We start from the raw sequence: 80,955 nt of genomic DNA on the forward strand, positions 1-80,955 counted from the left end.
CGCTCTCGGGGTGTCACCAATAGCCATGTCAACCGAGAGCCGGGGAGCCAGGCTGTCGCGCCGTGCCCGCCAACATAGAGGGAGTGGACTCGAGTCGGGGTCAATCCCCTCGAATCGTGGAGACCTTCCTATGCAGCCGACCGGTGCTGTCAGGTTGGTGGATGGGAGGTCTGGCGGTACGTGCGAACGTAGTGGAGCCCGGCTTCAGGCCTGCGCTCAGGCCGTGATGGACAGACCGGCGACGCCGGCTGCCGTGTGTGTTGGCCGGGCGGCCCGCCGGTGCGATGCATGGCGCACCTGGTCTTTCTGCCTTGTGCTGGCGCACTGTTCACGATTCGTACGGGGAGCGGCCGAAGGCAAGACGGGACGGGGCGGCCGGCCGGTTCAGCCGTGGGGTCCCGTGCCGCGCAGGAACGTGTCGACGACGAGCGTGGCCAGTGCGTCGGCGTTCTGCCGGACCTGGTCCGGGTCGAGATCCGCGCCGCCGCCGTGTTGGGCCTCGTCGACGAGGGCGTAGTAGACCCGCCGGGCCCACATGAGGTTCGTGTCCGGGGCGAGGAGCCCTTCGCGCTGGGCCCGGGTGAAGAACTCGAGGGCGCCGGCGTTGACCTCGGACCAGATCGCCGCGGTGAGGGGAGTGTCGGCGAGAGGGTGGCCGAGGGTGAACCGCCTGACGCTCTTGATCCGCAGAACGTTCGCCGTGACGCGGTGCAGTGCCACGAGCGGTGGGGCGGTGTCCATGTGGGCGTCCGCCACGCACTCCATGAGCTGCCGCTTCGCCGAGGCGGCGAGTGCTTCGATGAGGGCCTGGCGGTTGGCGAACCGCCGATGCACGGTCGTTCTGGCCACGCCCGCCTGTTCGGCGATCTGCTCCATGGAGGCCCCGGGGTCTTCGGCAAGGACCTGCTCGGCCGCCTCCAGAATCGCGCGCACACTGCGCGCGGCATCCGCCCGCAGGGGTCGGCCCATGACTTATCCACTCCCGTTGTTGATTCGTGATGCACCGAAGACCATACGCCTGACCTGCGAATTTGTACCGATTTGCATCAATGCTGTTGCGTGGGAATGTAAAGTTGCGACAAAGGTGATGCGGTTATTGGGTTGAACTGCTACGTTCGTGTTTTAGATCATGGACCTACCCTCATGACTCGGCTCCCGGTCGGCGGTTTCTCAAGTCCGCGGAGCGGAGTCCCTCTGGTCCTGGCCTATGTGCCTGATGGCCCCCAGGAGAACGAGCCCACGGGCGAACCGGAGGAATGACACGGTGGAGATCGAGCTGCGGATCAACGGGTCCGCCCAGCGGCTGAACGTCGCGCCACAGGTGAGCCTGCTCGACGCATTGCGCGAGTACCTGGGCCTGACCGGCACCAAGAAGGGCTGCGACCAAGGTGCGTGCGGCGCCTGCACGGTCCTCGCCGACGGCCGGCGGATCAACGCGTGCCTCGCGCTGGCGGTGCAGTACCAGGGCCGTGAGATCACGACCATCGAAGGGGTTGACCATCCGCTCCAGGAGGCCTTCGTCCGCACGGACGGATTCCAGTGCGGCTACTGCACGCCGGGCCAGATCTGTTCGGCGATCGGGATGCTCGCCGAGCACAAGGAAGGCGCGCCCAGTGCGGCGACCGAGCATCTCGCCGACACCGGCGGGGAGCTGGACGATGCGGAGATCCGGGAGCGGATGAGCGGCAACCTGTGCCGCTGCGGCGCCTACAACGGCATCGTCTCGGCGATCAAGGAGGTCGCGAAGTGAAGTCGTTCTCCTACCTCAGCGCACCGGACGTGGGCACTGCGCTGCGCACGATCGCGGACAGCGATGACGTGAAGTTCCTCGCGGGCGGGACGAACCTCGTCGACCTCATGCGTGAGGGCATCGAACACCCGGCGGCGGTCGTGGACATCACTCGCCTGCCGCTGACCGGGATCGAGGAACTGCCCGACGGCACCATCCGAGTCGGCGCACTGGTGAGCAACAGCAGGCTCGCGGCGGACCCCCTCATCAGGACCCGCTATCCGGTGCTGGCGCAGGCGATCCTGCTGGGGGCGTCCGCCCAGCTGCGGAACATGGCGACCGTGGGCGGGAACCTGCTGCAGCGCACCCGTTGCATGTACTTCTACGGCGAGGCCTCCGCCTGCAACAAACGCGAACCCGGCAGTGGCTGTGACGCGATCGGCGGGTTCTCCCGCGGCAGCGCGGTCCTCGGGGCGAGCGAGCTCTGCATCGCGACGCATCCCTCGGACATGGCAGTGGCACTGGTGCTGCTCGACGCGGTCGTCGAGGTCGAGAGCGTGCGTGGCATCCGGCGTATCCCGGTCGCTGACTTCCACCGGCTGCCCGGCGACACACCCCACATGGAGACGGTGCTGGCCGCCGACGAGCTGATCACGGCCGTCGAGCTGCCGCCGGTACCGGTGGCAGCGCACTCGCGTTATCGCAAGGTCCGCGACCGAGCGTCGTACGCCTTCGCCCTGGTCTCGGTCGCCGCGGCGCTCGAGGTCGCCGCCGACGGCCGCATCGCCGAGGTCCGACTGGCACTCGGCGGCGTCGCGACCAAGCCGTGGCGGGCACACATCGCGGAAGAACTGCTGCTCGGCGCCGAAGCCACCGACGAGACCTTCGCCAGGGCCGCCGCCGCCGAACTCGCCCCCGCCGTGGCCCTGCCCGACAACGCCTTCAAGATCGACCTGGCCCAGCGGACGGTCGTGGCCGTGCTGCGGAAACTCAACGCCGAGCGGAGCGCATCGTGACCACACGCACCAGGACAGATGCCGAGTCCGGCGCGGATGCTTCCGTACCCGTCGGGGGCGCGGTGGGCCGGCCGGTGGACCGCCGGGACGGCCACGCGAAGGTGACCGGGGCGGTGCTGTTCTCCGCCGAGCACCACTACCCGGGCCTCACGTACGCGACGCTGGTCCATGCCACCGTCGCCCGTGGCACGATCACCGGCATCGACACGGCCGCCGCGGCCGCGGTGCCCGGCGTCGTGGCGGTCCTCACCCACCTCAACGCGCCGAGGATCAAACCACCTCGCAAACCCAACATCGTGCGTGACCTGGGACCCGACGTCTCGGGAACCGACGTCGACCACCTCAACACCGATCAGGTCTTCTGGGACGGCCAGCCGATCGCCGTCGTGGTCGCGGAGAGCTCGGCCGCGGCGAACGAGGCCGCCCCGCTCGTCAAGGTGACCTACGACCTGCTGCCCGCGCGGGTGGACTTCGCCACCGAGCAGCACAACGCCACCCCGGCGAAGGGCGACCTCACCTTCTCCGGCCAGTCGAAGAAGGGTGACGCCGAGGCGGCGCTGGCCGCTGCGGAGGTCTCGGTCGACCTGCGTTACACCACCCCCGGCCTGCAGCACAACGCGATCGAGCCGCACGCCACGGTCGCCGTCTGGGACGGTGACCACCTCACCGTGCACGACACCACCCAGGCCACCAACCAGACCCGCCGTTACCTTGCCTGGCGGTTCGGTGTGCCGGCGTCCCACGTCCGCGTCCGTGCCGAGTTCCTGGGAGGCGGCTTCGGCGGGAAGTTCGCCGTCTGGCCCGGCACGGTCATCGCGGCGATGGCGGCCAAGGCCGTCGGGCGGCCCGTACGCCTGGCGCTGAGCCGCACGGCCGTCAACCGCGCCACCGGCGGGCGTACCGCCTCGACCAACCGGATCGCGCTCGGTGCGACCCGTGACGGCCGGCTCACCTCGCTGATCCAGGACAGCGTCACCCGCATCGGCTCGGCCGGGGGCCTGCTCGAGGCGACCAGCTCTCCGGCCAGGCACCTCTACGGCGCCGAGAACATGCTGACCCGGCAGAACCTCGTCGCGATGGATCTGATGCCCAACACCTGGCTGCGCGCCCCCGGCGAGGCGATCGGCAGTTTCGTGCTGGAATCGGCGATGGACGAACTCGCCTACGAGCTGTCCATGGACCCGATCGCCCTGCGGCTGCGCAACGAGCCCGCAAAGGATCCGACGGGCGGCAAGAAGTTCTCCCAGCGGATGCAGCGTGAAGCCTTCGAGATCGGCGCCGAACGCTTCGGCTGGGCGGACCGTAACCCCGAACCCCGCTCCATGCGGGACGGCGAGTGGCTCGTCGGGATGGGCACGGCCACCGCCTACCACCCGGTCCTGCGCCTGGTCGCCGACGTCAAGGTACGGCTGAGCGACGACGGCAGCGCTCTCGTGCAGTGCGGCTTCCACGAGATGGGCATGGGCGCCGCGACCGTACAGGCACAGATCGCCGCCGACGCGCTCGGCATCGCGTACGAGAAGGTCCGGGTCGAGTACGGCGATTCGGCCCTGCCGTCCGGCCCGATGGCAGGCAACTCCAACCAGACGGCGACGGTCGCCACCAGCGTCCTCGCCGCGTGCGCCGAGCTGACCCGCAAGGTGAGTGCCCTGGCCCGGCGTACGGGCACGACCGGTCAGGAACCGGCGGCCGCCCTGCGCGCGGCACGTACCCCGTTCCTCGAGGCCTCGGTCGGGTCGGCCACACGGTTGGGTCTGCTGGGCAGTCAGGGCCGCTTCCTTTCCACCTTCCTGAAGGACCAGCGCTGGTCCAAGGCCGCCCGTGGAGCTCAGTTCTGCGAGGTGCGGGTGAACGCCGACACCGGCGAACTGCGGATCTCCCGCTGGCTCGGCATGTTCGACGTCGGCCGCATCATCAACCCCAAGACCGCGGCCAGCCAGCTCCGCGGGGCCGTGGTCATGGGTATCGGCATGGCGCTGTCGGAGCAGGCCCTGATCGATCCGCGCAACGGGCGCACCATGAGCGCCGGGCTCGACTCCTACTACGTGCCGGTGCACGCCGACATCCCCCCGATCGACGTCGACTGGCTGGACGAGCCGGACAAGACGATGCCCCTGGGAATCATCGGACTTGGCGAGGTCGGCATGACCGGCGTGGCGGCCGCGATCGCGAACGCCGTCTATCACGCGACCGGCAAGCGGATCCGGGACCTGCCGATCACGCTGGACAAACTGCTCTGAGACGACGGCCCGGTCTGCGCACTGCGACAAGAAAGAAACACCCATGCTGGACATCGCTGACGAGCTGAACCGGTGGCTCGAGGACGGGCGGGGCTTCGCCGTGGCCACCGTCGTGGCCGTCAGCGGCAGCGCGCCGCGCGGGCCGGGCGCCGCGCTTGCCGTCGACGCCGACGGCACGGCCGTCGGGTCGGTGTCCGGCGGCTGCGTGGAGGGCGCGGTCTACGACCTGTGCGCCCAGGCGCTCGCCGACGGCGAGGCGGTGCGCGAGCGGTTCGGCTACAGCGACGAGGACGCCTTCGCCGTGGGTCTGACCTGCGGCGGTGTCCTCGACATCCTGGTCACGCCGGTGCCTGCCGACGGACCGGACAGGAAGACATTCCAGACGGCGCTGTCGGCCGCCGTCCGGGGTGAGGCGGTGGCGCTCGCCCGCGTGGTCCGCGGCCCGGCAGAACTCCTCGGACGGGCACTGGCGGTTAGCCACGACGGATCGTACGAAGGTGAACTCGGCCGACATCCCGGCCTGGACCGAGCCGTCGCCGACGAAACCCGCTCCCTGCTGAACGCCGGTCACACGGGCACCTTCGACATCGCGCAGGACGGATCCCACTGCGAGCCCGACCTGACCCTGTTCGTCGAGTCGAGCGTGCCGCCGCCGCGCATGCTCGTCTTCGGCGCCATCGACTTCGCCGCGGCCTTGGTGCGCGTGGGCAAGTTCCTCGGCTACCACGTCACCGTGTGCGACGCCCGGCCCGTCTTCGCCACCCGGTCACGCTTTCCCGAGGCCGACGACATCGTGGTCGACTGGCCGCACCGCTACCTGCGCCGTATCCGGACCGACGACCGTACGGTGGTGTGCGTCCTCACCCACGACGCCAAGTTCGACGTGCCCCTCCTGGAGACGGCCCTGCGGCTGCCGGCCGCCTACATCGGTGCGATGGGCTCGCGCCGCACCCACGAGGACCGCGACCGCAGACTCCGTGAAATCGGTCTCACCGAAGCCGAGCTGGCCCGCCTGCACTCACCGATCGGCCTGGATCTCGGCGCCCGCACACCCGAGGAGACGGCGCTGTCCATCGCGGCCGAGATCGTCGCCGCCCGCCAGGGCGGAACGGGCCTGCCGCTGAGGGACTCGCCCATGCCGATCCACCACGACACCGAAGGGCGCAGGCCGGCGTCGATCAGCGCGAGTGACCGCATGACGACGCGATCGCGAGCCGGCCATCGGGCCGACCGGGACATCCAGAGCCCGGTCGGTGTCGGCGTGGCATGAGTGACTCGGGAGGGCCCTCGGTTTGGCGCGTGAAACCGATCGGTTTACAATGGTGGTGAAACCGGCTGGTTTCCCATAAGGGGCGGTGACGACCGTGATCCAGGGTTGCCGGGCGGTCACCGTGTTCCCCTGCTGCTGTACAGGCCGAGGGTTGAACCCCAAAGAGCTCCCGGCCTGCAATGGCGCCGTCCGGTCTCCTCCTGATGCGATCTGTGTTGTCCAGACCGGAGTAAGTCATGAATGGAATTCACCCCTTCCGCCTGCTGCGTGCCAGGCCCCTCTGGATAGCCAGCGGCGTCATCACGGGCGTACTTGCGCTGTTGTTCAGCATCTTCTACGTCGGCCCCAATATCGATCCAGCCGGCCATACGAAGAATCTGCCGGTCGGCCTGGTCAACTCCGACAAGGGGGCCGGTGTCGGCGGCAAGCAGGTCAATCTCGGGGCGCAGATCACCGGGTCGATCAAGACGTCCGCCGCGGGCGGGGACAAGATCGACTGGAAGGTGATGGATGAGAAGGAGGCGAAGGAGGAGCTCGGCAAGGGGAAGCTGTTCGGCGCGCTGGTCGTACCCGCTGACTTCACCTCCTCCGTCACCGCGCTGACCGGATCCTCGGCAACCGACCATCCGGTTCGCCCGCAGCTGACGGTGCTGACCAACCAGTCCGCCGGCAGCATAGGCTCCAGCATCGCCCGGCAGGCGACGACGACGGCGGCCGAGGGCGCCTCGCTCCAAGTGGGCAAGCAGCTGACCGCTCAGACCCAGGCCCAGCAGGCCAAGTTGCCGACCGCGGCCCGCGTCCTGCTGGCCGATCCGGCCGCGGTGACCGTCAAGGACGGGCATCCACTCGACTCGCACAGCGGCCTGGGCATGTCGGCGTTCTACTACGCGCTCGTCCTCGTGGTCTGCGGCATGCTCTCCGCCAACGTCATCAGCGGCCAGGTCGACCACGCGCTCGGCTACACCCACAACGACATGGGCCCGCTGCGCATCCACCGCCCGCTGACCCGGGCCACCCGCGTGCAGAGCCTCGCCATGAGCAGCACCCTCATGGTGGCCCTGTCTCTGCTGATGGGCACCCTCGTCATGGTGGGAGCGATCGGCATCATGGGGATGGACGCCTCCCACCTGCCGCTGCTGTGGCTGTACTCGGTGTCCGCCATCGCCGTCGCCGGGATCGGCGCCCTCACTCTGCTCGCCGTCTTCGGTACGCCCGGCATGCTCGTGGTCACGCTGGTCTTCATCGCGATGGCCGTGCCGACGGCCGGTGCCACCACCCCGATCGAGTCGCTGCCCGCTTTCTATCGCTTCCTCGCGGAGTTCGAGCCGCTGCGGCAGATCGTCGGCGGTGTCCGCTCGATCCTCTACTACGACGCCCAGGGCGACGCGGGCCTGACCCGGGGCTGGGTCATGATGGCCGTCGGCCTCGTGGCAGCCGCACTGTTCGGCTTCGGTACGACGAGCTGGTACGACCGCAAGGGGCTGCACCGCACCCCCGCCGCGGAGGCGAAGCACAAGGAGCCTGCCGACGCCGCGTAGCGGACCGTACTCACGCGTCACCTGAGACCGGGCCATTGTGCGGAGTGGCCCTCGGTGTGCGTCGCTCCGTGGGGACGGGAGGCGTGCACACCCCAAGGGCTCGGCGGCGGCACTCACGCAGCCGCCGCCGAGCCCTCAGCGGAAACCGATCGGCTTTCTTTTCGTCAGAATCGAGTTCTCTCACCATGGCAACCCAGGCGAAGGCGACTCCCCGCGAGCGACTGTTGGAGGCAGCCGCCACGCTCACCTACCAAGAAGGCGTCGGCATCGGTGTCGACGCGCTGTGCAAGGCCGCAGGGGTGTCGAAGCGTTCCATGTACCAGCTCTTCGAAAGCAAGGACGAACTCCTGACGGCGAGGCTGGAGGAACGCATCACTGCCTTCGCGGCGCGACTCCTGCCCGCGGCAGACGATGGTCGCCCGTCACGCGAACGGATCCTGCACGTGTTCGAGCAAGTGGAGTCCCGGGCGGGTGCGCCGGAATTCCGAGGCTGCCGCTACCTTGCCGTGCAGATCGAGCTCAAGGATAAGGGCCACCCCGCGAGCCAGGTGGTCCGCCGGGTCAAGGGGAATCTCACGGACTTCTTCCGTGCTGAGGCCGAACGGGGTGGGGCGAGCGATCCCGACCTGCTGGCCAGGCAGCTCAGCCTCACCTTCGACGGCGCCGTAGCCCGCGCGGGCAACAGGGCCGAGGACCTGGCTGGGCTCATCGGGCCCACCGTGGGCGTCCTGCTCGACAGTGCAGGCGTGCGTTGACGCACCTCGTACTTGATACCGGCCTCTTGACGGCGCTTCCGTCTTCCGTGCGCGCACCTGCACGGGATGGTTTCGTAGCTGGCGCAGCGGCCGGCCTGCAACATTGGCTGCGAGCCAGCTGTGCGCCGAGTGCGCCCGCTCCCGCAGGACCGTCGAACGCTCCGACTTGCCGACCGGACCAACTTCGGCTATCGCCGCTCCCACTCCCGCTTCCCACGGGGCCTGAAGCTGCACACCTGGTGTGCACGCCGACCCGGCTGCCCGTGACCTGGCCCCGGACGATCCCAAGGCCGACGAGCGGCCGTTCCGCCGAACTCGACGATTCCCTCGCCGCGCGCGGCATCGGCCCGTTTCGGCCAACGACACTCTGAGGGCCGGCTCGCCCTCGAACAGCGCGCGGACGTCCCCGTCGAAGGCGGCGGCGTCCGTGGAGCCTTCGACGGGGACACGTTGTCTGGCGCGGTTACTTCTTCGGCGGCACGGCCGGCATCCCCAGGAACGGCAACTTCAGGGCGCCGAAAGCGTCCGACGGGACTGCCGGGCGGCGGGGCTCCACGGGCGCCAGGCGCTGGTAGGCCGCTCCCTGCGCTGGACGAGGGTCCTGCTCGCCCTTGTTGGGCCAGACCGACATCGCGCGCTCGGCCTGGGCCGTGATCGTGAGGGACGGGTTGACGCCCAGGTTGGCGGAGATCGCCGCTCCGTCGACGACGGAGATGCCGGGGTGTCCGTACAGCCGGTGGTACGGGTCGATCACGCCGGTCTCACGGGTGTCGCCGATGGGGCAGCCGCCCAGGAAGTGCGCGGTGAGCGGCATGCCCATCAGCTCGCCCACGTTACTGCCCGCGAAGCCGTCGACCTCGGCAGCGATGACCGAGGCGGCCTCCGAAGCCGCCTTGATCTGCTTGGGGTTGGGCGCCCCATGGCCCTGACGAGCCAGCAACAAGCCCTTCCCCACGCCCTTCGGCTTCAGATAGGTCGTGAGGGAGTTGTCCAGCGACTGCATCACCAGACCGATGATCGTCCGCTCGGACCAACGGCGGTTGGAGAGCGAGCGAGCCATGAGCATCGGGTGCTTCGCCACGTTCACCAGCCAGCCCAGGAACCTCGACGGCCCCTCGGCGTACGGGACTTGCAGGACGAACCCGGCGCCCATCGCGTTGGATCCCTTGCCATAGCGGACGGGTTCTATGTGGGTGTTCTCGTCGGGGTGGATCGAGGATGTGATGGCCACACCGCGGGTGAAGTCGATGCGCTGCCTTCCGGCGACCTTGCGGTGTCGCCGGGCGTTCGCGTGCACACTCACCAGGGCTTCGGAGTTGGTGCGCGTCAGATCACCGAGTCGCTCGGATATGTGCGGGAGCTGGCCACCCGTTCTCATCCGGTGGAGCAACGTCTGCGTACCGTACGTACCGGCCGCGATGACGACGTTCCGCGCCCTGAAAGTGCGGCCCTCGCTCTTGCGTTTCCGGTCTGTCGGCTGGGTCTTGACCGTGTACCCGCCCGGCGAGTCGTCCGTGATCGAGACGACGGTCGTCATGGGGTGGACGACGGCGCCCGCCTGCTCGGCGAGATAGAGGTAGTTCTCGTTGAGGCTGTTCTTCCCGCCGCGGCGACAGCCCGTCATGCACTCACCGCACTCGACACAGGCCTTGCGAGCCGGGCCGACACCCCCGAAGTACGGGTCGCCCACCTCCTGTCCCGGCTTGGCCTTCGTCGTCCCGTCGGCGTCCTGGCCGTCGCCGAAGAAGACCCCCACAGGGGCCATGTGGAAGGTTTCGCCCACGCCCATCTGTTCGGCGACCGCCCGCAGGTGTACGTCGGCGGGGGTCGTCGTCGGGTTGAGCCGCACCCCGAGCATGCGCCGGGCCTGGTCGTAGTACGGTTTCAGCTCCCCTTCCCAGTCGGTGATGTCCTTCCACTGCGGGTCGTCGAAGAACGGCTTCGGCGGTTCGTACAGGGTGTTGGCGTAGTTGAGGGAACCACCCCCGACCCCGGCCCCCGCCAGCACCACCACGGTGCCCAGCGGATGGATGCGCTGGATGCCGTACAGTCCGAGCTTGGGTGCCCAGAGATAGTTCCTGACGTCCCAGGAGTTCTTGGGCAGCGCGTCAGCGGTGAACCTGCGGCCCGCTTCCAGCACGCCTACGCGGTAGCCCTTCTCGGTGAGCCGAAGGGCGGTGACGGATCCGCCGAAACCGGAACCGACGACGATCACGTCGTAGTCGTACGCGGAGTCGTCGCTGTGCTCGTTCGGCTTCGTGGAAGAGTTCTTCCGTGACACGTGCTCTCCTCGTTGAGAACGGGTGCGGTTCGGCGGATGACGGGCGTCTTCACCGGAGGGGCGCGGGGTGACACACCCGGGTCGGCGCGTCCCGGGCTCGAAGGGGCAGACGCTCAGTCAGCCAGTTCCCTGAGGCGTGTCACCTCGTCACGTCGTGACGGTCAGTCGAGGGTGGTCGTGGAGCCCGACGGCGACCAGTGGGGCGTGTCGATCGGCGAGTAGTACGTGTCCTTGCGATCCAGCCGCACCATACGGCGACTGGCGCGTTCCTGGATCACTTCGGCGTCGAGCGGCGTCTCGAACGCGTTGTCCACCAGGGTGTATTCGGCGGCGAGTCGTCCCACCGGAGCGATGGCACCGAAGTCGATCCGGCCGCCCACATAGAGGTCGTCGCGGACGTAGAAGCGCACCACGTTGCCCCAGACGGCGTTGTTGAGTCCGTCGGGCGACGAGAAGATGTGCTCGACGGTGCACTCGAACGCGATGGGCGCGCCCTTGATACGCGGCGGACGAACGGCTTCGGACGGCACCTTCTCCAGCCCGACCGCGTCGAACTCGTCGACATCGGGCTCGAACTCGAAGGCGCTGCGGTTCAGACCGTCGATCTGCGGCAGGGTGGCCATGTTGGTGACGAACTCGCCGGTGTCCCGGATGTTGACGAAGCTGTCCTTGAGCGTGGCCCCGTCCGAGCGCGGCTGGAACGACAGCGAGATCCGGGGCGGCTTGCGCCCGACGACCGTGAAGAAGGAGATGGGGGCCAGATTGCCCACGCCTTCGGTGGACAGGGTGCTCACCCAGGCGATGGGGCGAGGGATGACGCTGCCGATGAGCAGCTTGTAGGCGGACTTCGCGTCCAGGTCGGCGGAGTCGATGATCATGTGGTGTCCCTTGGTGAGTGTGGGGGGAGAGTTGCGGGTCAGCGGCCCTTGAAGGGCAAAGCGGGGCGGGGGCGTCCCTCCTTGAGGGCCTTGGCCGCGGAGTTCATGCCGTCCTTGACGTCCTCGGTCTCGAAGAGCGGGACGGCCAGGTCGAACAGCTGCTGGTCGGCGGCGGGGATGCCGCCCGTGGCCCAGGAGCGCAGCAGCGCCTTGTGCGCGACGTGTGCCCGGGTGGGGCCTTGGGCGATCTTGCGGGCGAAGGCCTCGGCTTCGGCGCGGAGTTCGTCGTCGGGGACGACGCGGTTGATGACGCCGGCCTCGGCCATGACCGTGGCGGGTACCTGTTCGGAGGTCAGTGCCCATTCGTAGGCGCGGGCCCGGCCGGCCCGTTCGGCGACACGGTGGATCCCGCCGAGGAGGGTGACGATGCCGAGCGACTGCTCGGGATGGCCGAAGCGGGCGCTCTCACCGGCGAGGATGATGTCGGCGCGCAGGGCGAGCTCGAAGCCGCCGCCGTAGCAGAGCCCCTGCACCGCGGCCACGACCGGGATCGGGAGCTGTTCGAACCGGTTGATCACGGCCAGGGCGTGGTCGAAGTCGGCCCGCAGGCTGGCGCGGTCGGCGCCGACCCAGGGGCGGAAGTCGCCGCCGTGACTGAAGTCGGGTCCCTCGGCCCGCAGGACGACGGCGCGGGCCGGGCTGCGGGTGATGGCGTCGACGATGTCGCTGAGTTCCTGGGTGAACTCGGGCGCGAAGCGGTTCTGCGGGGGGTTGTCGAGGACGATCGTGGCGACGTCGCCGTCGAGGGAGTGGGTGAGTACGGACATGGAACTTCCTTGGCTCGGGACGGTGCGGGCGGGCTCGCCGTCGGTCGGGTGAGGTGCTCGCGGAACCGGTCCGGGGCGGACTGTGCGGCGAGGGGGAACTGCGTGCTGTACGGGGCGAAGCGGCCACCGTCGATGAGCGTCAGCCGCTTGGATTTAGGGCTCGTACGTAGGCGGTCAGCGGAAGTGGGGGAGACCCGGGGTGCCCACCTGCCCGGGTCTCACCTGCGTCACCCGGGCGGCGGCGCGTGGTCGGCGATCGGCGCCGCCGAGGACGGGCGCGTGGCACCCCGGCGCAGCCGGTGCCCCACCCACGGCCCGATCCTGGCGGCGTCGGCGCGGGCCCGCCTCGGGCGGGAGCGCTGGTGGCCGGACGAGCTCATGAGCGACACCCTTCGTGTGGCTGCGTCACCAATCGATGAAAGAACCTTACGCCTTTAGCTTCTTTCACTTCAAGGGGGCGGAGGTGTCGTACCCTGAGCCAGTGGCCAAACGGTCACGGTCATGTCGGTAGACCCGAACGATCAGCGAAAGGGAGGCGGGGTCATGGTGTGGTCCGCGTCCACGCGGTACGAGGTCGAACCGGCGCCGGTCGGGCTGGCGCTCGTGCACGACCTGCTCAACACCATTTCTGCCGGTCGGCCCCGGGCGGCCGATCTCCTGGACGGCCTCTCCGACGCGCAGACCTGGGTCGATCAGGCGCTGGACTGCTGGGCGCAGGAGAGGGGGCAGGTCGCCGCACAGGTGCCTCTCATCGAGAGTGATCTCGAGGAACTGCGCGGCCTGCGTGCCGAGTTGCGGCGGCTTCTCGCCTCACGAAACGACGACGGCACGGACGCCGACGACCGGACCGTCGCGCCCGCCGTTCATGTCGCCGCGGCGGCCGTGCGGATGGACCGCAACGGACGGGCCGTCCTGGAGCCTCGCGGCCAGGGCTGGCGGTATGTGGCCGCCCTGGTGTTGCTCGAGGTGTTCCAGGCTCAGCAGGCGGACACCTGGCGCCGACTCAAGATCTGCCGCAATACGCGCTGCACAACGGCGTTCTTCGACCGCTCCCGCAACAACAGCGGTGTATGGCACTCCACCAAGACCTGCGGCAACCCCGAGAACCTGCGTGCCCATCGGGCCCGTCAACGTGTCCGTACCGCCGGGTTGTAGAAGTCGTCCGGGGCGGTCGCCTGGCGGGAGAACTCCAGCGGAATCAGCACAGCGAGTCCGCATCTTTTCAACAGTGAACATCGCTTTCACTTGAGTTGAAATAAGTGAAACCCGTACGGTTGCTGCACTCTGAGGGAGCCCAGACGCGCCCAAGGCCAACCCGCGTGACGTCGCCGTGGCCGCACTCGATGACCTCAGGGCTCACTACTCGGTCCGGTGCCTGCCGGCCCGCGACGCCGCGAAAGCGGCCTGGAGGTTGAACGCATGGCACCCCAGACACAGCACCCGCAGACGCATCCGTCCGGCAAGGACTCGACGACAGGTGGTTCCTCGGCTGGTGGCGGCATCCGTCGTCGGACGATTCAGGCAGGCGGACTGGAGGTTCCGATCCTGGAGGCCGGCAGCGGGCCGCTCGTCCTGTGCCTCCACGGTTTTCCCGACCATGCCGGCTCCTGGGCAGGGATGCTCGACCGCCTCGCAAGGGACGGCTACTGGGCGGTCGCTCCCGCACAGCGCGGATACTGGCCCGATGGCGCGGCGCCCGACGGCTCCTATCGCGCGTCAGCGACCGGGCAGGACGTCCTTAACCTGATCGAAGCGCTCGGGCGCGAGCGGGCGGATCTCGTCGGTCACGACCTCGGTGCTCGGGCGGCGTACGCGGCGGCGAGCCTCGACGCGGCACGTGTCCGCAAGCTGGTCGGCATGGCGGTTCCCTACGGGCCGCAAGTGCGAACCGCCTGGCTCACCAACGGCGACCAGCAGCGGCGCAGCTGGTACATGTTCTTCTTCCAGACGGCCCTGGCGGAGCCGGCCGTCGAGCTCGACGACTTCGCCTTCATCGACCGGCTTTGGCAGGAGTGGTCGCCCGGCTACGAGCTGCGGGATGCGGAGCGCGCCGCGCTCAAGGAAACCCTCCGCGCTCCAGGAGTCCTGACCGAGACCCTGGGCTACTACCGCCAGCTGTTCTCACCTCCCGCCGATGAGGCGACGCGAGCCCTGGAAGCCCGGGCGAGCGGTGCCATCACCGTCCCGTCGCTGTACCTCCACGGGGCCGACGACAACTGCTTTTCCGTGGAGATGAGCGACGGCATGGGCGCCGTGTTCAAGAACGGCTTCGAACGCGTCGTCGTCCCCCGTGCCGGACACTTTCTCCACCTTGAGCAGCCCAAGCCGGTCGCCGATCACATCCTGAGCTTTCTGAACAACTGACCCATCAGTCTTGTCCTCGCTCCGCGTGGGTGAGCGCTCCGCTGGACAGAGGCATAGGACGTGGTCGGCAACGACCCCGACTCGGATGGTCGCCGAAGGTCTTCGGGTACGCCCGGCTGATGGACCGCGCCCACCAGTACAGCCGACTTCGTACAGGCCGCTGACCTGGCGGGCGTGCGCGTCATTCGTTCGAGGCGTCCGCCGACCGGCCCTCTCGTGGCGCTCCTCCTTAAGGGGCTGCCGTCGGACCCGGGGGTTTTGAACGCGTTGTGGGAACGCTCGAAACCGGGCGGACAGCCACTTCTCGCTCGCCACCGTGCCCCTGGTGTCCGAAGGCGCGCAGAAGGAAGGGCAGCATGCGGTCGGCGGTCTCTTCCGCGGTGGCGGCATCGACCTGGCTCGGCGGCAGAGGAGTGAGGAAGAACTTGCTCATCATGGGACCGATCAGCAGGTCGCCGAGCAGATCGGCGTGCTCCACCGGCGGGATCTCACCCCGGTCCACCGCACGTTGTGTTATCTCCTCCATGCGCTCGCGCACGGGCACCATGAAGGCATTCGTGAGGGCCTCGGCCAGGGAGGGGCTGTACGCGGCCTCGCCGATCAGAGTGCGCAGCACCCCTCCCTCGTTGCCGGTCAGAGAAGCCGCTTTGTCCCGGAGCAGGGCGCGCAGGTCACCTTCGAGAGTGCCGGTGTCCGGCTGCGCCGTCAGTTCCTTGGCGTACGCAGCGGCGGCGTCGACGACCATGACCTCCTTGGACGGCCAGCGCCGGTAGAGGGTGGCGGTGGACACTCCGGCGCGGGCCGCGACGGCGGCGGTGGTGAGTGCGCCGTAACCGCTCTCGGTCAGAACGGCCAGGGTCGCGTCCAGCAGCGCACGGTCGCGGGAGGCATCGCGGGGGCGCCCCCGGCGTGCCTGTGTCCCGGTCATCGGGCGGCTCCCGAAGAGATCCGGCGGGGCTCGTGGGCGGCGGAGCGGACTGGATGGTCAGGCTGCCGTACGAAACGTTGAGTAAGGGTGCGGTAGGTCACACGGCAAGTATACAAGAAACGAAACGAAAGACTTTCGTTTCGTATATGCTTCTGGGTATGAACACCAACGCACCCACCGGCGGTCAGCCGGACATCGCCGCCACGGCGGCCCCTGCGGCGGAGACCGTCGCGCGACTGCGGGCCACGTTCAACACCGGCCGCACCAAGCCCGTCGCCTGGCGCAAGCAGCAACTGCAGGCGTTGAAGCGTCTGCTCACGGAGCATGAGGACGTGTTCGCTGCGGCGCTGCACACCGACCTCGGTAAGAGCGCGACCGAGTCGCACATGATGGAGGTCGGCTTCCTCGTCAGGGAGATCGACCACACCCTGCGTCATCTCGACCGGTGGCTGCGTCCGAAGAGGGCCTCCGTGCCCCTGTCGCTCATGCCGTCCCGGGCCTGGACCGTGCGGGAGCCGCTGGGCGTCGTGCTGGTCATCGCCCCCTGGAACTACCCGGTCAATCTGGCGCTCGCGCCGGTCATCGGTGCACTGGCCGCCGGCAACGCCGTCGTCCTCAAGCCCAGCGAGGTCGCCCCCGCGACCTCGGCCGTGCTCGCCCACTGGCTGCCCCGGGTCCTGGACCCGCAGGCTGTGGCCGTCATCGAGGGAGGCGTGCCGGAGACGACCGACCTGCTGGCGCAGCGCTTCGACCACATCTTCTACACCGGCAACGGCGCGGTCGGACGCATCGTCATGACCGCCGCGGCCCGTCATCTCACCCCGGTCACCCTGGAGCTGGGCGGCAAGAGCCCCGCCGTCGTCGAACCCGGCGCCGACCTCGCGACGGCCGCCCGCCGCATCGCCCTGGGCAAGTTCATGAACGCGGGCCAGACCTGCGTGGCACCCGACTACGTGCTCGCGATAGGCGAGGCGGGCGACGAGATCGAGGCACACCTGGCCGAGGCGCTCCGTGAGATGTACGGCACCGAACCGGCCCGCAGCAACGACTACGGCCGCATCATCAACGAGCGCCACTTCGACCGGCTGGCCGGCCTGCTGAACGACGGCCGGACCGTCGTGGGCGGCGACCACGACCGCGACGCCCGCTACATCGCCCCGACCGTGCTGGCCGACGTCGACCCCGACTCCCCGGTAATGCGCGACGAGATCTTCGGTCCCATCCTGCCCATCGTCCGGGTCCCCGACCTCGACGCGGCGATCGCCTTCATCACCGGGCGGGACAAGCCGCTGGCCCTGTACGCCTTCACCGCCTCCAAGCGCTCCAAGCGGCGCCTGACCGCGGAGACGTCCTCCGGCGGCCTGGTCTTCGGCCTCTCGAACCTCCAACTCGGCGCTACCGACCTGCCCTTCGGTGGCGTCGGTGAGAGCGGAATGGGCCGCTACCACGGCTCGTACTCCCTGGACACCTTCAGTCACATCAAGTCCGTCCTCGACAAGCCGCTCAAGCCGGACACGCTGGGCGTGGCCACTCCGCCCTACACCCGCGGCAAGGACCGCATCCTCCGACGCATCACGTGAGCCGGGTGATCACCGCCCCGCAGTCAGGGATACGACCTCAAGCGTCACGACCACCGCCGAGCCGGGCCTCCGGGCCCGTCTCGGGACCAGATGACGGTTTCCGACCGTCACAAGAAGTGAAAGGAGCAGGGGAAGAGGTACCCGCTGGGCACCGCGTCCCCGACCGCCATGAGCAAGATCGACTACCGCACCCAGACCACATTGATCACCGGAGCGAGTGCAGGACTCGGCGCGGAGTTCGCCCGCGGGTTCGCCGAGCGCGGCTCGAACCTGGTGCTGGTCGCCCGCCGCGCGGACCGGCTGGAGGCCCTGGCCGACGAGCTGTCCGCGAAGCACCACGTCACCGTCACGGTGGTGCCCTTCGACCTCACCGTGCCGGCCGCCGGTGAAGCGCTGGCCAAGGAGGTGGCCCGGCGCGGGATCACCGTCACCAGCCTCGTGAACAACGCCGGCTTCGGCACCCATGCCCCGTTCCGCCAGGATGATCCGGAGCGCATCCAGCAGGAGATCGGCCTGAACGTGGCCAGTCTGGTCGACGTCACCAGGGCGTTCATCGACCAGCTGACCGGTGTCCTGGTCAACGTCGCCAGCACACTCGGGTACCAGCCGTGGCCGAACGCCGCCGTCTACGGGGCGACCAAGGCCTTCGTGCTGAGTTTCACCGAGGCACTGTGGCAGGAGTCGCGAGGGACCGGCCTGCGCGTGCTCGCCATCTCCCCGGGCCCGACCCGCACCGAGTTCTTCGACGTGCTCGGCTCCGATGACATGGCCCGAGGTGTTCCGAAGCAGACCCCCCGCCAGGTGGTCACCACCGCACTGCGCGCGCTGGACCGGCGCAACCCGCCGCCCAGCGTCGTCTCCGGCACGTTCAACTGGGGGGGCACCCTCGTCTCCCGCTTCACCACCCGCCGAGGCACCGTGCTGGCCTTCGGCGCGATGACCCAGTGGCAGATGCGCCCGAGTCGGCCTGGCCACTGACACTCTCCGGACCACCGTCAAAACGCAGTGACGCCGTCCCTCGGACGACGACCTCCGGGCGGCGCCGGACATCATCAATCGCCCTTCCCGGCACGCCGTGCTGGTGGCCGTGGAAGACCCCGGCTTCTGCTTCGGCGGCGAGACCCCGACCTGACCGCAGGCGACGCCGACCGCTCTTCACACCAGCACCACCCCGCGCGGAGTTCGGTGCCCAACCCCTTACACGTGGCTCGCCGTGCCCGTCACCGAGCCGATCCCGCACGGGAATCACGCACAGAAAGGAATCACCATGAAGGTGAAGGCCGCCATCGCGACCGCCAAGGAACAGCCGCTCGTCATCGAGAACGTGGAGATCGACGAGCCCCGCCCCGACGAGGTGCAGGTGCGCCTGGTCGCCACCGGTGTCTGTCACACCGACGCGATCGTGCGCGACCAGTGGTACCCCACGCCGCTTCCGGCGGTACTCGGCCACGAGGGCGCGGGCATCGTGGAGAAGGTCGGCTCCGCGGTCACCGGCATCACGCCCGGCGACCGCGTCGTGCTCAGCTTCGCCAGCTGCGGTGCGTGCGCCGGCTGCGACTCCGGCCACCCCGCCTACTGCACCGACTTCGCGATGCGTAACTTCGGTGGCGCTCGCCGAGACGGCAGCACTGCGTTCCGTGCTGAAGACGGCTCCGCCGTCTCCTCCCACTTCTTCGGACAGTCCTCCTTCGCCGGCGTGACGAACGTCGCCGAGCGGAGCGTCGTGAAGGTGTCCGAAGCCGCCCCGCTCGAAATCCTCGGCCCACTGGGCTGCGGCGTTCAGACCGGCGCGGGCGCCGTGCTCAACGTCCTGGCGCCGAAGCCCGGCTCGAGCTTCGTGCTCTTCGGTACGGGCGCGGTCGGCCTCTCCGGCCTGCTTGCGGCAGTGGCCGCGGGCGCCACGACCGTGATCGCCGTCGACATCGTCGACAGCCGCCTCGAGTTCGGCAAGAGCATCGGCGCCACTCACACGATCAACAGCAGGAACGAGGACCCGGTCGCCCGCATCAAGGAGATCACCGGAGGCGGCGCGGACTATGCGCTGGACGCAACCGGCAACAAGGCCGTCTTCCGCCAGATGATCGACTCGATGGGCCTGCTCGGCCACGCCGCCATCGTGGGCCTGGCGAAGCCCGGCACTGAGTCGCCCGTCGACATCGGCAGCTCGATGCTCACCGGCGCCAGTGTGACCTTCGTCCTCGAGGGCGATGCCGTGCCTCAAGTACTGATTCCGCAGCTGATCGCTCTCTACGAGGCCGGCAGGTTCCCGTTCGACAAGCTCATCAAGCACTACGCGTTCGAGGACATCAACCAGGCCTTCGAGGACAGCGAGGACGGGGTCACGCTCAAGCCGGTGGTCACTTTTTGACGGTGCGCCCCACCGCGTCCCGACCTTGCCATGAGGAAACCGAGCGGTTTAATGTGGTCGCGCGCGGATTGTTGAACGATCCTCCTGTCGCCCATGTGTCGCGTACAGCGCCTGGACCGTGAAGGGACCGATGTGAGCAGGAACGAGATGAGCGTGCCGCCCTCCGTCCAGGAGGCGGTTCACGCCTGTGCGGTCCGGGCGACGCAGGGCTCGGAGGCCTTGGCGCGGGCGTCGGACGTGGAGATTGACACCGCGCTGCGGGCCATGGCGGAGCGGCTGCACACAGCCCGCGACGTGCTGACAGCGGCGAATCAGGACGACCTGCGATCGGCTGCCTCGAGCGGCATGTCGGCGGCCCTGCAGGATCGCCTGCGGCTGACCGGCCCACGGCTGGAGGACATGGCCGCGGCGCTGCGCACGCTGGCGGACGTGCCGCACGAGCCGCGGGACACCGTCCTCGAAGAGCGTCCCGACGGCCTGGTCCTGCTGGAGCGACGCCGCCCGGTGGGGGTCATCGGCGCGAACTTCGAGGCGCGTCCGAACGTGACACTCGACGTCGCCTCCCAGTTCCTCAAGTCCCGCAACGGCGGCGTACTGCGCACCGGTTCGGCAGCCCTGCGCTCCTCCCAGGCCCTGGTCACTCACGTGATCACGCCCGCTCTCACCGACGCGGGCCTGAACCCGGACGCCATCCAGCTGGTGCCGAGCGAGGACCGGGCTGCGGCATACGCGCTGGTGTCGCTGCCCGAGACCCTCCCCCTGGTCATCCTCCGCGGCAGCGGCGACAGCACCCGGGAACTCGGCCGAGAGGCCGCCCGCCACGGTGTGCGCACGCTGGCCCACGCGGACGGCGGCGCAGTGCTGTATGTGGCTCCGGACGCCGACGAGAAGCTGGTGCACGAGCTGGTCACCAGCAGCCTGGACCGGCTGGGCGTCTGCAACCGGCTCAATCTGCTCCTCATCGACCGGGCTGTCCACGACAAGCTGCTGCCGGTCATCCTGAAGACCCTCGAAGGCCTGGGCATTGCGGCATCGCTGCCGCCGCACACCCACGCGCGCGGTTACGAGTGGTCCCTGGACTCCGCGCACGCGGCAACGGTGACGATCGACGAGGCGGACGGCCCGGTCCAAGCCGCACGGATCGCCAACGAGGAGACCTCCGGGCTGGCCGCCGCCATCGCCACCCACGACCCGGACACCGCGGCCCGGTTCATGGATGCCTACGGTGGCTCAGGCGTCTTCTGGAACTCCACCACACGCCTCCTCGACGGCTTCAGGCTCCTGCGCCTGCCGGAAACCGGCATCAACATCGACCGCGTCCCTGGCCCCCGCGGCCCCGTCACCTACCGCGACCTGTATCTGCGCCAGTACGTCGTGCGGCCCGCGGCGTCCCTGCACAGTTGAGCCGATGCCGCATCGAGGCGCGCTCACTGGCCTCGTCTGCTTCACGTCGCGGGCGCTGGCTGTTCTGTCCCGCGAGACTCCGGACGCCGCACCGGCACCCTGCACCGCCCCCAGCGCTACAGCCGCCGCCTGCGACGGGTCTTCTGCATGTCCGCGCCGGCACGCACACGGCGGCCGGTGAACGGGTCGGTACGGCACTCGACGAGGGCCATCTCATCGAGCCAGTGCCGCCGTACCCGGTCCCGGGAGCCGGGCCGGATCTCCGGCGCTGGCCGAACTGGCATGGGTAGCAGCATGGTTGAGAGGAAGTCGTGCCAGATTCCTGCCGGTCGACGGCGGGTACCGCAGTCCAGACTGCGGCACTTGCCTGTGCGCAGGAGGAGGAACACGCTTCCTGCGCGGATGCCGCAACGGCCGGGGCTGGCGGCGTCGGGACTGGGTCCGAGCAGCGTCCTCACTCGTCCCGTCCCGCCTGACTCTTCGACGTATCGCGTCGGATGTCCCATCTCCCCGTCGGGCGGTGCCCGAGAGGATGGCCGCGTGCCAGGTGGCGCGTGAACGTGGCTGCCGCGTTCCGGAAGCGCTCCGGGAGGAGAGAGGTGGCGGTCACCCGCCTGGAGAGGCGGTTCCAGCAGCAGCCGGAACCGCCTCCGTTTCACGAGCCGGTCGAGGCCGCGTCCGGGTCGAGGTGGGTGCGGAACCACGACAGCGCGGCGCCGCTGGTTTCCTCGAAGTGCACCTTGTAGGCGTCGAAGTGCCCGCCGGGCACCAGGACCAGCTTCTTCGGGGACAGCGCTCGCTCGAAGGCGGCGATCTGGATGTCGGCCGGGATCACCGTCTCGCCGGTCCCGACGATCATCATGAGCGGCTTGGGCGAGACCCGAGTGATCCATACGCCCGGCTCGTACAGCCGCGCGGCCCGGCCGGAGCGCGCCGTCACCGTGTTGTTCTCGCGGCCCGCCGGAACCAGGTCTCGGTAGAACCGCAGCGCGTCCGGGCTGGGGTACAGGGCCGGGTCGGCCGGATCGTCGCCGATGGAGGTCTGATACCGCAGTTCACCACCGGCGGCCAGGGCGCGTTCGTCCTCGGCCTGGGCGAGCTCGAAGGCGGCGATGCGCTCCGGCGGGACCTTGCGCTGCCACTGCTCGAATCCGCTGATGGTGGGCACCTGCGACACCACGGCCTTGATCCGCAGGTCGGTCGCGCCGAGCACGATCGCATGACCGCCCGCGAAGCTTGTACCCCACACCCCGATACGGTCCGCGTCGACCTCCGGCCGGGCCTCCAGGAAGCTGATCGCGCGGCGCCAGTCCGCGATCTGACGCCACGGGTCGACGTCGTTGCGAGGCTCGCCGTCGCTGGCGCCGAACGTACGGTGATCGTGGATGAGCACAACGAACCCGGCGTCGGCGAACTTGCGCGCGTACGGGTCGAGGCCCATCTCGCGGTTGCCGCCGAATCCGTGGGCCATCGTGATCGCGGGGCGCGCACCCTCGGCGTCCGGCAGGTAGAGCCAGCCGCGCAGAGTCACGCCACCGTCCGCCGTGAACTCCACGTCGATGCGGTCTGTCATGGTCATTCGCCTTCCGTGAAGTTGAAGTATTCGGCGGGGATGAGGCCGGCCGCGGTCAGGGCTGCCCCGACCTTCGCGTTGATCTGCACCACGGCGCCGAGGGGGCGGTGGTGAATGGCGATCTCGGTGATGAGCCCCTCGTCATCACGCGTGAGGATCGTGATCCCCTTCATCTCAAAGCCGCCGAACGCGGCGGCCTCCCACTCCAGATACGTCCGCGGGCCGTCCTGCACCTTCCGGACGAACTCGAGCCGTTCGTACACGGAGCTCACCCCGGCCATGAGGGCCTCGACCTGCTCCTTGCGCTCCAGTGGCTTGGCGAGCGCGCTCGCCTCCATCCGCACGTTCGGCGAGAGCGCCGCCGCGAAGGAGTCCTGGGTGCGTTGCTCGAACGCGGCCGTCCAGGCCTTGGCCGGGCGGCCGTCGGCGGAGTTGGACGCGGTCGCCTCGACGACCGTGCCGATGACGGCGGCGACCGCCGCCGGGTTCTCGGCGTGCGCCCAGTGACCCGCGCCGGAGATCGTCTGCGAGGTGACGCCGGGGAAGCGGGGCGCGACATACGCGGAAACGATCTCTTCCGTGACGAAGGGGTCGTTCTCACCGCGCAGGACGGTGACGCTCCCGTCGTACTTGCTGGGCTGCTGTCCGTCCGGGTGGCCGTTGTTCCATGCCGTCGCCGTGTCGGAGATCGTCGACGGGTCGACGTGCAGCGCCACTTGGGCGAGCCGGTCACTTTCCTCGGCCGGGAACGCGGTGGCGAGCGCGCCGCGGAAGGCGCGCTGCGCGTCGAGTCCGAGATCCGGTGCCTGGAAGGGGGCGATCCGCTCCGGGGGCAGGTGAGTGCCCGCGAGCGGGATCGGATTGATCAGGACGAGCGAGCGCACCTGATCGGGCAGGCGGGCGGCGACGAGCTCGGAGATCTGGCTTCCCATGCTGTGGCCGACGAGCACGACGGGGCCCTGAGTCGTGCGCACGACGCTTTCGAGGTCGTCGGCCCAGCGGGCGAGCGTGAACGGCCCCTGATCCGAGGCGTGCGCACCCATGCCGGCGAGCTCGAACGCGATCGAGGGGATCGACCGTTCGTCGAGGACGGTGCGGACGCTGTTCCAGATGGCGCCGTCGTCCAGGTATCCGTGGACGAGCACCGCGGTCGGCGCCTTCGTCGCTGGGCTGTTCATCGCGTGTCTCCTTTGACGATCGCTCTCCTGCGGCGACGAACCGAAAGCCAACGGCTCTCGAGATTCTTGGCCGACGCGATCCCTATGACGTAAGCATAGGGTCTATGCTTGCGTCAATGTCATCGCTCTGTGATCGACGGAACGAGGACCGGGCCTTCCGGCTTCCTCAGCGTTCGGGCCGGAGCGGAAGCGACCACCCGAGAATCCGAGGAGTCCACCAATGACGTCGAATGCCTTGACCTACGCCGTACACATCGCGGACGGCATGCCGACCACCAACGCCGACGTGCCGCCCGATCAGGACGAGCGTTCCTGGTCGCCGACGTCGAGCATCCTCATCTCGAACGGGGAAGAGGCGCTGCTGGTGGATCCGCTCTTCACGATCGCGCAGTCGGAGGGCCTGCTGCAGTGGCTCGGTGAGCGTGACGCCGAGGTGACGAGCGTGTACGTCACGCACGGCCACGGGGACCACTGGTTCGGTCTCGGAGCCGTACTGCAGCAGTACCCCGGTGCGCGCGCCTTCGCGCTGCCCGAGGTCGTCGAGGACATGGCCTACCAGTCCTCGCCCGAGGTCCTCAAGGCGGTCTGGCGCGCATGGTTCCCCGAGCAGATCCCTGAGCGGCTCGTGCTCGCCGAACCGCTCGAGGGCGAGGTCCTGACCGTGGGCGGGGCAGAGGTCCGCCCGGTCCGCCTGGGACACACCGACAGCGACAACACCACCTGCCTGCACGTTCCCGACCTGGGCCTGATCGTTGCAGGCGACGTGATCTACAACAACGTGCACCTCATGCTCGCGGCATCGGACGCGGACGGACGAGCCGAGTGGCTGAGGGCTCTCGACACGGTCGAGGCGCTGGCGCCCACCGCGATTGTCGCGGGCCACAAGGATCAGACCGCCGATGACGATCCCCGCCACATCGAGGAGACCCGCCGCTACATCCTTGATTTCAACAGCGGGGTGCGTCGCACCGGCAGCACCCTCGAACTCTACGAGTACATGCTGGAGCGTCACCCGTCCCGCATCAATCCCGGTGCGCTGTGGGGCTCCTGCAGGGCGGCGAAAGGCTGAGCAGGCGGCGCGCCGGTCGGTCGGCCTGCGGCGCGCTACGGGCGCGCGGCGGCCCGACGCTGCCGCGAGGCCCGCAGGTTCACGGCATTACCGCAGATACGCACGTCATGCCAGACGCCGTTGTTGGGATTCGTGCCGTCATAGAACGCAACCGAGCAGACCCGGTTACGGCACATCTTCAAACGACGCCATGTACCCGTCAGTTGGGCGTTCGTGATCTCGTTGAGCGCGGCCGCGACGACCCACGGGACGTCCTTGCCGCGCGGCGCCAGCGAGAAGACACCATCGGCGTCGATCCGCACCTCGAGTGCGCCGCTCACCCCCTTCGGCGCGGACCGGACCGGCGTGTCGCGCACCGCACCCGACACCGTCATCTGCAGCGACGCGCGTAGCTGCTGAAGCCGCACCAGCCCCGGTTCATCGACCTCGATCGCCGGCGCCTGCGCCCCGGCACGCCGACTCCACTCGTCCAGCGCGCCGAAGAGCCATGACGTCGCAGAATCCGGCGTCGAGAGCAGGTCCTCAAGCGCGGGCCTGCCGGCGGCGCGGGTGTTCAAGACCTCCTGGACGAGGATGAGCGGTCCGGTGGCGATGCGGTCGGTGTAGCGTTCGCTCGCGAGTTCAGACATAGGCATAGTTTATTAGCTCCAGTCTCTCTTGGCGAGGAGAGCGGGATCGCCGCCGAAAGGACCCTAGCGGCGGTGCGGTGCCATCGGCGCGCCGGCGAGTGCGCGGCATGGAGCCCCTGTGGAGTGCCCGGGTCATGCTCGCCTGCCTGCTCGGCGCTCGCTCGTGACCTGGCCGGAGGCTGGCGAGGAGTGCCGTATATCGCGCCCATCGGGCCCGCCCGAGGTCCCCACACTGTGGTATGACATAAGCATAGGGTTTATGCCTGCGTCGAATGGTGTGGATCGTCGTGCACTGTCACCACGCGGGTCGGCCATGTGAAATCACTTGAGAGGTCGCGCGATGTCCGAACGCGTGGAGGAACAATGATCGACAAGACCGTCGAGGACACCGCGGCCGCCGTCTCAGGGATCCGTGACGGCGCCACCGTGATGATTGGTGGATTTGGTCGGGCGGGCCAGCCGGTGGAGCTGATCGACGCGCTCATTTCCCATGGCGCACGCGACCTGACCGTCGTCAACAACAACGCGGGCAACGGCGACATGGGTCTTGCCGCGCTTCTTGCGGCGCGAAGGGTACGGAAGATCATCTGCTCGTTCCCGAGGCAGAGCGACTCGTGGGTGTTCGACGGTCTCTACCGCGCGGGAGACATCGAGCTGGAGCTCGTGCCGCAGGGAAATCTCGCCGAACGCATCCGCGCCGCGGGCGCGGGCATCGGCGCGTTCTTCTCACCGACGGGCGTCGGCACGCAGCTCGCGGAGGGTAAGGAGGTGCGCACGATCGACGGCCGCGACTACGTGCTCGAGTACCCGATCCGAGCTGATGCCGCCTTGATCAGCGCCCTGCGGGCCGACCGCTGGGGCAACCTTGTCTACCGCGAGACCGCCCGCAACTTCGGCCCGATCATGGCGGCCGCGGCGGCCACCACCATCGCCCAGGTCGACCAGATCGTGCCGCTCGGGGACATCGACCCCGAGACCGTTGTGACGCCCGGCATCTTCATCGACCACGTCGTCGCGGTGGGAGAACGCCGCTGGCTCGACGAAGGCGTGTTCGTCGGCGGCGTCGACATCGAGGGGAGCCCGCTGGCACAGGAGGAGAGCCGATGAGCACGCACATCAGCCGCACCGACCTCGCGCGTCGCATCGCGGCCGACATCTCCGAGGGATCGGTCGTGAACCTCGGTATCGGCGCCCCCACCCTTGTGGCCAACTACCTGCCGGACGACACGGAGGTCGTTCTGCACACCGAGAACGGGATGCTCGGCATGGGGCCCGCACCCGAGCCCGGCACCGTCGACCCCGACCTGATCAACGCCGGCAAACAGCCAGTCACCGCCCTGAAGGGGGCGGCGTACTTCCACCACGCCGACTCCTTCGCCATGATGCGCGGCGGACACCTGGACGTGTGTGTGCTCGGCGCGTTCCAGGTGTCAGAAACCGGCGATCTCGCGAACTGGTCCACCGGCGAGCCCGGCGCGATACCCGCCGTCGGCGGCGCGATGGATCTCGCGATCGGCGCGAAGTCGGTCTACGTGATGACCGACCTCCTCACCAAGCAGGGCACGCCGAAACTCGTCGCCGCCTGCAGCTATCCGCTGACCGGAGTGCGCTGCGTGACCCGCATCTACACCGATCACGCGGTATTCGATGTCACGCCCGACGGACTGCGCGTGCGCGAGACATTCGGCGACAACACAGCGGACTCCCTGGCCGCCCTGACCGGCCTCGACCTCGCCGACGTCACCGACGCTGCGGCATCCCTGAGAGGTAACTGACATGCCCGCCAGCTTCGTGTACGACGCCGTGCGCACCCCCTTCGGACGGTACGGCAAGGCCCTCGCCGACGTACGCCCCGACGACCTCGCCGCGATCGTCATGCGCGCGACCGTCGAGCGCACGGGCCTTGATCCCGCACGCATCGACGACGTGATCTTCGGCGATGCGAACCAGGCGGGCGAGGACAACCGCGACGTCGCACGGTTCGGCGCGCTGCTCGCCGGATTCCCCACCTCGGTCCCGGGAGTCACGGTCAACCGGCTGTGCGGGTCCTCGGTCGAGGCCGTCATCCAGGCGTCACGAGCCGTCGAGGCAGGAGACGCCGACATCGTGCTCGCGGGCGGCGTGGAATCGATGAGCCGTGCACCGTACGTCGTCGAGAAGAGCACCAAGCCCTTCCCCGCGGGCAACCAGACGATGTGGAACACGTCGATCGGATGGCGCATGGTCAACCCTCGCCTGCCGAAGGAATGGACGATCTCCAACGGCGAGACTGCCGAGAAGCTTGCCGGAATCCACCGGATCTCACGGGAGGAGCAGGACGCGTTCGCGGCGCGCAGCCATCGCCTGGCCGCCCGAGCCTGGGCGGACGGCATCTTCGACCGCGAGATCGTCCAGGTCGACGGCCACTACCTCGCCCGCGACGAGAGCATCCGCGACGGATCCACCGTCGAGGTGCTCGCCGGCCTTCGCCCGGCGTTCGCCGCGGGCGGCACGGTGACCGCCGGGAACTCCTCGCCCATCAATGACGGCGCCTCCGCCGTGCTCGTCGCACGCGAGGGTGTGCTCGACGGCGAACCCCTCGCCCGCATCGCCGGCCGCGCGGCGTTCGGCAACGACCCCGACGTCTTCGGAGTCGCTCCCGTCGAGGCGGCCAACCGCGCACTCGCCCGTGCCGGGCGCACATGGGCCGACGTCGATCTGGTCGAGCTGAACGAAGCTTTCGCGGCGCAGTCGCTCGCCTGTCTGCGGCTGTGGAGCGACCTCGACCCGAAGAAGGTGAACGGGCACGGAGGGGCGATCGCGATGGGGCACCCGCTCGGAGCGTCCGGGGGGCGCATCATCGGTCGCGCGGCCCACGAACTCGCCCGCCGGGGTGGTGGCGTCGCAGTCATCGCTATCTGCATCGGCGTCGGCCAAGGTCTCGCCGTCGTGCTCGAGAGGTGAAGGGCGGTCGAGCCACGGGCCGGAGCCCGTCGCAGCATCTTCGCGCCGAGCGATAGTCGGCGACACCTACAGTCCCGTAGGCACAGCCCTTCAGCGACGTCGTGGGAACAGCGGTCGTGCCTGATGTGATGACCGGTATGTCATCCGTTCCCTCACGGACCCGGGCGACATCGTCATCGTGAACCGGCCCGTCTAAACCCCGTTCTACGTGTACACGGCGCATGCTTCACGCGAGATCCTCGAACCTCCGCTGTGGCAGAACCTCCGCACCGATCTCGGCACTCTCGAGGACGTTCCGTCATGTGAGTGCGCGAGGCAAGCGGGCGGTTTATCTGCTGTCCAACCCGCACAACCCGACAGGAGTCGTCCGCACTCGGGAGGAACTCACGTCTGTTGCTTCGCTGGCCCGCGAGTACGGCGGGAGGGTGGTCGCTGATGAAGTCCATGCTCTTCTGGTCTTGCCGGAGCCGTCCGAGTTCACAGGCCGCCGCATCGGGCTTTGACGCTGCTCAGTGGGTGAAGAGGTTGCTCAAGTCCTAAAGGGAGCCGAGGGCTACACGCGGCAGCTGTCGATGTGGGTGACTTCGCGGTAGTCGACGATGGTGGGGCTGGCCATGGACTCTCGGTAGACGAGGACGGCCCGGCCGTAGGGCCAGGCAGTGTCGTTGCTGAAGTTCTGCTGGGCTTCGGAGCAGCTGCCGAACATCAGGCCGCGGACGAGGTCGGTGAAGCCGGTGTCGTCACGGTAGTCCTGTCCTTCAGGGTAGATACCGGGGCCGAAGGTGACGAACATGGTCTGGGCCGCGGGGTTGAAGGTCACGGTCACGGTGTCACCCATGTACTGCTGTCCCCGAAGCACTGGCGCTGCGTCCGTGATCAGGTGCTCTGCGGCAGTCTTCTCGGCCGAGGTGGCTGGCAGCCGGGCTGCGGCCCATTCGTCCACGTTGGGCTGGGCGTTGTCGATGCGGGTGTAGGCAGGCAAGGGGGTACCAGCGCGTTGCTGAGGCGCTTGCGACGTCGCTGGCGCCGAGGGGGAGGCCGCGGCAGGGCTGGTTGTCCGAGGGGTGGACTGCTGCGCGCCGGTCGTGGCACTGGCGGTGCTCGTGGGGCTGCTCGGTGCGGAGGAGTGGTTGCGGGCGGTGTTTGATGACTGGGAGGCAGCGGCGAAGGCACCGCCGAGACTGCCGAGGACGGCAGCGGCTACGGCGACTGTCAGATACAGACGTGTACGGCTGTTGCGCCCGGGTGGGGTGGGCCAGGCGGGTTCGGCTTCAGTTGTCAGGTCCCAGTGCGCGCTGACGAGGTCGGATATGAGGGTGGGCTGCTGGTCGTCGGGCGTGAGGACGGCGGTTGCCTGGGCTGCGAGCAAATCGGAGCACTCATCCGCAAGTTCAGCGGCGCTCGGCCTCTCGGACGGTTCCTTGGACAACGCCTTCTCCACCAGGCGCCGCAAGCTGGCCGGCACGCCGTCCAGGTCTGGCTCGGCTTGCATGACGCGGAAGGCCACCGCATCGGCGGCGCCGCCGCCGAAGGGGAGGCGGCCAGTGGCTGCGTAGGCGAGGAGGGCTCCCCAGGCGAACACGTCGCCTGGGGAGCCGATGGCGCCGGTGCGGTAGTGCTCGGGACTGATCCAGCCGGGCGTGCCGGTCATCACCCCGGTACGGGTGACTGAAGTGCCGTCCAAGGCGTGGGCAATGCCGAAGTCCAGCATCTGCGGGCCGGATGGGGCCAGGATGACGTTCTGCGGCTTCACGTCCCGGTGGATGACGCCTTGGGCGTGTACAGCGGCGAGTGCGGCTGCGGTGCCGGCGGCGAGCGCGTACAGACGCCCTCCGGACAAGGGGCCGTTGGCCGTCACGTGCCTGTCAAGGGTGAGGCCGGGGATGTAGGGAGTGACGAGCCACGGCGTCGCAGCTTGGGCGTCGGCGTCGCGGACCGGAACCAGGCACGGCCCGGTGACGCGTTGGGAGAGTTGCACTTCCCGTCGGAAGCGAGCACGGAACTCATCGTCTGCGGCCTGTGCCGGATGCACGACCTTGACGGCGACACGCTCCCCAGTGGCCGTGAGGGCGGCGTACACCGTGCCCATACCGCCGGATCCCAGCCGCCCCACGATGCGGTAGGGACCCACCCGGCGCGGATCGCCGGGCTGGACCGGCTGAACACGGTTGGACACGACGGCTCCCCCAGATGACCCACGGCCAACATCGGCCGCAACAATGGGCAGATCGTATCGACGTAGTGCGCCGCGCAGTTGAAGAACCACAGCCCTCCCGAGCCGTGCGCCCGCCCCGGCAGCGACGGGAGAGGCGCAGTGTTCGGTCAAAGGCGCGCGGCGAGCGAGATGATCGCGCTGAACTCAACATCCCTTAGGTCGCTGCAGGATCGAGTGGAATGCCTCGCCGAAAGCAGTCACCGTCAGACCTTCTGCAATGGGCGCGGCTCTTCTGTAGGGAGCTTCGATCACCTCGCGCAGACACGCGATAGAGCGGTTGCTGCGACTGACGCACGATGGCACCGAGCAGGAGACGATCACGTTCGCTGAAGTGTGTAAGGGCGATCATGTGGACGTCGTGGTCCAGGAGGTCATCCCGCGGGGGAGCGCAGGCCGAGAGGGACCGGCTTGACGCGGCACCACCCGCCGACGGCGGTTCTGCGGTGGTCTGCCGCCAGGCTGGTCCGGACTGCCCGCATCGCACGGGAGCGCACTGATCACAGCATGTTGTCCTCTGGGCTGTCGGTCAGACCGAGTTCCGCGTCGGTGAAGGGCTCACCCAGGTCGGGCATCCCGAAGAGTCCGATCCGGGTGCTGGCCTCGACGAAACGGACGAAGCGGTCGACAGGCCGGTGGACTTGCTCCTTCTCCAGCAGTGCCCGGCAGGCGCGGCAGTGCCATGGGCGCCGGAGAGTGATCCACTGTGCCCGAGTGCACGCGGGGCATGTCACGAAGTATGCGGTCGGCGCGAAGAGGGTTGCCCAGTTTGCGTAGCCGCTGCGGGGGCGGTGGCCGGGCTCGTTCCAGTCGGAGGCCAGGGACGGCTTGCCGAGGAGGACGAACTCGCCTCCGGGCCACCGGCAGGTGCAGGAACCTCCGCACCGGCAGGCGCGGGTGCGGGCCAGTTCTTCCGTCTTCTCGGTACGCGGTATGCCGGGGCCTTTGACCTCGATCCAGGTGCCGAGTTCGGGCAGCCAGAAGTCGGGGAGGTAGAGGGTGCCGGAGTCCAGGGTGATCGTCTCGGGTTCGTATTCCCAGTGGATGCCGTTGCCGTCGAGCGTGGCGGCCCAGTCGGCTTCGAGCCGGGAACGGAACGTGGTGTCGCCGTAGCGGGTCGGGACGGCGTCCATGGACATGCCGGCGTCGTCGGGTGTGCTGGTCAAACCGAACTCCTGTCCTGCTGCGGCCGCGTCGATTATGACGGTGACCGGGCCGACAGGCGTCGTCGGGTGCGCGGACCGTGCTTGCCGATGGCGTCCGGACGGACCGCGCGGGGGGTGCTGCCAGCGAGGGCGAGGAGTTCGCGTGGGCTGTTTCAGCCCTTGCGGCGGGCAGGTCCGGCACGCGGCCTGTGGACGAGACCGCCTGCCACTGCCGGTTTGGGCGCTCGGGCGGTGAGCGACGCGCTCCGATCCTGCCGGTGCGGAGTTGCCGCGTCGCAGGACAACCTCGAGACGGAGGAGATCAGCGCCATGGCGTGCTCTCCGTCAGCTACCGGCCGGGTGCGGTATCCGCATCGCCGGGCTCGCTGTCTGAGCGGCCGTACTTTGTCGGCCACACAGCAGCCCGTCCGTGGTCCCTCGCACAGGCCTGGGATAAGCGGGCGGCTGTGCTGTGGGTTCGCGGACGCTGTACATGCGTGTTCCTCCAGGCGACGAGTTCGGCGTGGACGCGCCGTGCACGTTCGGGAGAACTTCCTCCCGGCGGCAATAGCTGCCAGCCTCGTCCAACAGCACCAGCACGGCTTCGCTGCCCAGAAGCGTGGTGACCGTACGGGAAGGCTGGTTCCTCGGCCTCCTGTCAGTCAGCGCGGTCGGTCGAGGTGATCAGCGCTATCAGGACGAGAAGGCACGTGGTGAGGGTGATGACCTGCTCGGCGCTCCAGCCCTGCTGGATGGTGAGCGTGATCGCCACAGCGGTCACATAGGGCCAGGAACGGCGGTGCGGCTGGGGGGAGTTGGGCTGTGACATGACGGGCTCTCCAGGGGGACGGGTGCTTTGCTGGAGACCCACAGTCATTCATGATGGCGTTGTTCCCTCGAATCGAACATGGTTGCCGCAGGTGAACACTCGTATATCGAGGACAACCCGGGGGTTGTTCCTGGACAAGCGTGAAGCGGGGGAGTGAATGGGGCGGCCGCTAGGGGCGTTGAAAGGTCGGACGGAAGAGGCCAACGAGTTCGCCCGCTGGTTACGCAGGATCACCACCAACGTGACGGTGCGTTCCCTGGAGGAGGACTTCCCCTATGGCAAGTCCTCGTGGAGCGGGTTTCGTGACGGCAGCCGACTCCCGCCCCCGGACCTGGTCAAACAGATCGCCGAGCGCTATCTGCGCGAACCGGCGATGCGCACACGCCAGTTGGATCAGGGGCTGCGCCTGCTGACGTCCGCTCAGCAGGCCGCAAAGGATCTGGACGACAGGACTGCTCCGAGTGGCCAGGACCTTTCGGCGCTGCTGGCGGCCAACCGCAGGGTCGACCCTGTAGCCGTGGCGCTGCTGCGTCTGGACGACGCGCGGCTTCGTCAGATCGAGGCGATGCAGAAGCTGGCCGCTTCTGAGCGACGGCGCGAGGAACTCGAGGCCATGGTCTCGGTTCTGGAGCAGCGCATAACGATCATCGAGAGCGAGCGCGACCAGGCCAGACAGGAGACCCGGGTCGAACTGCAGCGCGAGCTGCAGATGTCGCTCGAATACCGGCGCCAGGCCGACGAGAAACTGGCACACGCCCGCCGCGCGGAGGACCGGGCACGGCAGCTGCGGCTGGCGGCGGAGAAGCAGGTGGCCGTCGAGCGCGCCGCGCTGATGCGCCTCGACCGCGACACCGCTGCTGACACCCTTGCGCCGCCCATCCCGTCGGACTCGGCGATCGACGGCCTGCACCTGCCGCCCCTGCACCACATCCGCGATCTCCTCGACGCCGCCCAGGAACAGCTGGACGCCCAGGACGGCGAACTGGACGACCTCGGCGAGCAACTGGGCGCTGAGCCGGGCAAGGACGGTTACGACGAATCCGCAGTCACCCAGATCGTCTGGGCGCAGGTGGTCGACTCCGCAGACCCCCAGATGGCAGATGTCCCACCCCGCGCGCTGGACAATCCCAGAAAACCCCTGACCGGCCACGACGGGCCGGCCGCGCCCAAAGAGATCGGACCGGCGGCGCCACTCACTCGCGCCATGGACGGCAGGCACGCCGTGTCCATCGAGCTGGTGGTAGGCCTGAACGCAGTGAACACCCCGGACGCGCTGTCGCTGTCGCTGTCCCAACTGCTGCGCCGTACCGGCATGCACTCGATCGGCGAACTCAGCTCCGCGCTACCCGATCAGATGAAGGACGACGTGCTCCGCGCCGCCGTCGGCCGCTGGATCGACGGCGACGACCTGCCCACCACCTGGACCCAACTCGAGTCACTGGTACGGCTAATGGATGCCACCGACGACGAAGTCGCCGCCTTTCGGCAGGCGTACCAGCGGATCACCGTCAAGCGTTCCGCCACGTGGTTCAGCGCTGAGGACGACCTGGCCGAACTCGCGCCCTCCAGGGCGACCGATTGGATCGTCGCCGGCATGGTCCCGCTGGCCGTTGCTGGCCTGACAACCGCCTACACCGCGGGGCTTCGGGCCGTTCCCGGTCCGGGCGCGGCGAAGCTGGTGGCGTACGGCGTGGTGTTCTCGATCGTGTGCGCGGTCGTCCTCTTCGCAGCTGTCGGGGTGGCCGTGCGCTCGGCCCGGGCGGAGGGAGGCCCGCTGCGTAAACGATTCACCGCCGCGGGCCTGGCCGCCGGCGTCCTGGCGCTGCCAGCCGGGCTGGTGCTGCCGTGGCTCGTGGACTCCGACGGGCCAGGACGCTGGCTCGCCGCACTCGTGCAACTCCTCTAGGACCCCCGGCCTGCAGCGGACCGCCCACTTGCGGAGCCAGAACCCCGCAATTCTTCCACAACGTCAGCAGCCTGGCGCCCCCGAATGCCTCGGCCGAGGCTTGATCCCGGGTGCGTCTGCCGTCCACGATGAGGTCGCCGAGCGCAGTGCGTCTCGCTGCGATGGCCTGCCTGAGAGTGTGGTGTGAGGCGGTTGGTACGCCCGTCCCGCGACTACCTGTCTGGTCCGCACTCACCCAGGCACCGGCGCCTTGAAGCCTCCGACTCGCCCCCAAGCGCCGAGGTTGCCCGTGAGGGCTGGACGTTCTCGAAGGGACATTCGTGTGGGCGCTGGAGGACGCGATGCAAGCCGTAGCCGGCGGGCAGATGCGAAACAATCAGGACCACTCGTCCGCTGCTTCTATGATGTGATGGTGACGAATGCGCCGCAGGATACCTTCCCGCCGTTTGGTGGATCTATCGCTCTGCTCGCAATTCCGTACGTCTTCACCCAGGACGATTTGCTCACAGCTGAAGGGTTCATCAAGAAGGCGAAACAGCGTGGCTACAAGCTAACGCTTGATCTTCTTCAAGAGCTGCATAGTCATCGTCTGCTTCTGCCGCTCTACCGTGTGAGTGACACTCCGGTCGAAGGGCGCCGAATCAATATCGAACCCAGTTACGGAATGAATCCTCGGGGCTGGGTCCTCGAAGCTGCCGCTGCAGGACGCCTCCGAGATCCAGCCGATGAGGGATATTCGGTGGCGTGGCCGTATAGACGGCCCCCAAATGAAGTACATGACAGGTGGTGGAATGGATTCATCTACTCAACGTGGCAGTTGCTCGATGTAAAGGCGGCGTTGAACCGGTACAGCTTCGTCAAACACGGCCACTTTCCCCCATCGGGTGACGCGGGCCAGATGCGTCAACGAAAAGTTACCCTCGCCTTGGCGGCTCTGGCGACACGATATCTTCCAAGTATTCTTGGTCGGCTCAACATGCCCATGGGTGTGGACGAAAGCGGCCTGCGGAGGTACCGAGCCGTATCGGATGTACACGATTTGCTTCAACGCGCAGGTCTTGACCCGTCACGCCTTCAGGGGAAAGCTGACGGCCTGCTAGCGCAAGCCCACAACGAGCCGCTTGGCAAATGGCTGTCTCTTATGCGCTATGCCAGCTATGAAGGTTGGTCCAAACTGCAGGGGGAACCGCTTGACGCCATGTGGCGACGCGTTGCTGCAGAAGTTCTCCTCCGGGCTCATGAAGATCTTGTCACGGATGGCACTGTTGATCCATTGCCTGATCTCACGGGAACAACGTGGTGGACTTCGCAGCATGACCGGCTGACTCCTCGCTACGGTGAAGCGAAGACCCTGGAGCGGGCGCTTGCTGAATTGGGAATCTCTCCCCATCCGAAGGTGATATTGCTAGTCGAGGGTGAAACCGAGCTCTATCATGTGCCGCGACTACTGGCGGAATTCGGGCTCACACAGCCGCAGCAAGTGCGAGTGCAGCGTACAAAGGGATCGAAGATTAATGCCCATCTCATTGCGCGCTACGGTGTTACACCGCGTGTTGGGCGGAGGCTTCATGACCGGTGGATGCTTGACGCCTCGCTGACTGCGCTTGTGATTGCCATGGATGCCGAGAACGACTTTGAAACCCAAGCCAAGCGGGACAAGGTGCGGCGTCAGCTTCAAGAAGCTATTCGCGAAGAAGTGAAATATCAGGATGCCGACATCAGCCAAGCGGAGCTTGACGCTCTGGTGCATGTCCGTGTTTGGGGTGAGGATAAGTACGAGATTGCCAATTTTTCGGATGATGAACTAGTTCCAGCAATCACGAAAATTGCCGCCATGCAATCGAATCCTCGTACTGCATCACCGAGCTGGGAGCAGGATCTTCGGGCGCAGCTCCAAGAGGCTCGCGCCAATCACTATGATATCAAGATTCCCCTTGGTCGATTGCGAGTGGCTGAAGAAAAGGTCGAGCTGGCCCAGCGTCTCTGGCCCGTTCTACTTGCCAAGTGTGAGGCAGAATATGCGGCAGACCGCATCCAGACGCCGGTGCTCAAGCTAGCTCTTGAAGTGCGTCGACTGGTCGGTGAGGTTGGCGGAATTTTTGCACTCAAAGGGCAGTCATAGCTAGTGCACCTTGTACTGATCCATTTGTGTGTGACTTCACGAGAACGACAAACCTTCGCGGGGCGAACGTGGATCGGTTGCTAAGCCACTGTCCCCGGTAGCCAGGTGGCCTGCCGTCTTCGCTCGTCCTTCACGTGACATGCTCCGGTTTACCGTTGTTGCCGGGCGGTGGGGTCGTCGATCTCGCTCTCCGCTGCGAGATGACCATGTTGCTGGTAGGGCATCTCGTCCGGATGCTGTTCGAGCCTGGCGCGTCGCCACGCCGCGTCAAAGGAGAGGTTGCCCTGGCTGGCCCGTGCCAGCTGCCACCCCCGCCAACTGGTCCGGGGTGAGAGCAGCCATCGCCACACTGACGTGCTCACCGGACTACCACAGCCGCGAGACCGAGGCGGATTTCCGCCGCCCCGCTCATGACGCACCTTCCGGTTCCGCCGCGGCGTGCCCGTTGGCCAGGGCTTGTGCCCTCGCGGCATGGTGCGGCCGCTGGACGCTGTCCATGCCCGCGGCCAGGAGGGTGTACAGCATGCGTTTCTGGGTGTGGCCAGGGAAGCTGGCGAGGAATTCGCGCAGCACCTCGACAGCCTCGTGCTCGACGCTCCGTTCGTCTGCGGGGCGATGTCGGGCGAACACTTCCGCGGCCGTGTTCACCTTCTCGGCGAACTCCGGGAGTCGGTTCCAGTCGGCGTCGTCGCGCTCGATCCATCGCGCCAACAGGGCTGCCGGGTTGGCCAGTTCAGCGGCGAGGGCGTCACTCTTCTGCAGTCGCAGGATGTCGGTCACGGCTTGTCGGCGCTGAGCGGTCAGTAGCGTGGCCACCGCGGCCCGGTCGTCCGGCAGCAGGTCGAGTGTGAGCTCGGCCGTGAACTCGACGGGAGGGTCCGTGGGTAGCTGACGCAGTTGCGCGAGGTGCTGGCCGCAGACGTCCCGCGCTGTGGCGAGGTCGGCCGGGTCGCACTTCTTCGAGACCTCGTTCGCGCTGGCCCTGAGTGTGGTGCGCACTGTCCCTGCGATCTCCTCGACGGGGCTGGGGTAGGGCGGTTCGGTGAGCACTGTGGCCGTGATCCGGGCGGTGAAGCCGATCCCGGGACAGGCGCTGCGCAGCCGGACCTCGAAGCGGGTCAGGCTGCGCCGCACCGCTTTGCGCGCACGGCGGCGCGACCATCGTGTGGAGGTCATCGGTCAGGACTCCGCCGAAGCGTGCTCGCGCGTTGCGAGCAGAGACGACAGCGCCGGGGGCAGCCGGAGGTCCTTGCGCAGTTCGACGACCGCCGCGCCGTCGGCGACTCCGGGTTCGCCGAAGATGAGCGCAGAAACCGGAGAGGCGACCAGGTGGCCCAGCATGATCTGGTTGAGGAGGTCCGTCAGGAGCTCGAACGGCATGTCCGCTGCGTTCCGCGCCTCGGCCCAGGCGGTCAGCACTTGCCGGCATTCGGCCTCGACCCGCGTGTCGGCCAAGGCCGCGTTCCAGCCGTCCAGGAGCGCTTGCTTGACGTCCTCCTTCCGTTCGGCCGCCGCCAGCATGACCTGCAGAACGTATGGATCCACCCGTGGATCCAGCAGCGACAGGAAGGCCCGGTAGCCCGCCAGGGTCTTCTTCTCCGTGGCCCATTTGATGACTGTGCTCCACACCCGTGGCAGCTGGCCGTCGCGAGCAGCGATGTCCCGCAGCGCCGCCTGCGCTGTCCGTACGGCGTCGTCTGTCTGTGACCGGTCGAGGATGTGCCGCAGGCGGACGAGGGCCTGACGTGGGTAGTGCTCGGCGAACTCGCCCTGGCAGACCAGCGCGACCACGGTCGCGACGGCCTCCGATTCGTCCTGGGCCGATTCCAGCAGCAGAGCACGGACCTGGACTCCCAGCGTGTCCGCCTCGGCAGCGACGGTCAGGACACGGGCGATCAACTCGCGATGCTCGGTGCTGTCGGCGCCCTTGTCGATCCAGGCGTGGATCTGCTTGACGACGCGGATGTCGTTCTCCGCGACGGCCAGTTCGACCAGCAGGTCGCCGATCGCGGCCAGTCGGTCCGCCCCCGGCCCCTTGGGCGCGGTGATGGTGTCCAGCCACTGCAACAAGTGGGGGTGGATGTCGGCCCGCTGCTGCCACAGGTGGAGCAGGACGGCACGGGCGTATCCAGATTTGTGATCGAGAGAGACCGTCCGTCCGTTGACCTCAGCACCCATCTTCGTCAGCCGCGTGGTCAGATCGGGCCCGGTCAGGATGGTACGGACGTTCGTCTCCGGCTGTTCGCCCAGCAGTGTTCGGGCGCTGTTCTGGATGGTGAGCGCGTCCTTGCCGTTGAGGAACAGCGAGGCGATGAGCAGGGCGCGGTCGTCGGGCCTGTTCTCGGTCTGTGTGAAGACGTTCTTTACATCGGTTCGCCACTCCCGGAAGGAGCTCAGGGCGTTCTTGATGCCCTCTGGGGAGTTCTCCGCGCAGGCGAGCTCGGCGGCCAGTCGGGCGGCATCGTCGGGACGGCTGCTGTCGGTCAGCAGTTGCCCGGCCTCGCCTGCCGGGCCTTCCACCGCCGACGCGGTGTCGAGCCAGCGGATTCTGTCCGGCAGGCGGTGCAGGTACTCGAGGTGTGACCTGGCCACGCGGTGCGGGGAGGGCCGGGCCGTGGCGCGGGCGACGACGCCGGCGACGGCTCCCGACACGCCCTCGGGCCACCCGTGTTCGTCGGTGATCACGACGAGGAAGGAGCCCGAGAACTTCAATTGCTCGGCGTAAGCCACCAGTTGTTGGGCGACGAGGCCGGGCTTGTGCCAGGAGCGAATCTCCGCGGCCACATCCAGCAGGTAGCACCGTCCCGGCTCGTCGGGCATCTCGGCGATGTCCGGGAGCCCGGGCCGTTCCCAGTCAGGTGCAATCGCCTGGAGTTCCAGCGCCTTGCCCCGGGAGCGCTCCTCTGCCTGCGAGACCTCCCACAACGCCTTGATCCCGGCAGCGCGTTTGCCGTATCCGGGAGGGCCGGCGACGACGGCCATCCGAGGTCCGCCCCCGGTGAGCCGCTCGATCGCGTCAGATGCCGTCCGGACCCTTTCGTCTCGCACGCTCAGCTCCACCCACGCCAGGCGTACCGCGTCGAGTTCGCTCTGCGGGACGTCGGTGACCGGCAGCGGCGGCTTGCTCGTCATCGTGACGGAGCCCGCGGCCACAATGATCTTCGCGTTCTGGTTGTCGCGGATCTGCACCTGTTGGCCGGGCGTCGGCGGGGCGACAGGCGGAGGGGGCGCCGGAGGGACAGCCCTCGGGAAGGTCCCCTCGCTCACCGGCTCTGCTCCGGAGCGCGGTAGTGGAAGCCCCCCGAGGCGTTGATGTCGCCGCCGGAGACGACGACCATGCTCTCGGTGTTGTGGTGCACGTTCGTCCGCGCCCCGTCACCGTCGTCGGCTCCCTTGGCCTGGTCAGCCAGGTTCTGAAGATCCTGCGCCGCGTCCGGATGCTTCTGCAGGAACGCCGCCAGCTGGATCATCAGCTCGTTCCGTAGCCGGTCCTCCACCGATCCGCGCTCGCTCTCGGAGCTGTCGACGAGCCGTTGCCGCGCCGCGTCGATCAACCGCAGCTCCTGCGTGGCGCTTTCCTCTCCGCCGCGCCCGAAGAGCCGGGCCACAGCGGCTCGCACGGAATCCCACGTGCTCTTGGCCATCTCAGAGACCAGTGCTCCGGCCCCCACACCTGCGACCTGCATGATGTCCAACGCGTCCCCCATGGTCATATCCCCTGCTCGCCGAGGCGCGCAGAGGTCGGCGGCATATTCGACACATCAGGGTGGATGTCTGTTCACGAGTCGGCAATCGAACGCATTTGCCACACATCTGAACACGTAATTCTGAACTGGTCGGAACCGGTCAGTGCTCGTGGGTGTGGTGAGGCGCGTGTGAGATCAGGTAGCGGAAACCCCAGCAAAACGGGCTGCTGTTGGGTGAGTTACGAGGTTATTTGGCCAATGGATTGCTTTCGGTGATTGTCTGGAAGTGGGCGCAGTGGGCGGATGTGAGCCTCGGGGGTCGGCTAGGCGATGGTGAATGAGCGGCGAATGGGGCGTGTGGGCCACGGGCTTCATCGCTCGGGCGGGGAAGCGGTGAGGGTCCTCTTTGGTGGGGTAGAGACGATGCGTGAGCCACGTCGTTGATGGCGAGGCATTTCGCCGTTCGGAGACCAAGATCGCTAAGAGATGAGTTAAGGGGCGAATCCGCTGTTCAGAGGCCACGGCCGGGTGAGCGCGACAGTGGCTATGGAGGTTCTTGGGCCAGGGCGTTGCGAAGTTGACGTGGCGTTGGTGCGACCAGCACCGCATTGCGGGGCACACGGCCATGGGCGGGCATGAGGGAGCCGGCGCCTCTGGGAGGCGCCGGCTCGGGTACGGGGAGGCGGGTGCTGCTCAGCGGACTTCTACGCCGGGCCCGTTGATGGAGAGGCCGTCAGCGGTAGTGACGGGCCCCGGGCCGGGGATCACGAACATGCTCTCGGTGGTCAACTCGAAGTGGAACCGGCCGCGCATGTTGATGTGGCGGTGGATCAGCGGGGAGAGCTGGCGGATCTCGTTCTCGAAGATGACCTGACCCTGCGCGCGCAGTTTGTCGAGGATCTTCTGGATGTAGATCGTGTTGAAGAGGGCCACGCAGTTCAGCACGAGACCGAGAGCGCCGAGCCGGTCTTCGAGACCGGGGTAGTACTCGGGGAAGGGGCCGTCGAGTCCGTGGCAGATGCGCTTGGCGAGTTCGTGGCGCTCCTTGTGAAGGCGGCTCTGGGCCTCGATCCGGCGTCGGAAATCAGGGTTGTCGTAGAGGCGCAGCAGATGGCGGGTCTTCGCGATGCGTCCGAAGGCGGCGATCGCTGCTCCGAGGCTGGTGGGCTTGCCGTTGCGGGTGAGGACCCGCAGGGCGGTGTGCGCAGTGATGGTGCCGTAGTGGATCGAGCCGATCACGCGCAGGATCTCGTCCCAGTGTTCGGCGACCGGTGCGAGGTCGATGCGTCGCCGTGTCGCGTCTTGGAGGGGCCCGTAGTCCGCTGCCTTCTCGATGCGCCACAGCCTGGTGTCTTGGATCTGGTGCGGGGCCGGCTGGTAGGAGTAGCCGGACAGGGTCAGGAGGCCGAAGACCAGGTCCTCGTGGGTCCCGGCCTCGGCGACGATGGCGTCGGGGTGTCCGGCGTCGGGGGTGGTGGTCTGGCTGCGGTGTGCGGTGAGGGTGCTGAGTGCCTCCAGCGCGGCGCTGGGTCTGCCGCTGACCATACGGCCGGAGAGTTGGATGGCCTGCTCGGTGAGCACGGTCATCCAGGAGAGTTCCGTGTTCCCTTCGGGGGCGATGCGCAGGGGCGGCTGCGGTGTGGGGATGACGAACTGCATGCCGTCCACGGAGGCGAGCTGCCCTCCGTTCCACTGACCGGCGACGGGGATGCCGGCCTGTTCCTGGAGCATGAGGGTGTTGAGGGCTTCGATCGTCTCGGCCCGGACATAGGTGCGGCTGACACCGTCGAGCCGGTCGATTTTCAGGGCTTCCTTGTCGCTGGCGACTGCTTCGAGTCCAAGGTTGCACCCCTGTCCGACCAGCACGGCGGCCACCGACAGCTCGAACTCGGTGTAGGGGGCAGACTCGCCGTTGCGGGTGGTGAACGCGGTAACGCCGCCGGTGCGACGCAGTACCTCTAGCACCACCTGGGGGAGCTCCACTTTGGGGAGCATGCTCTCCACCTGCCGGCTCAGTTTGGAGGCACGCTGCGCTTGGCTGTTCGGCAGGTTCAAGTTCCCGTCGGCAAGGCGGACTTGAGCCCCATCGGGTAGCCGTGAGGCGATCTGGGTGAGATCGGCATGGAGGTGGGTGCGGACTTGATCGAGGTATGCGGCGGGGCTGTCGGGCAAGCCGAGGCTGGTGAGCAGGCGCTGGCGGAACTGTTCCCATTCTTCTTGCGACAGGAGAGCCGTGCGTAGGTCTGACCAGCGGAAGGATCCGTCTACGAAGATCTCCCGCTTGCACAACTGCCGATAGAGGGTCTCCAGCACACACAGGGCGTACGCAGGCAGATTCACGGCGTCCGAGGACGTTCCCGGGCCGCCGTGCACCAGGCGAGCCCAAGAGCCTTTGAGCAGGGTGGCGTCGATGTCGTCGGACCCGGCTTCCTCACGGTCCAGGAGGAGCGGCAGGGTATGGAGAGCGGTGAGCGTCAGGTGTCCGGCAGGGGTTGCGCCGAAGGGCACTCTGCCGGCAAGAACGGGTACGAGCTTGCGTACGGCCGGGTATTGCTCCGCTGCTCTGGCACGGCGGGCCTCGTCGGTGTCGGAGTCCCGGGCAGGCATGTACTTCAAGAAGATCTTGGCCGCCTGAGTGAGGCTGTGCCGGTCGGCGACCGTCTCGAGCGCCGCCCGTGTGGAGTCGGTGTCCGTGTGGGGGTCGGCGATCTCGCCGGTGTCACGGTCGATGCGTTCCGCCACCAGCTCCAGTACGGCCAGCAGCGCGTGCGCGGCCAGCGTGCCGGCAGGAGCGAACGTCGGATAGGCGTCGATGAGGACCTTGTCGGCCCACTTCTTGGGCCGGGCGATGAAGTGGCCGCTGATCAGTTTGTCGAGCATGTCGATCGCATCGTCCAGGGCGGTCTTCTCCAGGTGCTTGACGGCTGCCAGCACCGCAGCCCGCTTGCCGCTCTGCTGCTTGAGACGGGTCACCCGCTCGGCCATGGCATGGTCTGCCAGGTGCGCGAGTCTGCGCTCGGAGATGTCGGAGACGTCCACACCGGTGAACCCGAGAGCACGGATGTCCTCCGCGCGCGTCAGCGCCTTGGCGAAGTTCGTCCACGAGGGCACTCCGACACCGTGGCGCAGCCGGTCCAGCCGGCTGGTGCGCTCGCCGGCCGGTACGTCCATCAGCTGGTCGATGGTGCGGATCTGAGCAGGGGTCAGTTTCCCGCCGAGTTTTTTCACCACAGCGTCCTCGGCCCGGTTGCAGCACTCCACGGCCAGAGCGCGCACGGTCGGCTGGCTGGGCAGCAGGACCCGGTTTTCCCGCAGCCAGGACAACGCGTTGAGCGTCATCATCCGCGGGCTATCCGCGGTGATCTCCAGCCGGGCTTCCAGGTGTGCGGCGAGCCTGGGCCTTCCTTCCGGGAAGGAGGTCCAGCCGTCTTCGTCCGTGATCTCCCTGGCATGAGCCTGGACGGTGGCGGGGTTGTCCGCATAGAGCCTGATCTTGGCGAGAGGGTCTGCCACGTCGAGCTGCTCGCCCACGCGCAGCACCACATCGTCGGGGATCCGCGCGATGTCTGTCTGGAACCGGCCCAGGTAACGCACGCCCGTTAGCTGCACGGCGAAGCCGAGCCGGTTGTGCTCGCCTCGCTTGTTGCCAATCAGCCGCAGATCACCTTCATCGAGCTGCAGACGGGCCCAGTCGCTCTCCGGGATCCCCTCGATCAACGACGGATAACCCGCGCTGTGTTCGGGCCGCCTCTGTGCGGTTGCCATTGCCTCTCCTCCGACGATCCGATAACTACGGGAGGGCAGGTTCGGGCCGCCAAACGGGCCAGGTCAAACCGCTCTGAACACGGGGATCCGCCTTAACCCATATTTTCGCGATCTTGGTCCTGGGCCGGTCCGGGGCGCGGCTGTCCGGGTGGATCCCGCGTGGTGAGGGCGTCCTGGACTCCTAGCGTCCTCGCCCATGGAGAACGTGTGGATCGAGCCGGGCGGAACCCCTGATCCCGGCTACACCGATGAACAACTCACCCGCGCGAGAGCGTTCGCAGCACAGGACATCCAGGCGTCACGGACCCAGCTCGCGGCACGCTTCGGCCTCGGCGACGTCTGTGCCGAGATCGTCGAGCAGTCCGGCCTGGGCACTGTCGGCGCCCTTCAGCCGCTGGCTCGCCAACTGGGCTATGTAGCCCACACCCTGGAAAAGTACCTGCGCGTGACCCGGCTGGCGGGAGCGGGACTTCGCGAACGCCTCACCGCCTCTACCGTTCACGTGCCGTGGACCTGCGTGGTCACAGCCTGCGTCACCGACCCGGCCGAGCACGCGCGCCGGGTCGGACTGCTGCTGGGGAGAGTGGCCGGCGCTGAGCGGGCGGGATGGCCGACTGTGCTCGACGCTGCGGAGTACTGCAGAGCCGTGGGCCTGGCGGACCCAGCGGAGGGCGGTACCCAGACGCTCGACGAGATCGCCGCCCAGCTCAGCCGCGAAGACGTCCGAGAAGCCGTCGTCGCCGAGCTGACGAAAACTCCTGGAGCCCTCCTGGCCGTCCTGCAGAACCCGGCCGTCTGCGAGGCGCTGCGGGACCAGGAGCTCGAACGCCACGTGCGTGAGCAGCTGCGCCCGGCACCTGACCCTGACGAAGAGCTGGTCCGTGAGCTGATCGGCGCAGACGAGCGCGACCCGCGGTCCGACTGGACCATCCGCTACTTCGGCCTGGCCCACAAATGCCGGGAAATTCTCCTCTTGGGGCCCGATGACTTCGCGCACGTAGACGATCCCGACGTGTGGCAGTCCGTCGAGTCCATCCGCGATTCCGTTGTCTCCTGGGCCGACCGTGTCCTGGAAAGGCGTCCCCGCACCATCCGACTTCTTCCTTCCGGAAAGTAGAAGCCCGTGCCCCTCTCTCACGCCTCAGGCCGGTACCCCAACACCGTGCGCGACGTCCTCGACCGGGAGGCCCTGCGCTGTATCCACCAGGGCGGCAACGAAGCCGAGCAGCTCAACCGGATGCAAGGTATCGTCCGGTCGAAGATCAAAGTCCTCTCGCCCGAATACGGCCCAGTGGTCGACCGCGCGGTGAGATCGATGTGCACCACCTCGTTCCACAAGGTTCTCAAGGAACTCCGTAAGGCCGCCCTCGCGGGCCCCTCCGGATCAGAACCGGATGCCACCACTGTCGAGGGCGCCGGCTGCGGGACCGGAACAGCAGGCCCTGATGACGTCCCGGTTCCTCCCTTCCGCGGCGGCGGATCCGGCGACGAGACGGTGGTGGCGAAGGTGCTGATCGGACAGGGGGGCGAGCTGACGGAGAAGACGGCCCAGCAGCTTGTGCTGGAAGATCTCGACCGCGTCATGGAAGTCCTCCCTCCCCTTGCCGAGCGCGAGTTCATGGAGGCCGACCGGCTCGACCGCGCAGCCAAGGAATCCGCCCAAGGCGCCAAGGAACACCGCACCCGCGGCAACCGCATGCTCGCCCTGTTCAAGCGCTACGACCGGCTCGTCGTCGGCATCGACAGCATTCCCGGCATCTTCAACCTCGCCGACTACCTCGCTGAGGTCGGGGCCCAGGCCCTCGGCCTGGACGAGCAGGACGCCGAACTCCTCCGCTACGCGAGTGCCCTGTGACCGAGTCTCCCTGGCACAAAGAGATCAAGAACTGGGGCGTGGCCACCGAGATCCCGCTCGGCAACCGCAGAGCCGACTGCATGCTGCGCTGCGGCAAACGGGCCGAGATCCAAGCCCGGCCGCTCACCCCCGCCGAAGTCGCCGGCCGCGAGGCACACGCAGACCTGTGGATCCTCGACTGCAGGGCCGCCCACCGAACTGACCGGCTCCTGGTGTGGGACGACCCGGACTTCGGCCAGCTGTTCCGCTGGGACCGCGCCTGGCAGAGCTTCGCGGTGGCCAAACGGCCTGTCTTCCTCAACCTGGAGATGGACATCAGCACAGGACACGGAAGCTTCCTACAGGTGACGGGCTGGGCCTTCAACAGACATCGCGCTCTCGGCTCCGGACACCCCCACACCGCGACCGCCATGCGGTCCTGGATGCGCTACGACATCCCGCTCACCGCACACCCGGCGGTGACCCGATGACCTGGGAACCACACAACCGACCGGCGAGAAGGCGCCACCGTACTGTGACGATCGAACTGGACGGCCTCCTGCGGCAAGTGCCCGCCGAGTACCACCCCACCGGTGCACTCGCGGGACGCATGGTGACAGCCAGAGCCTTCTACGCCGAATCCCCGTACGGCGAATGCCCGGTACCAGTGCCCATGCCCCTGCATCGGCCCACCACCCGCACCGACCCCAGACTCATCGTCGTGGACGACTTGGCCGAACCGTGGGTCATGGGGTTCCACGTCCAGTACCAGCAGCTCCGCTACCGCATCACCGGCTTCTACCACCCCGACCACCCGAGGCCCTCGACATCGGGTGAACGTCGATGACCACCGCGCCGACAACATTCGAGAGCACGCTCCCTGACCGTCTGCCGCAGGCTCGTGCGGTCGCTACCAGCCCTCGTTCAAGACTGGGCTCCCACAATGTGGCAGCTCCGACGAGACTGTGTTCGCAGCGAGCTTCAGGGGGCAGGATCTTCACACAGCCCAGTCGATGCCGACGACTCCTGAGAATGCGGCTCCGAACACAGTGACCGTGACCTCCTCCGCCGCCAAGGGCGGGTGGGCGTAGGTGTCCCAGGTCTCGGAGAACACGGCATGCCGGGAAAGTGCTTGCACGGTCTTCGGGTCGTGCTTTCCGGAAGAGCCGAGTGTGCTGGTGTAGAAGTGCTTGAGGTCGTGGAAGCGAGTCCGTTCCGGAAGTCCGGCCTGCAGTACAGCACTTCGCCACCGGCGGTAGAAATCGCTTGGCAGGACGGGGCGGCCCGACCGGTTTGTGACGATCAGTTCCTCATCCGCCGCCCCGACGCGACCCACCTCCTGGCCTCCGGGCTCACCGTGCCCCACAGCGGTGCTTCGTCCGGGAAATCGGGCCACATGCTGGGCCAGTTGGTCAATCAGGAAATGGTCCACCGGTAAAGTTGCGTAACTCGCGCGGGTCTTGAGGGGCACCGCTTTGCCGCGCTGCCGTTGCTCCACGATGCGCAGCAGCCGGTCGTCCCAGACCACCTGACTGCGCCTCAGCCCGAACGCTTCACCCTGGCGCAGGCCGGCGCACGCCCCGAGCCAGATCAAGACCTCATAGCGGGGCGCGACCTGCCGCATGGCTGCGGCGACGGCCGCAACTTGCCCGGACGACAGCGCTACCTTGACGCGCGGGGTGACCTTCGGGAGTTCGATCCGCGCGACGATGTTGGAGGGGAGCGGGACGTCCTCGTCGAGCATGTAGTGCATGAGGATGCGCCAGGTCTTGAAGATCTGGACGACCGTACGGGGTGAGTTGATGCCGGGCTTGTCGAGGAGGTAGTCGACAAAGGATGCGGAGTCCCGGCGAGACAGGCTGCCGGCCCGACGCTTCCCGGCGTACGGAAGAATATGGTTGCGGAAATGCCCGTCGTATGCATCGGTGGTATTGGCGTTCTTCTTCCTTTTGTGCTTTCTTTCTATTATTTGGGCCGCGTAAAATTCAACGCGCATGCCGTCATGAGCACTTGGGGATCTCTGCCTGTCGATGTCGGCCAGCGCTGCGTTCAGGCAATGGCGTGCTTCCTGCCATGTAGCCAGGCAGGCTCTTCGCTCTTTGCCGTCAATGCCTGTGTAGCGGGCTTGCCACCGTCGCCCGCGTCCGTGATCTGCGGACGGGTACAGGGGGCGTTTCCTGGTACCGCATCGGCACGGCACGTCGCCATGTTCGGGTTTGGGATATCTCTTGTGCCAGCGATCGAACGGCTCGGTTGGCTTGCTCAAGTCTCCGCCCGTGGATCGGAACTGCTGCTGCATCGTGTGCCAGTCGCCGAGCCCCTGTGAGGGCCCGCTGCCCTGGTTCGAGGGGATGCCGGAGGTTCATCTAGGTGACGGCTTCTGAGACGGATCGCATCTCGTGTAACTGGTGTGAGTGGTGTCGGTCGGGGTGCGGCCAGAACGAGGCTTTCCGCTACGCCCAGTAGTTATGCACAGTTGTTCATGGTGCGCCCTGATGGTGTAACGGTCGAGTCACCGTGTGCCCAAAAGTCAATCGCTGCCGGATCCGCGGCTTGTGTCCATCGGAATGCAAATCCGGCGTCTCAGAGAAGAGCGCGGCTACAGCCTGGAGAAGCTCGCCGAACGCAGCGGATTGAGCTTTCGCGGACTGATTTACATCGAACACGGGCGGCGGAATCCAGGTGTGTTGACCATCCTGAGCATCGCCTCCGGCCTCAACGTAGCGCCGGCCAAGCTGTTCGAAGAAGTCTCTCAGGCAGCCGACAAGACGCAGACTGAGCAACCGAACGACTCCCGCCCCGCGGGACCGTCCACGAGCGATGTCAGCGACGGCTGAAAAGCGGACCAGTAGCGAACTGCAAGTTCGAACTGGGCCCGCTCACCGCCGCAGTGCCGACTGCCCTGGGCCGCGGGCCCGTGATCGCCGCAGGCGTGACGTTCGGCCTCGCCGCAATGGGGTCAGGGCCTGGCAGGAACACGTGACGCGCAAATCAAGAGTTCACCGATCGGCGTTCTGCTCCTCGCTCAACCGCGCCTGCCGCCCGCGACGTTCAACGGCCGCGTCATCCGCCCGGCGGTGTCACGGGCCTTCCGTAGCAGGCGGTAGGACCGCGTGGTCCATCCGGTCGCGCTGGGAAGCGACGTGGAAATGGGACGCGCCGAAGCCGACTTGGCGCGGACTACGGCAGAACGTGCCTCGCCCCGCGCCCGATGTGTGAGCGTGGGGGGTGCGCGGGGCGAGGAGTTCTGCGGTGCTGGATTCCGCCGGGGTCGAGCCGTACAGCTGTCGCACGGACCCGCCTCACGGCGTGGCTGAGGCCTTCCGGCAAGGCGGGCTTGCATCACCGGCTCGGGAACGCACCAAGCTGTTCAGAGTGCGTGTCGGTCGCCGCCGGATGCTGAAGGCCTGGCTGAGCGCATTGCCGGACCTTCAGCGGGTCGCGCCGTTCCTCGGGCTGATGCGTGGGGGAATTCAGCAGCCGTAGTTGACCAGGTCGAAGGACTCGTAGTGGTCGGCCGTGTAGTAGTCCTCCTGGTTCTCCTCACCGGTGACGATGCGGCGCGCACCGCGCGTGGAGGAGCCCGGCGTGATCACGGTGTACTCGTGATAGTAGCCAGAGGACTGACTGGGCAGGACGCCTTCCCGGTTCTGGAAGACGGTCCCGTCCTGCGAGTAGGGGTAGGGGCCACCCTGCTCGATCAGGTCCAGGGTGTCGTACGCCTGGGAGGGCAGGTCGCTGTAGCAGATGCTGCCGACCGCGGCGGCCGCGGGGGAAGCCGTGGCGACGGTTCCGCCGACGAGGAGAGCGGACAGGACGGCGGCTGCGGCGCCGATGCGAGTGATCCGTGGGGGGAATCTCATGGCCTCATGATGACGCGCGTAGACAGTGGCATGTCAATGACAACTTCGGAGATTTTCCCGTCAAGTCCGATGAGTTTTCGCGGAGTTAACTTGCGACTCCGCGTCACCATCTCATCCCCACATGCTGGTGTGCCCCCTGGTGACTCGAGCCTGGAGCTGCTCGTTCTCCAGGCCAGCGTCGGTGCACACACCTTGGGGTTGGCGTGCGCTGGTTCAGCAGGTGCTGGGTGCTCTCGGGTGAGGCCTCGCTGATCTCGTGCGCCGCTCGGCTGTGCGAAGGGGATGGTGCCCAGGCCATACTGAGAGCCTGTCGCAGTATGAGCAGGGAGTTCTGTTGCAGCCGAGCAGGGGTGAGGTAGCGGCCGTCGTGGGTTTCGGCGGCCAATACGGTCTGGCTGCTCGTGTGGTACTTGCCAAACTCCCGACGTTGGAGTGGATCCGGGTTGCGGATCCAGAAGCCGGCGTGGCTGATGATTTCCAGTTCAAGTCGGGGCCGCGACGCCACGCATTGCAGGTGAAGTGGTCGCAGCCTGCCGGGTCGTTCACATGGAGTGACCTGACGAGCGGAGAGGGCGAAAAGCCTGGTTTGCTGACACAGCTTGCGGCCGCATGGATGCGGTTGCGGACGTCCGCTCCGGAGCCTCTGTCCGTCCACCTGTGCACGAACAATCACGCGTCGAGCGCGCAAGCGAGGGGTGCGGGCCCCATTGCTCGCGCCACGGCCACCGGCACTCGCAGTCTGGCCACATTTCTGGCGCGCTCTTTTGAGCCAGTACGGCTGGAGATCGCGCAAGGAACGGTGCGGTGGAGCGATCTGGCCGAGCTTCCGGAAGTTGTCGACTGGGCGCCGGTCTGGGAGGCGCTACGCACGCTCACGAAGCTGAGCGATGGCGATTTCGTTGCCTTCGTGGGTGACCTGGAACTGAGGTTCGGTCTCCTGCTCGGAGATCCTCTCCTCCGTCCTGATCACGAACCGACTGACGGTGAGGTTGCACACCTGGCGCACACTCTTCAGGAGATCGTGCGGGACCCGGCACAGCCCGTGGAGTTGAGTCGTGACCAGCTGATGGAGCGCCTGGGCTGGCAGGACCGGTTGCGGTTCCGCCATCCCCACCAGTTCCCGGTCCCGACGGTGTACACGACGAACGAGGTGGCCCGCCAGGCTCTGGAGGGCCGGCTGCAGCGTCTGTCGGGCGGATACCTGGCACTGGTCGGCCCAGCCGGCTCCGGCAAGTCAACACTGCTGGCCAGCCTGAAGATGCAAGGACATGTGGCGCGTTACTACGCCTTCGTGCCCGACGCACCCGACCCTCTCAGTAGCAGGGGAGAAGCCGATAGTTTCCTGCACGACGTCTCTCTCGCTCTGCAGGAAAGCGGTCTGTATCGACACGGAATCGGCAACGATCTGCGTACCCAGCGCTTCGTGCTGGGCGACCAGCTCGATCAGGCGGGTCAACGATGGGCGACACGCGGCGAACGGACCATCATCGTCGTGGACGGCCTCGATCACATCCCGCGGGAGCAGAACCCGACGCGTTCTCTGCTGGAAGAACTCCCCAACCCAGCGGCATTGCCCGATGGCGTCTTCATCATCCTCGGCACCCAGACCACAAGCATTCTCCCGCCGCCGGTGCAGGCTGCCTTGGAGGAAGAGGACCGCATCGCGATCCTGCCTCCGCTGTCCGCCGAGGAAATCGAGTACCTCACCAAGGCAGCTGGCCATGGAGACTGGTTGTATCCGGGTCAGATGACCAAGGTCGTCGACGCCAGTGAAGGGCACCCCCTCGCCCTCACCTACCTTTTGCAGGAACTCGGCGCGCTGGAAGCCGGCGAACCCGACGAAGTAGCGCGACGTCAGCTGGCGGACAATCTGCTCGCTGACGCATCGCGCTACGGCGGCGATGTCGCCGCGCGATACCGCGGCTACTTCCAAGCCATGCGAGAAGACCGGCAAGTTCTCGACCTGCTGGGCATGGTCGCGCGCCTGCGCGTACCGGTGAACCTGCGCTGGCTATCGACCTGGGCCGACCAGCATGCAATTTCCGCGTTCGCCGATCAAGCTGCAACGTTCTTCCACACGGCCGGTGATGACTGGCGCTTCATCCACAACAGCTTCCGACGCTATCTCGCAGACGCCACGGCTCACGTCGTCGGCATGGCTGAGGAGGAGCGTGAACGCGGGCTCCATATGCAACTTGCCGACGTGTGCGCGAACTCAGGGGCCGAGTGGAGCCTGTATCAAGACGAAGCGGTCGTACACCTTTTTCTTGGCGGTCAGCACGACCGCGTACTGGCTCTTGCCACGCCGCGAAGGCTGCGGCAGTCTCTGATCGATCTGCGGCCCCTGGCCACGGTCCGAGATCACGCGCTGCTTGCGCTGCGCTCCGCTAACCTGCTGGACGATTCGCAGGCCTTTCTGCGCATGCTGGTGTTCCTCAGCGAACTTCGGCTGCGCGAGATGGTCCTGGAGAACGAGCCTCTTGCGGTCGCGGTACATGCCTTCGACTCACGGCTGGCTCTGGACCACATCGCCCGGGGCGGACGACTGCGGATCACGCGGAAGGCGGCTCTTGCCCATGCCGTGACCTTTGTCAACAGCGGCAACGTGGATGCGGTCCAGAGAATCCTGGGTGCCTGCGGTGGCCTGGCCGGAATCGCCGGCGAAGAAGATCCGTCGCCGGACGCGGTTGCCGATTGGGCCGAAGTGACATGGAACCTCTCCGGTCTCGACGCGGTACTGGTCGAACTCGACCACCAACTTCCCCATCCTCCAGACGACGAGAATGAGTCGGCACTCAGCACCGAAGTACCAGAAGGGCCGGCAGATGACGAGGCAGCGAGGTCCTCGCGGCGAACGCTGCTCCGAGAGCAGCGGGACCGGCTGGAACGCGAGGCGAGCACGATCAGCTGTCGTAGCTTCGTTCATGCACGTTGCCTCGATCTCCTCATCGAGACCCGTGACGAGGCGGCCCTCGACGCCTTGACGGCCGTGATCGATGCCGAGGCCACGCCCAGTTGGCGCGCCCGAGCCCGCTACATGCGGGCCCAGGCCGCATCAGAAGACCGAGCGCGAACCGAGCTTCTGCGATGGGCGCGCGAAATCATCGCCATCAACGCGGAAGAAGGGGACGCGGACGAGGAGGACGATGAGGAGCTGCCGGCCAACGGCTCGGCCCCTGCTGTACACCTGAGCATCCGGATCGCCACCGCCGAACTGCTCGTCCAGAACGGCTTCAACAGCGCGCCCGAAATCGATGAACTCGTGCCCCCCGGCACCGCCGTTGCCTGGCCATCCACCGTATCCGGGCAAGAAGGCCTCGCCCCCTTCCGGACGCTGATCGGGCTCAACAGACTCCGGCACGTCCATCCGGATCCGACACAGTCGGACCCCATGCCGACCTCAGACTGGACATCGCGGGAGGCCGGCAACGAGCGTTTCCGGCGAGCACTGCGCGTCCTGGCCCAGATGGAGGGACAGCGACTTGCTGCCTCCGCCGGTCTCGGAGACCCGCCCGATGTACCAGCACAGGCGGATCCGATCATCCGCCTGCTCGAAGTACCATCCGAGGAGACCCGTGACTGGACAGGCTGGTACATCGTTCGCGACGCTGCTCTTGAGCTCTTCGGCAGGTTAGTTGACCTCGCGGCCAAACAGCACGGCAGCGCCGGACTGCAACGCCTGGTGTCGCGGTTTGACACAGCCTGGGCGAGCGAAGAACGGACCGTCTACTGGGCCCCCGAGCGCAAGCAGGCCGTCATCGAGGCCGCTCTCAAAACTCACTCCGACGCCCATTCATGGGCCGTGGACCAGCTTCAACGGCTCGATGCGGTGATCAACGGCTGGTCCTCCGAACCGCACGACAGGGTGTCACTGTGGCTGGCGCAAGCGCGAGCTTGGGCGCTCGCTGGCGACGAACAGGCAGCCCGGCAAGCGACTCGCTGCGCGGTAGACACGTCGCTCGGTATCGACGCGAGCGATCATGACCGGCAACTCGTGGAGTGGCTCGACTGGCTGGTCACCGCTGCAGATGAGGGAGACATGTCCCCTTCTCAGTTCACCACGACGGTCCTCACCTACGCTTCGCGTATCTCCGCCGCCGACTCAGGCCGTCATGCCTCAAGCGCCGCGGAAAAGGTCATCGCTTCGGCCTTTGCCCGTGACCCCTCTCTAGCCTGTGGCTTGGCTGAGTGGCTGTGCACAACGGGAGCGCTCAGCGAAACCGACGCTGTCCAGGCCGTGGTGCTGGCCGCTTGCCAGCACCCAGACATTTCTGTGGCGGACAGCACCGCTGTCGCGGTCCATCTGCTGTTCCCGATCACGCTCGAGCCGACTGAGGAAATCGCCAAAACCGTACTGGCCCGCAGGACGGAGAGCTTTGCCGCCGACGCTGTGACGGCGCTGGAGCGAGCCCAGCAACTCTGGACCGTCAAGGAATTGAACCGGGACGTCACCGAACAGACAATCCACGAAGAGGCCATCGAAGAGACGCCTACGGATACTCGAGATGCTCCACCGGGCGTCCAGACCCTGGGCAGCCTGCTCACGGCACTTCGAACTGCGGCAACAGTTGCAGAACCCCCGCCGGAAGGCTGGGACCAGGCCGTCGAGCAGGCAACCGCCACCATCACCTCCACGACTCCGGCCCAGGCCCGTGCTCTGCTGGAGCAAGCCGGGCGCTTGCGCCTCTCAGGATCAGCACTGGGCAGACTGGCAGCGCTGGCTGCACAATCCGGCGAACCCGTCAGGGCCGCGGCCGCCCTCAAGGACGCGCTCAGCCGTACCCCGGCCTATGGATGGATGCGCTACCACGACGGGGGAACCAGGCTGGCCATCCTCCACGCCGCACTCCGCTACCGGCACCCCACCCTCGTGCGACTCGCCCGACAAGACCTCGCCAACGCCTTCATCACCGGGTCGTTGTCCACGCAGCTGTCGCCCGACGACATCCGAGAAATCACCCAACTGGTCACAGAACCAGGAACCGTCGCCCGAGCCTGGCCCGACATCGAGGCCTACCTCGATGAGGTAGCACCCCCTACCACCGAGACCACGGACATCCCCGCACCTCCAGCAGCAGCGATCCCGGCCGTCGAGGCGCTGGCACGATGGGTTGCGCTGTATCTCGGCCACCCCGTCCGATCTCTCGACTTCGGCGCACGACGGGCACTTCAGTTGCTGAGCACCCGCCACCAGCCCGTGATCCAGACCCTTCTCGCCGACACCATCACACAAGGCGGATGGGCATGCGAGGCCGCCCTGCTCACCCTGATCACCACACCCGAAGGCGAACGGGCAACCGACGTGTCCGCCGAACTCGTCGCCGCCCTGCAGGTCGCTGCCACCGAGACCGACGGCATCTCCCGAGACCTCGCTCGCCGTTTCGCCCGTCTGTACGACATTGGGCTGGAGAAGCCGCCGCGCCGAGCCCGTCCTGCCGCGTATGGCCTGACGCTTCCACCTCTTCCCGAACGCACGGTCCCGGAAGAGGACCGGCACGGGACCCCGCACCTGGATCCTCACAACCCACGTCACATGCTCGGCCCGTTCGACGTAGCTCTACAGATGCTCTCCGGCATCTCCGGGCTGGAGGCATCGGCGGTACTCCACCGGGCCGCCTCGGTCGCCAGGTTCAACACGGATCGCTGGACCGAGGGAGGACATCACGCTCACGCACAACGTCTCACCTCACGTCAGCAGCGCCACAGCTATCGCCCGTGGGCGTACATGGCCGGCCGCCGAGCCCTCGGCTCCGTACTAGGTGAGCTATTTGACGCATGCGCGCTGGGCGACCCGCCGTCACTTCCTACCTATTACTTCGGTTTCGTAGACGAGCAAATCGTCACCGTTGAGCCGCAGCCGCTCCCAGCATGGTTGCCGCCGATCTGGAGACCAGAAGGAACTTCCTCCTACGACGTCGACAACTGGTGCGCCGAAGCAGGAACAGCCGTGGATGAGTACCTTCGTTCATACGCCGAGGCCAAACCCTACGTGCTGGCCGAACATGGAGAGTGGCGCAGCCTGGAATGGGGAAGACCTGAAGAAGCACGCGGTGTCCACACAACTCACAGCGACGTGCTCAATGCAGCCTTTCACCTCCCCAAGCGCCGAGCCTGGGAACCCTTCCACGCCGAATTCGACCGGTACCCGGCCAGTCGCAGCCTCGACTGGGCGGACAAGGAGTTGGTCGTCCACGGCTACGAAGACTGGACGGACGCTCGGCACAGAGAATGGCTCGCGCTCCATCCGGTCGTCGGCGCCGAACTTGGATGGCACCATGACCCACGCGAACTCTTCACTTGGAGGGGAGAGGACGGTCAGTGGCGCGCACGCACGGTGCTGCTGGTCCGGGGACAGCTCAGCCACCAGCCACCACGGCACGTGACCTGCACCGAAGCATGGCAGGTTCAATTGAGTGAGACGGGTTACGCCGAACTCAGCAGCGTATTTTCGGAATTGAAGCGAACCCTGACGGTGACTCGAACATTGCCTGCCAGCAGACGGAAGGGTCGCCCCGAAGAGACGAAGACCAGTCGCAAGCAACTGGTCACAGACGCCTGACAAGCCGATTGGGTCAGGCCGCCATCCAGCGCTCTCAGGGAGCACCCCGATGCGGGGGTGGCAGCATCGTGGGCATGTCGAGATCCTCTGTGACGGGGAACAACATGATCACGGCGACGGTGAGCAAAATTGTGCCGCTGCCTGCCACGGCACCACCATGAGCAATGGATTGCCGGTTCATGGAGCAGCCGCAGAACGACGCCCCATGCAAAGCTGAACGCGGACAGAAGGACACCGAGCGATAAGGCCAGAACTGCCGAGGAGCAACTCGCGTTCGGTGGCGAGCACCGAGGTAGTTTGGCAGTGAGTGAGTGCAGTACGGCGGTGTTGATGTCTGGCCATGGCTATGGCGTTTGGCTGCCGCATTTCCGCGAGATGGGGGCCGATGAGCTAGCGTTTCCGCTTCGGCTTGTTCTGCTTGAACTTTGTGTTGCTCGTGCTGCGCGGCGGTCGTTTGGCGTTGGGATGGATCGTTCGCTGCAGGTCCGAGGCCGGCCGCAACGACCTCATGGTTGCGGTCAGGGACGCGTCGAGCGGTCCGATGTGTCCGTCGTAGAAGACTTCGCGAAGATCGCCGGTCGGTTCGTCGTACAAGAAGACGACGCCTCGCGGGAGATTGAGCTGGTGCTTTTTTACGCGTACGTAGTCCGTGACCCGCTGCTGGGCAGCGTCAGGGCTTTCGCCGGCAGGACGAGTGGCCCAGGCGAACAGCCATCCTTCGGCTGGGTCGGCACTCGCCGTGATGGGGACGGTGATGCTGCGGCCTTGGCCGTTTGGCGATGGGCTGCTGACGAGCTCTGCACCGTAGCGAGCGAACTTGTGCTGAACGGTATGGCTGCCGGACAGCAGTGTCGCCCCGATGCTGAGCCAGCCCGTGACGTTGCGCTTTTGTAGTTCATCAACGAGAGGAGCGGTTGGGGTCGCCGTCATGTGTGGTTTGAGGGCGGATGCAGGTCCGGGGCCCATCTCTTGCTTGGTGTGGAACCACTGGTCAAGAGCATCGGTGCGGCTCGTCAAGATTGTCGGCTGCTGTGAGCGGTAGCGGCGCAACTCGGCTGGCGACGGTGCGGGGATGAAGGGGAACGCGGTGCGCACCTGCGCGGGGTCAGGCTCAACCCAAAGGCCCGCCTCGAAGAAGTGCAGGAACAGGTCCAGCTCGTCCGGTGCGCTGAACATGAGGGTGACGTTCGGGTTGCGACGTCGGCGAAGGTAGAGGAGGAATTCGGCGGGGCGATCGACGAGCTCCGTGATCAGCTCAAGGTCGTGCAGTGACACAGTCCAGGGGATGTTGTCGGCGCTGAGCAAGCCGGCCCGCACCAGCTCTGCGGTGGCGGTGAGCACAGGCGAGATGTCATCGAGGCTGACTGCGATCGTGTGGATCTCGCGGATGTGGCTGAGGCTAACCCACCCCTCCTCCTTGATGCGCAGGCCTCCGTCCTGCTCGATTCTGTCTCGGATCCGGCCGGCCTGCTCGGCAGCTTTCGTGACGATGCCGGTCAAGTCATTGCGGATCCGCGTCTTCTTGCCGCCGCGGGACAGTGCACTGAACGCGACGGCTTTGTCTTCGACGACAATTGCGACGTCGTCGACAAGGACAAGATGGTCGCCTTCGACGCGCTTGGTGTACTTCGCCGGGTCAGCGTTGGCCGCCTCGGCGGCGTTCGCGGGCACGTAATACTCGAACCCGTCCCGATAGTGGGCGCCGGGCAACACTCGCCCCAGAGCGTCTCGGGTACGGGACTCAAGGAGGTCACCACGGTGCTTCGCGTATTTGTTCCACGCCGTCGACGTCTTGAGATGCTCTTCCAGATTCTCCCGTACGGCGAACACGTGGAGCCCTGGGTGGGGCAGCATGACGCGTTCGTCGCTTCCGATGATGATCGGCCGGGTCCGCAATGGGTTCTGGCCGGCGGTGAACGCATCGACTGCCTCCGCAGGCGTCATTCCCCTCAGATCCAGTCGGAACCGCTCGATGACCGCCTTGACCCTGTCTCGATTGATGCCAGTTTGTCTAACGATGTCTTCGACTGCGACGGTGGCCTCATGGGCCTCAGGCTCGAACATCCTCATGAGGTTGGACCGTGCGAGGTCCATGACCCCTTCGTCAGCTCGCCCGGTCTCAGTGGACTCCATCGCTTCAGACACAGAGGCACGCATTGCGTCTATGCGATGGTTCATGCTCACCACCTGGAGCTCATGGCACGCGTCGAGAACCGCTAGGGCGTCAGACGCGTCGAAGCCGAGCTCGGCGACAAGAGCCGCCGGCACCTCCGGGTCACCGTCCAAGAGCGCCCGGTTGGTCGTTTCGACCATCTCCGGGTAGGACGAATTTCGCATCCACACCTCGCCCCCTTGGACGAGCAATGACACCAGAGCGAGCTTGTCGGTCGCATCCGCAGCGGCGAAAGAGCGCAGCTGAGCCAAGTGGAGAAGCTTGTCGATCTCCTCCCGCGCCGTCGATACGAAGTGGCTCATCTCCTGCTCTGCGACGGGAGCCTGGGGGGAGGCTGTGACATCTGCCGCCTCCTGTGGAGGCATGAGAGCGGCCAACGCGAGTAGTTCGAGTGGCGCGGCACTGGATTCCGCGGTGACCGGCATCATTCCTGCGGGGACCAATGGCAAGAACGCCAGACGAGCCACCTCGATGAGCCGGATCGGGTCGAAGCGCCGCACCTTCGAAGCAAACTCGGCGACTGCTTCGTCGAATGCTTCACCGACAGCTACGGCAGGATCGTGGCTCGCATCGAACTTCCCCATGAGCGCCATCAGGGAGGCCCAGGAGTCAATGACTACCTTCGCGTGCGGGTCGAACACCGGTGACACCGCACCAGCGTGACGCTTCCGCTTCTTGCGTGCCTCATGACGCTTCGTTCGAGAACCCACGATGCAACCTCACCACATATCCAGGATGACGGGCCAACCGTTTCTGACGCTGGTGAAAGGGCTCGTAGTCGCGGACGCTCGGAAACGGAGTGACGAACAAGCACGGATTGTGCCTTCTTGTGCTCGCCGTCGCTCCGCGACTTCTGGCCCCAAGCGGCGAGACACCGGGGCGAAACCCCATTGACCAGCTGGGCGGGGAGGGCTGCTCATGGAGCCTGCGGCTTGAGCGGGGTGAGGTCGGGTGGGTAACCCTTGGCGCGGAGCCAGATGTCGAGGGCGGTGGCGACGATGTCGCCGTGGGGTGTGCCGTGATCGGCGTTGTAGCGGCGGATGCGTCGTTGGAGCTGGAGGACGTCCGGTACCGCGTAGTTGAGCTGTCCGCGATTGATGTGGCGGTTGGCGATGACCGCAAGGGTGTCGGGATGTGGGGTGAGGGGATCGGCGGCGGGTTGGGACTGGGCTTCGAGCGCGTTGGCCATGTCACGAAGGCGTCGGGCGTGGTGGGAGAGGTCGGGCACTCAGGCTCCTCCAGCCGGTTTGAATAGGCGGCTAGTTAGCCGCCTATTGGGCTATTGAAATAGTCGGCGGACGGGGCGGCCGAGTAACTCAGCCAGCTGGCGGCCGCCCCTTGCGCCCTATGGCGTGTCAGAAGCCGCGGGCGGTGAGCCACTCGTCGAGTGCGACCGAGACGATGTCACCGATGGGCAGGTGATCGAGTTCGTTGTCCAGTGCGAAGCGCTTGAGCCGCCTCTTCAGCCTCAGCTCCGTGGGGACTGACGAGTCGAGACTCTCGCGGGTGATGATGCGCTGGTTGAGGACGGCGGCTGTCTCGGGGATGTCCTTGGGCCGGCCGGGTCCCTGGGCCCACGGGGTTCCCTCGCGGTGTGCCGCTTCTGATCGCGTGTTCTGCTCGTGGTGAGATCCCGGAACATCGCTCCTCACCGGAAAGGCCGTGCTGCTTGGGACCGGAGAAACGGCTGGCCGGACGGCGACTTCGGCTGTTGGGGACACCCCAGCGGTCGTGGGGGCGGCCTGGGGCAGACTGACCTGCTCGATCAGGTGCGTGGACTGAGCCGCGGGTGCCACGGGCCCGGCAGTGCGGGTCACGAACTGCTCCTGGACCTGGGGCGAGTGTCCAGAGGGAACCGGCTGCACCACGGCATCTCCTGCGGCCGTGTGAGCTGGCCGGGTGGCCGGGGCCTGGACGGGGCCGCTTGGCGCGTCGTTGGCGGTCGGCGGCGCCTGAGGCTGTGGCCCCTCAGGGTCTATCTGGCCCGGGTCGCCCTGCTCCGCAGTCTCCACTGGAGCTGTGGAAGGGTGCTGAGCCTGGGAATCGTCGGCTGCGGGCCGGCCTTCGCCATGGGCAGCTGCGCGTTCAGCGGCGAACTGCTCGGGGGTGAGCTCGGCGGCCGGGGGAGGGGGCGGCGGGGTGGTCTTCTTGGCCCCGCCCAGGGCGCGACCGCCCGTGCGGCGGGCCGGAGGCCTCGGCCTCTCGTTCTTCTCACTCATGCCTCGGTCAGCTCCTTCATCAGGTTGGCGTACTCGCTCAGTTCGGTCGGGATCTCGCCGAAGGCCTCCATGTAGTGCACCCAGGAGTGGATGACGGTGTCGGCGAGCGGGAACGGCTCGTCGCGGTCCGGCCCGATGCCCTCGCCCTCGGCGGGCTCCAGCAGCTGGGCCTTGGCCCGGCTGGGCAGGCTGGTGCGGTCGTCGGCCTTGACCATGACCACGTGGGCGGTGACGCCGTGGGGGTTGCGGGCGGCAGCGCGCTCGGCCTCGTCGAAGGTGGCCACGAGCTTGCGGCGCTCGATCTTGGTGGGGGCGACCGGGACGAGCAGCAGGTTCGCCTCGGTGACAGCCTCGTGGAAGATGCGGGCGCTGCCGCCGCCGGCGTCGACCACGATCGCCCCGAACTCGGCACGCTTGGCCCGGATGTACTCGGCGATGTCGTCGAACGGGTAGCGCTCGATGACCAGGTTGGCGGGGATCTCGAAGCCGGCGGCCTGGGCGACCTTGAACCAGTCGTAGGCGGACTGGCTGGTCGCGTCGGCGTCCAGCAGCAGCGTCGGCAGGTCGAGGACGACGGCGTAGTAGAGGGCGATGAACCAGGCGGAGGTGGTCTTGCCGGTGCCGCCCTTGAGCATGCCGACGACGATGACGAAGGCGTCCCAGGCGCTGGCCGTGGCCGCGGCCAGGGTCTTGGTACGGGTGTTCTCACTCACGTGTGCTTGATCTCCTCAATCGGGAAAGGTGCGTTGGCTTACGGGCGTCGAAGGCCGCCGCTCGGTGTCGGTTGTCTGCGAGCGATGGAGGGGCCCGTGCTGCAGTGCTGGCACTGGAATGGCGCACCATCGGTCCCGTGATCTGCCGGGCCCGGCCGAGGACGCCTGCCGGGGCTCTCATGACCGCTTCCTCGGGGTGCGGGCCGGCCCGTGGTTGTGTTTAGGCCGCATGCGGGTGCCTGCCTGGTGGAGGAGCCGGTAGACGGTGCCGATGGAGTAGTTGCACTCCTCGGAGAGGTCCGGCACGGTGGCACCGGCCTCGTACCGCGCGCGGAGGGAGAGCGCGAGCTTCTTTCGCCGTGCGGCGTTGGCTGCGGAGCGGATGCGGAGTGTCTGCTGGGTGGTGCGGGGCGTGCCCCCGGCCTCGACCAGCAGGCTCCGAGCGGCACGTCGCGTCACGGACCCCGCTGCGGCCAACTCCGTGAGCGTGGCGCCTTGCTGCTCGTAGAGGCGGCGCAGGCGGGCCGCGAGATTGCGGCGGGCCTGGCCGTCGCGCAGTCTGCGCGTCTGCCACGAGGTGCGCATCACGGTGTCGGCCTCGCGCAGACGGTTAAGGACCGTGCCGTACGACAGGCCGCTCGCGGCGACGAGTTCGGTGACCGTGGCGCCTGACTCGTACTGCTCACGTAGGCCTTGAGGGGTGAACGATGCGCTCTCGGCATCGGCGGGTGGAGGTTGTGGGTTCACGCGGCGGAGTTCCATTCCCTGAGGGCTTCAGCATGGGCAGCGGCCAGCTCGTCGTAACTGCGCTGGTCAGCAGCGGTGATGAGGATCAGTCGGCCGTCGGTGGCGAGGCGCCAGTCGGCGGCAGGACGACCGGTGACCGGGTCGAGGACGCTGCCGCCCGGGGTCTGCCACGCGGACGGGATTTCATCGGGCCGCGGTGCCGGGACTAGGACCTGGCGCCCGTCGCGGACGATCACCACGGCCTTGCTGCGGTGTTCCGCGCGCCGGTCCAGCGCCTTTTGGTATGCCGCCCGCTCGACCGCATGCAGTGCCCTGCGCCGGATCGCGACGCCCGCCGTGGCGTAGAACTGGGCGATGCCGTCCCAGCCCTGTGCCGGCCGTGTGCCCGGTTCCGTGACGGCATCCTGAGAGCCGTTGCCGAAGCCCTCCACGGCGCGGGGCGCGAGGGTCCAGGTCTCACCGGTGTGCTGCACGAGACCGTGGTCGGCCAGGCGCCGCAGGGTTCGGTAGACAGTGGCACGGGACACGGAGGCCGTACCGACCAGATCGCTAACTGTCTGAGCGGGCCGGACGTGCAATGCCCCGATGATCATGAGGGCGGAGCTTCCGAGGCCGCGGTGGGCGAAGGCGTCGTGGCCCATCAGGCGGGCGACGACGGTGGAGTCGATGTCAGCCGTCGTGGCCGTCTCAGGGGTGGTCCACTCCTCAAGTGCCAGGTCGGGGGGGTACTGAGTGGTCCAGAAACGAGACAGTGAAACGGAGCCACGAGGGCCACCGGCGCTGCCGTGGTCGAGGTACCAGGAGGAGCTCTCCCGGCCGTGACCGACCCGCAGCCGACGCAGCCAGCCGCCAGGCTTGAGGACGGTCTCGTAGACCACGCGCAGCGTCGTCCGCGAGATCCCTGCTTCCTCCGCGGTCTGCCGCTCGCTGGCGTGGTGCAGAGGGCCACCGGCGGTTTCGGCGAAGTTCAGATGGGCCCGCAGCACCCGCAGCGCGGTCCGTCCCCGCTCGCCGCGCCAGGGCGTGGTCTCGATGCGGTCCCGCAGCGCGGCCAAGACCTCGTATGCGTGGTGACGCGATTCCAGTACTCGCGTTCCGGCGACCACGGCCGAGGCGCTGGCCCACACCCGGCGGATGTAGTCCAGGGCGCGTGCCTGCCCCGAGCGCACTGCGATGTGCCGGGCATGCCGGCCACCCTCGTGGTCGGGGTGCAGCAGCAGCCGGGTCAGCTCGTCGATGCTGCCGCCGGCCCGGGCGACGTGGCAGGCGATCGCCGCCGTGACGCGGTGCCCGTGCCCGGCCGCACCCTCCCGGTCCTGCCGTGCGACCACGATGCGGCCGTCGGAGCCAAGCCTGCTGTAGCTGCCCGTCGCGTAGCGGCCGGTGAGATCCCCGAGCAGGACGAGCTCGGCCGCAGCCGGACGAAGGTGGTGAAGGCCGAGTCGGCCGAACGGGTGAGGGGTCTGCCTCTGAGGTTCTGCGTGATGAAGGTGGTGTGGCACGGTGAGGTCGTCTCGCAAAGACAAGGGCGCCACCCAGGCCCGCTAAAACCACGGGTGGTACCCGGAACCGACCTCCGATCGGTGCCAGCGATGCCTCCAGGATTGCCGTCCTGGAGGCATTCGTATGCCTGGCCCCGCTCCGGAGGCAGGCGTCCCCATCACAACTCGACCAAGGCAGGAACAGAGAGTCGTCGAGGTCACCGCTCCTGATCGATCTCCGTCAACTCGGGTCTCTCGGAGGCAAATTGCAGAGGCATCGCCTCTGGCTGCCTCTGAGCGACCCAGGTCGAACCGGGGTCGAATCAGAGCGTTTTCCTCTGACTGCCTCCGATAGCCTCTGCAACCCGTCCTAGCAGGTCACAGCCGTTTCGATCTCCATGAGCCCAGGTCAGTGGGGTGCGGTCGGATTACCACGAGTACACGGTCAAGACGCCGGGCTCCTCCACGCGGGGCGCGCGCCGCATCGTGACCGGAGCGCAGACCGAAGAGGACTACTACACGGCCGACCACTACGCGAGCTTCGACCTGGTCGATCACGACTGCTGAGCCGGTCGGCTCCGGTCACCGGGAGACGGGTCGCAGAGGAACGGTGCCACCGGCCGGGGGCCCGGCCCGCGTTCAGCCGGGCTTCCGGCTCTCCGCGGCGGCGAACAGGGCGAACGCGAGCACCAGGAGCGCGACGCTCGCGTAGACCTCGTAGCCGTCGAGGACGCCGAGCCGCTGCACGAGTCCCCAGTCCAGGTCGGTGAACTCGTGCACCAGACCGGCCACGCCCTGCACCAGGGCGATGAAACCGAGTACCTCCAGAAGTTGCTTCATGCCCCAGACCCTCGCCCCGCGGTCCCCCCACACACATCGGCCGCGGGGCGAGACACTCGCGACGGAAGGCTCCCGCCGACGGGGCGGAGTACACCGTCGGTCGGTGGCGGTGCGACTTTCGGCGGTGTCCGTGCGGCGCAGGTCGCCGATCCCGGCCGAGGACGGATGAGCCGGCCCCGAGCTGCGTAGATTTGTCGGCCATGAGGGGTGACGACCGGCCGAGGCCGGCACCGGAGGCAGCGATCTTCCCGACGCGGCGATGGCTGCTGCCGTCCGCCGTGGCCGCGGAACTGGACCCGGACGCCGGACGGCCCGGCACGGGGCCCCGGCGCACCGCGCGCGACTGGCTCGTCGACTTCACCTGTTTCGCGCTGGCCGTCGTCCTCGGTCTGGTGGTCGCCGACACGCTCACCAACCAGGAGGACCTCCCGCACTCCCTCGTCGTCGCCGACCAGCTGCTGGGCGCGCTGGCCTGCGCCGCGGTGTGGCTGCGCCGCCGCCTGCCCGTCGGCCTCGCCGGGGCGACGATCCCCTTCGCCTTCCTCTCCACGACCTCGGCCGGCGCCTGCACGATCGCCCTCTTCACCCTCGCCGTGCACCGGCCCTTCCGGTACGTCGCCTGGGTCGGCGGTCTCCAGCTCGCCGTGATCCCGCTGCTGGTGTGGGCCCGCCCGGACCCCGAGCTGGAGTACGGGCCGGCCGTGGTGTGGACCGCGCTGATCACCGTCGCGGTCATCGGCTGGGGCATGTTCGTGCGGTCGAAGCGGCAGCTCATGCTGAGCCTGCGTGACCGGGCCCGGCGCGCGGAGACGGAGGCCCGGCTGCGGGCCGAGCAGGCGCAGCGGCTGGCCCGTGAGGCCATCGCCCGCGAGATGCACGACGTGCTCGCCCACCGGCTGACCCTGCTCAGCGTGCACGCGGGCGCACTGGAGTTCCGGCCGGACGCACCCCGTGAGGAGATCGTGCGCGCGGCCGGCGTCATCCGGGAGAGCGCCCACGAGGCCCTCCAGGACCTGCGGGAGATCATCGGCGTGCTGCGGGCCGGTGAGCACGACGACGCGGGCCGACCGCAGCCGACCCTGGCCGCCCTGGACGCGCTGGTCGCCGAGTCCCGCGAGGCGGGCATGAAGGTCACCCTCGTCCAGCGCGTCACCGACCCGGGCGCCGTGCCCGCCTCCGTCGGCCGCACCGCCTACCGCATCACCCAGGAGTGCCTCACCAACACCCGCAAGCACGCGCCGGGCGCGGAGGCCGCGGTCACCGTCGCCGGCGCCCCCGGAGAGGGCCTCACGGTGACCGTCCGCAACCCCGCCCCGGAGGGCGACGTCCCGCCCGTCCCCGGCTCCGGCCAGGGCCTGATCGGCCTCACCGAACGCGCGACCCTGACCGGGGGCCGCCTGGAGCACGGGCCGCGGGAGGACGGCGGCTTCGAGGTACGGGCCTGGCTGCCGTGGCCCCGGACCACGTGACGGCGGTCACGGCAGCCGCCGGCCGACCACCGCCGAGGGCCGACTCTCCGGCTCCGTGCGTGATTACGTAGGGCCCATGACTGCGATCAGACTCCTCCTCGTCGACGACGACCCCCTGGTGCGGGCCGGTCTGTCCCTCATGATGGGCGGCGCCGAGGACATCGAGATCGTCGGTGAGGCCGCCGACGGCGGCGAGGTCGAGGCGCTGGTCGACCGCACCCGCCCCGACGTCGTCCTGATGGACATCCGGATGCCGTCGGTGGACGGCCTGACCGCCACCCGGCGGCTGCGCGCCCGTGAGGACGCCCCGCAGGTCGTCGTCCTCACCACGTTCCACGCCGACGAGCACGTGCTGCGCGCCCTGCGCGCGGGCGCCGCCGGGTTCGTCCTCAAGGACACCCCGCCCGCCCAGATCGTCGACGCGGTACGCCGGGTCGCGGCCGGCGAACCCGTCCTGTCGCCCACCGTCACGCGCCGGTTGATGGCCCACGCGGCGGGTACCGCAGCCGACGACCGCCGGGCACGCGCGCGTGCCCGGATCGCCGTCCTGGGCGAACGGGAACGCGAGGTGACGGTCGCCGTCGGGCGCGGCCTGTCCAACGCCGAGATCGCCGCCGCACTGTTCATGAGCGTCGCCACCGTCAAGACCCACGTCTCCCGCGTCCTGGCCAAGCTGGACCTCAACAACCGCGTCCAGATCGCCCTGTTGGCGTACGACGCGGGACTGCTGGAGGACGAGGACTGACCGGAATCCGTCGGGCGGAGCGGGCACTCGGGGGCCGCCCCGGCCGTTGGAGCGGTGACGGGAGGGGGAGGCATGGGCACGGAGACGATCGACCTGGCCGAGTTCGGCGAGGAGTTCCGGCGCGACCCGCATCCGGTGTACGCGCGCCTCAGGGAGCGCGGCCCGATCCACCGGGTGCGGCTGCCCGAGCCCGACGCCCGCCACGAGACCTGGCTCGTCGTGGGACACGAGGAGGCGCGCGCCGCGCTCGCCGATCCCCGGCTGGCCAAGGACGGCAGCCGGATCGGCATGACCTTCCTCGACGAGGAGCTGATCGGCAAGTACCTCCTGACCGCCGACCCGCCCCGGCACACGCGCCTGCGCGCGCTGGTCTCCCGCGCCTTCACCATGCGCCGCGTCGAGGGACTGCGCCCGAGGATCCGGCAGATCACCGACGACCTGCTCGACGCGATGCTCCCGCACGGCCGCGCCGACCTCGTGGACTCCCTCGCCCACCCGCTGCCGATCACCGTCATCTGCGAGCTGCTCGGCATCCCCGAGATCGACCGCACGGAGTTCCGCAAGCTGTCCACCGAGGCCGTCGCCCCCACCAGCGGGGCCGCCGAGTACGACGCCTTCGTCCGGCTCGCCGAGTACCTCACGGAGCTGATCGAGGACAAGCGTGCCGCCGGACCCGCCGGCGACCTGCTCAGCGACCTCATCCGCACCACCGCCGAGGACGGCGACCGCCTCTCGCCCGGCGAACTGCGCGGCATGGCGTTCGTCCTCCTCATCGCCGGCCACGAGACGACGGTCAACCTCATCACCAACGCCGTCCACGCCCTCCTCACACACCCCGGCCAACTCGCCGCCCTGCGCGCCGACATGACCCTCCTCGACGGCGCGATCGAGGAGACCCTGCGCTTCGAGGGCCCGGTGGAGAACGCCACCTTCCGCTTCGCCGCCGAGGCGCTGGAGATCGCCGGCACACCCGTCGTCCGGGGCGACGGCGTGATGATCGGCCTCACCGCCGCCGACCGCGACGGCGCCCGCTATCCCGCCCCCGACCGCTTCGACATACGCCGCGACACCCGCGGCCACCTCGCCTTCGGTCACGGCCTCCACTACTGCCTGGGCGCCCCCCTGGCCCGCCTGGAGGCCCGCACCGTCCTGCGCTCCCTCCTCGACCGCGCCCCCGGACTCGCCCTGGACGGCCCACCCGGCGAGTGGCTGCCGGGCATGCTGATGCGGGGCGTGCGGAGCCTGCCGGTGCGCTGGTAGCGGGCAGAAGGGGGCCGACGGGCGGGCTCGGCCGACCCGCCCGGTCAGGGAGCGTCACGACGTCACCGGCCGACCGCCTCGACCTGCCGCCGCCGACGCCGCACCGGACAGTCGGTCCGTCAGCCGGCTGATCGGCGCAGGGGGAGCAGGCGAGGGAACTGCGGGTCCGGGTCCGGGCCCGGCGCTCCTACGCCCCGGCGTCCCCGTCGACACGCCCCTGGCGTCACCGTCCTCACGCCCCCGGCGTCCCCGTCGCTCCCGGCGTCCCCGTCGCTCCCGGTGCCGCCGGGATCTCCGCCAGCGGCACCGCCCTGCGCTCCCGTCGGGACACCTCGCAGGCCTCGGCGATCCGGAGGGCCTGGAGGGCCTCGCGGCCGTCGCAGGGGTTTGGCCGCCCACCCCGTACGACATCGACGAAGGCGATCAGTTCCGCCTCGTACGCGGGCCCGAAGCGTTCCAGGAACCCGCTCCACGGTTTGTCGGCGGCCGGTGGGCCCGTCGGCTCGGTGGAGGCGATCGGCGTGCGGTCGTCGAGCCCCACCACGACCTGGTCGAGTTCCCCGGCCAGCTCCATGCGGACGTCGTAACCCGCGCCGTTCAGCCGTGTCGCCGTAGCGGTGGCGAGGGTGCCGTCGTCGAGGGTGAGGACCGCGGCCGCGGTGTCGACGTCGCCGGCGGCACGGAACATCGCGGGCCCGGCGTCCGACCCGGTGGCGTAGACGTCGGCCACCTCGCGGCCGGTCACCCAGCGCAGGGCGTCGAAGTCGTGGATCAGCGCGTCCCGGAACAGGCCGCCGGACACCGGCAGCCACGCGGCGGGCGGCGGCGACTGGTCGGAGGTCACCGCGCGCACGGTGTGCAGCCGCCCGAGCCGTCCCGAGCGGACCGCCTCCCGGGCGCCCGTGTACCCGGCGTCGAAGCGGCGCTGGAACCCCATCTGAAGGGTCGTTCCGGCAGCCTCGACCTCGGCGATCGCCGCCAGGGTGCCCGCCAGGTCCAGGGCTATGGGCTTCTCGCAGAACACCGGAAGCCCGGAGCGTGCCGCCCGGCCGATCAGTTCGGCGTGCGCCGAGGTGGCGGTGGTGATCACGACCGCGTCCACGCCCCACCGGAAGATCTCGTCGACCCCGGGCGCGGCCGTCTCGCCCAGCCGCAGCGCCAGCTCCGCGGCCCGCGCGGGTTCCGTGTCCGTCAGGATGAGGGATCCGACCTCGCGGTGACGGCTGAGTGTGTTCGCATGAATGGTGCCGATGCGGCCCGTCCCGATGACCCCGATGCGCATGGAATCAAGGTGACCTCGGAGGCCGCACCCTGTCAATGCGTTTGTCCGGACAATCGGACTACACGACTTCCCGTCAACCGGCCACGGAGCTACGCTCGGGCCCGTGCCGAAACCAGAGGTGGACCCGACCGTGCAGCTCGAACTCCGTGTGGACCGAAGCTCTCCGGTGCCGTTGTACTTCCAGCTGTCCCAGCAACTGGAGGCGGCGATCGAGCACGGGGTGCTCACCCCCGGGAGCCTGCTGGGCAACGAGATCGAGCTGGCCGCCCGGCTCGGTCTGTCCCGCCCCACCGTCCGCCAGGCCATCCAGTCCCTCGTGGACAAGGGCCTGCTGGTCCGCCGCCGGGGCGTCGGCACCCAGGTCGTGCACAGCCAGGTCAAGCGCCCGCTGGAACTGAGCAGCCTCTACGACGACCTGGAGGCGGCGGGCCAGCGCCCCGCGACGACGGTCCTGGTCAACACCGTCGTCCCCGCGTCCGCCGAGGTCGCGGCCGCGCTCGCGGTCGCCGAGGGCAGCGAGGTGCACCGCGTGGAGCGGCTGCGGCTCGCGCACGGGGAGCCGATGGCGTACCTGTCCAACCACCTGCCGTCCGGGCTGCTGGACCTGGACACCGCCCAGCTGGAGGCCACGGGTCTGTACCGGATGATGCGGTCGGCCGGGATCACCCTGCACAGCGCCCGCCAGTCCATCGGCGCCCGCGCCGCGACCGCCGCCGAGGCCGAGCGCCTCGCCGAGCCGGAGGGCGCCCCGCTGCTCACCATGCAGCGCACGACCTTCGACGACACGGGCCGGGCGGTCGAGTTCGGCGACCACATCTACCGCCCGACCCGCTACTCCTTCGAGTTCCAGCTGCTCGTGCGGCCGTAGAGCGCACCCCATCCGGGGCGCCGCCCTGGTCGCAATGTCCGGACAATGCGACCGACTCGCGGTCCCCGGCGACGAGACGCATGATCCCTGTGTTCGATACTGGGGCGTTTGCGTCCGGTGAGAGAACGCCGGACGCGCGCGTACGTCGGAACACGGCAAGAAGGGCACGGCCTCGTGGCACGTTCTGGGACCTGGACAGGGATCGCGTTGGCGGGGGTGCTCTGCCTCTCCCTCGCGGGGTGCAGCAGTACCGGGGGAAAGCGTGCCGAGGACGCCCGCGAGGCCGCGGCCGCCCAGGGCAGGGCGGCGGTGAACACCCCCCGCTGGACCTTCGCGATGATCACTCACTCCGGCGATGGCGACACCTTCTGGGACATCGTCCAGAGCGGCGCGAAGCAGGCCGCCGTCAAGGACAACATCAACTTCCTGTACTCCCACGACGACGAGGCCCAGCAGCAGGCGCAGCTCGTCGACGCGGCGATCGACAAGCAGGTCGACGGCATCATCGTCACCCTCGCCAAGCCCGACGCGATGAAGGCCGCCCTCGCCCGCGCCCGCACGGCCGGCATCCCCGTGATCACGGTGAACTCCGGCTCGGCCGAGTCGAAGGCGTACGGCGCGCTCACCCACATCGGCCAGGACGAGACCATCGCCGGTGAGGCCGTCGGCGAGGAACTGAACCGGCGCGGGAAGAAGAAGGCGATCTGCGTCCTGCACGAGCAGGGCAACGTCGGCCACGAGCAGCGCTGCGACGGCGTCGCCAAGACCTTCACCGGCACGGTGTCCGACCTCTACGTCACCGGCACCAGCATGCCCGACGTGCAGTCCGCGATCGAGGCCAAGCTCCAGGCCGACCCGTCGATCGACGCGGTCGTCACCCTCGGCGCGCCGTACGCCGACACCGCCGTGAAGGCCAGACAGGGAGCCGGCAGCAAGGCCGAGATCGACACCTTCGACCTCAACGCCAAGGTGGCCGCCGGCCTGGCGGACGACTCGCTCGGCTTCGCCGTCGACCAGCAGCCGTACCTCCAGGGCTACCAGGCCGTCGACCTGCTGTGGCTGTACAAGTACAACGGCGACGTCCTCGGCGGCGGCAGGCCCGTCCTGACCGGACCGCAGATCATCACGAAGGACCAGGCGGACGAGCTGGCCGAGTACACCGAGCGGGGCACCCGATGAGCACGCTCACCCCGGACGAACGGCTGCTCCGGGTCTCTCCGCTGCGCAAGCTCCTCGGCCGCCCCGAGCTGGGCTCGGTCGTCGGCGCGCTCGCGGTGTTCGTCTTCTTCGCCCTCGCCGCCGACAGCTTCCTGCGCGCGAGCAGCCTCAGCACGGTCCTGTACGCCTCCTCGACGATCGGCATCATGGCCGTCCCGGTCGCGCTGCTGATGATCGGCGGCGAGTTCGACCTCTCGGCCGGCGTCATGGTCACGTCCTCGGCTCTGGTGTCGTCGATGTTCAGCTTCCAGATGACGGCGAACGTCTGGGTCGGCGTCGGCGTCTCGCTCCTGGTCACCCTGGCCATCGGCGCCTTCAACGGCTTCATGCTCACCCGCACCAAGCTGCCCAGCTTCATCATCACGCTCGGCACCTTCCTGATGCTGACCGGCATGAACCTCGGCTTCACCAAGCTGATCGACGGCACCGTCTCGACGAAGACCATCGCCGACATGGAGGGCTTCCCCACCGCCCGGGACGTCTTCGCGTCCACCCTGACCGTCGGCGACGTCAACTTCAAGATCACGATCCTGTGGTGGTTCGGCCTGGTCGCGGTCGCCTCCTGGATCCTGCTGCGCACCCGCGCCGGCAACTGGATCTTCGCCGTCGGCGGCAACCAGGACGCGGCCCGCGCGGTCGGCGTCCCCGTCGGGAAGACCAAGATCGGCCTCTACATGGGCGTCGCCTTCGGCGCCTGGATCTCCGGCCAGCACCTGCTGTTCTCGTACGACGTCGTCCAGTCCGGCGAGGGCGTCGGCAACGAACTGATCTACATCATCGCGGCCGTCATCGGCGGCTGCCTGATCACCGGCGGCTACGGCAGCGCGGCCGGATCGGCGGTCGGCGCGCTGATCTTCGGCATGACGAGCAAGGGCATCGTCTTCGCCGAGTGGAATCCCGACTGGTTCAAGTTCTTCCTCGGAGCGATGCTGCTCCTCGCGACCCTGCTCAACGCCTGGGTCCGCAAGCGCGCGGAGGCCACCACATGACGCCGGCGACGACCGCGACCGACAGCCGTACGCCGCTCGTGGAGCTGTCCGGCGTCAGCAAGCACTACGGCAACGTCCGCGCCCTCGAAGGGGTCTCCCTGGAGGTCCACGCGGGCGAGATCACCTGCGTCCTCGGCGACAACGGCGCGGGCAAGTCCACCCTCATCAAGATCATCGCGGGTCTCCACGGGCACGACGCCGGCACCCTGAGCCTCGACGGCGAGGAGACCCGGCTCACCTCCCCGCGCGAGGCACTGGACCGCGGCATCGCCACCGTCTACCAGGACCTGGCCGTCGTCCCGCTGATGCCGGTCTGGCGGAACTTCTTCCTCGGCTCGGAACCCCGCAAGGGCAGCGGCCCCTTCAAGCGCATGGACGTCGACCTCATGCGCCGCACCACCCACGCCGAACTCCTGCGCATGGGCATCGACCTGCGCGACGTCGACCAGCCCATCGGTACCCTCTCCGGCGGCGAGCGCCAGTGCGTGGCCATCGCCCGCGCGGTGTACTTCGGCGCGAAGGTCCTGGTCCTCGACGAGCCGACGGCCGCGCTGGGAGTCAAGCAGTCCGGAGTCGTCCTGAAGTACGTGGCCGCCGCCCGCGACCAGGGCCTGGGCGTCGTACTGATCACCCACAACCCCCACCACGCCTACCTGGTCGGCGACCGATTCGTCCTCCTGAAGAGGGGCACGATGGTGGGCGACCACGCCCGCGGCGAGACGACCCTCGACGACCTCACCCGGCAGATGGCAGGCGGCAGCGACCTGGACGATCTACGCCACGAGCTGCAGCGCACCTAGGAGCGCGGGGCTGTGCCCACGTGCGGCTGCGCCGCGGGGCGCGCCGGCCACGACGCGCCCGCGGCCGACGACGTGCGCACACCCCGCCTCCCAGGTTCGGCACCGCAGGTACTCGTGCGGCAGAATCGGCCACGATGAGCACCTACCGCGACCTCACCGCCCCCATCGGCTCCCGCCGGGCCACCGCGCTGCGCACGGTCGGCACCCGCGAGCGCCGTTCCCACCTGACCGCACCCCGCGTGCCCACGGTGGGCATCGACATCGGCGGCACCAAGGTGATGGCGGGCGTCGTCGACGCGGACGGCAACATCCTGGAGAAGCTCCGCACCGAGACCCCGGACAAGTCCAAGAGCCCCAAGGTCGTCGAGGACACGATCGTCGAACTGGTCCTGGACCTGTCCGACCGGCACGACGTGCACGCGGTCGGCATCGGCGCGGCCGGCTGGGTGGACGCCGACCGCAACCGCGTCCTGTTCGCCCCCCACCTGTCCTGGCGCAACGAGCCGCTGCGCGACCGCATCGCGGGCCGCCTCGCGGTGCCCGTCCTCGTCGACAACGACGCCAACACCGCCGCCTGGGCGGAGTGGCGCTTCGGCGCCGGCCGCGGCGAGGACCACCTCGTCATGATCACCCTCGGGACCGGCATCGGCGGCGCCATCCTGGAGGACGGCCAGGTCAAGCGCGGCAAGTACGGCGTCGCGGGCGAGTTCGGCCATATGCAGGTCGTGCCCGGCGGCCACCGCTGCCCGTGCGGCAACCGCGGCTGCTGGGAGCAGTACAGCTCCGGCAACGCGCTGGTCAGAGAGGCGCGCGAGCTGGCCGCGGCGGACTCCCCGGTGGCGTACGGGATCATCGAGCACGTCAAGGGCAACATCGGTGACATCACCGGACCGATGATCACCGAGCTGGCCCGCGAGGGCGACGCGATGTGCATCGAACTGCTCCAGGACATCGGCCAGTGGCTCGGCGTCGGCATCGCCAACCTGGCCGCCGCCCTCGACCCGTCCTGCTTCGTGATCGGCGGCGGTGTCTCGGCCGCCGACGACCTGCTCATCGGCCCCGCCCGGGACGCGTTCAAGCGGCAGCTCACCGGGCGCGGCTACCGCCCCGAGGCCCGGATCGTCCGCGCCCAGCTCGGCCCCGAGGCCGGCATGGTCGGCGCCGCCGACCTGGCCCGCCTGGTCGCCCGCCGCTTCCGGCGCGCCAAGCGCCGCCGCGTGGAACGCTACGAGCGCTACGAACGGTTCGCCGAGGCCGCCCGCCGCGCCACCCGGGACACCGCATGACGGCCGCCCCGCCCCACCGCCCCGCGTCCCCGGACGAGCCGTCCCGCCCGCCCGAGACCCGCAGCCATGTGATCCGCCGCCGCGCGCTCACCCTGCTGATCATCGGGCTGCTCATCGGCGTGCCGGCCGGCTACCTGGTGATCTCCGCCAACCAGAGCCGCGACAGCGGCAAGGACAAGGAGGCGAAGTACTCGGCGACCGGCCTCACCGAGGCCTGGCCCTCCAAGGTGCAGCAGCGTCTCTACCAGGTGCCGGTCCCGCACCCGGCGAACAAGGTCGCCTACTACGAGACGAACAACTGGCGCACCAGCCGTCTGTACGTCCAGTTCCAGACCACCCACGAGGGACTGGACGCCTTCCTCGCCGAGCTCGGCTACAGCCGGTCCGACCTGAAGAAGGACGACATCACCATCAGCGAGCGCGACCGGTCCATCACCGGCTGGAAGTTCTCCGGACCCGGCTCCCGGCCCGGCGACTACTACGGCTTCGTCCGCAAGCAGAAGGCCCCCCAGCCCACCCAGGACGTGGTGGTGAACACCGGGAACGCGATCTTCCCGATGGTGTACGTCGTCTCGCGCACCGTCCCCTAGGGCATCCGCCCCAGCCCCCGCGGGCCCTCTCGTCCACCCCCGGTCGGTGGCCCGGGACCGATTGTCAGACCCCGCCCGTAGAGTCGAAGACGACTGATCCGACACGCGGGCGGGAGGTGGACACTGCGCATGAGCGACACGACTGCGGTCGCCGGGCACCCGGCGGAGCCGATCGGCGCGCGCCTCGCCGCCGTCTTCCTGCCCGCGCCCCTTCCGCGCGAGGGCCGGATCGCCTTCTGGGACCCCGACGACGGCCCGCTGCCCGACCCCGCGCCCGCCGGCCGCACCGAACTCACCGAGCTGACCGTCGTCCGCCGCCACGGAACCTCGGTCCGCCGCCGGCAGACCCCCGCCCTGTCACTGCCCGTCGAAGCGGCCCTCCCGCACCTGGTGCGCGCCCGGCACGACCCCGCCGCCCACCCCGCGACCGCCTGCTGGGGCGCCGCCGCCCTGCACGCCCTGCGGCTCGCCGCCCGCGGCCGACTGCTGCCCGGCCTCACCCCGACCGGCCACGACGCCTGGCGGGCCGGCCCGCTCGAACCGGAGGACATCGCGCACCTGCGCGCGGTCGCCGCCGCCCTGCCGTACGAGGGCCATGCCGTCCCGCTGCCCGGCCCCGGCCCGCTCCGGCTGCCCCAGCCCGAGGCCCTGATGCGCTCCTTCCTGGACGCCGTCGCCGACACCCTGCCCCGCACCCCCGCCGCACCCCACGCCTCCGGGAAACCCTTCGCCGACCGCCGGCCGCAGCAGCTGCCCGACGCCCAGGACTGGGCGGCCGAGGTCGCCGCCGGCATGGACGCGGGCGTGCGGATCTCGCTGCGCCTCGACCTGTCGGCGTACGACCTGTTCGACGACGGCGAGGGAGCCCGCCGCGCCGGTGCCGCCGTCGTCCAGGTCCACAGCCTCGCCGACCCGACCCTCGTGACCGACGCGGCGGCCCTGTGGGCGGGGCAGGCGGACGCCGCTTTCGGGGCACGCGCCCGCGTGGACGCCGCCCTCGCCGTCCGGCGGGCCGCCCGCGTCTGGGCGCCCCTCGCCCGCCTCGCCGACCAGGACGCACCCGACGTCCTGGCCCTGTCCGAGGACGAGCTGAGCGACCTCCTCGGGGTGGCCGCGACGCGCCTCGCAGCCGCCGGTGTCGCCGTGCACTGGCCGCGCGACCTCGCCCAGGACCTCAGCGCCGCCGCCGTCGTACGGCCCGCACCCGGCTCCGCGACCGACGGCACCGGCTTCTTCGAGAGCGAGGACCTCCTCCAGTTCCGCTGGCAGCTGGCCCTCGGCGGCGACCCCCTCAGCGAGGCCGAGATGGACACCCTCGCCGAGGCCCACCGCCCCGTCGTCCGGCTGCGTGACCGGTGGGTCCTCGTCGACCCCGCCCTCGTGCGCAAGGCCCGCAAACGCGAACTGGGCCTGCTGGACCCGGTGGACGCCCTGTCCGTCGCCCTCACCGGCACCGCCGACGTCGACGGCGAGACCGTCGAAGCGGTCCCCGTCGGCGCCCTCACCACCCTGCGCGACCGCCTCACCGCAGGCATCCGCCCCGCCGAGCCGCCCGCCGGCCTCGACGCCACCCTCCGCGACTACCAGCTGCGGGGCCTGGCCTGGCTCGACCTCATGACCTCCCTCGGCCTCGGCGGCTGCCTCGCCGACGACATGGGCCTCGGCAAGACGGTCACCCTCATCGCCCTCCACCTCCGCCGGGCCCGCCCCGAACCCACCCTGGTGGTCTGCCCCGCCTCCCTCCTCGGCAACTGGCAGCGGGAGATCAACCGCTTCGCCCCCGGCGTCCCCGTCCGCCGCTTCCACGGCGCCGACCGCAGCCTGGACGACCTCACCGGCGGCTTCGTCCTCACCACCTACGGCACCATGCGCTCGGCCGCCACCACGCTGGCCCGGCAGCCCTGGGGCATGGTCGTCGCCGACGAGGCCCAGCACGTCAAGAACCCCTTCTCGGCCACCGCCAAGGCTCTGCGCACCCTCCCCGCCCCCGCGCGCGTGGCGCTCACCGGCACCCCCGTCGAGAACAACCTCTCCGAGCTGTGGGCCCTCCTCGACTGGACGACCCCCGGCCTGCTCGGCCCCCTCAAGGCCTTCCGCGCCCGCCACGCGCGCGCCGTGGAGAACGGCGAGGACGAGGAGGCCGTCGAGCGGCTCGCCCGCCTGGTCCGCCCCTTCCTGCTGCGCCGCAAGAAGTCCGACCCCGGTATCGTCCCCGAGCTGCCGCCCAAGACCGAGACCGACCACCCGGTCCCGCTCACCCGCGAACAGGCCGCGCTGTACGAGGCGGTGGTGCGCGAGTCGCTGCACCTCATCGAGACGGCGAACGGCATCGCGCGCCGCGGCCTGGTCCTCAAGCTGCTCGGCGCGCTGAAGCAGATCTGCGACCACCCGGCGCTGTACCTCAAGGAGCAGACCCCCGCCACGGGCGACGCCCTCGCCGCCCGCTCCGGCAAACTCGCCCTGCTGGACGAGCTGCTGGACACGCTGCTGGCCGAGGACGGCTCGGCCCTCGTCTTCACCCAGTACGTCGGCATGGCCCGGCTGATCGCCGCCCACCTGGCCGGCCGCGCGATCCCGGTGGACCTCCTCCACGGCGGCACGCCGGTGCCCGAGCGAGAGCGCATGGTGGACCGCTTCCAGGACGGCGCGACGCCCGTCCTCGTCCTGTCGCTCAAGGCGGCCGGCACCGGACTGAACCTCACCCGCGCGGGCCACGTCGTCCACTTCGACCGCTGGTGGAACCCGGCCGTGGAGGAACAGGCCACCGACCGCGCCTACCGCATCGGCCAGACCCAGCCCGTCCAGGTCCACCGCCTCATCACCGAGGGCACCATCGAGGACCGCATCGCCGAGATGCTCCAGGCCAAGCGTGCCCTCGCCGACGCGATCCTCGGCTCCGGCGAGTCCGCCCTCACCGAGCTGACGGACCGTGAACTGTCCGACCTGGTCAGGCTGCGGAGGGAGGCGTGATGGCGGAGGAGGAGCAGGGCATCGGTCCGGCCGAAGCGGTCCGCCGCGCGCTGCGGGCCGCCCGGGTGCGGCCGGAGGAACCGGCACCGGCACCGGCGGAACCTTCGGCGCCGCCCCCGGACCGGCCTCAGGAGGTCACCCCGGAGTCCGACGGCACCTCGTCCCGGCCGGGTGACGCCGCCCGCGCGGCCCTGCGGCGTACGGCGGAGGCGCCCCCGGCCCACGAGGAGGCCCCGCCGGCCGACGTACCTGCGGCAGCGGAGGTACCTCCGACGGGCGACGTGCCTGCGGCGGGGGACGAGCCGCGGGGCACGTCCGGCGTGCGGCCCGGGGACGTGGCCCGTGAGGCCCTGCGCGCGGCCCGCGCGCAGGCGCGGCAGGCAGAGCCGGAGACCGGGGAGCCGGGAGACGGCAGGCGCGCGCGCCACACCTCCCGCGCGGGCGCACGCCCCGTCGCGTCCGGGAGCGCCGGCCGTCCGGGCGACCGGGTCGCCGACGCCCGCGTGCGGGACGTGCGGACCTTCCTCGCCGACGCCTTCCGGATGCCACCGGAGACCGACACCCCCGACACCACCGGCAACCCCGACACCACCGGCACCACCGAGGCCGCCGAGCCGGTCGAGCCCGCTGTGCCCGAGCCCGCTGTGCCCGAACCCACCCCCGCCGCCCGCTCCATGGCCGCGCCCACCCGCGACGGCGATCACCGCCGCACCTACCCCGCCTTCCCGCCCCGGCCCGCCGACGCGGGCGGCGGCTTCGCCGAGACCTGGTGGGGCAACGCCTGGGTCACGGCGCTCGAAGAGGGCGCCCTGGACGCCAAGCGGCTCGCGCGCGGGCGGGGTTACGCCGAGCAGGGGCACGTCGACGCCATCACCGTCACCCCCGGCCTCGTCCTGGCGTACGTGCAGGGCAGCCGGGCCCGGCCGTACCGCGTCCAGGTACGACTGCGCACACTCGGCGACGAGGACTGGGAGCGGTTCCTGGACGCCGCGGTCGAGCGGCCGGGACACATCGCCGCGCTGCTCGACAAGGAGATGCCGGAGTCCCTCGCCGACTGCGGCGTGCCGCTGCTGCCCGGCCCCGGCGACCTCGCCCCCCAGTGCAGCTGCCCCGACCACGGACATCCCTGCAAGCACGTCGCCGCCCTCTGTTACCAGGCCGCGCGGCTCCTCGACGCCGACCCGTTCGTCCTGCTCCTGCTGCGCGGCCGGGGCGAACGCGAACTGCTCGACGCGCTGTCCCGCCGCAACGCCGCACGGGCCGCCCGCGCCGCCCAGGAGCAGGAACCGGAACCCGTCCCCGGCATCCGCGCCACCGACGCCCTCGCCGCACGCCGGCTGCCGCCGCTGCCCGCGCCGCTGCCCGCGCCCCAGCACCCCGAGCAGCCGCCCGCCTACCCGTCCGTGCCGAACGGCCCCGACTCCTTCGCCCTCGACCAGCTCGCCACCGACGCGGCCGTCCGCGCCCACGCGCTGCTCACCACCGGCCACGACGAGATCGGCGAACTGACCCTCTGGCAGGACGCCGTACGGCTCGCCGCCGCGCGCCCCGGCTCGGGACTGACCGCCACCAGCCGTGCCCTCTACGCCTCCCTCGCCTCCGCCGCGGGCCGCACCCCGGCCGAACTGGCCCGCGCGGTCGCCGCCTGGCGGCAGGGCGGCCCGGACGGACTCGCCGTCCTGGAGGACCTCTGGGATCCGCCCGCCGGCCGCTTCGACCGCGCCCGCCCCCTCCTGCGCGCCGCCGACCTCCCCGCCTTCCGCCCCTGGCGCAACCACCTCACCCACCCCCGCGGCCACGTCCAACTCCGCTTCGGCCGCGACGGCTTGTGGTACCCCTACGAGTCGGAGCCCGGCCACGACGACTGGTGGCCCCGCGGCACCCCCGACACCGATCCGGTGGGCGCCCTGACGGGCCTGGGCAGTTCGGCCGACGACCTCTGAGGCACCGCGCCTTCGCCGACCGCACGGCCGTCGTGAGGCCGAGGCGCACGCCTCAGTCTCTGCGCGCCACGTAGACGGTGTTGGTCGCGGTGCCGCTCTGGAGCGGGTTGTCGAACTCGACGACGTGGGCTTCGACCCCCGTGAAGACGTCGGCAAGCGTGCCGGTGAACTGCTCGTCCGGCGGATCGTTGGACCACAGGGCGAAGACGCCCTCGGGGGCAAGGTGTTCGGCGAGGGCGCGAAGCCCGTCCGGGCGGTACAGGGCGGCGTGGCGGGGGTTGAGCACGTGCCGCGGCGAGTGGTCGATGTCCAGCAGGATCGCGTGGAATCGGCGCCCCGGTGACCGCGGGTCCAGGCCTGCCGGGCCACCGGCCGCCTCGAAGAAGTCGGCGTGCACCAGGCGGCAGCGGGGATCACCGGTCAGGCGCGCGCCGAGGGGCACGAGATGACGCTCGTGCCAGTCGATGACCTCGGCGAGCGCGTCCACCACGATCAGGGAGCGCACCCGGGGGTCTTCCAGAGCGGCCCGAGCGGTGTACCCGAGCCCGAGCCCGCCCACCGCGACGTCCAGCTCGGCACCGCCGGGCAGCCGCGCCAGCCCCAGCTCCGTCAGCGCGATCTCGCCGGCCGTGAAGAGGCTGGACATCAGGAACTCGTCGCCCAGCTTCACCTCGTACACGTCGTCGTCCGACCCCGGATACCGGCGCCGCCGCAGGCTGATGTCCCCCAGCGGCGTCGGACGCCAGTCGATCTCGTCGAAGCGCGCGCTCATCGGTGTTCCTCGTCTCTGTCCCCGGTCGCCGGCCGTGGGCCCGCCCCCGCGCGGGGTGAGGCCGCGGCGCGCGGCGCGGGGGGGGGAGGGGGATGAGGG

66 protein-coding genes and 1 pseudogene (1 of these 67 cut by a window edge) are annotated in these 80,955 nt (G+C 68.7%); 38 read left to right on the top strand and 29 right to left on the bottom strand.

The genetic code is table 11. The features are described from left to right. A protein-coding gene (locus tag ACFWJX_RS01420; RefSeq protein WP_383235070.1) for a CocE/NonD family hydrolase crosses the window boundary here: on the top strand, positions 1-23 show its final stretch. The gene continues 1,603 nt to the left of window position 1, outside the view; the window shows 23 of its 1,626 coding nt (coding positions 1,604-1,626); the start codon falls outside the window, past its left edge; the stop codon is at positions 21-23. A 361-nt stretch (positions 24-384) separates the two neighbouring features. Here the strand turns inward: ACFWJX_RS01420 and ACFWJX_RS01425 are convergent, their stop codons facing one another. After that, positions 385-969, bottom strand: coding sequence for a TetR/AcrR family transcriptional regulator (locus ACFWJX_RS01425; RefSeq protein ID WP_383235073.1), 585 nt, complete (start codon positions 967-969; stop codon positions 385-387). Between the two features lie 295 nt (positions 970-1,264). Here ACFWJX_RS01425 and ACFWJX_RS01430 point away from each other — a divergent pair, with 295 nt between their 5' ends. The 6 genes from ACFWJX_RS01430 (at position 1,265) to ACFWJX_RS01455 (ending at position 8,548) form a co-directional block, all read left to right on the top strand. Beyond that, a complete protein-coding gene (locus tag ACFWJX_RS01430; RefSeq protein ID WP_383235076.1) occupies positions 1,265-1,750 on the top strand; it encodes a (2Fe-2S)-binding protein in 486 nt (161 codons plus the stop codon). Continuing rightward, positions 1,747-2,745, top strand: a complete 999-nt coding sequence (locus ACFWJX_RS01435; RefSeq protein ID WP_383235079.1) for an FAD binding domain-containing protein — start codon at positions 1,747-1,749, stop codon at positions 2,743-2,745. The genes ACFWJX_RS01430 and ACFWJX_RS01435 overlap by 4 nt, the downstream gene beginning before the upstream one ends. After that, complete coding sequence (locus ACFWJX_RS01440; RefSeq protein WP_383235082.1) at positions 2,742-4,985, top strand: xanthine dehydrogenase family protein molybdopterin-binding subunit; 2,244 nt, start codon at positions 2,742-2,744, stop codon at positions 4,983-4,985. Before ACFWJX_RS01435 ends, ACFWJX_RS01440 begins: the two co-directional genes overlap by 4 nt. A gap of 43 nt (positions 4,986-5,028) precedes the next feature. Then, positions 5,029-6,255, top strand: a complete 1,227-nt coding sequence (locus ACFWJX_RS01445) for an XdhC family protein (RefSeq protein ID WP_383235084.1) — start codon at positions 5,029-5,031, stop codon at positions 6,253-6,255. A 236-nt stretch (positions 6,256-6,491) separates the two neighbouring features. Next, positions 6,492-7,793 carry a DUF3533 domain-containing protein gene (locus ACFWJX_RS01450; protein ID WP_383235087.1) on the top strand — a complete coding sequence of 434 codons (1,302 nt, stop codon included), beginning with the start codon at positions 6,492-6,494 and terminating at the stop codon, positions 7,791-7,793. A 185-nt stretch (positions 7,794-7,978) separates the two neighbouring features. Beyond that, positions 7,979-8,548 (top strand): TetR/AcrR family transcriptional regulator, encoded by a 570-nt coding sequence (locus ACFWJX_RS01455; protein ID WP_383235090.1) that lies wholly within the window; start codon positions 7,979-7,981, stop codon positions 8,546-8,548. A 463-nt stretch (positions 8,549-9,011) separates the two neighbouring features. Here ACFWJX_RS01455 and ACFWJX_RS01460 read toward each other — a convergent pair whose 3' ends face one another. From ACFWJX_RS01460 to ACFWJX_RS01475, 4 genes are all read right to left on the bottom strand, one after another. Continuing rightward, a complete protein-coding gene (locus tag ACFWJX_RS01460; RefSeq protein WP_383235092.1) occupies positions 9,012-10,829 on the bottom strand; it encodes a GMC oxidoreductase in 1,818 nt (605 codons plus the stop codon). Between the two features lie 161 nt (positions 10,830-10,990). Next, a complete protein-coding gene (locus tag ACFWJX_RS01465) occupies positions 10,991-11,707 on the bottom strand; it encodes a flavin reductase family protein (protein WP_381042967.1) in 717 nt (238 codons plus the stop codon). Positions 11,708-11,745: 38 nt separating this feature from the next. After that, positions 11,746-12,534: an enoyl-CoA hydratase/isomerase family protein gene (locus tag ACFWJX_RS01470; RefSeq protein WP_383235095.1), complete on the bottom strand. Its 789-nt coding sequence runs from the start codon at positions 12,532-12,534 to the stop codon at positions 11,746-11,748. A 227-nt stretch (positions 12,535-12,761) separates the two neighbouring features. Further along, positions 12,762-12,914 (bottom strand): hypothetical protein, encoded by a 153-nt coding sequence (locus ACFWJX_RS01475; RefSeq protein WP_383235097.1) that lies wholly within the window; start codon positions 12,912-12,914, stop codon positions 12,762-12,764. 163 nt (positions 12,915-13,077) lie between these two features. Here ACFWJX_RS01475 and ACFWJX_RS01480 point away from each other — a divergent pair, with 163 nt between their 5' ends. Both ACFWJX_RS01480 and ACFWJX_RS01485 read left to right on the top strand, forming a co-directional pair. Beyond that, entirely contained in the window at positions 13,078-13,689 is a 612-nt protein-coding gene (locus tag ACFWJX_RS01480) for a CGNR zinc finger domain-containing protein (protein ID WP_383235100.1), read from the top strand. Positions 13,690-13,953: 264 nt separating this feature from the next. Then, positions 13,954-14,898, top strand: a complete 945-nt coding sequence (locus ACFWJX_RS01485) for an alpha/beta fold hydrolase (RefSeq protein ID WP_383235103.1) — start codon at positions 13,954-13,956, stop codon at positions 14,896-14,898. A 229-nt stretch (positions 14,899-15,127) separates the two neighbouring features. Here the strand turns inward: ACFWJX_RS01485 and ACFWJX_RS01490 are convergent, their stop codons facing one another. Then, on the bottom strand, positions 15,128-15,826 hold the full coding sequence (locus ACFWJX_RS01490; protein WP_381042959.1) for a TetR/AcrR family transcriptional regulator: 699 nt from the start codon (positions 15,824-15,826) through the stop codon (positions 15,128-15,130). A gap of 158 nt (positions 15,827-15,984) precedes the next feature. Here ACFWJX_RS01490 and ACFWJX_RS01495 point away from each other — a divergent pair, with 158 nt between their 5' ends. The 4 genes from ACFWJX_RS01495 to ACFWJX_RS01510 all read left to right on the top strand — a co-directional run bounded on the left by ACFWJX_RS01495 (position 15,985) and on the right by ACFWJX_RS01510 (position 21,178). Next, positions 15,985-17,406 carry an aldehyde dehydrogenase family protein gene (locus ACFWJX_RS01495; protein ID WP_383235106.1) on the top strand — a complete coding sequence of 474 codons (1,422 nt, stop codon included), beginning with the start codon at positions 15,985-15,987 and terminating at the stop codon, positions 17,404-17,406. Positions 17,407-17,574: 168 nt separating this feature from the next. Next, positions 17,575-18,384: an SDR family NAD(P)-dependent oxidoreductase gene (locus ACFWJX_RS01500; protein WP_383235109.1), complete on the top strand. Its 810-nt coding sequence runs from the start codon at positions 17,575-17,577 to the stop codon at positions 18,382-18,384. A gap of 289 nt (positions 18,385-18,673) precedes the next feature. Then, on the top strand, positions 18,674-19,774 hold the full coding sequence (locus ACFWJX_RS01505) for an NAD(P)-dependent alcohol dehydrogenase (protein WP_383235112.1): 1,101 nt from the start codon (positions 18,674-18,676) through the stop codon (positions 19,772-19,774). A 132-nt stretch (positions 19,775-19,906) separates the two neighbouring features. Continuing rightward, the gene (locus tag ACFWJX_RS01510) at positions 19,907-21,178 is read left to right on the top strand and encodes an aldehyde dehydrogenase family protein (RefSeq protein WP_383235114.1); all 1,272 of its coding nucleotides are present in this window, start codon (positions 19,907-19,909) and stop codon (positions 21,176-21,178) included. A gap of 116 nt (positions 21,179-21,294) precedes the next feature. Here ACFWJX_RS01510 and ACFWJX_RS01515 read toward each other — a convergent pair whose 3' ends face one another. The 3 genes from ACFWJX_RS01515 to ACFWJX_RS01525 all read right to left on the bottom strand — a co-directional run bounded on the left by ACFWJX_RS01515 (position 21,295) and on the right by ACFWJX_RS01525 (position 23,929). Continuing rightward, the gene (locus ACFWJX_RS01515) at positions 21,295-21,462 is read right to left on the bottom strand and encodes a hypothetical protein (protein ID WP_383235117.1); all 168 of its coding nucleotides are present in this window, start codon (positions 21,460-21,462) and stop codon (positions 21,295-21,297) included. Between the two features lie 371 nt (positions 21,463-21,833). Further along, positions 21,834-22,751, bottom strand: a complete 918-nt coding sequence (locus tag ACFWJX_RS01520; RefSeq protein ID WP_383235120.1) for an alpha/beta hydrolase — start codon at positions 22,749-22,751, stop codon at positions 21,834-21,836. A gap of 2 nt (positions 22,752-22,753) precedes the next feature. Then, positions 22,754-23,929, bottom strand: a complete 1,176-nt coding sequence (locus tag ACFWJX_RS01525) for an alpha/beta fold hydrolase (RefSeq protein ID WP_383235123.1) — start codon at positions 23,927-23,929, stop codon at positions 22,754-22,756. A 220-nt stretch (positions 23,930-24,149) separates the two neighbouring features. Here ACFWJX_RS01525 and ACFWJX_RS01530 point away from each other — a divergent pair, with 220 nt between their 5' ends. Next, positions 24,150-24,998, top strand: coding sequence for an MBL fold metallo-hydrolase (locus tag ACFWJX_RS01530; protein ID WP_383235126.1), 849 nt, complete (start codon positions 24,150-24,152; stop codon positions 24,996-24,998). Between the two features lie 35 nt (positions 24,999-25,033). Here the strand turns inward: ACFWJX_RS01530 and ACFWJX_RS01535 are convergent, their stop codons facing one another. Continuing rightward, positions 25,034-25,627, bottom strand: coding sequence for a CGNR zinc finger domain-containing protein (locus tag ACFWJX_RS01535; protein WP_383235129.1), 594 nt, complete (start codon positions 25,625-25,627; stop codon positions 25,034-25,036). Positions 25,628-25,990: 363 nt separating this feature from the next. Between ACFWJX_RS01535 and ACFWJX_RS01540 the strand changes: the two genes are divergently transcribed. The 4 genes from ACFWJX_RS01540 (at position 25,991) to ACFWJX_RS01555 (ending at position 29,073) form a co-directional block, all read left to right on the top strand. Then, entirely contained in the window at positions 25,991-26,734 is a 744-nt protein-coding gene (locus ACFWJX_RS01540) for a 3-oxoacid CoA-transferase subunit A (RefSeq protein ID WP_383235132.1), read from the top strand. Then, positions 26,731-27,402 carry a 3-oxoacid CoA-transferase subunit B gene (locus ACFWJX_RS01545; protein ID WP_383235135.1) on the top strand — a complete coding sequence of 224 codons (672 nt, stop codon included), beginning with the start codon at positions 26,731-26,733 and terminating at the stop codon, positions 27,400-27,402. The genes ACFWJX_RS01540 and ACFWJX_RS01545 overlap by 4 nt, the downstream gene beginning before the upstream one ends. A gap of 1 nt (position 27,403) precedes the next feature. After that, positions 27,404-28,570: a thiolase family protein gene (locus tag ACFWJX_RS01550; protein WP_383235138.1), complete on the top strand. Its 1,167-nt coding sequence runs from the start codon at positions 27,404-27,406 to the stop codon at positions 28,568-28,570. Between the two features lie 221 nt (positions 28,571-28,791). Next, positions 28,792-29,073 carry an aminotransferase class I/II-fold pyridoxal phosphate-dependent enzyme gene (locus ACFWJX_RS01555; RefSeq protein WP_383235141.1) on the top strand — a complete coding sequence of 94 codons (282 nt, stop codon included), beginning with the start codon at positions 28,792-28,794 and terminating at the stop codon, positions 29,071-29,073. A gap of 50 nt (positions 29,074-29,123) precedes the next feature. On the opposite strand, the gene ACFWJX_RS01560 is transcribed toward ACFWJX_RS01555, so the two are convergent. The 3 genes from ACFWJX_RS01560 to ACFWJX_RS01570 all read right to left on the bottom strand — a co-directional run bounded on the left by ACFWJX_RS01560 (position 29,124) and on the right by ACFWJX_RS01570 (position 32,756). Further along, positions 29,124-30,746 carry a serine/threonine protein kinase gene (locus tag ACFWJX_RS01560; protein WP_383235144.1) on the bottom strand — a complete coding sequence of 541 codons (1,623 nt, stop codon included), beginning with the start codon at positions 30,744-30,746 and terminating at the stop codon, positions 29,124-29,126. A gap of 536 nt (positions 30,747-31,282) precedes the next feature. Next, on the bottom strand, positions 31,283-31,948 hold the full coding sequence (locus ACFWJX_RS01565; protein ID WP_383235147.1) for a hypothetical protein: 666 nt from the start codon (positions 31,946-31,948) through the stop codon (positions 31,283-31,285). Positions 31,949-32,585: 637 nt separating this feature from the next. Then, positions 32,586-32,756: a hypothetical protein gene (locus ACFWJX_RS01570; protein WP_383235150.1), complete on the bottom strand. Its 171-nt coding sequence runs from the start codon at positions 32,754-32,756 to the stop codon at positions 32,586-32,588. Between the two features lie 241 nt (positions 32,757-32,997). Between ACFWJX_RS01570 and ACFWJX_RS01575 the strand changes: the two genes are divergently transcribed. After that, positions 32,998-34,662 (top strand): hypothetical protein, encoded by a 1,665-nt coding sequence (locus ACFWJX_RS01575; RefSeq protein ID WP_383235152.1) that lies wholly within the window; start codon positions 32,998-33,000, stop codon positions 34,660-34,662. 412 nt (positions 34,663-35,074) lie between these two features. Further along, positions 35,075-36,784 carry a hypothetical protein gene (locus ACFWJX_RS01580; protein WP_383235155.1) on the top strand — a complete coding sequence of 570 codons (1,710 nt, stop codon included), beginning with the start codon at positions 35,075-35,077 and terminating at the stop codon, positions 36,782-36,784. A 149-nt stretch (positions 36,785-36,933) separates the two neighbouring features. On the opposite strand, the gene ACFWJX_RS01585 is transcribed toward ACFWJX_RS01580, so the two are convergent. The 5 genes from ACFWJX_RS01585 to ACFWJX_RS01605 all read right to left on the bottom strand — a co-directional run bounded on the left by ACFWJX_RS01585 (position 36,934) and on the right by ACFWJX_RS01605 (position 44,235). Further along, positions 36,934-37,146, bottom strand: a complete 213-nt coding sequence (locus ACFWJX_RS01585; protein WP_383235158.1) for a hypothetical protein — start codon at positions 37,144-37,146, stop codon at positions 36,934-36,936. A gap of 46 nt (positions 37,147-37,192) precedes the next feature. After that, positions 37,193-37,960 carry a hypothetical protein gene (locus tag ACFWJX_RS01590; protein ID WP_383235161.1) on the bottom strand — a complete coding sequence of 256 codons (768 nt, stop codon included), beginning with the start codon at positions 37,958-37,960 and terminating at the stop codon, positions 37,193-37,195. Between the two features lie 3 nt (positions 37,961-37,963). Next, positions 37,964-39,973, bottom strand: coding sequence for a hypothetical protein (locus tag ACFWJX_RS01595; RefSeq protein WP_383235164.1), 2,010 nt, complete (start codon positions 39,971-39,973; stop codon positions 37,964-37,966). Positions 39,974-40,047: 74 nt separating this feature from the next. Beyond that, positions 40,048-40,479, bottom strand: a complete 432-nt coding sequence (locus ACFWJX_RS01600) for a hypothetical protein (protein WP_383235167.1) — start codon at positions 40,477-40,479, stop codon at positions 40,048-40,050. Between the two features lie 684 nt (positions 40,480-41,163). After that, positions 41,164-44,235, bottom strand: coding sequence for a Tn3 family transposase (locus ACFWJX_RS01605; protein ID WP_383235170.1), 3,072 nt, complete (start codon positions 44,233-44,235; stop codon positions 41,164-41,166). A 196-nt stretch (positions 44,236-44,431) separates the two neighbouring features. Here ACFWJX_RS01605 and ACFWJX_RS01610 point away from each other — a divergent pair, with 196 nt between their 5' ends. The 4 genes from ACFWJX_RS01610 to ACFWJX_RS01625 are packed head-to-tail and all read left to right on the top strand — an operon-like array spanning position 44,432 to position 46,916. Further along, positions 44,432-45,352: a hypothetical protein gene (locus ACFWJX_RS01610; protein WP_383235173.1), complete on the top strand. Its 921-nt coding sequence runs from the start codon at positions 44,432-44,434 to the stop codon at positions 45,350-45,352. 45 nt (positions 45,353-45,397) lie between these two features. Beyond that, the gene (locus ACFWJX_RS01615) at positions 45,398-46,090 is read left to right on the top strand and encodes a hypothetical protein (RefSeq protein WP_383235176.1); all 693 of its coding nucleotides are present in this window, start codon (positions 45,398-45,400) and stop codon (positions 46,088-46,090) included. Next, complete coding sequence (locus tag ACFWJX_RS01620) at positions 46,087-46,560, top strand: hypothetical protein (RefSeq protein WP_383235179.1); 474 nt, start codon at positions 46,087-46,089, stop codon at positions 46,558-46,560. Before ACFWJX_RS01615 ends, ACFWJX_RS01620 begins: the two co-directional genes overlap by 4 nt. 44 nt (positions 46,561-46,604) lie before the next feature. Further along, complete coding sequence (locus ACFWJX_RS01625; protein WP_383235182.1) at positions 46,605-46,916, top strand: hypothetical protein; 312 nt, start codon at positions 46,605-46,607, stop codon at positions 46,914-46,916. Between the two features lie 150 nt (positions 46,917-47,066). Here ACFWJX_RS01625 and ACFWJX_RS01630 read toward each other — a convergent pair whose 3' ends face one another. After that, positions 47,067-48,065, bottom strand: a complete 999-nt coding sequence (locus tag ACFWJX_RS01630) for a tyrosine-type recombinase/integrase (RefSeq protein WP_383235185.1) — start codon at positions 48,063-48,065, stop codon at positions 47,067-47,069. Positions 48,066-48,588: 523 nt separating this feature from the next. Here ACFWJX_RS01630 and ACFWJX_RS01635 point away from each other — a divergent pair. Beyond that, on the top strand, positions 48,589-48,906 hold the full coding sequence (locus ACFWJX_RS01635) for a helix-turn-helix domain-containing protein (protein WP_383235188.1): 318 nt from the start codon (positions 48,589-48,591) through the stop codon (positions 48,904-48,906). A 636-nt stretch (positions 48,907-49,542) separates the two neighbouring features. On the opposite strand, the gene ACFWJX_RS01640 is transcribed toward ACFWJX_RS01635, so the two are convergent. Then, entirely contained in the window at positions 49,543-49,932 is a 390-nt protein-coding gene (locus ACFWJX_RS01640; protein WP_383235191.1) for a ribonuclease domain-containing protein, read from the bottom strand. Between the two features lie 463 nt (positions 49,933-50,395). Here ACFWJX_RS01640 and ACFWJX_RS01645 point away from each other — a divergent pair, with 463 nt between their 5' ends. Further along, the gene (locus tag ACFWJX_RS01645) at positions 50,396-56,491 is read left to right on the top strand and encodes an AAA family ATPase (protein WP_383235194.1); all 6,096 of its coding nucleotides are present in this window, start codon (positions 50,396-50,398) and stop codon (positions 56,489-56,491) included. A gap of 390 nt (positions 56,492-56,881) precedes the next feature. On the opposite strand, the gene ACFWJX_RS01650 is transcribed toward ACFWJX_RS01645, so the two are convergent. The 6 genes from ACFWJX_RS01650 to ACFWJX_RS01675 all read right to left on the bottom strand — a co-directional run bounded on the left by ACFWJX_RS01650 (position 56,882) and on the right by ACFWJX_RS01675 (position 63,674). After that, the gene (locus tag ACFWJX_RS01650) at positions 56,882-59,314 is read right to left on the bottom strand and encodes a preprotein translocase subunit SecA (protein WP_383235197.1); all 2,433 of its coding nucleotides are present in this window, start codon (positions 59,312-59,314) and stop codon (positions 56,882-56,884) included. Positions 59,315-59,580: 266 nt separating this feature from the next. Further along, the gene (locus tag ACFWJX_RS01655; RefSeq protein WP_383235201.1) at positions 59,581-59,892 is read right to left on the bottom strand and encodes a hypothetical protein; all 312 of its coding nucleotides are present in this window, start codon (positions 59,890-59,892) and stop codon (positions 59,581-59,583) included. 127 nt (positions 59,893-60,019) lie between these two features. After that, positions 60,020-60,316: a hypothetical protein gene (locus ACFWJX_RS01660; RefSeq protein ID WP_383235204.1), complete on the bottom strand. Its 297-nt coding sequence runs from the start codon at positions 60,314-60,316 to the stop codon at positions 60,020-60,022. Positions 60,317-60,879: 563 nt separating this feature from the next. Next, positions 60,880-61,596, bottom strand: coding sequence for a ParA family protein (locus tag ACFWJX_RS01665; protein ID WP_383235207.1), 717 nt, complete (start codon positions 61,594-61,596; stop codon positions 60,880-60,882). Positions 61,597-61,773: 177 nt separating this feature from the next. Next, positions 61,774-62,358: a helix-turn-helix domain-containing protein gene (locus ACFWJX_RS01670; protein ID WP_383235209.1), complete on the bottom strand. Its 585-nt coding sequence runs from the start codon at positions 62,356-62,358 to the stop codon at positions 61,774-61,776. Then, on the bottom strand, positions 62,340-63,674 hold the full coding sequence (locus ACFWJX_RS01675; RefSeq protein WP_383235212.1) for a transcriptional regulator: 1,335 nt from the start codon (positions 63,672-63,674) through the stop codon (positions 62,340-62,342). The genes ACFWJX_RS01670 and ACFWJX_RS01675 overlap by 19 nt, the downstream gene beginning before the upstream one ends. Positions 63,675-64,253: 579 nt before the next feature. On the opposite strand from ACFWJX_RS01675, the pseudogene ACFWJX_RS01680 reads away from it, so the two are divergent. Beyond that, positions 64,254-64,391: pseudogene (locus tag ACFWJX_RS01680) on the top strand (ribonuclease domain-containing protein); the annotation flags it as partial. Positions 64,392-64,463: 72 nt separating this feature from the next. Here ACFWJX_RS01680 and ACFWJX_RS01685 read toward each other — a convergent pair. Beyond that, the gene (locus tag ACFWJX_RS01685) at positions 64,464-64,664 is read right to left on the bottom strand and encodes a hypothetical protein (RefSeq protein ID WP_252548184.1); all 201 of its coding nucleotides are present in this window, start codon (positions 64,662-64,664) and stop codon (positions 64,464-64,466) included. A gap of 200 nt (positions 64,665-64,864) precedes the next feature. Between ACFWJX_RS01685 and ACFWJX_RS01690 the strand changes: the two genes are divergently transcribed. From ACFWJX_RS01690 to ACFWJX_RS01700, 3 genes are all read left to right on the top strand, one after another. Beyond that, positions 64,865-66,133 (top strand): histidine kinase, encoded by a 1,269-nt coding sequence (locus ACFWJX_RS01690; protein WP_383235215.1) that lies wholly within the window; start codon positions 64,865-64,867, stop codon positions 66,131-66,133. Between the two features lie 76 nt (positions 66,134-66,209). Then, positions 66,210-66,878, top strand: a complete 669-nt coding sequence (locus ACFWJX_RS01695) for a response regulator (RefSeq protein ID WP_383235218.1) — start codon at positions 66,210-66,212, stop codon at positions 66,876-66,878. 72 nt (positions 66,879-66,950) lie between these two features. Next, positions 66,951-68,138, top strand: a complete 1,188-nt coding sequence (locus ACFWJX_RS01700; RefSeq protein WP_383235221.1) for a cytochrome P450 — start codon at positions 66,951-66,953, stop codon at positions 68,136-68,138. Between the two features lie 232 nt (positions 68,139-68,370). Here ACFWJX_RS01700 and ACFWJX_RS01705 read toward each other — a convergent pair whose 3' ends face one another. Then, positions 68,371-69,420 carry a Gfo/Idh/MocA family oxidoreductase gene (locus ACFWJX_RS01705; RefSeq protein WP_383235224.1) on the bottom strand — a complete coding sequence of 350 codons (1,050 nt, stop codon included), beginning with the start codon at positions 69,418-69,420 and terminating at the stop codon, positions 68,371-68,373. A gap of 130 nt (positions 69,421-69,550) precedes the next feature. On the opposite strand from ACFWJX_RS01705, the gene ACFWJX_RS01710 reads away from it, so the two are divergent. The 8 genes from ACFWJX_RS01710 to ACFWJX_RS01745 all read left to right on the top strand — a co-directional run bounded on the left by ACFWJX_RS01710 (position 69,551) and on the right by ACFWJX_RS01745 (position 80,084). Then, positions 69,551-70,288, top strand: coding sequence for a GntR family transcriptional regulator (locus ACFWJX_RS01710; RefSeq protein ID WP_266468789.1), 738 nt, complete (start codon positions 69,551-69,553; stop codon positions 70,286-70,288). Between the two features lie 174 nt (positions 70,289-70,462). Then, on the top strand, positions 70,463-71,467 hold the full coding sequence (locus tag ACFWJX_RS01715) for a sugar ABC transporter substrate-binding protein (protein WP_383235228.1): 1,005 nt from the start codon (positions 70,463-70,465) through the stop codon (positions 71,465-71,467). Further along, positions 71,464-72,495 (top strand): ABC transporter permease, encoded by a 1,032-nt coding sequence (locus ACFWJX_RS01720; RefSeq protein WP_383235231.1) that lies wholly within the window; start codon positions 71,464-71,466, stop codon positions 72,493-72,495. Before ACFWJX_RS01715 ends, ACFWJX_RS01720 begins: the two co-directional genes overlap by 4 nt. After that, positions 72,492-73,295, top strand: coding sequence for an ATP-binding cassette domain-containing protein (locus ACFWJX_RS01725; RefSeq protein WP_383235234.1), 804 nt, complete (start codon positions 72,492-72,494; stop codon positions 73,293-73,295). Before ACFWJX_RS01720 ends, ACFWJX_RS01725 begins: the two co-directional genes overlap by 4 nt. Positions 73,296-73,429: 134 nt before the next feature. Beyond that, positions 73,430-74,581, top strand: coding sequence for an ROK family glucokinase (locus ACFWJX_RS01730; RefSeq protein ID WP_383235236.1), 1,152 nt, complete (start codon positions 73,430-73,432; stop codon positions 74,579-74,581). Then, on the top strand, positions 74,578-75,171 hold the full coding sequence (locus tag ACFWJX_RS01735) for a sugar kinase (protein WP_383235240.1): 594 nt from the start codon (positions 74,578-74,580) through the stop codon (positions 75,169-75,171). The genes ACFWJX_RS01730 and ACFWJX_RS01735 overlap by 4 nt, the downstream gene beginning before the upstream one ends. A gap of 129 nt (positions 75,172-75,300) precedes the next feature. Beyond that, complete coding sequence (locus ACFWJX_RS01740; protein ID WP_383235243.1) at positions 75,301-78,141, top strand: SNF2-related protein; 2,841 nt, start codon at positions 75,301-75,303, stop codon at positions 78,139-78,141. Next, positions 78,141-80,084 (top strand): SWIM zinc finger family protein, encoded by a 1,944-nt coding sequence (locus tag ACFWJX_RS01745; RefSeq protein ID WP_383235245.1) that lies wholly within the window; start codon positions 78,141-78,143, stop codon positions 80,082-80,084. The genes ACFWJX_RS01740 and ACFWJX_RS01745 overlap by 1 nt, the downstream gene beginning before the upstream one ends. Positions 80,085-80,136: 52 nt before the next feature. Here ACFWJX_RS01745 and ACFWJX_RS01750 read toward each other — a convergent pair whose 3' ends face one another. Further along, positions 80,137-80,856 (bottom strand): spermidine synthase, encoded by a 720-nt coding sequence (locus ACFWJX_RS01750; RefSeq protein ID WP_383235248.1) that lies wholly within the window; start codon positions 80,854-80,856, stop codon positions 80,137-80,139. Positions 80,857-80,955 lie beyond the last annotated feature (99 nt).

The organism is Streptomyces sp. NPDC058335 (genome assembly GCF_042723915.1).
Classification (GTDB): Bacteria; Actinomycetota; Actinomycetes; order Streptomycetales; family Streptomycetaceae; genus Streptomyces.

Coding starts and splice junctions, on each gene's coding strand:
- ACFWJX_RS01520 (WP_383235120.1), bottom strand. CDS start 22,751: ATGACAGACCGCATCGACGTGGAGTTCACGGCGGACGGTGGCGTGACT.
- ACFWJX_RS01485 (WP_383235103.1), top strand. CDS start 13,954: ATGGCACCCCAGACACAGCACCCGCAGACGCATCCGTCCGGCAAGGAC.
- ACFWJX_RS01480 (WP_383235100.1), top strand. CDS start 13,078: ATGGTGTGGTCCGCGTCCACGCGGTACGAGGTCGAACCGGCGCCGGTC.
- ACFWJX_RS01700 (WP_383235221.1), top strand. CDS start 66,951: ATGGGCACGGAGACGATCGACCTGGCCGAGTTCGGCGAGGAGTTCCGG.
- ACFWJX_RS01735 (WP_383235240.1), top strand. CDS start 74,578: ATGACGGCCGCCCCGCCCCACCGCCCCGCGTCCCCGGACGAGCCGTCC.
- ACFWJX_RS01535 (WP_383235129.1), bottom strand. CDS start 25,627: ATGTCTGAACTCGCGAGCGAACGCTACACCGACCGCATCGCCACCGGA.
- ACFWJX_RS01640 (WP_383235191.1), bottom strand. CDS start 49,932: ATGAGATTCCCCCCACGGATCACTCGCATCGGCGCCGCAGCCGCCGTC.
- ACFWJX_RS01450 (WP_383235087.1), top strand. CDS start 6,492: ATGAATGGAATTCACCCCTTCCGCCTGCTGCGTGCCAGGCCCCTCTGG.
- ACFWJX_RS01730 (WP_383235236.1), top strand. CDS start 73,430: ATGAGCACCTACCGCGACCTCACCGCCCCCATCGGCTCCCGCCGGGCC.
- ACFWJX_RS01500 (WP_383235109.1), top strand. CDS start 17,575: ATGAGCAAGATCGACTACCGCACCCAGACCACATTGATCACCGGAGCG.
- ACFWJX_RS01705 (WP_383235224.1), bottom strand. CDS start 69,420: ATGCGCATCGGGGTCATCGGGACGGGCCGCATCGGCACCATTCATGCG.
- ACFWJX_RS01725 (WP_383235234.1), top strand. CDS start 72,492: ATGACGCCGGCGACGACCGCGACCGACAGCCGTACGCCGCTCGTGGAG.
- ACFWJX_RS01530 (WP_383235126.1), top strand. CDS start 24,150: ATGACGTCGAATGCCTTGACCTACGCCGTACACATCGCGGACGGCATG.
- ACFWJX_RS01570 (WP_383235150.1), bottom strand. CDS start 32,756: ATGTCACAGCCCAACTCCCCCCAGCCGCACCGCCGTTCCTGGCCCTAT.
- ACFWJX_RS01555 (WP_383235141.1), top strand. CDS start 28,792: ATGCTTCACGCGAGATCCTCGAACCTCCGCTGTGGCAGAACCTCCGCA.
- ACFWJX_RS01720 (WP_383235231.1), top strand. CDS start 71,464: ATGAGCACGCTCACCCCGGACGAACGGCTGCTCCGGGTCTCTCCGCTG.
- ACFWJX_RS01475 (WP_383235097.1), bottom strand. CDS start 12,914: ATGAGCTCGTCCGGCCACCAGCGCTCCCGCCCGAGGCGGGCCCGCGCC.
- ACFWJX_RS01750 (WP_383235248.1), bottom strand. CDS start 80,856: ATGAGCGCGCGCTTCGACGAGATCGACTGGCGTCCGACGCCGCTGGGG.
- ACFWJX_RS01695 (WP_383235218.1), top strand. CDS start 66,210: ATGACTGCGATCAGACTCCTCCTCGTCGACGACGACCCCCTGGTGCGG.
- ACFWJX_RS01610 (WP_383235173.1), top strand. CDS start 44,432: ATGGAGAACGTGTGGATCGAGCCGGGCGGAACCCCTGATCCCGGCTAC.
- ACFWJX_RS01630 (WP_383235185.1), bottom strand. CDS start 48,065: ATGCGCGTTGAATTTTACGCGGCCCAAATAATAGAAAGAAAGCACAAA.
- ACFWJX_RS01690 (WP_383235215.1), top strand. CDS start 64,865: ATGAGGGGTGACGACCGGCCGAGGCCGGCACCGGAGGCAGCGATCTTC.
- ACFWJX_RS01745 (WP_383235245.1), top strand. CDS start 78,141: ATGGCGGAGGAGGAGCAGGGCATCGGTCCGGCCGAAGCGGTCCGCCGC.
- ACFWJX_RS01605 (WP_383235170.1), bottom strand. CDS start 44,235: ATGGCAACCGCACAGAGGCGGCCCGAACACAGCGCGGGTTATCCGTCG.
- ACFWJX_RS01425 (WP_383235073.1), bottom strand. CDS start 969: ATGGGCCGACCCCTGCGGGCGGATGCCGCGCGCAGTGTGCGCGCGATT.
- ACFWJX_RS01455 (WP_383235090.1), top strand. CDS start 7,979: ATGGCAACCCAGGCGAAGGCGACTCCCCGCGAGCGACTGTTGGAGGCA.
- ACFWJX_RS01470 (WP_383235095.1), bottom strand. CDS start 12,534: ATGTCCGTACTCACCCACTCCCTCGACGGCGACGTCGCCACGATCGTC.
- ACFWJX_RS01490 (WP_381042959.1), bottom strand. CDS start 15,826: ATGACCGGGACACAGGCACGCCGGGGGCGCCCCCGCGATGCCTCCCGC.
- ACFWJX_RS01495 (WP_383235106.1), top strand. CDS start 15,985: ATGAACACCAACGCACCCACCGGCGGTCAGCCGGACATCGCCGCCACG.
- ACFWJX_RS01740 (WP_383235243.1), top strand. CDS start 75,301: ATGAGCGACACGACTGCGGTCGCCGGGCACCCGGCGGAGCCGATCGGC.
- ACFWJX_RS01525 (WP_383235123.1), bottom strand. CDS start 23,929: ATGAACAGCCCAGCGACGAAGGCGCCGACCGCGGTGCTCGTCCACGGA.
- ACFWJX_RS01590 (WP_383235161.1), bottom strand. CDS start 37,960: ATGACCTCCACACGATGGTCGCGCCGCCGTGCGCGCAAAGCGGTGCGG.
- ACFWJX_RS01515 (WP_383235117.1), bottom strand. CDS start 21,462: ATGCCAGTTCGGCCAGCGCCGGAGATCCGGCCCGGCTCCCGGGACCGG.
- ACFWJX_RS01550 (WP_383235138.1), top strand. CDS start 27,404: ATGCCCGCCAGCTTCGTGTACGACGCCGTGCGCACCCCCTTCGGACGG.
- ACFWJX_RS01465 (WP_381042967.1), bottom strand. CDS start 11,707: ATGATCATCGACTCCGCCGACCTGGACGCGAAGTCCGCCTACAAGCTG.
- ACFWJX_RS01670 (WP_383235209.1), bottom strand. CDS start 62,358: ATGGAACTCCGCCGCGTGAACCCACAACCTCCACCCGCCGATGCCGAG.
- ACFWJX_RS01540 (WP_383235132.1), top strand. CDS start 25,991: ATGATCGACAAGACCGTCGAGGACACCGCGGCCGCCGTCTCAGGGATC.
- ACFWJX_RS01445 (WP_383235084.1), top strand. CDS start 5,029: ATGCTGGACATCGCTGACGAGCTGAACCGGTGGCTCGAGGACGGGCGG.
- ACFWJX_RS01505 (WP_383235112.1), top strand. CDS start 18,674: ATGAAGGTGAAGGCCGCCATCGCGACCGCCAAGGAACAGCCGCTCGTC.
- ACFWJX_RS01545 (WP_383235135.1), top strand. CDS start 26,731: ATGAGCACGCACATCAGCCGCACCGACCTCGCGCGTCGCATCGCGGCC.
- ACFWJX_RS01685 (WP_252548184.1), bottom strand. CDS start 64,664: ATGAAGCAACTTCTGGAGGTACTCGGTTTCATCGCCCTGGTGCAGGGC.